The sequence below is a fragment of the Brevibacterium pityocampae genome (genome assembly GCF_039541555.1).
GTDB lineage: Bacteria > Actinomycetota > Actinomycetes > Actinomycetales > Brevibacteriaceae > Brevibacterium > Brevibacterium pityocampae.
This window is the reverse complement of the sequence record NZ_BAABGL010000002.1, coordinates 285897-400680: the sequence shown is the minus strand read 5'-3', so window position 1 is coordinate 400680 and position 114784 is coordinate 285897. Positions and strand designations below refer to the sequence as shown.

At 69.7% G+C, this 114784-nt stretch carries 100 protein-coding genes and 1 pseudogene (2 of these 101 only partly in view); 41 read left to right on the top strand and 60 right to left on the bottom strand.

The features are described 5' to 3' along the window. On the bottom strand, nt 1–365 hold the beginning of the coding sequence (locus ABD883_RS02125) for a ribonuclease J (RefSeq protein WP_254668923.1). 1222 nt of this gene lie to the left of the window's left edge; 365 of the gene's 1587 nt are visible here — the first part of the coding sequence; its start codon is at nt 363–365; its stop codon lies off the left edge, out of view. Between the two features lie 417 nt (nt 366–782). Between ABD883_RS02125 and ABD883_RS02120 the strand changes: the two genes are divergently transcribed. Next, nucleotides 783–2000 (top strand): cobalamin-independent methionine synthase II family protein, encoded by a 1218-nt coding sequence (locus ABD883_RS02120; protein WP_137318774.1) that lies wholly within the window; start codon nt 783–785, stop codon nt 1998–2000. Between the two features lie 218 nt (nt 2001–2218). On the opposite strand, the gene ABD883_RS02115 is transcribed toward ABD883_RS02120, so the two are convergent. Genes ABD883_RS02115 through ABD883_RS02095 form a run of 5 tightly spaced genes read right to left on the bottom strand, consistent with a single transcriptional unit; the run spans nt 2219 to nt 8820 of the window. Then, nucleotides 2219–3454 carry an LLM class flavin-dependent oxidoreductase gene (locus ABD883_RS02115; RefSeq protein ID WP_345029446.1) on the bottom strand — a complete coding sequence of 412 codons (1236 nt, stop codon included), beginning with the start codon at nt 3452–3454 and terminating at the stop codon, nt 2219–2221. Nucleotides 3455–3465: 11 nt separating this feature from the next. Next, the gene (locus tag ABD883_RS02110; RefSeq protein ID WP_345029444.1) at nt 3466–4395 is read right to left on the bottom strand and encodes an ABC transporter ATP-binding protein; all 930 of its coding nucleotides are present in this window, start codon (nt 4393–4395) and stop codon (nt 3466–3468) included. Then, a complete protein-coding gene (locus ABD883_RS02105; protein WP_345029437.1) occupies nt 4392–6248 on the bottom strand; it encodes a dipeptide/oligopeptide/nickel ABC transporter permease/ATP-binding protein in 1857 nt (618 codons plus the stop codon). Before ABD883_RS02105 ends, ABD883_RS02110 begins: the two co-directional genes overlap by 4 nt. Beyond that, the gene (locus ABD883_RS02100; RefSeq protein WP_247423586.1) at nt 6245–7264 is read right to left on the bottom strand and encodes an ABC transporter permease; all 1020 of its coding nucleotides are present in this window, start codon (nt 7262–7264) and stop codon (nt 6245–6247) included. Before ABD883_RS02100 ends, ABD883_RS02105 begins: the two co-directional genes overlap by 4 nt. Next, the gene (locus ABD883_RS02095; protein ID WP_345029432.1) at nt 7261–8820 is read right to left on the bottom strand and encodes an ABC transporter substrate-binding protein; all 1560 of its coding nucleotides are present in this window, start codon (nt 8818–8820) and stop codon (nt 7261–7263) included. Before ABD883_RS02095 ends, ABD883_RS02100 begins: the two co-directional genes overlap by 4 nt. A gap of 299 nt (nt 8821–9119) precedes the next feature. Here ABD883_RS02095 and ABD883_RS02090 point away from each other — a divergent pair, with 299 nt between their 5' ends. From ABD883_RS02090 to ABD883_RS02080, 3 genes are all read left to right on the top strand, one after another. Next, nucleotides 9120–10538 (top strand): O-acetylhomoserine aminocarboxypropyltransferase/cysteine synthase family protein, encoded by a 1419-nt coding sequence (locus ABD883_RS02090; protein ID WP_345029429.1) that lies wholly within the window; start codon nt 9120–9122, stop codon nt 10536–10538. 20 nt (nt 10539–10558) lie between these two features. Next, on the top strand, nt 10559–11671 hold the full coding sequence (locus ABD883_RS02085; RefSeq protein WP_295690927.1) for an LLM class flavin-dependent oxidoreductase: 1113 nt from the start codon (nt 10559–10561) through the stop codon (nt 11669–11671). 130 nt (nt 11672–11801) lie between these two features. Further along, on the top strand, nt 11802–12503 hold the full coding sequence (locus tag ABD883_RS02080; RefSeq protein WP_247423594.1) for an alpha/beta fold hydrolase: 702 nt from the start codon (nt 11802–11804) through the stop codon (nt 12501–12503). A 169-nt stretch (nt 12504–12672) separates the two neighbouring features. Here the strand turns inward: ABD883_RS02080 and ABD883_RS02075 are convergent, their stop codons facing one another. From ABD883_RS02075 to ABD883_RS02025, 11 genes are all read right to left on the bottom strand, one after another. Beyond that, complete coding sequence (locus tag ABD883_RS02075; protein ID WP_247423596.1) at nt 12673–13959, bottom strand: adenylosuccinate synthase; 1287 nt, start codon at nt 13957–13959, stop codon at nt 12673–12675. Between the two features lie 58 nt (nt 13960–14017). Beyond that, entirely contained in the window at nt 14018–14857 is an 840-nt protein-coding gene (locus tag ABD883_RS02070) for a CPBP family intramembrane glutamic endopeptidase (RefSeq protein WP_345029425.1), read from the bottom strand. 121 nt (nt 14858–14978) lie between these two features. After that, nucleotides 14979–15443: a DUF3151 domain-containing protein gene (locus ABD883_RS02065; protein ID WP_345029423.1), complete on the bottom strand. Its 465-nt coding sequence runs from the start codon at nt 15441–15443 to the stop codon at nt 14979–14981. A gap of 78 nt (nt 15444–15521) precedes the next feature. Next, nucleotides 15522–16397 carry a hypothetical protein gene (locus tag ABD883_RS02060; RefSeq protein ID WP_345029420.1) on the bottom strand — a complete coding sequence of 292 codons (876 nt, stop codon included), beginning with the start codon at nt 16395–16397 and terminating at the stop codon, nt 15522–15524. Next, nucleotides 16394–17356 carry a UDP-glucose 4-epimerase GalE gene (galE, locus tag ABD883_RS02055; RefSeq protein WP_247423605.1) on the bottom strand — a complete coding sequence of 321 codons (963 nt, stop codon included), beginning with the start codon at nt 17354–17356 and terminating at the stop codon, nt 16394–16396. The genes ABD883_RS02060 and galE overlap by 4 nt, the downstream gene beginning before the upstream one ends. Nucleotides 17357–17456: 100 nt before the next feature. Next, complete coding sequence (locus ABD883_RS02050; protein WP_276087698.1) at nt 17457–18533, bottom strand: glycosyltransferase family 2 protein; 1077 nt, start codon at nt 18531–18533, stop codon at nt 17457–17459. A gap of 79 nt (nt 18534–18612) precedes the next feature. Beyond that, on the bottom strand, nt 18613–20220 hold the full coding sequence (locus tag ABD883_RS02045) for an LPXTG cell wall anchor domain-containing protein (protein ID WP_345029417.1): 1608 nt from the start codon (nt 20218–20220) through the stop codon (nt 18613–18615). A 351-nt stretch (nt 20221–20571) separates the two neighbouring features. Beyond that, nucleotides 20572–21330, bottom strand: coding sequence for an ABC transporter ATP-binding protein (locus ABD883_RS02040; protein ID WP_345029415.1), 759 nt, complete (start codon nt 21328–21330; stop codon nt 20572–20574). Continuing rightward, nucleotides 21314–22162, bottom strand: a complete 849-nt coding sequence (locus ABD883_RS02035; protein ID WP_345029413.1) for an ABC transporter permease — start codon at nt 22160–22162, stop codon at nt 21314–21316. The genes ABD883_RS02040 and ABD883_RS02035 overlap by 17 nt, the downstream gene beginning before the upstream one ends. Nucleotides 22163–22205: 43 nt before the next feature. Next, nucleotides 22206–23603, bottom strand: a complete 1398-nt coding sequence (locus ABD883_RS02030) for an FAD-dependent oxidoreductase (protein ID WP_345029411.1) — start codon at nt 23601–23603, stop codon at nt 22206–22208. Nucleotides 23604–23700: 97 nt separating this feature from the next. Then, nucleotides 23701–24309 (bottom strand): response regulator, encoded by a 609-nt coding sequence (locus ABD883_RS02025; RefSeq protein WP_345029409.1) that lies wholly within the window; start codon nt 24307–24309, stop codon nt 23701–23703. 313 nt (nt 24310–24622) lie between these two features. Here ABD883_RS02025 and ABD883_RS02020 point away from each other — a divergent pair, with 313 nt between their 5' ends. The 5 genes from ABD883_RS02020 to ABD883_RS02000 all read left to right on the top strand — a co-directional run bounded on the left by ABD883_RS02020 (nt 24623) and on the right by ABD883_RS02000 (nt 30149). Then, complete coding sequence (locus ABD883_RS02020) at nt 24623–25270, top strand: ABC transporter permease (RefSeq protein ID WP_295690323.1); 648 nt, start codon at nt 24623–24625, stop codon at nt 25268–25270. 2 nt (nt 25271–25272) lie between these two features. Continuing rightward, nucleotides 25273–26019 carry an ABC transporter ATP-binding protein gene (locus tag ABD883_RS02015; protein WP_137318756.1) on the top strand — a complete coding sequence of 249 codons (747 nt, stop codon included), beginning with the start codon at nt 25273–25275 and terminating at the stop codon, nt 26017–26019. A 526-nt stretch (nt 26020–26545) separates the two neighbouring features. Further along, complete coding sequence (locus tag ABD883_RS02010; protein ID WP_295690319.1) at nt 26546–27244, top strand: carboxylate-amine ligase; 699 nt, start codon at nt 26546–26548, stop codon at nt 27242–27244. A gap of 462 nt (nt 27245–27706) precedes the next feature. After that, nucleotides 27707–29362, top strand: a complete 1656-nt coding sequence (locus ABD883_RS02005) for an Ig-like domain-containing protein (RefSeq protein WP_425548408.1) — start codon at nt 27707–27709, stop codon at nt 29360–29362. A 49-nt stretch (nt 29363–29411) separates the two neighbouring features. Next, on the top strand, nt 29412–30149 hold the full coding sequence (locus tag ABD883_RS02000) for a hypothetical protein (protein ID WP_345029402.1): 738 nt from the start codon (nt 29412–29414) through the stop codon (nt 30147–30149). A 56-nt stretch (nt 30150–30205) separates the two neighbouring features. On the opposite strand, the gene ABD883_RS01995 is transcribed toward ABD883_RS02000, so the two are convergent. Next, nucleotides 30206–30643, bottom strand: coding sequence for a DUF4913 domain-containing protein (locus ABD883_RS01995; protein WP_247618919.1), 438 nt, complete (start codon nt 30641–30643; stop codon nt 30206–30208). Between the two features lie 11 nt (nt 30644–30654). Between ABD883_RS01995 and ABD883_RS01990 the strand changes: the two genes are divergently transcribed. After that, a complete protein-coding gene (locus ABD883_RS01990) occupies nt 30655–30822 on the top strand; it encodes a hypothetical protein (RefSeq protein ID WP_175406869.1) in 168 nt (55 codons plus the stop codon). Between the two features lie 117 nt (nt 30823–30939). On the opposite strand, the gene ABD883_RS01985 is transcribed toward ABD883_RS01990, so the two are convergent. Together ABD883_RS01985 and ABD883_RS01980 are read right to left on the bottom strand one after the other, a co-directional pair. Then, complete coding sequence (locus ABD883_RS01985; protein WP_247618920.1) at nt 30940–31950, bottom strand: isopenicillin N synthase family dioxygenase; 1011 nt, start codon at nt 31948–31950, stop codon at nt 30940–30942. A 51-nt stretch (nt 31951–32001) separates the two neighbouring features. Further along, on the bottom strand, nt 32002–32904 hold the full coding sequence (locus tag ABD883_RS01980; protein ID WP_345029399.1) for a MetQ/NlpA family ABC transporter substrate-binding protein: 903 nt from the start codon (nt 32902–32904) through the stop codon (nt 32002–32004). Nucleotides 32905–33115: 211 nt separating this feature from the next. Between ABD883_RS01980 and ABD883_RS01975 the strand changes: the two genes are divergently transcribed. Both ABD883_RS01975 and ABD883_RS01970 read left to right on the top strand, forming a co-directional pair. Beyond that, complete coding sequence (locus tag ABD883_RS01975; protein ID WP_345029396.1) at nt 33116–34189, top strand: methionine ABC transporter ATP-binding protein; 1074 nt, start codon at nt 33116–33118, stop codon at nt 34187–34189. Beyond that, nucleotides 34179–34841 (top strand): methionine ABC transporter permease, encoded by a 663-nt coding sequence (locus ABD883_RS01970; protein WP_345029393.1) that lies wholly within the window; start codon nt 34179–34181, stop codon nt 34839–34841. The genes ABD883_RS01975 and ABD883_RS01970 overlap by 11 nt, the downstream gene beginning before the upstream one ends. A gap of 171 nt (nt 34842–35012) precedes the next feature. Here ABD883_RS01970 and ABD883_RS01965 read toward each other — a convergent pair whose 3' ends face one another. Next, nucleotides 35013–35222, bottom strand: a complete 210-nt coding sequence (locus ABD883_RS01965) for a hypothetical protein (RefSeq protein ID WP_137318746.1) — start codon at nt 35220–35222, stop codon at nt 35013–35015. Nucleotides 35223–35594: 372 nt separating this feature from the next. Continuing rightward, on the bottom strand, nt 35595–35954 hold the full coding sequence (locus ABD883_RS01960; RefSeq protein ID WP_137318745.1) for a DoxX family protein: 360 nt from the start codon (nt 35952–35954) through the stop codon (nt 35595–35597). Between the two features lie 35 nt (nt 35955–35989). Between ABD883_RS01960 and ABD883_RS13750 the strand changes: the two genes are divergently transcribed. Beyond that, nucleotides 35990–36328 carry an LPXTG cell wall anchor domain-containing protein gene (locus ABD883_RS13750; RefSeq protein ID WP_425548407.1) on the top strand — a complete coding sequence of 113 codons (339 nt, stop codon included), beginning with the start codon at nt 35990–35992 and terminating at the stop codon, nt 36326–36328. 179 nt (nt 36329–36507) lie between these two features. On the opposite strand, the pseudogene ABD883_RS01955 reads toward ABD883_RS13750, so the two are convergent. Beyond that, nucleotides 36508–36890 (bottom strand): annotated as a pseudogene (locus ABD883_RS01955) (IS3 family transposase); the annotation flags it as partial. Beyond that, nucleotides 36881–38169 (bottom strand): IS3 family transposase gene (locus ABD883_RS01950; RefSeq protein WP_345029390.1). Its coding sequence is split into 2 segments (ribosomal slippage): nt 36881–37896 and nt 37896–38169, totalling 1290 coding nucleotides; the frame shifts between segments, so codons are not numbered across the junction. The gene ABD883_RS01950 and the pseudogene ABD883_RS01955, both read right to left, overlap by 10 nt. A 223-nt stretch (nt 38170–38392) precedes the next feature. On the opposite strand from ABD883_RS01950, the gene ABD883_RS01945 reads away from it, so the two are divergent. After that, nucleotides 38393–39526, top strand: coding sequence for a YihY/virulence factor BrkB family protein (locus ABD883_RS01945; RefSeq protein WP_345029388.1), 1134 nt, complete (start codon nt 38393–38395; stop codon nt 39524–39526). A gap of 302 nt (nt 39527–39828) precedes the next feature. On the opposite strand, the gene ABD883_RS01940 is transcribed toward ABD883_RS01945, so the two are convergent. Further along, entirely contained in the window at nt 39829–41397 is a 1569-nt protein-coding gene (locus tag ABD883_RS01940; RefSeq protein WP_345029387.1) for a dipeptide ABC transporter ATP-binding protein, read from the bottom strand. Between the two features lie 22 nt (nt 41398–41419). On the opposite strand from ABD883_RS01940, the gene ABD883_RS01935 reads away from it, so the two are divergent. Then, entirely contained in the window at nt 41420–42886 is a 1467-nt protein-coding gene (locus ABD883_RS01935) for a relaxase/mobilization nuclease domain-containing protein (RefSeq protein WP_345029385.1), read from the top strand. A 255-nt stretch (nt 42887–43141) separates the two neighbouring features. On the opposite strand, the gene ABD883_RS01930 is transcribed toward ABD883_RS01935, so the two are convergent. From ABD883_RS01930 to ABD883_RS01905, 6 genes are all read right to left on the bottom strand, one after another. Next, the gene (locus tag ABD883_RS01930) at nt 43142–43867 is read right to left on the bottom strand and encodes an ATP-binding cassette domain-containing protein (RefSeq protein ID WP_345029384.1); all 726 of its coding nucleotides are present in this window, start codon (nt 43865–43867) and stop codon (nt 43142–43144) included. Beyond that, nucleotides 43864–44994, bottom strand: a complete 1131-nt coding sequence (locus tag ABD883_RS01925) for an ABC transporter permease (protein WP_345029383.1) — start codon at nt 44992–44994, stop codon at nt 43864–43866. Before ABD883_RS01925 ends, ABD883_RS01930 begins: the two co-directional genes overlap by 4 nt. Continuing rightward, entirely contained in the window at nt 44994–46082 is a 1089-nt protein-coding gene (locus tag ABD883_RS01920) for an ABC transporter permease (RefSeq protein ID WP_345029381.1), read from the bottom strand. The genes ABD883_RS01925 and ABD883_RS01920 overlap by 1 nt, the downstream gene beginning before the upstream one ends. A gap of 238 nt (nt 46083–46320) precedes the next feature. After that, nucleotides 46321–47961, bottom strand: coding sequence for an ABC transporter substrate-binding protein (locus tag ABD883_RS01915; RefSeq protein ID WP_345029380.1), 1641 nt, complete (start codon nt 47959–47961; stop codon nt 46321–46323). A gap of 448 nt (nt 47962–48409) precedes the next feature. Next, nucleotides 48410–49432: a class II fructose-bisphosphate aldolase gene (gene fbaA, locus ABD883_RS01910; RefSeq protein ID WP_345029378.1), complete on the bottom strand. Its 1023-nt coding sequence runs from the start codon at nt 49430–49432 to the stop codon at nt 48410–48412. Nucleotides 49433–49712: 280 nt separating this feature from the next. Beyond that, complete coding sequence (locus ABD883_RS01905; protein WP_137318739.1) at nt 49713–51596, bottom strand: BCCT family transporter; 1884 nt, start codon at nt 51594–51596, stop codon at nt 49713–49715. 166 nt (nt 51597–51762) lie between these two features. Here ABD883_RS01905 and ABD883_RS01900 point away from each other — a divergent pair, with 166 nt between their 5' ends. The 3 genes from ABD883_RS01900 to ABD883_RS01890 all read left to right on the top strand — a co-directional run bounded on the left by ABD883_RS01900 (nt 51763) and on the right by ABD883_RS01890 (nt 55734). Next, nucleotides 51763–53115: an MFS transporter gene (locus ABD883_RS01900; protein ID WP_345029377.1), complete on the top strand. Its 1353-nt coding sequence runs from the start codon at nt 51763–51765 to the stop codon at nt 53113–53115. Nucleotides 53116–53363: 248 nt separating this feature from the next. After that, nucleotides 53364–54557 (top strand): acyl-CoA dehydrogenase family protein, encoded by a 1194-nt coding sequence (locus ABD883_RS01895; RefSeq protein ID WP_247618931.1) that lies wholly within the window; start codon nt 53364–53366, stop codon nt 54555–54557. Nucleotides 54558–54588: 31 nt separating this feature from the next. Then, entirely contained in the window at nt 54589–55734 is a 1146-nt protein-coding gene (locus ABD883_RS01890; RefSeq protein ID WP_345029374.1) for an acyl-CoA dehydrogenase family protein, read from the top strand. A gap of 98 nt (nt 55735–55832) precedes the next feature. Here ABD883_RS01890 and ABD883_RS01885 read toward each other — a convergent pair whose 3' ends face one another. The 6 genes from ABD883_RS01885 to ABD883_RS01860 form a co-directional block, all read right to left on the bottom strand. Continuing rightward, a complete protein-coding gene (locus ABD883_RS01885) occupies nt 55833–57125 on the bottom strand; it encodes an LppM family (lipo)protein (RefSeq protein WP_345029371.1) in 1293 nt (430 codons plus the stop codon). Between the two features lie 127 nt (nt 57126–57252). Beyond that, nucleotides 57253–57948, bottom strand: a complete 696-nt coding sequence (locus ABD883_RS01880; RefSeq protein ID WP_137318734.1) for a TrmH family RNA methyltransferase — start codon at nt 57946–57948, stop codon at nt 57253–57255. Next, the gene (locus tag ABD883_RS01875) at nt 57945–59753 is read right to left on the bottom strand and encodes an ABC transporter permease (RefSeq protein WP_345029369.1); all 1809 of its coding nucleotides are present in this window, start codon (nt 59751–59753) and stop codon (nt 57945–57947) included. The genes ABD883_RS01880 and ABD883_RS01875 overlap by 4 nt, the downstream gene beginning before the upstream one ends. After that, nucleotides 59753–60637 carry an ABC transporter ATP-binding protein gene (locus ABD883_RS01870; protein ID WP_345029367.1) on the bottom strand — a complete coding sequence of 295 codons (885 nt, stop codon included), beginning with the start codon at nt 60635–60637 and terminating at the stop codon, nt 59753–59755. The genes ABD883_RS01875 and ABD883_RS01870 overlap by 1 nt, the downstream gene beginning before the upstream one ends. Before the next feature lie 239 nt (nt 60638–60876). Continuing rightward, nucleotides 60877–61449 carry an orotate phosphoribosyltransferase gene (gene pyrE, locus ABD883_RS01865; protein ID WP_137318731.1) on the bottom strand — a complete coding sequence of 191 codons (573 nt, stop codon included), beginning with the start codon at nt 61447–61449 and terminating at the stop codon, nt 60877–60879. 439 nt (nt 61450–61888) lie between these two features. Continuing rightward, nucleotides 61889–62758, bottom strand: coding sequence for an SDR family NAD(P)-dependent oxidoreductase (locus tag ABD883_RS01860; protein ID WP_137318730.1), 870 nt, complete (start codon nt 62756–62758; stop codon nt 61889–61891). A 178-nt stretch (nt 62759–62936) separates the two neighbouring features. Between ABD883_RS01860 and ABD883_RS01855 the strand changes: the two genes are divergently transcribed. The 3 genes from ABD883_RS01855 (at nt 62937) to ABD883_RS01845 (ending at nt 66197) form a co-directional block, all read left to right on the top strand. Continuing rightward, nucleotides 62937–63728 carry an exodeoxyribonuclease III gene (locus tag ABD883_RS01855; RefSeq protein ID WP_137318729.1) on the top strand — a complete coding sequence of 264 codons (792 nt, stop codon included), beginning with the start codon at nt 62937–62939 and terminating at the stop codon, nt 63726–63728. 114 nt (nt 63729–63842) lie between these two features. Further along, nucleotides 63843–64982, top strand: coding sequence for a Fic family protein (locus ABD883_RS01850; RefSeq protein ID WP_175406868.1), 1140 nt, complete (start codon nt 63843–63845; stop codon nt 64980–64982). Between the two features lie 159 nt (nt 64983–65141). Then, nucleotides 65142–66197 (top strand): septum formation family protein, encoded by a 1056-nt coding sequence (locus tag ABD883_RS01845; RefSeq protein WP_345029363.1) that lies wholly within the window; start codon nt 65142–65144, stop codon nt 66195–66197. A gap of 203 nt (nt 66198–66400) precedes the next feature. Here ABD883_RS01845 and clpB read toward each other — a convergent pair whose 3' ends face one another. Together clpB and ABD883_RS01835 are read right to left on the bottom strand one after the other, a co-directional pair. Then, on the bottom strand, nt 66401–69010 hold the full coding sequence (clpB, locus tag ABD883_RS01840) for an ATP-dependent chaperone ClpB (protein ID WP_137318726.1): 2610 nt from the start codon (nt 69008–69010) through the stop codon (nt 66401–66403). A gap of 150 nt (nt 69011–69160) precedes the next feature. Beyond that, nucleotides 69161–70060, bottom strand: a complete 900-nt coding sequence (locus ABD883_RS01835) for a LysR family transcriptional regulator (RefSeq protein ID WP_137318725.1) — start codon at nt 70058–70060, stop codon at nt 69161–69163. A gap of 71 nt (nt 70061–70131) precedes the next feature. On the opposite strand from ABD883_RS01835, the gene ABD883_RS01830 reads away from it, so the two are divergent. Further along, nucleotides 70132–71202 (top strand): YeiH family protein, encoded by a 1071-nt coding sequence (locus tag ABD883_RS01830; RefSeq protein ID WP_137318724.1) that lies wholly within the window; start codon nt 70132–70134, stop codon nt 71200–71202. Between the two features lie 54 nt (nt 71203–71256). Here ABD883_RS01830 and ABD883_RS01825 read toward each other — a convergent pair whose 3' ends face one another. Further along, the gene (locus ABD883_RS01825; protein ID WP_345029360.1) at nt 71257–72291 is read right to left on the bottom strand and encodes a hypothetical protein; all 1035 of its coding nucleotides are present in this window, start codon (nt 72289–72291) and stop codon (nt 71257–71259) included. Nucleotides 72292–72501: 210 nt separating this feature from the next. On the opposite strand from ABD883_RS01825, the gene ABD883_RS01820 reads away from it, so the two are divergent. From ABD883_RS01820 to ABD883_RS01805, 4 genes are all read left to right on the top strand, one after another. Then, on the top strand, nt 72502–73281 hold the full coding sequence (locus ABD883_RS01820; protein WP_295689965.1) for an enoyl-CoA hydratase: 780 nt from the start codon (nt 72502–72504) through the stop codon (nt 73279–73281). Nucleotides 73282–73538: 257 nt separating this feature from the next. Further along, complete coding sequence (locus ABD883_RS01815) at nt 73539–75017, top strand: pyridoxal-phosphate dependent enzyme (protein ID WP_345029358.1); 1479 nt, start codon at nt 73539–73541, stop codon at nt 75015–75017. Next, the gene (locus ABD883_RS01810) at nt 75014–76180 is read left to right on the top strand and encodes a cystathionine gamma-synthase (protein WP_345029356.1); all 1167 of its coding nucleotides are present in this window, start codon (nt 75014–75016) and stop codon (nt 76178–76180) included. The genes ABD883_RS01815 and ABD883_RS01810 overlap by 4 nt, the downstream gene beginning before the upstream one ends. 283 nt (nt 76181–76463) lie before the next feature. Beyond that, entirely contained in the window at nt 76464–77396 is a 933-nt protein-coding gene (locus ABD883_RS01805; RefSeq protein ID WP_345029354.1) for an NAD-dependent epimerase/dehydratase family protein, read from the top strand. Between the two features lie 30 nt (nt 77397–77426). Here ABD883_RS01805 and ABD883_RS01800 read toward each other — a convergent pair whose 3' ends face one another. The 9 genes from ABD883_RS01800 to ABD883_RS01760 all read right to left on the bottom strand — a co-directional run bounded on the left by ABD883_RS01800 (nt 77427) and on the right by ABD883_RS01760 (nt 85208). Continuing rightward, entirely contained in the window at nt 77427–77957 is a 531-nt protein-coding gene (locus tag ABD883_RS01800; RefSeq protein WP_247618947.1) for a GNAT family N-acetyltransferase, read from the bottom strand. Between the two features lie 163 nt (nt 77958–78120). Then, a complete protein-coding gene (locus tag ABD883_RS01795) occupies nt 78121–78387 on the bottom strand; it encodes a DUF6458 family protein (protein ID WP_345029351.1) in 267 nt (88 codons plus the stop codon). A 239-nt stretch (nt 78388–78626) separates the two neighbouring features. Beyond that, the gene (gene pheA / locus ABD883_RS01790; protein WP_345029349.1) at nt 78627–79565 is read right to left on the bottom strand and encodes a prephenate dehydratase; all 939 of its coding nucleotides are present in this window, start codon (nt 79563–79565) and stop codon (nt 78627–78629) included. Further along, nucleotides 79562–80377, bottom strand: coding sequence for a glycosyltransferase family 2 protein (locus ABD883_RS01785; protein WP_247618950.1), 816 nt, complete (start codon nt 80375–80377; stop codon nt 79562–79564). Before ABD883_RS01785 ends, pheA begins: the two co-directional genes overlap by 4 nt. Beyond that, nucleotides 80377–81258, bottom strand: coding sequence for a DUF5926 family protein (locus ABD883_RS01780; protein ID WP_247618951.1), 882 nt, complete (start codon nt 81256–81258; stop codon nt 80377–80379). Before ABD883_RS01780 ends, ABD883_RS01785 begins: the two co-directional genes overlap by 1 nt. A gap of 23 nt (nt 81259–81281) precedes the next feature. Then, entirely contained in the window at nt 81282–81842 is a 561-nt protein-coding gene (locus ABD883_RS01775) for an SRPBCC family protein (protein WP_345029346.1), read from the bottom strand. A 64-nt stretch (nt 81843–81906) separates the two neighbouring features. Next, entirely contained in the window at nt 81907–82479 is a 573-nt protein-coding gene (locus tag ABD883_RS01770) for an OsmC family protein (RefSeq protein ID WP_137318712.1), read from the bottom strand. A 112-nt stretch (nt 82480–82591) separates the two neighbouring features. Beyond that, nucleotides 82592–83887: a Fic family protein gene (locus ABD883_RS01765; RefSeq protein WP_295689949.1), complete on the bottom strand. Its 1296-nt coding sequence runs from the start codon at nt 83885–83887 to the stop codon at nt 82592–82594. Between the two features lie 115 nt (nt 83888–84002). Continuing rightward, a complete protein-coding gene (locus ABD883_RS01760) occupies nt 84003–85208 on the bottom strand; it encodes an ATP-binding protein (RefSeq protein WP_295689946.1) in 1206 nt (401 codons plus the stop codon). Nucleotides 85209–85462: 254 nt separating this feature from the next. Here ABD883_RS01760 and ABD883_RS01755 point away from each other — a divergent pair, with 254 nt between their 5' ends. From ABD883_RS01755 to ABD883_RS01735, 5 genes are all read left to right on the top strand, one after another. After that, nucleotides 85463–86092 (top strand): GNAT family N-acetyltransferase, encoded by a 630-nt coding sequence (locus ABD883_RS01755; protein ID WP_345029339.1) that lies wholly within the window; start codon nt 85463–85465, stop codon nt 86090–86092. 34 nt (nt 86093–86126) lie between these two features. Then, complete coding sequence (locus tag ABD883_RS01750; protein WP_345029338.1) at nt 86127–87152, top strand: Fpg/Nei family DNA glycosylase; 1026 nt, start codon at nt 86127–86129, stop codon at nt 87150–87152. A gap of 239 nt (nt 87153–87391) precedes the next feature. Next, the gene (locus ABD883_RS01745; protein WP_345029337.1) at nt 87392–88717 is read left to right on the top strand and encodes an MFS transporter; all 1326 of its coding nucleotides are present in this window, start codon (nt 87392–87394) and stop codon (nt 88715–88717) included. A gap of 106 nt (nt 88718–88823) precedes the next feature. After that, nucleotides 88824–89579, top strand: coding sequence for an SDR family oxidoreductase (locus ABD883_RS01740; RefSeq protein WP_137318707.1), 756 nt, complete (start codon nt 88824–88826; stop codon nt 89577–89579). Between the two features lie 116 nt (nt 89580–89695). After that, on the top strand, nt 89696–90835 hold the full coding sequence (locus tag ABD883_RS01735) for a hypothetical protein (RefSeq protein WP_345029335.1): 1140 nt from the start codon (nt 89696–89698) through the stop codon (nt 90833–90835). 24 nt (nt 90836–90859) lie between these two features. Here ABD883_RS01735 and recQ read toward each other — a convergent pair whose 3' ends face one another. The 5 genes from recQ to ABD883_RS01710 all read right to left on the bottom strand — a co-directional run bounded on the left by recQ (nt 90860) and on the right by ABD883_RS01710 (nt 97645). Further along, nucleotides 90860–92944 (bottom strand): DNA helicase RecQ, encoded by a 2085-nt coding sequence (recQ, locus tag ABD883_RS01730; RefSeq protein ID WP_345029334.1) that lies wholly within the window; start codon nt 92942–92944, stop codon nt 90860–90862. Nucleotides 92945–93025: 81 nt separating this feature from the next. Continuing rightward, on the bottom strand, nt 93026–94480 hold the full coding sequence (locus ABD883_RS01725) for an MFS transporter (RefSeq protein WP_345029332.1): 1455 nt from the start codon (nt 94478–94480) through the stop codon (nt 93026–93028). 5 nt (nt 94481–94485) lie between these two features. Then, nucleotides 94486–95724 (bottom strand): CaiB/BaiF CoA transferase family protein, encoded by a 1239-nt coding sequence (locus ABD883_RS01720; RefSeq protein WP_345029330.1) that lies wholly within the window; start codon nt 95722–95724, stop codon nt 94486–94488. A gap of 83 nt (nt 95725–95807) precedes the next feature. After that, complete coding sequence (locus ABD883_RS01715) at nt 95808–96584, bottom strand: CoA-transferase subunit beta (protein ID WP_137320372.1); 777 nt, start codon at nt 96582–96584, stop codon at nt 95808–95810. Continuing rightward, nucleotides 96581–97645, bottom strand: coding sequence for a CoA transferase subunit A (locus tag ABD883_RS01710; protein ID WP_247618963.1), 1065 nt, complete (start codon nt 97643–97645; stop codon nt 96581–96583). The genes ABD883_RS01715 and ABD883_RS01710 overlap by 4 nt, the downstream gene beginning before the upstream one ends. A 131-nt stretch (nt 97646–97776) precedes the next feature. On the opposite strand from ABD883_RS01710, the gene ABD883_RS01705 reads away from it, so the two are divergent. The 6 genes from ABD883_RS01705 (at nt 97777) to ABD883_RS01680 (ending at nt 104481) form a co-directional block, all read left to right on the top strand. Next, nucleotides 97777–98673: a LysR family transcriptional regulator gene (locus tag ABD883_RS01705; protein WP_137318703.1), complete on the top strand. Its 897-nt coding sequence runs from the start codon at nt 97777–97779 to the stop codon at nt 98671–98673. A gap of 691 nt (nt 98674–99364) precedes the next feature. Further along, the gene (locus ABD883_RS01700) at nt 99365–99889 is read left to right on the top strand and encodes an SRPBCC domain-containing protein (RefSeq protein ID WP_247618964.1); all 525 of its coding nucleotides are present in this window, start codon (nt 99365–99367) and stop codon (nt 99887–99889) included. Nucleotides 99890–100146: 257 nt separating this feature from the next. Then, on the top strand, nt 100147–101370 hold the full coding sequence (locus ABD883_RS01695; RefSeq protein ID WP_137318701.1) for an acetyl-CoA C-acetyltransferase: 1224 nt from the start codon (nt 100147–100149) through the stop codon (nt 101368–101370). Then, nucleotides 101370–102593: a CoA transferase gene (locus ABD883_RS01690; RefSeq protein WP_345029326.1), complete on the top strand. Its 1224-nt coding sequence runs from the start codon at nt 101370–101372 to the stop codon at nt 102591–102593. The genes ABD883_RS01695 and ABD883_RS01690 overlap by 1 nt, the downstream gene beginning before the upstream one ends. 85 nt (nt 102594–102678) lie before the next feature. Beyond that, nucleotides 102679–103470, top strand: coding sequence for an electron transfer flavoprotein subunit beta/FixA family protein (locus ABD883_RS01685; RefSeq protein ID WP_345029324.1), 792 nt, complete (start codon nt 102679–102681; stop codon nt 103468–103470). 60 nt (nt 103471–103530) lie between these two features. Next, the gene (locus ABD883_RS01680; RefSeq protein WP_345029322.1) at nt 103531–104481 is read left to right on the top strand and encodes an electron transfer flavoprotein subunit alpha/FixB family protein; all 951 of its coding nucleotides are present in this window, start codon (nt 103531–103533) and stop codon (nt 104479–104481) included. Nucleotides 104482–104657: 176 nt separating this feature from the next. Here ABD883_RS01680 and ABD883_RS01675 read toward each other — a convergent pair whose 3' ends face one another. After that, entirely contained in the window at nt 104658–105821 is a 1164-nt protein-coding gene (locus ABD883_RS01675; protein ID WP_345029321.1) for a glucose-1-phosphate adenylyltransferase family protein, read from the bottom strand. A gap of 113 nt (nt 105822–105934) precedes the next feature. On the opposite strand from ABD883_RS01675, the gene ABD883_RS01670 reads away from it, so the two are divergent. After that, entirely contained in the window at nt 105935–107071 is a 1137-nt protein-coding gene (locus ABD883_RS01670; protein ID WP_345029318.1) for a YihY/virulence factor BrkB family protein, read from the top strand. Nucleotides 107072–107175: 104 nt separating this feature from the next. Further along, on the top strand, nt 107176–107820 hold the full coding sequence (locus ABD883_RS01665) for a hypothetical protein (RefSeq protein ID WP_345029316.1): 645 nt from the start codon (nt 107176–107178) through the stop codon (nt 107818–107820). Between the two features lie 140 nt (nt 107821–107960). Here ABD883_RS01665 and cls read toward each other — a convergent pair whose 3' ends face one another. From cls to ABD883_RS01640, 5 genes are all read right to left on the bottom strand, one after another. Beyond that, on the bottom strand, nt 107961–109448 hold the full coding sequence (gene cls / locus ABD883_RS01660) for a cardiolipin synthase (RefSeq protein ID WP_345029313.1): 1488 nt from the start codon (nt 109446–109448) through the stop codon (nt 107961–107963). 222 nt (nt 109449–109670) lie between these two features. Further along, a complete protein-coding gene (fabG, locus tag ABD883_RS01655) occupies nt 109671–110414 on the bottom strand; it encodes a 3-oxoacyl-ACP reductase FabG (RefSeq protein ID WP_265809229.1) in 744 nt (247 codons plus the stop codon). Between the two features lie 141 nt (nt 110415–110555). Continuing rightward, entirely contained in the window at nt 110556–111320 is a 765-nt protein-coding gene (locus ABD883_RS01650; protein WP_345029310.1) for an enoyl-CoA hydratase-related protein, read from the bottom strand. A gap of 2 nt (nt 111321–111322) precedes the next feature. After that, nucleotides 111323–112480, bottom strand: coding sequence for an acyl-CoA dehydrogenase family protein (locus ABD883_RS01645; RefSeq protein WP_345029308.1), 1158 nt, complete (start codon nt 112478–112480; stop codon nt 111323–111325). Between the two features lie 133 nt (nt 112481–112613). After that, on the bottom strand, nt 112614–113075 hold the full coding sequence (locus ABD883_RS01640; RefSeq protein WP_137318691.1) for a MaoC family dehydratase: 462 nt from the start codon (nt 113073–113075) through the stop codon (nt 112614–112616). A 171-nt stretch (nt 113076–113246) separates the two neighbouring features. Here ABD883_RS01640 and ABD883_RS01635 point away from each other — a divergent pair, with 171 nt between their 5' ends. After that, nucleotides 113247–114185 carry an HpcH/HpaI aldolase/citrate lyase family protein gene (locus ABD883_RS01635; protein ID WP_345029307.1) on the top strand — a complete coding sequence of 313 codons (939 nt, stop codon included), beginning with the start codon at nt 113247–113249 and terminating at the stop codon, nt 114183–114185. Nucleotides 114186–114409: 224 nt separating this feature from the next. Beyond that, nucleotides 114410–114784: the 5' portion of an NUDIX hydrolase gene (locus tag ABD883_RS01630; RefSeq protein ID WP_265809224.1), read on the top strand. 330 nt of this gene lie beyond the right edge of the window; only the first 375 of its 705 coding nucleotides appear in the window; it begins with the start codon at nt 114410–114412; the stop codon falls past the right edge of the window.

Here is a 114784-nt window from a genome sequence, read left to right as displayed (position 1 = left end):
TCCGGAATCGAGTGGTTGACCGCGACGAATTCCAGCTCGAAGGGTCCGACCTTGTGGGTGTCCTCGGCCTCGACGTGGACGGTGGAGGGAGTGATCCGGTGCTCGGTGAGCTTGGCCGTGATGAAGGCCAGGGTCAGCTGCGAGCCGATCAGCGGGATGTCCGGCCGCTCCTTGAGCAGGTACGGCACTCCGCCGATGTGGTCCTCATGGCCGTGCGTGAGCACGATGCCCACCACATCCTGGAGCCGGTGGCGGATGGAGGTGAAGTCGGGCAGGATCACGTCGATGCCGGGCTGGTGCTCTTCGGGGAACAGCACCCCGCAGTCGACGATGAGGAGCTTGCCCTCGTGTTCGAAGACGGTCATGTTGCGCCCGATCTCACCCAGGCCACCCAGCGGGGTGATCCTCAGGCCCCCTGGTGTGAGGGCGGGCGGGGACGTCTGCTTGCGGGAGGAACGAGCCAAAGAATCACGCTTTCATCATCGGTGGGGAAACAGTGGGGTGGTGCAATGTCTTGGGACCCGCGGCCGGCCGAAGAGTGAGCGCCGAGCGGGAAGTCTGCATCGATCTTACCTGCGACCGCCGGTCGAGAGTTCAGGAGTGGTGATTCTGCAGACCTCGCTCCCGCATGCCTGTTCCGAGTCGCTCCATTGCGGGGTGTGACGTCGTGTGAAATCGGGCGTCAGCATGTGACGGCCTTCACGTCGGAGCACCGCGTTTCGTGCTGATCTGGTCCTACCCACGAAAAACCTAGCCGGGTAACCGGGTTGAAGGAGACAGACATGTCCGCAGGAATTCGCACTTCGCACGCCGGGTCGCTGCCGCGCACCCCCAAGCTCATCGATGCCAACGCCGCCAAGGCTGACGCAGCGGTGTCGGACGCAGAGTTCGGCGACCTCCTCGAAGCCAGCGTCGTCGACATCGTGCAGAAGCAGAAGGATCTCGGCATCACCGAGCCGAACGACGGCGAGTTCGGCCACGACATGGCCGCGCAGTTCGACTACGGCGCGTGGTGGCACTACTCCTTCAACCGCACCGGCGGCCTGAAGATCTCAGGCCAGGGCCTGTGGGAGCTGCCCGCCCAGCGGAGCGAGCCGGGCAACGTGCGCCTGACCAGCTTCCAGGACCGTCGCGACCGGAACCTCTTCCCCGCCGCCTACAGCGATCCGACCGCCGGCACCGACACCGGCACACAACCGGGGTTCCCGCAGGCCGTCGGTCCGATCTCCTACATCGGCCACGAACAGGTCAAGCGCGACATCGCCAACGTCAAGAAGGGCCTGGAAGCCGCCGGGTACGACCCTGCCCGCGGGTTCCTCAACTCGCTGTCGCCCGCCTCGGCGGCGCGGATCGAGAACAAGCACTATGAGAGCTATGAGGACTTCGTGTGGGCCTGGGCCGACGTTCTCCGCGAGGAGTACCTGGCGATCACCGAGGCGGGCCTCATCGTGCAGATCGACGACCCCTCACTGGCGGAGAACTTCGACCAGATCAACCCCGAGCCTTCGATCGCGGACTACCGCACGTTCACGCAGCTGAGCATCGACGCCCTCAACCACGCCCTGCGCGGCATCGACCCGCAGCAGGTCCGAATTCACACCTGCTGGGGATCCTGGCATGGACCGCACGTCACCGATCTGCCGTTCTCGGCGATCGTCGATCAGGTCCTGACCATCAACGCTGCCGGGATCACCTTCGAGGCGGCGAACGTACGTCACGAGCACGAGTGGAAGATCTGGCAGGAGACGACTCTTCCGGATGGCAAGTACATCATCCCCGGCATCGTGTCCCATTCGACGAACGTCGTCGAACACCCCGAGCTCGTCGCCGATCGGATCACCCGATTCGCAGAGCTCGTCGGGCCCGAGAATGTCGTCGCCTCCACCGACTGCGGTCTGGGCGGACGCGTCCACCCGGAGATCGCGCTGGCCAAGCTCGAGTCGCTGACGCAGGGCGCGGAGATCGCCACGCAGCGTCTGCGCCAGCGGGCTGTGGTCTGACGGGCAGCCGCTGTCGCGGGTCTGAATCCCACGGCAGCGGCGCAGCGCCTGAGGCGGCGGCCGGAGTTCTTCTCCGGCCGCCGCCTCAGGCGTTGCGGGTGGTGTCAGCTCTTCCGGGGTTCGGTCGCGACCCCGGCACGCTGGGTCGAGACTGAAGTCCCGAAATCCAAGAATCGATCTCGGGACTTCAGTCTCGACTGAGGACAGGGCCGGTAGCCTCAGGAACGCAGCCCAGCGGATGCGGTCCTGGCACTGCTGTCGACACTGGCGCGGCTGCCGGCACCAGCACTGCTGCCGACGATGGCACTGCCCGGGTTGCTGCTGTCAGCAGCGACGCCGTTGCCGGCACCGCAGCCCACGCTGAGCCGCGCCACGATTCCCGCCCGCAGATGTGGAATCAGGTGCTCGCCCCAATCCTGGACGTCCCCGAGCTGATCGAATCCGCGGATCAGGAAGTTCTGCACTCCCAGATGCCAGTACTCGAGCAGCGAGTCGGCCACCTGCTGGCCCGTTCCCACATGACCACTCGAGTTGCCCTGCGGCCCCATGAGCTTCGTGATGCCGAACCACAGTCGCTCGTCGTGGACGTCGCGCTGGTGGGCCAGACGCTGCAGTCGATCGGCCGACTCCGCTGTTCGCTCGTCGGAGGCCTTGTGCCGCAGCCGCAGCGGATTGTCCTCGGCGCCGGCGGCCTTGTTGTGCGCCGCCTGCTCAAGGTAGGCCTCGGCTTTGGCCCATGCCTCATCCTCCGTCACCCCGACGACCGGACGGGTCGACATCGAGAACGACAGCCCGTGGTTGCCGGTGCGCTCCGCGACGGCGCGGATCGCAGCAATGCGATCAGCGACCTGTGCTTTCGGCTCACCGAACAGGGCATAGACATCGGCGTGCTCGCCGCCGACTCGCACCGCATCCTCCGACAGCCCGCCGAACCACAGCGGGATGCCGCCAGGGTGGACGGGGTGCACCGCGCTGTTGGCGTCGGCGACTCGGTAGAAGTCTCCGGCGTAGTCGAAGGGCTCGGACGAGTTGAGGGCCTTCCGCAGCACCTGCATGAATTCGGCTGTTCGGGAATAGCGCTCGGGCTTGGTCGAATAGTCGCCGTCGCGGGCCTGCTCGGCATCGGAGCCGCCGGAGATGTGGTGGACCGCGACCCTGCCGCCACCACTGAGGTGGTCGAGCGTGGCGAGCTTCCGTCCGAGGACGGTGGGTGCCACGAAACCGGGCCGGTGGGCGATGAGCACGCCGAGGCGTTCGGTCGCCTGCAGCACCGCCGAGGCGATCGCGAACCCGTCGGGGGACGCTGAGGAGTATCCGATGAGGACCCGGTCGAAGCCGGCTTCCTCGTGGGCACGTGCGAAGTCCCGAATCCATCCGGGATCGACGGCCGGACCGGTGACCGGGTCGGTCTCCGAGCCTCGCTGGGACGAGATCATTCCGAGGATTTCTGCCATTGTCGTCTCCTTCAGAGTGGGGTTGCGGTTGCGCCGCTGATCGTCGGGATCGCGGCGATGAGCTTGCGCGTGTATGGATGCTGAGGCGCGCCGAGAACCTCCGCCGCGGGGCCGGACTCCACGATCGTGCCGTCATTGAGCACGAGCACCCGGTCGGCGATCGACCCCAGCGAGGACAGGTCGTGGGAGATCAGGAGCATTCCAGTGCCCGCGTCGGCGGTGGCGCGCAGCGTGTCGACGACTTCGCTCCGGCTCGAGGCGTCGAGGGCCGACACCGGCTCATCGCACACGAGGAGTCGCGGCTGGACGGCGAGCGCCCGCGCTATCGCGACTCTTTGCCGCTGGCCGCCCGACAGCGCGCCGGGCCGTCTCCCCCACAGCTGCTCGGGAAGGCCGACGGCGTGAAGCGCCCGGTGGGCGGGCGCCTCGGCGGAGTTCTTGCCGAAGGTCTCGGTCGCACCTTCGAGCACGGAGCGCAGGACCGTGAAGCGGGCATCGAGGCTGCGCAGCGGATCCTGGAACACGTACTGCGCGTGGCCCTCGCGGCGGAACCGACGCCACTGCCGGTGCGTGAGGCCCTCGACCCGCTGGCCGTCCACCTCGAGCGTGCCCCCGGAGATCGACACCGCGCCGAGCACGGCTCGGCCCAGCGTCGTCTTGCCCGAGCCGGACTCGCCGATCAGTCCGACGATCTCGCCGGGGGCGACCTCGAAGGAGATCCCGTGCAGCACCTCAAGGGGGCCGAATCGGACGCTCAGGTCCTCGACGGCCAGGACGGGGGTGCAATGCGAGGGAGTCGCGTCGAGTCTGGCTCTCGTTCCTTCTCGGTTCGGGCTGGGGCTCGCGGTCTGGATCGGGCTCGGGGTCCCCGCCGAGTTCTGGTCCGGCAGCGGAGTCTGCGTGGTGGTCGGGTTCTTCGAAATGGTCGGAGTCTGCGTCATGGTCGGATTGTCCCCTGGTCGTTGCGGTGCGGGTCGGAGTCTGGAAACTGGTCCGTCGCGACTGCCTCGATGCCGAACCGGCTGTGGTCGGCGAGCAGCGTCTGCGTGTACGGGTGGCGAGGGGTGGTGAGGAGCTGTCCGGTCGGCCCGTGCTCGACGACCTCACCGTCACGGAAGACGTAGAGGTATTCGCAGCTGTGCGCGAGCACCGCGAGGTCGTGGGAGATCATCAGCACCGTGAGGTCGTGGGATTCGCGCAGTCGCCGGATCAGGGCGAGCACCTCGGCCTGCACGGTGACGTCGAGGGCCGTGGTGGCCTCGTCAGCAACGAGCAGGTCGGGTTCGCCGCTCACGGCGATCGCCAGCAGGATCCGCTGCAGCATTCCGCCGGACAGTTCGTGCACGTACTGGCCCGCCACCCGTTCGGGGTCCTGCAGCCCGACGTGGGAGAAGAGCTCGGCACGGCGGGCAGCTGCGGCCTTCCGACTGAGCCCGAGAGCACTGCGCAGCGCCTCGTCGACCTGCGAGCCGACAGTCAAGTGCGGGCTGAACCAGGTGGCCGGGTCCTGGAACACCGCGCCGATCCGCTTGCCGTGAAGGTCCTGCCACTGGTTCTTCGCCGAGGCGCCGGCCCGGTTGACAAGGTCCGTGCCGTCGAAGGAGATCCTGCCCTCCGTCATAGCCACTCCATCGGGCAGCACGCCGAGCAGCGCCTTGCAGGTCATCGACTTGCCGGAACCTGACTCGCCGAGGATGCCCACGCTCGTGCACTTCGGCACCCGCAGGCTGATCCCGCGGACCAGCTCGGCACCGGACGGAGCCTGCACGTGGAGATTCTCGATGTTGACCAGGTCCTGGCCGGAGCGCGATGGGCCCGGCCCTGCATGAGAGAGCTCCTGGCCGGAGAGCGAGGCGCGGACGGGTGCATCGTCCGGTGCACCGCCTGCCACTCGCCGGTCGATCACCTCGGCGTCGGCCCCCCGCCCGTCCACGGGCGCATCATCGGTACTGCCCTCGCCGGCCGGCTCGTCTTCGGCACCCCGCGCAGGAAGGTCCCGGATGTGATCGGCGAGGATCCCGAGCGCGGCGACGGAGAGCATGATCGCCAGCGCGGGCGCGACCGGATTGAACGGGCGGATCGCGAGATAGGAAAGGTCGGCCGAGAGCATTCCGCCCCAGGTCGGAGTCGGCGGCTGCACTCCGACGCCGAGGAACGTCAGGCTGGCCACCACGAGCAGGCTCCCGGCCAGCACGCTCGCCGAGGTCACCAGCAGCACCGGCACGATCCGCGGCACCACGTGGGCCAGTACGAGCTTGGGAATCGGAACGCCGAACAGTCGCGCGGCATCCACGTACTGGGTATGCGCGATCTCGATGACGACAGCCCGGACCACCCGGAAGAAGGTCGGGGAGGCGAGGATGCCCACGGCGACCATCGCCGCGTGGATGCTGTTGCCCAGCAGCGCGCCGATCGCGACGGCGAAGGTGATGAAGGGCAGCGCCATGAACGAGTCGAACACCCGCTCGAGCACCCAGCGGATCCCGCGTGGGGCGAACACCGATGCCACGGCGGAAACCGTGCCGAGCAGCAGCGCGATGACGACCGCCTCGAGCGCGGCGAGCACCGACAGCCGTGTGCCGGCCAGCAGTCGGGAGAGGATGTCGCGGCCGAGGTAGTCGGTGCCCAGCCAGTGCGCCGCTGAGGGCGCCGCCAGGACCTGCGAGGTGTCCTGGGCGAGCGGATCGGAGGGAGCGAGCACGGAGCCCAACGCGGTGACCACGGCCACGAGGATCAGCACCGCGAGCGCGACGGCCGCGGTGGGGCGGCTCAGCAGAGTTCGGACGGCGATCACAGGGAGCTCCTCTCGGTGGCGGGGGTGGTCCGGGCCGGGGTTGCCTGAGCCGGGGTGGTCCGGGCCGGGGTGGTCCGGGCCGCGGGATTCAGCGCGAGGATGAGCAGGTCGACGATGAGCGTGCTGATGAGCACCACGACGACGGTCACCATGACCGCGCCGAGCACCACGGGCTGGTCCCCCTGCATCGCGCCGTCGTACGCCATCAGGCCGAGTCCCGGCAGGGAGAAGATCTGCTCGGCGATGATCGCTCCGCCGATCAGCCGCGGCACCTGGATCCCCAGTGCTGCCAGCGCAGGTCCGGAGGCGTGGGGCAGCGCGTGCCGGAACAGGATCCGAGCCGGGGACAGCCCGCGCAGGCGGGCGCCGATCACGAGGTTCTCCTCGTACGTCCGCACGAGCGCGGTGCGCAGCTGACGTGCGATGTCGGCGGCCGCCTCGAGCGACAGGGCGATCGCCGGCAGGATGATCGACGCCAGCCAGCCGCCCGGGCTCCGCTCGAAGGGCACATAGCCGCCGGTGGGAAGGAAGGGCAGCGCCACCCCGAACAACAGGATCAGGCCGATCGACACCACGAACGGCGGCAGCGTGGCCAGCGTGGATGCTGCCAGCGTCACCAGGCGGTCGACCCAGCTGTCGCGCAGCAGGGCTGCCGCGATCCCCGCCGAGGCGCCCAGCACCACGGCGATCACCAGGGCCAGTCCCGCGATGGACAGGCTCACCGGCATCCGGTCCGTGATCGTCGTCAGCACCGGGATGCCGGTGAACCAACTGGTGCCGAGGTCGCCCTGCACCGCCTGGGCGATCCAGGATCCGAACTGGACGAGGAGGGGGCGGTCGCGACCGAGCTCGTGGTTGAGCTCCGCGACGGCTTCGGGGGTGGCGGCCTCGCCGAGGAGGATATCGGCCGGCTCCTGCTTGGCGAACGCGCTCAGCAGGAAGGTGATCCCCGCAGTGGCGAACAGCACCGGCACGGCGCGGCCCAGGCCGTGCAGCACCCAGATTGCAGCGCTCATGAGCGGACCCCCACTCCTTCGAATCGCTGGGTGTGGATGCAGTGCGTGAAGCCCGTGACGCGGTCGTTCAGCGCGTGCGCGCGGTTCCAGTTGACGAGCCACGCGTGCGGTGAGGCCCCGCTGACGGCAGCGCGGGTGGCTGCCTGCAGATGCGGCAGGTAGTCGGGTGACTCTAGCGGGGTGCGGCGCACCCGCTCGAGTGCAGTTGTGAACTCCTCGGGGGCCTGCTGGGAGATGTTCATCCAGCCGCCCTCGCTGTAGAGCACCTCGAGCGCCTGCACCGGAGACTCCCGGCCGGAGAACGAGTACATGTAGAGCGTGTACGAGTGGGCGGCCTTCTGGCCGGCGCCCGGCGGGGCGATCTCCAGGCGTAGGTCGAAGCCGGCTTCGGCCACCTGGGCCTGGACCGCCTCGGCGATCTTCCGGCTGGTGTCGTTGCCGGCATCCCCGATGACGTGGAACGTGACGGAGATGCCGTCGGGGTGGCCCGCCTCGGCGAGCAGGCGGTGGGCCTCCTCCGGGTCGTGGTCCCAGCGCCGGTGGAGTTCGGGGTCGTAGCCCTGCACGCCGCGGGAGAAGGGCTGCCAGTCCGGCTCCCCGTGGCCGAACAGCGGACCTTCGATGATCCCCTCCCGGTCGATGGCGCGGTTGAAGGCCTCGACGACGCGGGGATCGTCGAAGGGAGCGTGCCGATTGTTGACCTCGATGGTGTGGACGTTGAAGCAGGTGCCGCCAATCACGGAGAACCCGGACTGCTCGAGGGGAAGGATCTGGGAGTCGTCGACGTGGGCGAGGTCGTATTGGCCGGAGCGGAGCCCGGCGTAGGCAACCGCTTCAGCGGGGCGGGGCACCACCTGCAGCTCGTCGAGGAGGATCTCCGCGGCGTTCCAGTGATTCGGGTTGCGGCGCAGTGTGGCGTGCGAGCCCGGCACGTACTCGGCGAGCACGAATGGGCCGGCACCCACCGGCGCGATGTTGAGCTCAGCCCCTGATTCGATCGCGGCCGGGGACACGAGATGGCCGATGAGTCCTGCGAGCAGCAGGGGCAGCTGATAGCTGACCTCGGCCAGGTGGAGCGTGACATCGGTGGCGGAGTCCGCGGTGATGTCCTGGATGATCGCCAGGGATTGCCCGCTCGTCGCACCGGGCAGGTCCCGGCTGCGTTCGAGGCCGGCCTTGACGGCTGCGGCGTCGACCGGGGTGCCGTCGCTGTAGGTCAGGTTCGGGCGCAGATGGAAGGTGACAGCGTCGCCGGTGCCGTTGTAGGTCCAGGACTCGGCGAGGTCCGGCTGCAGCGCACCGTCCGGACCCAACCGGGTCAGCCCGGAGTAGACCAGCGACAGGACATGCACGTCGTAGCCGATCCCCTTCGCGGAATCCCACGTGGTCGGCAGCCGCCAGCCCCAGGTGAGCCGGCCCAGCTGCCCGTCCCCCGCCTCGCCGGCCGCGCTCACCTGCTGCCGGGGCGGAGCACACCCGGCACCGAGCAGGGCGGTGCCGATCACCGCCGCGGACAGGCGGGCGAAGGCGCTGCGGGATATCAGCTGCTGGGACATGGACCCTCCTCGTGGTGATCGTGATCGCGGAAGCACGGCGGGTTCTGCTCGGCCCTGGAATCCAATGTGCTGAATCCGGGAGTGCGGACGTCGTGCTGGAGTCGTGCTGAATCCGGGCGTCGTTCGGAGCTGGATTTGATGGTCACGGTGGCACGTCCGCCCGCCGGAGACCGTGCCTCCGGTCACACTGCATCGCGCACGTTCACGGGCTGACGCGGAAGTTCACAATCCGCAACGACGATTCGACCCCGCGGCTGAGCGTGCCCGACTATGACTGCAGACACACGAGAGGACGCACCATGTCAGCCATCGCCCGAGCAGGGTCAGAAAACACGCCGGCCGGCGCCGGGCTCGCTCCGGCGACCCGGCAGATCCACGTCGGCTATACCCCGGGGACACCCCAGAACACGGTCGCCGTGCCGATCTACCAGTCAGCCGCATATGAGTTCGAGAGCTTTGCCGCCGCCCGCGACACCTTCGCGCTGCGCCGCCCCGGCAACATCTACAGCCGCAACGGCAACCCCACCAACGCCGTCCTCGAGCGGCGGGTGGCGGATCTCGAAGGGGGCGCGGGAGCAGTCGCCCTGGGCTCCGGGCAGGCGGCCGTGGCCGTCGCGCTCCTCACCCTGGTCGCCGCCGCCGGGCCGGGCTCGGCGCGCGGGCCGGGCATGCCTCACCACATCGTGGCGTCGAACAAGCTGTACGGCGGTACCAGCGACCTGCTGGGTGACACCTTCGCGGACCTCGGCATCGAGGTGACGTTCGTCGACCCGCTCGACCTCGCGGCGTGGGAGGCCGCGCTGCGCGAAACCACCCGCGCAGTCTTCCTCGAGTCGATCGGCAACCCGATCCTCACGGTGCCCGACATCGCCGCGATCGCGGATCTCGCCCACTCCCGAGGCGTGCCAGTGGTCATCGACAACACGATGGCCACCCCCGTCCTGCTCCGGCCCATCGAGCTGGGCGCCGACATCGTGGTCCATTCGGCGACCAAATATCTCGGCGGGCACGGCACCTCGATCGCAGGCGTGATCGTCGACGCGGGCACCTTCGACTTCACCGCCGAGGCGCCCCGCTGGCCCCGGCTCACCCGGCCCTACCACCGGTTCGGCGACATCGTGTTCACCGAGGAGTTCGACGGCAGCGGCGGCCGCACGCCGTTCCTCGTGCTGGCACGCGCCAAGGCCGTCCATGACCTCGGTCCGACGCTGTCACCGTTCAACGCCGCACAGATCATCCAGGGCATCGAGACCCTGGAGCTGCGGATCCGGCGTCAGACGCAGACGGCATTCGAGCTTGCGGAGTTCCTCGTCGAGCAGCCGCAGGTCGCACGAGTCCATCATCCGGGGCTGCCCGGCCACCCCGAGCACGCGCTGGCCGGCCGGCTGCTGCCCGAAGGCCTCGGCAGCGTCTTCGCCTTCGACCTAGCCGTCGACCCGGTTCAGGTGGAGACCTTCGTCGATGCGCTCGAGCTGTTCGCGCTCGTGGCCAACATCGGCGACACCCGCTCGCTAGTCGTCCACCCCGCGACCATGACGCACTCGCGCCTCGACGAGGCGGGCCGGGCTGGGGCCGGAATCGAACTCACCACTGTCCGCCTGTCGATCGGGCTCGAGGATCCGGCGGATCTGCGCCGTGACCTCGCCGCCGCATTGGCGGCCCTCACTCCGGCTGCGGCCGCCTCGGCCACCGACCACTCCCCCGCCCTGGCTCACTGAAGCCCCACTGAAGGAGAACTATGCGATTCGGCTACTGGACCCCCGTCTACGGCGGCTTTCTGCGCAACGTCGGCGACGAGGGGATGCCCGCGACCTGGGACTACATCCGCACCATCAGCACCCAGGCCGACCGGCTGGGCTTCGAGCTCACCCTCGTCCCGGAGCTCTACCTCAATGACCGCAAGGGCGTGAATGAGCCCAGCCTGGAGGCATGGTCGCTGGCGACCGCGATCGCCGCGGTCACGGAGAAGCTGGAGATCCTCACCGCGATCCGCCCCGGCTACCACAACCCGCAGGTGACGGCGAAGCGACTGTCCACCCTGGCCGACGTCTCGAACGACCGGTTCTCGCTCAACGTCGTCGCGGCGTGGTGGGAGGAAGAGGCCAAGCAGTTCGGCGGAGTCTTCCCCTCCCACGACGACCGGTACGTCCACTGCACCGAGTTCGTCGACGCCCTCCGCGGGCTGTGGACCCAGAACCCGTACAGCCAGCACGGGCGGTACTTCAGCTTCGAGGACACCGTGGTCGAGCCGAAGCCGGCGAAGACCCCGAAGATCTACGCCGGCGGAGAATCGGAGGGCGGCCGCGAGGCGATCGCCGGCTTCGCCGACTCCTACGTCACCCATGGCGGCACCGTCGAGGAGCTGCGGGAGAAGGCCGCCGACGTGAATGCGCGCCGCTTCCGCCTGCAGGGCGCGCCGTTCGAGACCATCGGGATGAGCGCCTACGTCATCGTCCGCGACACGGAGGCCGAGGCGCGGGCTGAGCTCGAGCGCATCACCACCGTCGACCCGAACTCGCCCGGCTACGCCTCGTTCGAGGAGTTCGTGGCCCACTCGAAGCTCGATGTCGAAGTCTCCAAGCGGGAGTATTCGGTGGGTACCCGCGCGCTGCGCCCGGAGCTGGTCGGCACGCCCGAACAGGTCGCGGAGAAGATCGCCGCGTACCGCGCCGCCGGAGTCAATCTGCTGCTGATCCAGGCGTCGCCGCTCCATGAGGAGCTCGAGCGGATCGCCTCGGACCTCATCCCGCTCGTGCGCGAGATCGAGGCGGGTGCGGAGTCCCAGACGTCGGTCGGGGCAGGAGCGAAGCCGGCCGGCGCGGAAGCCGATCGCGCTGCCACACGAGTCTGATCCGCACGTCCTCCGCAACCGTCCGCACATTCTGAAAGGAACCCCCATGACAGTCACCTCATCGACGAGCACCGTCACCACCACCGCCATCGAGATCAAGCCCGGAGCCAACCCTCGCGGCACGGTCACCATGATCGCCGGCCGTGGCGAGGCCGCCTCCGTCTACGACAGGTTCGCCGGCCGCATCGCCTATGACGCCTACCCGGTCCGCGTCGTGACCGGGGCGGCTGCGGACCCCCAGGCAGCGGCCGAGGCGGTCCACGCCGTTCTCAACGATCCCGAGCTGCCCACTCCGCACTTCCTTGTCGGCTCGGATGCCGGCGGGGTCCTCGCCCTCGACCTCGCAGCCGATGAAGCGCCAGTCGCCGGCGTGGTCATCGCGGGCCTTCCGGTGGCGCCGTCACCGGCCGCGACTGACGGGACTACCGCCTCGGACGCGGGTTCCACGCCGGCTGCTGATGCCAGTGGGACTGTGCTGGATCCCGAGGCGCAGATCGGCCGGCGCTCCACCTGCCCGGTGCACCAGTCAGTGCTCAGGCAGCCGGAGAACCTGGACCCTGCGGCACTGTCGACGCCGCTGCCGGCCAGCCTGTCCCTGCCGGCGCCGGAGTCGGTGAAGGTTCCGGTCCTCGGCGTCTACGGTGAGTCCGATGACGTGGTCGACGTGAACGCAGGCACCGCATGGCTGACTCGCGTGCCGGGTGCGGCTGTCGTCCGGACTGCCGACGGCGCCCATGACGCGCTCAACGACCGCTCGCATCGCAGCGTCGCTGCTCGGATCGTCCAGTTCCTCGAGGACATCAAGAACGACGGCAGTCCGATTCTGCGGTGAACGCGTCGAATCATTCACCGTCGAACGGGGCGCCGATCGCTGGCTGAGCGGCCGGCGCCCTTCTGCTGAACGGCGAGCAGGCGAGAAAGTCCCAGGGTCTGAGATCAGAACCCTGGGACTTCTGGTTCCAGCGAGCAGCACTCGTGCCGCCGCAGCCGGCAGCCGACACTCAGTCCAGCAGGTCGTGGCGGACGATCGACTGCTCGCGGTCCGGGCCGACGCCGATCACCGAGATCCGGCAGCCGGACATCGCTTCGAGCGCGAGGACGTACTTCTGCGCGTTCTCCGGCAGGTCCTCGAAGGTGCGGGCGCCGGTGATGTCCTCGGTCCAGCCATCGAAGTGCTCGAAGATCGGGGTGGCGTGGTGGAAGTCTGACTGGCTCATGGGCATCTGGTCGTGGCGGACGCCGTCGACGTCGTAGGCCACGCATACCGGGATCTGCTCGATGCCGGTGAGGACGTCGAGCTTGGTGAGCACGTAGTCGGTGAAGCCGTTGACGCGGCTGGCGTAGCGCGCGATGACGGCGTCGTACCAGCCGCAGCGCCGGGCCCGGCCGGTGTTGACGCCGAACTCCCCGCCGGTCTTCTGCAGGTGGACGCCCATGTCGTCGAACAGCTCGGTGGGGAACGGGCCGGAGCCCACGCGGGTGGTGTAGGCCTTGATGATGCCCACGACCCGCGAAACCCGGGTGGGACCGATGCCGGAGCCCACGACCGCACCGCCGGCGGTCGGGTTCGAGGAGGTGACGAAGGGGTAGGTGCCGTGGTCGACGTCGAGCATGGTCGCCTGGCCGCCCTCCATGACGACGACCTCGCCGGCGTCGAGCGCCTCGTTGAGCAGGAGCGAGGTGTCGGCGACCATCGGCCGCAGGCGGTCGACGTACTGGAGGAAGTGCTCGACGATCTCCTCGGTCTCGACAGCGCGGCGGTTGTAGACCTTGAGGAGGAGCTCATTCTTCTGCCGCAGTGCTCCCTCGACCTTCTGCCGCAGGATCGACTCGTCGAAGATGTCCTGGACCCGGATGCCCAGGCGCCCCACCTTGTCCTGGTAGGTCGGCCCGATGCCGCGGCCGGTGGTGCCGATCGCGCGCTTGCCGAGGAAGCGCTCGGTGACCTTGTCGAGCACCTGGTGGTACGGGGCGACGAGGTGGGCGTCGGCGGAGATCCGCAGCTTCGAGGTGTCCGCGCCGCGGGACTCGAGCATCTCGATCTCCTCGAACAGCGCCTCAAGGTTGACGACGACGCCGTTGCCGATCACCGGGGTCACCGAGGGTGAGAGGATGCCGGCCGGCAGGAGCTTGAGCTCGTACTTCTCCCCGCCGACGACGACAGTGTGCCCGGCGTTGTTGCCGCCGTTGGGTTTGACCACGTAGTCGACACGGGTGCCGAGGATATCGGTGGTCTTGCCCTTGCCTTCATCGCCCCATTGGGCGCCGACGACCACGAGTGCTGGCATGTGTTCTCATCACCTTGGTTTGTCCGGGCAGCCTGCTCCCAGGCCTGACCCCGCCAGTCTACCGGCGGTCCGGGGCGCCTCCGCCACCGGCGGGCTGCGCACTGTCGGCCGGCGCCGCGCCCCTGCGGTCGTGCGGGAGCAGGGCGCGCAGGCCGCGGGCACACAGGTACACCCAGAGCGGGCAGCCGAGGGCGAGGACCCAGATGAGGGGGGAGACCGAAGCGTCGCCCCGGCCGAACACGAGCACCTGCCCGAACGCCGCCCAGCTCTGCAGGGCGTGGGCGATCATGGCGGCGGTCATCGACCCGGTGAGCACGTACACGATGCCGAACGCGGCGCCGGTGATGAGGTAGGAGATCGCCTCGACCCCGGTGAGGGACCCGCCGAGGTGCGGGAAGGCGAACATCACCGCGCTGACGAGGATGCCGAGCACTGCTCCCAGCCCGGCCCGGCCTCCGCGGGCGAGGTGGTCGTGGGTCGGCCGCAGCACGGCACCGCGGCAGAGGATCTCCTCGCACATCGGGGCACCGATCAAGCTCGCAACGACTACCACGGTGGCCGGCAGGAGGGGGCCGTCGAGCTTCATCTCGGCGAAGATCTCCGTGGCGCTGTCGGTGTCCTGCACGGGGACGAACGCGAGGAGCCGGAACAGCAGGTGGGTAACCGCGAAGACGCCGAGGACGACGAACGCGTCGCGGCCGCTCAGCCCGCGCCGCAGCCCGAGGTCCTCGACCGTGGGCAGCTTGAGCGCGACGAGGGCGATGGCCCCCAGGGCGAGCGCGGCGATGGCGATGAACTGCACCGGCATGAGCAGCGCGCCCAGCGTCTCCCGGGCCCCCTGGCTCTCGGCCAGCCCGCTGAGGACCGCGACGGTCGAGCCGATGATGAGCGCAGGCATGACGACGACCGCACACCAGGCCTTCCAGGTCGTCAGGTGCGCACGAAGTCCGTTCTGCAGGGGGACAGAGTACGTTACCGAGGAGTAACTCGCCGAGTCCGCAGCCGGCGTAACGCTCCGCTCAGCGGAGGTCGGCGGCGATGCGGTCGATCGCCTCGGGGTCGGACTCGCGGAGGAACTTCTCCACCCGCGCGGCCTCCTCGGCCTCGCCGATCGATGCGGCCGCCCGGCCGAGTGCGTAGAGCGCGCGGAGGAATCCGCGGTTGACCTCGTGGGAGTAAGGGATCGGGCCGGCGCCGCGCCAGCCCGCCTGCCGGAGCGCATCGAGGCCGCGGTGGTACCCCACCCGGGCGTAGGCGTAGGAATCGACCTTGCGGCCCTCGTCGAACGCCTCGTCTGCGAGCAGCGCCCAGGCGAGAGAGCTCGCCGGCAGGTCGTGGGCGACGTCGAGGGGCTCCTCGCCGGCGTCGATCCGGCTCTTCGCCTCGACGTCGGGGTGGTCCTCGGGCAGGTGCGTGGGCTGCGGGCCGAGCTGCGAGGCGTCGAGATTGCCGATGCTCACGGGGCTGCCGATGGGTTGTGACATGGTGTCGTTCTCCTCCGATGGGTGGTTCCCGCAGGTCGCGGGTGTCAGCGGGCGTGCGGTCCGCGCACGCGGCTCGTCTCAGTCAGTCTTCACGTTCGAGGGCTGGATGGCGAACGGATTCGCGCTCAGCGCACCGAACACCCCACGTTCGGCAAGGTCGGCGAATGCGCCGGCCGACTCCGCTCCGGTCGCCCACACCTCCACCTCGGAGCCGAGCCAGGTGTCGAGCTCGTCCGAATCAGCGGGCACCGCGGCCATGGCGACGCCGGCATCGAGCAGCGCGTCCGGCGTCACCGCGGTGGCGTCTCCGGAGTACAGCGCGGTGATGTCACGGTCGACAGCGATCCGCAGCACTTCGAGGTCGGACGAGCGGATGATCACACCCTCCGGCCGGCCGCCGGCCTCGATCGCCTCGAGCACGGGGCCCATGACCTGGGCGGAGGCGACCTCGGGCATGAACACCGTCGCGTCGCCGTACTCCATGAGCGCCTGCTCCCAGGTGATCGGGGTGCCGTCGCGGGTGGTCTCCGCCTCCTCGGCCTCCCCCTCGGGGTCGGCCGACAGCGGGGCCGGAGCGATGCGCGCGGCGGTGAAGGCCGCCGCGTCCGTCTGCTCGAGCGGCTTCTCCAGCCCCAGGTCCTCCTGGCCGGTCTCCGGGTCGGCGAGCGCCACGGTGCCGTCGGACAGCAGGGCGGTGGCGACTGCCGGCAGGTACCCGAACTTGACGTTCTCCTCGATCGCCTCGGCGGAGTTCGCCGGGTAGATGTCCTCACCTGCACCGAGCGCACCCACCGCAGGGCTCTGCAGGGCGTCGACGGTGAGCGCCTCGGGCTGGCGCACGGCATTGGCGATGACGAGGGCGATGACCGCGGCCAGCACGATCGCCCCGGCGATGAGCGGGGCGTAGAACCGGCGCGGCTGCTGCGCGGCGTCGCTCTGCTCGGCATCGCTCATGGGCGCAGCTCGGCGGGCACGGCCGATTCCACGATGGCGGACAGGCCGCGGGAGGCCCGCCAGCCGAGCTCGCGTTCGATCGCGGAGACGTCGGCGACGAGCTGGGGCGGGTCGCCGGGCCGTCGCGGCGCGATCTCCGGGGTGAGCTCGCGGCCGAGCGCGGACGACATCGCATCGATGACCTCGAGGACCGAGGCGCCCCGCCCGGTGCCGACGTTGAACACGGACTCCGCGATGCCCCCGGCTGCGATGTGGTCGAGGGCGGCGATGTGGGCGTCGGCGAGGTCGGCGACGTGGACGTAGTCGCGGATGCACGTGCCGTCCGGAGTGGGGTAGTCGTCGCCGAACACCACCGGTGCGCGGCCCATGGCGACGCGGTCGAGGATGATCGGGATGAGGTTCATCACCGCGGTGTCGGCGAGCTCCGGCCACCCGGTGCCGGCGACGTTGAAGTAGCGCAGCTTGATCGCACGCAGGCCGTGGCGGGCGGCGTTGTCGATCATCCACTCCCCCACGAGCTTCGTCTGCCCGTACGGGTTGATCGGGCGGCAGTCGATCTTCTCCGGCACGATCCCGATGTCGGGTATGCCGTAGACCGCGGCCGAGGAGGAGAACACCATCGTGGTGACGTCCGCGGACTCCATCGCGGCGAGCAGGTTCGCCAGCCCCTCGACGTTGTTGCGGTAGTACCAGAGCGGGCGCTCCACCGACTCCCCCACCTGCTTCTTCGCCGCGAAGTGGATGACCGCGGTGACCGCGTGCTCCTCCATTACCGCCCGCAGCCGGGATTCGGCGTCGGCGGCCGACAGGTCGAGCTCGACCAACGTGGCGTTCGGCACGCGGGCGGGGATGCCGTTGGAGAGGTCGTCGACGACGACGACCTGCTCGCCGCGCTGCTCGAGGAGGCGGACGACGTGGGAGCCGATGTACCCGGCCCCGCCGGTGACCAATGTGCTCATGAGCGCCTGACGCCTTTCGTCGGGTGTGATTCGGGGACGTGCCGGTGCCGGGAGCATCGACGATTCCCTCTCGAGGATAGCCGGGGTGCCGGCGCGGAACTCAGCGGGAGCGGTCAGCCGCCGTGCCGGCGCCGGTGAGCAGGCCGCGGAGGAAACCGGCGCCCCAGCTCAGGTGCATGGTGGGGAGCACGAGAGCGAACCACGCTCGCTCCCGCCTGCCGCAGTCCCGCGCCTGCCCGGCTGCGGCGACGATACCGGCGACGTAGGCGAGGCTCGGCACGTGGACGAGTGCGGTGAAGTGGCGGAGGAACCGCGGCCAGGTGTGGGTGGCCCCGGAGAGCTGGAGGAGCGTTTCGATGAGGGAGGCCGCCACGCCGAGCACCAAAAGCGGCGGAGCGAAGTAGCGCCAGGAGTTCTTGGTGCCGTGGCGGCGGATGAGTTCGGCGCGCCAGATCCCGGTGGCGTGGAACTGCTGGACGATCTTCCTCCACGTGGTGCGCGGCCAGTAGGTGACCTCGAGACGGGGGTCGAACCATATCCGTCCGCCGGCCTCGCGGATGCGGAGGTTGAGCTCCCAGTCCTGACCGCGGCGCAAGGTGGAATCGAAGCCGCCGAGCACGTCGAACACCTCGCGGCGGTAGATGCCCAGGTAGGCCGACTCGGATTCCTGCGGCTCGTCCCCGGTGTGATAGGCGGGACCGCCCAGACCCACGCGGGACATGTAGGCCCGGGCGACGGCCTTCTGGAACGGGGTCCGACCGCGGGCGAGCATGAGCCCGCCGCAGTTGGCGGCCCCGGTGTCGCGCAGCACTGCGATCGCAGTGTCGGTGTAGTCGCCGGTGAGCTCGGAGTGAGCGTCGACGCGGACGATCACCGGGTGCGAGGTGGCGGCGATGGCGAGGTTGAGGCTCGTCGGGGTGTCACCGGCCGGGTTGTGGACTATGTGGATGCGCGGTTCGCCCGCGGCGAGCGTGGTGACGATCGACGTCGTCTCATCGGTCGACGGGCCGAGTGCGAGCACGATCTCCTTCTCGCCGGCGTATTCCTGGTCGAGGATCGTGGTGATCGCGGCAGAAATGTGCTCGGCCTCGTTGAGGACCGGCATGATGTAGGAGACTCCTGGCCGGGCGGGCAGCGGCGGCAGGGCATCCGCGGTGAGCCGCTGGGATCGTTTCAACACGGATCAATACTCCCACAGCGCAGATGAGCGGCATCTGAGACGAATCTCAGATGCCGCTCATGCGGTCACCGGCCGATCAGCTCTCGCGGCGCTTGGCGAACATCACTGCCCCCGCTCCGGCGAGGACGAGCAGCGCGCCGATCCCGGCGATGCCGAGTCCCTGTGCGCCGGTGCGCGGGAGGCTTCCGGCGGAGCCGTCGGAGCCCGAACCTCCACCCGGGCGGTCGCTCGGTGCAGGGCCCGCGCCGTCAGCGCCCGATCCGCCCGGCTGCGGCGCCTCGGTGGACGGGCCGGCTGTCGGGGTCGCAGTCGCCGTGTCCGTCGGGGTCGCAGTCGCCGTGTCCGTCGGGGTCGGGGTCGGGGTCGCCGTGTCCGTCGGGGTCGGGGTCGGGGTCGCCGTGTCCGTCGGGGTCGGGGTCGCAGTCTCACCGCAGTCCATGGCCTTGAGCGCCTCGGGCGTGTACTCACCCTTGTAGGTGGCGTCAATGCGGTAGCTCGTGTTCTTTACATCGGTTTCCTCGCCGGGGGTGCCGGTGAGCACGAACATCGCATGGCTGTCGGCGGGCATCGCCGGCAGCGTGATCGTCAGCGTGCCCTCGTCCCACTTGAAGTCCGGCTCGCCGTCGGGAACGTTCTGATAGCCCTCTTCCCCGGTGAAGGTGTTGAAGAAGAACGGCCCCAGCCCTTCGCGGGTGTCGTCGCGCCCGGTCAGGTCCTCGATCTGCTGGGTCTCGTCCCAGGTCCAGTTGTCGCCGCGGCTCACAGTGATCTGACTGCCTGCCTCGATCGCATGGCGGGTGGCCACCGGGATGCGCCAGTAGAGTCGGTCACCCCCGCCCATCCAATGGTGGGTCTTGAAGTAGCCGTATTCGTCGCCGACAGCGGAGACGTATCCTTGGTTCGGGTAGTCGTCGAGGCGGCGGTCGATGACTGCCGCGGCCTTCCAGTCGACGGCGCACTCGTCGAGGTTACCGTCAGCGATCCCGTCTTCGCACATCTTGTGCGTGGTGTGCTTGGCGGTGAAGGTCAAAGTCACCGTAATTTCTTTGACTTTTTTCTCATCCATCTCCGCGGGATTGCCGAGCTTGCCGGCAACGGTGAACTGCGCGGACGAGCCCTCTGCCCGCTTCGGGTCCGCGTTGGGGACCGCCGTCATCTTGCCGTTCTCGGTGATCCCCCACTCGATGAGTGACCCGGATTTCTTGACCGGCTCCTTGAGATTCTCGAGGGGGATCTTCCGGTATTGCTCCGGAGTGGCAGCGCGCGCAGGGCTGACCAACTCACCGGGCTCGGCGAACGTGACGTCGTCAGAATCGAGCGTCACCTCGGCCTCGACGTCGTACAGCGGCTCGACAGTGCCGACGATGACGCGGAAGTTTGGCGTGCCCGCCTCCTCCCAGGTGTCGACGCCCGCCTCGCCCTTGCCGGCGATGGGAGAGTGGTTCTGCCACCAGCCGTCGATGGCGACGTCTCCGTTGAGCGTGGCGACCTTCGGTTCGTGCACGGCGTTGCTACCGGGGGCGATCTTCGACTTGGCCGTCCACTTAACCTCCTCGACGACCTCGCAGACGTCGCTGGGGTTGCTGGTCTCGGCGTTCGACGGGATGGCGGTGCCGAGCGCCAGCAGGGTAGCACCTGCCGATGCCGCCACGAATGCCTTCAACCGTGTTCTGATACGTTTCACAGGGTGCTCCTTCGGTCTCACCGCGCCCCCCGGTATCCGTGGTCTTCCACTGAGGCGTCGGCCCGATGCGCTGGTATCGCGTATCCCAGTTGTTCTCTTCCGAGAACGGTGACAACTGAATGGTATCTGCCGATATAGCATTCAAGTATTTGTGATCATTGTGTTCATACAGCAATACGACCGCGCACTTGAAACGCGGTCACCGTCATCACCACGGGGCGCGGGGCTGGTCGCGGAATGGGGCACCCCGGCGCGGTTGCCAGCACGGATCGTGCCGGGGCCGGCGGGCCCGATCCGCAGCATTGACCGGCCCGGCCGGCGGACTGCTCACACCTCGGCCGGCGCGCCGCCTCACCGGTGCTGCTCGTACTCCTTGACCACCGCATCGGTGTCGCCGTCGGCGCGGAGCTCACCCTTCTCGATCCAGATGGTGCGGTTGCACGTGTCGCGGATCGAGCGCATCGAGTGGGAGACGAGGAACACGGTGCCGGCACGCTCGCGGATGTCGCGGATGCGCTTCTCGCTCTTCTTCTGGAAGTCGCGGTCGCCCACGCTCAGCGCCTCGTCGACGATGAGGATCTCGTGCTCCTTGGCTGTGGCGATCGCGAACTTGAGTCGGGCGGACATGCCGGAGGAATACGTGCGCATGGGCATGTCGATGAAGTCCTCGAGCCCGGTGAACTCGACGATGTCGTCGTACTGCGCCTCGATCTCGGACCGCTCCATGCCCATCGCGAGGCCGCCGAGGATGATGTTGTTGCCGCCGGACAGATCCGGGATGAGGGCAGCACCCACGCCCAGCAGGTTGGGCCGTGACTTCGCGTAGACCGCACCGCGGGTGGCCGGGGTGAGCCCGGTGATCGTGCGCATGAGGGTGGACTTGCCCGAGCCGTTCGTACCGATGATGCCGATCGACTCGTTGGCGCGCGCCACGAAGGTCACTCCCTTGAGCGCGTGCACCGTGCGCAGGGACCGGCCGCGCTGGAGCAGGCCGCTGCTCATGCTGGGCTTGATCGGCTTGCCGGTGGCCAGGGTGCGGAACTCGACGTGGACGTCGTCGCAGGCGACGACGGGCTGGCCCTCGGCGGGCTTCTCAGTTCTCTCGGCCATAGCGCTCCTCCGCCTTCCAGAAGAAGACCGTGCCGACGACGAGGATGACGACGGCCCAGATCGCGAGCTTCCACCAGTAGTCCCACGGGATCGAGTACTCGTCGAGCAGGATGCCGCGGGCGATCGAGAGCACCTCGTTGAGCGGGTGCCAGGCGTAGACCGCCTGCAGGGTGGGGTAGGGCTCGAGCACGGTGCGCGGGTCGAAGAACACTCCCGAGGTGTAGAAGATCAGGCGGGAGATGAACGGCACGAACTGGCTGAGGTCGCGCACGTGCACCGTGAGCCGCGCGAAGATCAGCGCCACACCCTGGTTGAACAGGTAGAACAACGCGATGAGTGGGATGAAGAGGAACCAGGAGAGGTTCGGCCGCGCCCCCCACAGCATGGTGAGGACGAACATCAGCAGCAGGGTCGGCATGAAATTGAGCAGGTTCTGCAGGACCGTGGCGATCGGCAGCACCATGCGGGGGAACGGCAGGGACTGCACGAGCGCGGTATTGCTGATGATCGACTTCGCGCCGCCGTTCATCGAGGTGTTGAAGAACTCGAGGAAGAACACGCCGATGATGAGGAAGGGCACGAAGTTCGCCGGGCGCATGCCGGCGAGGATGAGCCCGAACACGAGGCCGTAGACCATCGCGGAGAGGATCGGCCGCAGCACGACCCAGAGCATGCCCAGGCGATTCCGCTCGTTCTCGCTCTGGATGCGGTACTTCGCCAGGGAGTATGTGAAGTCCCGGCGCCGCCACACCTCGGTGACGTAATCGGTGAACGACGGCCGGGCGCCGACGCGCTCGAGCGAGTTCGCGGCGGCCAGTTCGGACAAGCTCATAGACTGCGGGACACTCTCCGGTGGGGACTCTGACCCGCTAAGTCTACGCCCTCGCAGGCCCGGAGCCGGCCAGGCGCGAGGCCGTGACGAGGTCGAAACCGGGTGCGCTCACCTGCGCTCGGGTGGGCACCGTGCCCGAGGCGAGCAGCCGACGGGCTGCGAGGTGCGGCTTGGGCGGGCCCAGGGTCTCGATGCCGATGAGCGGGGCGTCATCCGCCTCCGAGGCGAACAGCGCCACCTGCCCGCTCCCCGTCGCCAGGTCACCGAGGACCACGGGCTCGCCCTGAGATGCGGCGGCGGACATGCCGGCGGTGAAGACGCGCACGGGGCCCTGGAAGCTCCAGTGCCACGGGAGGTCGCTCCAGGCGGCGGTCGGCGCGGAGTGGCCCGGCTCCACGTGTTCGGAGGGGTCGGGCTCGGCGGGGCCCGGTGCTTCGGCGTGGTTCGATGCGGCACCCAGGCACCGACCGAGCCACTCCCCCTGCGAGGCGGCCACCGGTTCGGATTCCTGGGGGCCGTAGGCCGCCATCGGGCCGTGCGCCACCTGCCCGCAGTCACCGATCGCGTAGACCGCCTCCAGCGGGGCGCCGCCCGCAGCGAGGACCCGGAGGTGGGCGTCGGTGAGGAGCGCGCCCGCGCTCGTGCGCTGGACGCCACGGCCGGCGAAGTCCGTGGCGGCCTGCGCTCCGACGGCCGTGATCCAGAAGTCGCGGGCGACGTAGTCGACCGGTGTGGAGTGCGGGACGAAGCGGACGCCGGCGGATTCATGGAGCGCCATGACGGCGTCACTCAGCGGTGCGCTGAGCCGGGGCAGCGGGCGCGGCCCGTTGAGGTGCACGGTCGCCGTGTGGCCGGCGTCCACCGCACCGCGGGCGAGCTCGAGCGCGAGGAAGCCGGAGCCGATGATGCCGATGTCCACGGGGGTGTCCTGGGCGGAACCGGAGCGGAGCGCCGCGAGGTGCTCGCGGATCGCCTGTGCGTCGGCGGCGGAGTGCAGAGTGAAGGCCGGGCCCCCGGGCAGCTCGATGTCGAGGATCCGGGCGGCGGATCCGGTGGCGATGACGATGGCGGAGCCGTGGACCCACTCCCCGGTGTCGAGCCGGACAGAGCGGGTGTCGAGGTCGAGCTCGACCGCTGCGCCCTGAAGAAGTGCGACGCTCGAGCCTCTGGACACGGCATGTCCCGGACCGGAGTCTGCGGCGGCCGGGTCCACGCTGTGCGCGGTGAGCGTCAACGATTCCGCGAAGAGCTTCTTCGACAGCGGCGGCAGTTCGACGCCGGGCGAACCGTCGGGGGAGAGGACGACGACCGGTGCGCCCCTGCCGGCAAGTGCACCGGCCACCCGCGAACCGGCCTCGCCTGCGCCGACGACGAGCACCGCACCGCCGACGGAGTCAGGGTGAAGGCCCGGAGCGGCGGCGGAGCGGGATTCATCGCACATGGCATACCGACACTACCTGAGATGGCCTCGCCGGCCATGACCGCGGCGCCTCTGCCTGTTCGTCGCGACCCGACGCCGACCTCGTTGCGACGACTGCTCAGATCACGCGCTCGTCGCGGGCGCGTTCGATCGCCTGGGTCCGATTGTCCGCTCCGAGCTTGTCGAAGATGTGCACGAGGTGGGTCTTGACTGTCGCCTCGGAGATGAACAGCCGGCGCGCCAGCTGGCGGTTGGTGGCACCGCCGGAGAGGAGTTCGAGGATCTCGATCTCGCGCGGGGTCAGGGCTGTCGCCGGGGAGGCGATCCGCTTCATCATCTGTGCGATGACGGACGGAGAGAGCACCGATCTCCCGGCCGCCGCGTCCTCCACAGCACGCGCGATTTCGTCGGCCGGGCAGTCCTTGAGCAGGTAGCCTATGGCGCCGACCTCCAGCGCCGCCACGACGTCGGCCTGGGTGTCGAACGCCGTCATGATCAGCACCGGGATATCGCAGCGCTCCCGGATCAGTCGAGTCGCCTCGATCCCGGACATTCCCGCGCCCATCCGCAGATCCATCATGATGACATCGATCTGCGCGCCGAATTCCTCGAGGCGCAGCAGCGCCTCCTCGGCCGTGCCGGCCTCGACCGCCACCGTCATGGTCTCGAGCCCGTTCACCAGGGCGCACAGACCTGCGCGCACGACGGGATGGTCATCGACGATCATCACGTGTACCCGCGGCACTGCGCCTCCCACCGGTGGATCGTGCGACGACGACGCTCGACGACCGGTCTCCGCAGGGCCCGTCGCCCGTCTCTTCCGCGCGTCCGCACCCACCGGACCCGACGCGCCGAGCCGCCGATCCGCCGGCTCACCGCAGATGATACCGGCCGCCGCTCCGGATGGAGTCAACCGATCGGATGATCTCCACGTCGTCCGGTTGATCCCTGCAGTTCAACCGGTGGGGCGATCCGCGCCCGCGCCCCCTCCACCATGATGGATGGACACCCGACATTCCTACCGACCTCGGAGAGCAGACATGTACCTGGCCTTCCGCGATATCGTCTTCGCGAAGGGGCGCTTCGCCCTGATCGGCGGCGTGGTCGCACTCATCACCCTGCTGCTCGTGCTGCTCACCGGTCTGACCGACGGACTGGGCCGGCAGAACACCTCGGCCCTGGAGAACCTCGGCGCGTCGCATATCGTCTTCGCCGCCCCGGACGACGACGGCGACGAGCCGTCGTTCACTGAGTCGGTCATCACAGCCGATGAGCTGCGGGCCTTCTCCGCGCTGCCCGCCTACCAGTCCGAGCGCGGTTCGCTCCTCATGATGCAGGCATTCCTCTACGGCATCTCCGCCCTCGTCGTGGTGTCCTTCCTCACCGTGTGGACCATCCAGCGCACCCGGGATCTCGCCGTCCTTCGCGCATTGGGGTCCTCCCGCGGTTACCTCGTACGGGACTCCATGACCCAGGCCGCCTTCGTCGTGCTCCTCGGAGCTGCGGCCGGAGGCGCAGCCGGCGCCGCCGGAGGAGCGGCGGTCGGCTCCGCAGTGCCGTTCGCGCTGACGCCGATGACCATCCTCACGCCGGTGCTCGGCGTATTCGTCCTCGGTCTGATCGGGGCTGCACTGGCCACCCGGCGCGTGACCCGGATCGATCCCCTGCTCGCTCTCGGAGGGAACTGACCATGCACTCATCGACGCCTCAGCCCCTGCCCTCCCCCGCACCCCACCGATCCGCTCCCGCGCTCCGGCTCGAGAACGTCAGCCTCGTCTACCCCGATGGCGTGGACGAGAACGGCGCACCCCGCACCATCCGCGCCCTGGCCGCCGTCGATCTCTCCGCCGAGTCGGGAACCGTCACTGCTCTCGTGGGACCGTCGGGATCCGGCAAGTCCTCGCTCCTGGCCGTCGCGTCGACCCTCATCGGTCCGAGTTCGGGATCGGTGCGCCTGGCAGGTCGCGAGCTCACCGGACTGCCGGAGAAGGACCGCGCGATGCTGCGGAGAACGCAGCTCGGCACGATCTTCCAGCAGCCCAACCTGCTCCCGTTGCTCACCGCGCACGACCAGCTCGTGCTCACTGAGCATCTGCGCGGGGCCCGGGGCCGGCAGCTGGCCCGTGCCGGCCAGCGGGCGCACGAGCTGCTCGAGGTCGTCGGTCTGGCCGCCGCCGCCGACCGGCGACCGCATCAGCTGTCCGGTGGTCAACGGCAACGGGTGAACGTCGCGCGAGCTCTCATGGGACGACCGAAGGTCATGCTGGTCGACGAACCCACGTCCGCGCTCGATCACGACCGCTCGAGAGCCATCATCGACCTCATCGTGGCGACGACCCGGCAGTTCGACACCGCAACGGTCGTCGTCACCCACGATACCGAGTTCGTGCCCCTGGCCGACACAGCCTTGACGATCCGCGGCGGCCGCCTGGACTGACCTGCTCCCGGACCCGTGATCCGAGAGCTGCCGGTCGGGTCGAATCCCGCCCGGTGCGCAGAACCGATCACCGCGCGGAACAAATCTCACGAAGTCCCGCATCCGGTCGAGGTTCGGCGAATTGGCACGATAGTTGGGGCGGCAGTGATGAGTGGAAGCGGAATCCCGCGCAGGCAACCGCACCTCCGCCGGGAATACGCGCGACGGGGTTGGGCCGCCTCGATGACCGGCGGCAGGACGCGCGCCGACAGCGTTCGACCGGGTGCCCGTCTGATCGACGTTCACGATCACCGTCGAGCCCGAGGGCGGGTCGGCGGCGCCGACCACGGATCCGATCGTGGCCATCCCGACCGGCTGATCCGCCGAATCGCCGCAGTGCACCGGCGGCATCGTCCGGCCGGCGCTCATTGCCGAACCGGCGTCCGCGTAATAGGTTGCTTCTACCCGAGGTGCAGGGCGGCCGCTCGGCGAGGGCCGCTGCGACTCGCATCGGCGCCTCGGCCCTTCGACGACGAGGCGGTCGGCCATGACGACATTCGGAATCGAGGAGGAGTACCTCCTCATCGATCGGGACACCGGACTGCCGGCCTCCCCCTCCCCCGAGCAGACGCGCACGCTCCACGCGCTCGAGGTCGCCGGCGGGAGCGCGACCGCCGAATGGTTCACCTGCCAGCTCGAGTACAACTCCCCCGTGCACACCGAGACCGGCACGGCACTGTCCAAACTGCTCGGTTTCCGCCGCGCACTCGCCGCGACCGCGGACCGCATTGGGTTCGCGGTCGCGGCCCTGGGGACCGCACCGGACCACCCGCGCTCACCCTCCGAGGTGAGTCCCGGGGCTCATTACTCGACCCTCGCCGAGCTCGCCCCGCGCTTCACCGTCGACCATCATGTCAACGGCCTGCACGTCCACGTGGGTCTGGCCGACCTCGCCACCGGCGTCCGGGCCCTCAACGGGCTGCGCCCCTGGCTGCCGGTGCTGGTCGCGCTCGGAGCGAACTCGCCCGTGTGGCAGGGCGCGGACACCGGGTTCGCGAGCTGGCGGACCATCCAGTACCGGCGCTGGCTGGTCAACGGCATACCGCCGCGCTTCCACGACCTCGCCGACTACGAATCCCGCGTCGCCACCCTCCCGGAGGCATGCGCGATCAGCGGTGGGCGGTCCAGAGGAGTCGGATGCGGCATGCTCACTGGAAGGCAGACCTGTGCGGTGTGCGGCCAGTGAGAGAGGCTCCGCGAAGACCGTCTTCGACAACGGCGGCAACTCGGCACTCGGTCGCCTTCCTGGGGCGACGATGGTGACTGCCGCGCCGGCGGTTGCGAGAACTGCGGCACACCGGATGCCCGCCGCACCCCCTCCGATGACGGGCACCGGAGCAGTCCCTGAGCGTGGGTGACGGCCCGCACTGGGGTTAGCGGTGTGATCGTTCATGACGCTCCGACCATAGCGCAGGGATCTCCCCGCGCGGGCTTCGATTCTGGGCGCCCTGCTTGCGCTCCACGCCGCTGTCGGGAGAACCGGAACTGAGACGAATCACTCCCTTCCGAGCCACCTCGGACTTTCGGTTACACAAAGTACAGAAATGGCGGATGCGCACAGCTGCGCTACACTGTGGCTCTGGAAATACCTTGTCTAGGCAGTGAATAGCAGGAGCAGTCCGACTGCGCCCGCGCTCATCCCCAGCGGATGCGGGCCTCATTGCACGACAATGTCCGGGGCCCCCGGCAATCGCCACTTCACCGCCGTCCCCTCAGTAGGAGAACCGTCTTGACCACTTCAGTCAGAAGAGCGTGGGGTTTCGCACTCGCGCTGTTCGTCGCCCTGGCGTCGATCGCCATGACGACACCCGCTTCAGCAGCGTCCCCGGACGTCACTTACCCCGATGCAATCACCAACATCACCCTGAAGAAATCAGATGGGTCCGATGGTCCGACCAGGCAGTGGGACAAGCTGCGGATCGATGCTCAGTGGACTGTGCCCAACGACGCACAGGGCGGAGACACCTTCGGCATGACTCTGCCGCCCGAGTTCCAGCGGGAGAGCCCCAGCTTCGATCTCAAGAACCCAGAGGGCGACACCGTCGCGAAATGCACGGTCAGTGAAGAGAGGCCGTCTCAGGTCATCTGCACGCTGACCGATTTCGTCAACGACAAGGAGTCGATCGGCGGAAACCTCTGGCTCGAGGTCCAGGCCACACGGGCCACGCAGGAAACCGCGGTCGAGTTCGAGGTCGGCAACGCGATCGTGCCGGTGACGGTGCCGGGCGGACAGGGCATCCTGCCGAACAATCCGGCTCCGACGCAGCCGCGAAAGCAGTCCTCCGGCCTCAACGAGCGCGGTCAGATCCAGTGGACCATCCAGATCCCGTCGAGTGTCACGGACAACGGCACCATCACGGTCAACGACTCCCTGCAGCGCGGTACCACGGAGGTGGAGAACCACACGCTCGTCGGAACTGACGAGGGAGGTTTCATCAGGGTGCAGGTTCAGGCGATCGACGAGGCCGGCCAGTACACGGGCGGATGGAAGCCCGTTTCTGCGGACGATCTTGTCATCGACTTTCCGGCAGCGAACGGCGAGCGTGAGTTCTCGGTCGATATCAAGAACGTGCCTTCCGATCGGAAGGTCGTCTACATGATTCAGTACTTGACCGTAGCCGACGGTGAGGTGTTCGTCGGGGACAAGTTCGGCAATGACTACACCGTGCAGGGCACCCAGAGGGATTACGTCTACGAGTACAGGCAGTCCGGCGGCGGCGACGGAGACGGTTCGGCCTTCACCCGCTTCTCGATCGCGAAGTCGGTGACCGGTGTTGATCCGTCGGAGATTCCCGAGGGCACCGAATTCACCGTCGAGTACACGGTCGGCGAGGAAACGCGGACAATGGAGGTTCTCCTCGGCGAGGGGAACCGCGCTCAGTCAGTCCGGTTCCCACTCGGTTCGACGTTTGTCATCTCCGAGATCGCTCTGCCTGCGGTCGACGGTCTCGAATGGGACGGTTACACGATCACCGGTGACGGTGTCACCGACAATGGAGACGGCACCTTCTCCGTGACGCCCGAGTCGAACGCTGCGGTTGCGCTGACCCTGGAGAACTCCGCCAAGACGATCGTCCCGACTCCGGAGCCGACCACGGAGCCCACCACGGAACCGACCACGGAACCGACCACGGAGCCCNAGCTCATCGGGGTACTTCCTCGGTGCTGCCATGCTCCTCATCCTCCCGTGGGATCAGAGCCTCCACCAGACCCGGGGCGATTCAAAGGCGCTACACAAGGACGCCTACTCGGCGCAGTTCTGGAAGTCGACATCGAACGCACACCTGGCTCGCTCCATCGTTGACGCCCAGGACCTCGCAGCAAAGGGCCACGGACCGGCGAACAGCGCCTACATGGCGTTCGCTGACCGCGTCCGGGACTTGCACGGTCTCAACATCGAAAACCTGACTTCTCAAGGTGCCGATGGAACCGCACGTTTCAACGCACTGCAAGCTGCCCTCGACGACCACAATGCCGCTGGCCGTCTGCGTGCCGAGGAACGCACGGACGACACCGCCGCCGAGTCGGTCCGGGAAGAACAGCAGGCGCAGGCCGAGGACGAAGCCGCCCACGATCCTGCCCTCCGCGAGGCCGCGATGAGTGAAGCCGCCGAGGCCGGTATCGACACCGACGACTACCTCGACCGGTTGTCAGCCGAGGACACGGACGCGTTGCTGGCAGACCCGGAGAACCCGGAGGCGCGAGACGCCCGAATCGAAACAGCCACACGCGAGGACGCTGGGGCTGATGCCGACCGCACCCACTCGGAGTCCCACCCTGAGGAAAAGCACTACGACACCGCCGCCGATACAGCCGGCGACGACGCCGACCTTGCGCGGAAGCGCGAGACCGGCCACCTGGCAGCCGCAGCGTCACTGCCTGACTCCCAGCACAACCGGGACATGAGCCGGCATCTGGACGAAGTCGCCAAGCGCGACCCACAGGCAGCCGCCACCAGACGGGAAGCGCTCAAGAACATCTCGGGCGACGCTAAGGACTACCTGCGGCGTTCCGTTGATTCGAAGGCTCATGTCCGCAAGGCAGGCCAGAGTCAGCCCACACGCGAACGCGAGCACGTCCAGCAACGCTGACGCACACATCAAAGGGGCACCCAACCAAAGCGGTTGGGTGCCCCTTCGTGTGCCGGTCAGTCGAGTCGGAACAGGTCTGGAACCGTCAGCGGAGAATGCGGCAACGGCTCCGGCATATCTCGCTCACCGTCCGGGTCCGTCTTGTTCGGATCGTAGGCATGGAACGGCCCCTGCGGGTCGAGGATGACCCGCATCATCGGGTCCAGGTAGTCGCGAAAGAACGTCACGATTCCCGGCCCGCCCTCCAGCCGCATCTTCTCCCAGGACGCCCACAGCGCCTCCAGGCGCATCACGACCTCCGAGTACCGCCACCACTGCGGGTCCCACCGGAACTGCGAGACATCGCGTAATGGCCGCGAGTAGTTCGGCAACAGCCAATCAGTCACCCACTGATCCAGGGACGAGTAGAACGGCTCGAAGGCCGGCTCCGTCTCCGTGATCTCTTCCTCTGTTGCTTCCTCGATGGGTTCGGCCGGTGCGAAGTCATCCGACATGCTGGTCCTCCTTGCCGATCTGCGAGGTCGACGCGCCGCTCTGGGTCGCCGAGGACGTCTACGACCAGGTGAGCGTCGAGACCGAGGTGCAGTCCGAGGACGAGGAAGAGGAGATCAAGGAGTTCCGCGACTTCGTCGAGCACGTCGACCCGGAAGAGTTCGAGAAGTGGACTGACTGAGGGCGCACCGGCCCCGGCCTATCGCGTCAGGTGCGCCTCGGGCGTCAGGCGCCTCAGAAGCCTGACTACACCGTCCGCGTTCTCGACAGCGAGGGATCCCAGCCTGACCCAGGGCAATCAGACTTGGGACGCCTCCACGAACTCCGCGTAGTACTTCTGCGCGACGTTGGGGTGCGACCGCAGCCGCGATGCAAAGGCATTCTCCCCGTAGACGGCGTGCAGCGCGTCCCGCTCGTCCTGGGAGACTCCACGGGCGCGGGCGGCGAGCTCCGAAGGCAGCTGCACCTCGGGCAGCGAGCTGCGCAGTGCGGGATTGAAGAAGAACGGGACGGAGATCCGGTCCTTCCCCGGCTGGGTGGGGAGCACCCTGTGAACCGTGGCTCTCAGATACCCGCCGGTGGCAACCTCGAGCAGCTTGCCGATGTTCACGATGAAGACGTCTTCGATCGGGTCAGCGTCGATGTAGCCGTCATCGGTCAGCACCTGCAGACCTGTGGTGCCGGGCTGCGGGTACAACAGCGTGAGCACTCCTCCGTCGCGGTGCTCTCCAACCCCCTGCGTGACCGTCTCGTCAGCTGGGGCCGGGTAGCGAATGATCTTGATGAAGGACTCCGGACCATCCTCGAAGGCCGGAGCGAAGAGGTCTGCCGGCTGCCCGAGGCTCAGCGCCCATTCGGACAGCAGCTTGCCGCCCAGAACGGTGAGCTGCCGGTGCCACCGGTCGGTCACCTCACGAAGCTCGGGCAGAGACGCAGGGTACTGGTTCGGACCGGTCAGCCGATCGAAGGGGAACTGCGGATCTGCAACCGGTTCGCGGTTCGGACCGATGTCGATCTGCTCCCGCCAGTCGACCTTCCCCCGCGTTCGCTCCCCACCCGTCCGCGTGTAGCCGCGGAAGTGAGGGGACTTGGTGTTCTCGATCGCCAGCTTCTCCTCCTCAGGAAGAGCGAAGAAGCGCTGGGCCACGTCGATGATTTCGCCGAAGTCCTCAGCGGGAATGCCGTGGCCGGTGAGGTAGAAGAATCCGATTTTGTGGGTCACGCGACGGAGATCGTCGCGAAAGGCCTGGGCCGTACTCGGATCGTCGGCCCGGGACAGGTCGATGATCGGCAGTGTGGAATCTGACATTGTGCTCTCCTCGTCTCGTTGTCGCTTGCGGCGGGCCGTAATCGCCCGACGTCATGCTCCGCTCGCCGCGACCTCTTCCTCGCTGCGCAGCAATTCGACGAGCTGCTCGGCGGTCCAATCGTCCTTGAACTTCAGATTTCCCCCGTTGAGCTCCGTCACGGCCTCTTGCACCTCGGACGAGTGGTAGACATCGATGAGCGTCTCCCACCGCGGGTCGTCGGCGTTCTCCTCTTTGGTGACGAAGGCGTTGATGTACGCGTCGTTCGTCCCGGACTCGAGGTCGTCCTTGTAGATGATGACTTCGTCGCCGAGCCCGCCCTTCTGCGCCTGGGTGTTGTTGACGACCGCTGCAGCGGCCGAGCCGTTGAGGGCGGTGACGGTCTGATTCGAGTCGACCGGCGTGATCTCCACCTTCGCGGACTCGATCTCCGCCGGGGTCGAAAGCGAGTCGCCACCGTCCTTGAGGGTGAGCAGTCCAGCTTCCTGCAGGTTGAGCAGGGCGCGGGCCTGGTTCGTCGGATTGTTCGGAATTGCGACCTCCGCACCCTCCGGCAGTTCCTCGAGCGAGCCGTAGTCCTTCGAGTACAGCGCGAGCGGATAGACCGCCGTCGCTCCCACGGGAACCAGAGTCCCGTTGTTGTTGACGTTGTACTGCGCGAGGTAGGCGAGGTGCTGGAACAGGTTGATGTCGATATCGCCGTTCTCTGTGGCGGTGTTGATCTGCGTACCGTCCGAGAAGGTCTTGACCTCGGCCTCGATCCCTCCTTCGGCGAGCTTCTCCTGGATGATCAGCCAGTGCTTCTCCTGGCCGTCATCGGTCCCGATGGTGAGGACATCGTCTGGGCCTTCCGCAGAGGCTGCCCCTCCCCCGCACGCTGCCACGCTCAGCAGCAACCCGGCGGCGGATAGGGAAAGGGCGGTCTTCACCCACGAATGAGTTGTCGGACGGGTCATGGCATTCTCCTCGGCGTTGATTTGAGTCTGATGCTCGGAACGCTATGCCCGAGGCGCATCCGGAGTATGTGGGGAATGTCTCAGAAAGTCGCGATTCGTCACACATCCACCTCAGGTGACGCACAATGTCACCATATGACGATTGGCGGTTCCCGTTCAGCCGGCTCGTCGTTCACTGTCACCTGTGCAGACAACCGCAGGGAGTGATCCGGTGAGTGACATCGATCCCCACATCCGCTTCATAAGTATTTTCAAGGAGTACCCATCCCCGCGCGGCAAGGAGAGTAGCGTGAAGGCTCTCGACGGGGTGTCGCTCGACATTGCACGCGGCTCTGTCGTCGGCATCGTCGGCTACTCCGGTGCCGGCAAGTCGACCCTCGTGCGACTCATCAACGGGCTGGAGCTGCCCACATCCGGCAGCGTCGTCATCGACGGCACCGACATCACCGGACTGCCGGAGGCCAAGCTTCAGAAGGTGCGCAGCCGCATCGGCATGATCTTCCAGAATTTCAATCTCTTCGGCTCGCGCACTGTCGCCGGCAACGTCGGGTACCCGCTGAAGATCGCCGGCTGGTCCAGGGAGAACATCAAGGCCAGAGTCACCGAGCTGCTGCGCTTCGTCGACCTCGAGGACAAGGCTGATGTCTATCCGAGGCGGCTGTCCGGCGGGCAGAAGCAGCGGGTGGGCATCGCGCGCGCCTTGGCAACCAGCCCTGAGATCCTGCTCGCGGACGAGGCGACCTCCGCACTCGACCCGGAGACGACGACCGAGGTGCTGGGACTGCTGCGTCGCGTGAACCAGGAGTTCGGAACCACCACCGTGGTCATCACCCACGAAATGGCCGTGGTCCGCGAGCTCTGCGACAACGTCGTGATGATGGAGAAGGGTCGCATCATCGAAGCGGGCAGCACCTACTCCCTCTTCTCGAATCCAGTGACCGACACCACGAGGAAGTTCATCGCCACCGCTACTCAGGGAACTCCGTCCGCAGCCACGCTCGAACGCCTCCGTGCCCGCCATCCGGGCACGATCGTGGCCATAGAGATCAACGAGGAGTACAGCTCGTCGGAGGTCAACCGCATGCTGGCGGCCGCGCAGGTCACGGGCACCGTGGTGTTCGGCGGAGTCACCGAGATCGGCGAGCGCCCGCTCGGCACCCTGACCTACGAGCTGACCGGACCACCCGAGGCGATCACCGCTGCGATCGAGCAAATCGCAGCACACACCCGCACCGAGGTGCTCTCCTCGCAGCAGCCCCAGAAGGAGGTTCCCCATGGACACTGATTGGCCGACTTTGCTCCCCGTCCTCCTGCAGTCGGTGCAGGAGACACTCGTCATGGTCACCGCCACCATCGTGCTGAGCGGCATCGCCGGGCTGATCATCGGTGCTGCGCTCTACGCCTCCCGACCAGGCAACCTGTTCGAGCAGCCGGTGGTGTTCGGAATCCTCAACGTCATCGTCAACATCGTGCGGCCGATCCCCTTCATCATCTTCATCACCGCCATCGGACCGCTCACTCTTCTGGTCGTCGGGACCACGATCGGCACGACTGCGGCGATCCTGCCGATGACCCTCATGGCCTCGGTCGTCATCGGCCGGGTCGTCGAGCAGAACCTCGTCGCCGTGGACCCGGGAATCGTAGAGGCGTCCCGGGCGGCCGGTGCCGGGCGACTGCGCACTCTGTTCAGCATTGTCCTTCCCGAGGCGCTCGCCCCGCTCATCCTTGGCTACACCTTCATGCTCATCGCCATCGTGGACATGTCCGCGATGGCCGGCGTGGTCGGCGGCGGCGGCTTGGGCAACTTCGCGATCATGTACGGCTACCAGCAGTTCGACTGGAACGTCACCCTCGTCACCGTGACCGTCATCATCGTCATGGTGCAGGTCGCTCAGCTCGTGGGCAACTGGGTCTCACAGCTCATCCTTCGGAGGTGATCACAGTCCGCACGATGAGGCAATGCCACGACGGCACAATGCGTAGATCCCAGTTTCACCGGCGGTCTGCATCCGGATGCGGCACGGTGCGATAGGCGTGCACGGATGTAACGAGCAGCCAGGCGAACCCTGCGACAACCGCAATCCAGAGGGCAAGCACTCCGAGACCGCTCAGGCCGCGCCGAACGCGACACCTGAACTGTTCTGACCGGGGCGTGCAGTGAGCAGCGCAAGCCGGAACTGTTCAGCACTCTGATTTCGCGCCGCGCGGGCCTTCGCCAGTGCGCGCAGGACCATGTAGTCGAGCCGTGGATCGATGTGCTCGCGAAACTTCGACGGCGGCTCGGGTGCGTGATGAACGTGCTGGAAGGTGAGCTCCACTTGAGAGCTTCCCACAAACGAGGTCCGGCCAGTCAGCAGCTCGTAGAGGACGCATCCCGCGGAGTATGCCCGCCTCATGAACGATCGCCCGCCACGTACTGAGCTGAGTCGCCTGCAGCCTCCGACGCCGCCCCGCGTACAGGTTGACGACACCAATGATGCAGTCATTCACGCGCAGCGGCATCGCATAGATCGATCCGAAGCCAACCTCGACCGATTTGGCGCTGAAAGTGGGCCAGCGCCGAACTCAATCTCCATTTGTGCCCCCGTGCTCCGATAGAGCTCGAGTGAACTTCTGACAATTGCGCACTCCGGGGTCTGAAATGAGCTGCGCTTGGATCCTTCAGCCGTCTGCTTTCCTGCGGCTCAGGTCTAGACAAGGAAGCAGAAGACGGCGGTCGCAATGCAGATCACCAGCATCCCGATGGCGTTGACGAAGAGGTTGCGGCCAAAATCACGAGCGCGGATGTGCATGCTGATGGCGAGGATGAAATACACGATCAGGCACACAGTGGTGAGCGCGGCCAGGCCGGGAATCCGGATCCCGAGGATGAGGCCTGCCGCCGCTGCGAACTTGATCGGTGGAATCACCCACCACCAGCGACGCGGGAAGCCGACGTCCTCGAAGCACCGCCCGATGAACTCCAAGGGCTTGATGCACACGAGCCCGTCGATGAAAGAGATGACCGCCAGCAGGATGACCGGCCATACAGGATCCGGCAGGAGCTCCATAACGCATACCGTACCGTGCAGCGCAGCGACCGGCGGTGCGTCGCGTGGTGAAGCGCCTCTGCAACGACCCATTGAACCCGAGCCCATTTTNCACGGAACCGACCACGGAGCCCACCACGGAACCGACCACGGAGCCCACCACGGAACCGACCACGGAGCCCACCACGGAACCGACTCAGGGCCCTGGCCCCAATCCGGGCTCGGAGGATGACCAGCCGGGTGACGATTCCGATAACAGCGGCCCGGACACCGATGACAACGGTTCGCTTCCGCGCACGGGAACCTCTGCAATGATGACGCTGGCAACCGCTGGTGTCCTCATCGCCCTGGGCCTGACCGCGCTGACCTACGTCCGCCGGACCTCGCGCAAGTAACTGAGCGCGACTGAGCTCGCCTCGTCACAATAGTGGTGTGCACTCCCGTGACGGGAGTGCACACCACTGTCGTCTCTGCCTCCCTGACCACTCACCGCAGCACCACCCGAATCTCACGCGTCACGCCGGAGCGAGACTGACCACACCTCGTGCTCACTACACCGCTCCCACCCCGTCCGATCAGACACGGTGAACCCGGCGTCACGGAGCTCGTCGACGATCAGCCGGCGCCCGAACTCCGGGTCGTCGGCGTGCGCGTCGATGATCGCGTTGACCAGGTGCGCCTGGTCCCACTCGGCCTGCGTGACCGGTTCGGCCAGCCACCGGTAGAACGGCTGGCGAGCGATCTTCAGCACCCGGCACGTCACCGCGACGGGGACCCCGTCAGCGGCCAGCTCGCGAACGAGCAGGTACATCATTTTCCCGGCAGATTCGCCTGCGACAGATACGCCGCCGCGCACCGCAGCACCTCGTTCTCCTGCTCCAACAGCCGGTTCCGCTTGCGCAGCTCCCGCAGCTCGGCCGACTTGAACCGCCCCGGGTTCTCTGCCGCTACTTTGCGGGTTCGGGCTCTCGGTTGAGGGCCTCGTAGTGGAGCGTCTCGAACTCTATCGGGGTGAGCATCCCGAGGGAGCCGTGGAGGCGCCGATTGTTGTACCAGTCGACCCAGCCGGCCGTCGCGTACTCGACGTCCGAGAGCGTCCTGAAGGGCCCAGGATGGAAGACGGTGGTGCGGATGCATTCGGTCTTGAACAGGCCGTTCACGGTCTCCATGAGCGCGTTATCGTAAGCGTCGCCGACGGTACCGATCGACGGCGCGATGCCCTCGAGGTCGAGATGCTCGGTGTATCGGATAGATGTGTACTGGGACCCGGCATCGCTGTGGTGGATCAAATCGCCAGGTGAGACGGGGTTTCCGTCGCGGTCGCGCTGCCACAGAGCTATCCGTAATGGGGTCATGACCAGGTCGGTGCGCATGCTGGAGCTGGCGTGCCAGCCCACGATCCGCTGGGCGAACACGTCCAGGACGAACGCGACGTAGACGAAGCCCGCCCAGGTCCTCACGTACGCGAAATCTGTGACCCACACCAGGTTCGGCGCGGACGCGGTGAAGTCGCGGTTCAGCAGGTCACCGGCACGTTTCCCGTCGGGGTCGGGGATGGTGGTGCGCAGCTTCTTCGCCCGGCGAACACCCTCGAGGCCGAGGGTGCGCATGGCCCGGTCCGCTGCTCCGCGGGAGGTGGCGGCGAGGCCGTCTTGGCGGCGGAGCAGGGCAACCCACTTCCGCCGCCCGTACAGGCCCTCCGGCGTCATCTGCATCCGCCCGGTGGCCTCGTTGAACCTCCAGGCCAGGTCGCGGATCTTGTCCTCGACCAGCGCGTCTGTGACCGTCCTGGCAGCGATGCGGGCCGGCCTCTTCCAGGCCCGGTAGGTCCGTGCAGCGATCCCCAAGCCCTGCTGGCGCAGGACGCAGAGGATCGACTCGACTGCGTAGCCCTCGGCCCTCATCTCGTCGATGAACGCGAGGATCAGCGGTTGCGGGGGTCGAGCTCCCCGGCGAAGAAAATCGAGGCCCGGCGCAGGATCTCGTTGTCCTCACGCAGCCGCTTGACCTCCGCCTTCAGCCGCTTCACCTCGACGGACTCCTCTCTCGTGACGCCGGGCCGGGTCCCGTCGTCGACCTCGGCCTGCGCCAGCCAGCGCCGCACGGACTCACGTGAGACACCTTCCTGGCGAGCGACCGCGGCCGTCGCCGCGGTCAAGGTGGGGTACTCCTGGGCGTGGTCCCGCACGAGCCGCACGCACCTCGCGCGCAGCTGGGGATCGATCTTCTTCGGCATGCTGTCCATCCTTCCGGACTTAAACAGCAGCGGCATCAAACCCAGGGCGGTTCACCCGGGTCTGCTCGACTTCGCCGCCGCCGAGCTCACCGCTGCCGATGGGGAGTGAACCCCCGCACCGCCATCTGCCACACCCCGGGGCTTCGCACCCGGGCCGCGGAATCTTCTCTATAATCAAGGTGCCTTGACTATTGAAACCATATTCTGCACCAGGGGGCAGACGATGAGCGAGACTCGATCCGCAGATCACCCGGCGGATGCTCCGCATCCCGAGGACGACCGGAAGCCCGACGATCCGACCGACCTCACGAAACCGTCGTGGAAGTACGTGCTCCGGACGACCATCCGCGAGTTCTCCGCCGACGGCTGCACGGACGTGGCCGCAGGGCTCACCTACCGCACCGTGTTCTCCGTGTTCCCCGGCCTCATCGCCCTGGTCTCGATCCTCAGCCTGTTCGGGCAGAGCGGGCAGACCGTCACCGCCGTCCTCGACCAGGTGCAGGGCGTGGTGCCGGAGGACACCTGGAACAGCGTGCGTCCCCCGCTCGAGTCGGTGCTCACCGCGCCGGCGCCCGGCCTCGGCCTGATCATCGGTCTGCTCGTCGCACTGTGGTCGGCCTCGGGGTATGTGAAGGCCTTTGGCCGCGCGATGAATACCATCTACGACGTGCCCGAGGGTCGTGGAGGCATCAAGCTCACCCTGCAGATGTACCTGCTCACGGCGCTCATCCTGGTGCTGGGTGCTGTCGCGCTGATGATCTTCGTGCTGTCCGGCCCGGTCGCCGAAGGAGTGGGCGATCTGATCGGCCTGGGTTCCGCCGCGGTGGGTGTGTGGAACGTGGCCAAGTGGTTCGTCCTGGCGTTCATCGTCGTCTTCGTCGTGGCACTGCTGTACTACGCCACGCCGAATGTGCAGCAGCCGAAGTTCCGGTGGGTCAGCTTCGGTGCGCTGATCGCCATCCTCGTCTCCGTGCTCGCGACACTCGGGTTCTTCTTCTACGTGTCGAACTTCGGCAACTACAACGCGACCTACGGCGCCCTGGCCGGCGTCATCATCCTGCTGCTGTGGATCTACATCATCAATGCGATCCTGCTGTTCGGCGCAGAGGTCGACGCCGAGCTCGAGCGCGGACGCGAGCTGCAGGCCGGGATCCCCGCAGAGGTGGACCTGCAGCTGCCGCCGCGCGACACCGCTGCCAGCGACAAGAAGGCGAAGAAGTTCGACGAGGATGTGCGCCGCGCCCGCAGCCTGCGGGTGACCGCGGGCGGCACGCAGGAGCACCCCGTCGCCGCCGAGAGCGAGGAGACGGCTGCCGGAGAGTCCTCCGGAACCTCAGAGGACGACCCGCGGCGGTGAGCAGCGCGGGGATGCCCCGCAGCGGGTGAGGCCCGCTCGGTGCGGGCCCGGGCTCAATCGCCGGGCCACTCGCCGGCGAGCCGCTCGCATGCGCGGGCCCGGCTCTGAAGCGTCCAGCGCCTTGACCACGGCGTACAGACCGACGGCTCGCTCATGTCCTCACTCNTCTCGACCACGAGTGATCACGGTCCGGGTGATGATGCCACCGGTGATGCCGCCGGTGGCCGCGGGCCCGCCAGCCCCCGCGGGCCCGCCAGCCCCCGCGGGCCCGCCAGCCCCCGCGGGCTCGCCAGCCCCCGCCCCTACCGCAGCGCCCGGGCCACCTCGCGCCGCTGGGCCTGCTCGACCGGATCGGGCACCGGGAGCGAAGCGATGAGACGCCGCGTGTAGTCGTGCTGCGGGTTGCCGAGCACCTGCGCACCTGTCCCCTCCTCCAGCAGCCGGCCGTGGAACAGCACGCCGATCCGATCGGAGAGCATGTCGACCACGGCGAGGTCGTGGCTGATGAAGAGCGCCGCGTAATGGAACCGCTCCTGCAGCTCGCGGAACAGCTCGAGCACCTTCGCCTGCACCGAAACATCGAGTGCCGAGGTCGGCTCGTCGGCGATGAGGAGCTCCGGGTCGAGCGCAATGCCGCGGGCCAAGGACGCACGCTGGCGCTGCCCGCCGGACAGCTCGTGGGGGAACCGGGCGGCATAGGACTGCGGCAGCTGCACGGCCTCGAGCAGGTCGAGCGCGGCCCGCCGGCGCTGCTGATCGCTGAGCTCGGGGCGGTGCACCGCGAGCGGCTCGGCCACGCACTCGCCGATCGACAGGTGCGGGTTGAAGGAGGCCGCCGGGTCCTGGAACACGAACCCGATCCGCTTGCGCACGGGTCGGAACGCCTTCTCCCTGAACCCGACCATCTCGTGGTCGAACACCGTGAGCGAACCCCCGGTCGCCCGGGTCAGACCCGCGATCGCGCGCCCGATGGTCGTCTTGCCCGACCCCGATTCGCCGACGAGGCCGAACACCTCGCCCGGCCGGATCTCGAAGCTCACGCCGTCCACGGCGGTGAAATCGCTCTTGCCGAAGCCGCCCGGATAGACGATCTCGAGGTCGCGCGCGACGACCACCGGCGCGATATCCGGGCGCACGTCCGCGGCCGGATCGGCACCGGGAGCCGCGGCCGCCGCCCCCGCCGAGGCGCCTGTTGCAGCCTCGGCGACCGGCACCTCGGTGACGGAGAGCCGGGGCACGGCGGCGAGCAGCCCGCGCGTGTACTCGTGGGTCGGATTCGCGAACAGGGTGCGGACGTCCGCGGTCTCGACGAGGTCGCCGCGGTACATCACGGCCACCCGGTCGGCGAGGTCGGCGACGACGCCCATATTGTGGGTGATGAGGACGATCGAGGTGCCCATGTCGTCGCGCAGGTCGCGGAGCAGGTCGAGGATCTCGGCCTGCACGGTGACGTCGAGCGCGGTGGTGGGCTCGTCGGCGACGATGAGCTCCGCCCCGAGCGCGAGCGCCATCGCGATGACGATCCGCTGCTTCTGCCCGCCGGAGAACTGGTGCGGGTAGTAGTCGTGGCGCTCCTCGGCGTTCGGGATGCCCACGTTCTCCATCGCCTCGACGACGCGCGCCCGCATCGCCTTCCTGCTCATCTTCGGGTTGTGGGCGCGCAGGCCCTCGGCGATCTGCCAGCCCACGGTGAACACCGGGTTGAGCGCCGTCCAGGGCTCCTGGAACACCATCGACACATCCGAGCCGCGCATCTGCCGCAGCTTCTGCGGGGAGGCGGTGAGGACGTCGGTGCCGGACAGGACGATCGCCCCGCCGGTCGTCGCGGTCTCCGGGAGCAGGCCGAGGATGGCGGGACCGGGACGGTCCAACGAGCATGAGAACCCGCACATCGTGGCTGGTGACGACACGGTGCTAGCCACGGTGGAACCGGGTAAAGAGCTCGACCGTGACGATGCTCTCGCGCTGGCTAACACGCTGGATCATCCGCGCAAGATGTATGGCCGCGAAGTGAAGGTTCCGATCCGCCGCTACGACGCCGAGGCCGGCAAGAGAGTGAAGGTGGGCGAGAAGGACGGGCACGTGTGGCACTGCTCCCTGTCGCTGAAAGCAGACGCCGACGAACCGTTGACCGACGAAGCCTGGAAACTCATCGCCGAACAGTTCGTGGATCGCATGGGATTCATCGACCCGGACGGCGCGAAATCCTCACGATGGGTCGCGGTCCGGCATGGCCTGTCGAAGAACGGAAACGACCACATTCACCTCGCCGTGCAGATGGTCACCGAGGACGGTTCCCGCGCACGAGAGCACAACGATCAATCACGCGCGCAGAAGATCTGCAGACAGCTTGAACGCGAGTGGGGCCTGGCGATCACCGAAGGTGCTGCCCTCAAGCAGACTCTGCCGCACGAGAAGCGGTGGGAACGCAAACGCAGCGAGCGGGAGCACGCTCCGCACTACGAGCGGCAGGAACTACGGCGGCGCCTGCGAGCGGCAGCGGCCGGAGCCACGAGCGAAGCGGAGTTCGTCCAGCGCGTCTACTCGTCCGGCGTCATCATTCGACCCCGCTTCGCGCAGGGCAGCACTGACCAAATCACCGGCTACTCGGTGGCGCTTCCCGCACCCAAGGGCGTCGACCGTGACCCGATCTTCTACTCACCTGCGAAGCACCTAGACAAGAACCTGAGCTTGCCCAAGGTGCGCGCCTCACTCGGCGCGCCAAAGGAAGGCGACCCACAAGCCGTGGGAGTGTGGCAGGAGCACCACACCGCCACCCGGAAGGACGCGCCACCGCAGACGCTTGCGCCCCCAACGGAAGCACTGCGGAACCGTCTCGCGGCTGGCAACGTGTCGTTGGTGGACCTCTCACGGATCTACGCATCCGCCTCGATCCACTTCGAGAAGGGCGAGGCCGGCCCCCTGGCCGAAGCCAGCGAACACATCGCAGCTGTGGCCACCAACCCGATGCAGGCCGGCCACTCGGCCCGACTCATGGACCGGGCGCTCAGTCGGGATTCCATCGAGGGCTGGACCGCGCTCATGCGCCAAGCCATGAAACTCTCGCAGGTGATGAGCCGCAATCGGTTCGGCGGTGGCCGCGTCCAGCTCGCCGCAGCACATGACCAGGTACTCGAAGACGCCGCGAAGCGGCACAGTTCGGGCACCACAACAGCAGTGCGCGAGCGTTCCCCCGAGACGCGCGAACGCGGCCGAGGAGGCGGCGCAGCGATGAACTCCCGCGAACGGCTGTTCGGGATGCCCGGCAGCAGTGCGAAGCCGACCAAACCACCAAGGCCCGGACAAGGACAACCCACCCGCGACCCGGCGCGCGACCGCGACGACGGGATCGGACGATAGGAGGCGGAACCATGAGTGTGAACCCCGCAGAGGAAGAGACCGAGTCCTTCAACGAGATGGGCCGGATCGCACGCGGCCTCGGCATGGCCGGCATGCAGATCAAGGAAGCCGGCGCACGCAAACGTGAAGCACGAGAGCGCACCCGCGAACGTGCAGAGCGCCAAGAACAAGGCGCTGAGGCAGAGCAGCAGCGGCAGGCTCAGGACCGCCACCGCGACGAAGCCGAAGCGGCCAAGGTGAATCGCCCCGGGTTTGTTAGAGGCTTGCAAGTGCCGTGCCGGCGGTCGCCGGCACGGTCTGGTGGTGATGGTAGATGTCCTCGAGCTCGACGGGTGGGATCATGCCGATCTCGCCGTGGAGACGTCGGTGGTTGAACCAGTCGATGTACTCAGCGGTCGCGATCTCAAGCTCGTCGATGCCCGTCCAGGGGCCGTGGTTACGGATCAGCTCGGCCTTGAACAGCGAGTTGAAGGCCTCGCNGATGCCCACGTTCTCCATCGCCTCGACGACGCGCGCCCGCATCGCCTTCCTGCTCATCTTCGGGTTGTGGGCGCGCAGGCCCTCCGCGATCTGCCAGCCCACGGTGAACACCGGGTTGAGCGCCGTCGAGGGCTCCTGGAACACCATCGACACATCCGAGCCGCGCATCTGCCGCAGCTTCTGCGGGGAGGCGGTGAGGACGTCGGTGCCGGACAGGACGATCGCCCCGCCGGTCGTCGCGGTCTCCGGGAGCAGCCCGAGGATCGACTTCGCGGTCACCGTCTTGCCGGAGCCGGACTCGCCGACGATCGCGAGCACCTCGCCCGGGCGCACGCTCAGGTCGAGGTCGTTGACGGCGTGGACGTCGCCGGCGTCGGTGGCGAAGGTGACGTCGAGGTCGGAGATCGTCAGCCGGGCCCCACCCGCCCCGGTGCCGGCGGCCCCGGTGCTCCGGGCGCGGCTGTTCTCATCGTGCGCTGCAGCGAGGTTGTCCGAGGTCATCGCAGATCCCCCTTCGTCGTCGTGGCGGCCGAGGATCCGGTCGCCGAGGTGCCCGCGGCACCGGGGGCAGTCGCCGAGGACCCGGCAGCACCCTTCGCGCCGGCACCGGCACCGGCGCGCCTGCGGCCGCGGGCCCGGCGGCGCACGCGCAGGCGCGGGTCGTTGAGGTCATTCATCGACTCGCCGACGAGCGTGATGCCGAGCACCGTGAGCACGATCGCCAGGCCCGGGAACACCGAGGTCCACCAGATGCCCGAGGTGACGTCGGACAGCGCCTTGTTGAGGTCGTAGCCCCACTCCGCGGCCGAGGTCGGCTCGATGCCGAAGCCCAGGAAGCCCAGCGCCGCGAGCGTGAGGATCGCCTCGGAGGAGTTGAGGGTGAAGATCAGCGGGATGTTGCGCGTCGCATTGCGGTAGATGTGGCGGGTGATGATGCGGAACTTCGACTCACCGATGACCTGCGCGGATTCCACGAACGGCTCCGCCTTGAGGCGCACGGTCTCCGCCCGCACCACGCGGAAGTACTGCGGCACGAACACGACGGTGATCGAGATCGCCGCGGCCAGGACGCCGCCGACGACGTTCGACTGCCCGCCGGAGATCACGATCGTCATGACGATCGCGAGCAGCAGGGACGGGAAGGCGTAGATCGCGTCGGCGACGACGACGAGGATCCGGTCGAGCCAGCCGCCGATGTAGCCGGAGATCAGACCGAGCGCCACGCCGATGAACAGCGACATGACGACGGCGACGATGATGACGAACACCGCGGTGCGCGCACCCCAGATGACCCGGGAGAACACGTCGAAGCCGCCGACGGTGGTGCCCCAGATGTGGGCCGCGCTGGGCGGCTGCTGGGCGCCGAACGCCCCCTCCGGGGTGCGCAGCTGGGCGTAGTCGTAGGGCGCGATGAGCGGGGCGAAGATCGCGGCGATGAGCACGAGCGCGCAGATCACCAGGCCGCTGATGAGCATCCCCCGCTGCAGGCCGACGGACTGGCGCAGGTGGCTGATGACCGGCAGGCGCGACCAGCGCGAACGGGAGCTCGACGGGGTGCCGGGGGTCGCGGGCGCCTCGGGGGCGGGAGCTCCGGGAGCGCCGGGGGTGGGGGTGGTCTCGGTGCTCATCAGTACCTCACTCGCGGATCGATGAGAGCGGCGATGATGTCGACGACGAAGTTCGTCAGCGCGACGAGCACGGCCAGCAGGACGACGATGCCCTGGACGGCGACGAAGTCGCGCGCGGCCAGGTACTGGGCGAGCTGGAAGCCCAGCCCCTTCCACTCGAAGGTCGTCTCCGTGAGGACCGCGCCGGCGAGCATGAGGGCGATCTGCATGCCCATGACGGTGATGATCGGGATGAGCGCGGGCCGGTAGGCGTGCTTGGTGACGAGCCGGAACTCGGACACCCCGCGCGAGCGGCCGGACTCGATGTACTGGTTGCCGAGCGTGCCGATGAGGTTCGTGCGCACGAGCCGCAGGAAGGTGCCGCCGGTGAGCAGGCCGAGCGCGACGGCCGGGAGCACCGCGTGGCGCAGCACGTCCCCGGCGGCGTCCATGTCGCCGATCCGCAGGGCGTCGAGCAGGTAGAGGCCGGTGGGGCCGACGACGCCGGACATGAGGAGCTCGGTGTTCCCGGTCGCGCGTCCCGCGACCGGCAGCACCGGCCACATCACGCCGAACACGAGCTTGAGGAGCAGGCCGGCGAAGAACACCGGGGTGGCGTAGCCGAGGATCGCGAGCACGCGCAGCACCGCGTCGGGCCAGCGGTCGTGGAACTTCGCGGCGACCATGCCGAGCGGGATGCCGACGAGGAACGCGACGATGAGGGCGAAGAAGACGAGCTCGAGCGTGGCCGCGCCGTAGGTCAGGAGGACCTCGGTGACGGGCCGGTTGTCCGACAGGGTGGTCCCGAAGTCGCCGCGCAGCAGACCGCCCATGTACTCGAAGTACTGGACGATGAGCGGGCGGTCGTAGCCGGCGGCGGCGACGCGCTCGGCGAGCTGCGCCTGCGTCAGCCGGCCGCCGAGTGCGGCGGTGATCGGGTCGCCGGTGATCCGCATGAGGAAGAACACCAGGGTGGTGAGGATCCACACGGTCGGGATGATGAGGAGGAAGCGGACGAGGATGTACCGGCCGAGTCCCGAGCCCTGACGGGTCTTTGGGGACTTGACCGGACCCTCGGCGAGTTCCGGGGCTTGCACGCTGGCTGTCATGGATTCGCAATCGGGCTGGGGAGCAGGGGTGTGGTGCGGCGGCGCTGTCCGCGGATCACGCGGGCGGCTCGCACGGGCCGGGCCCAGGGAGACCCGGACGCCGCAGCGGGACGGGCAGGAAGATCCTACCCGCCCCGCTGCGGTGGTGGTGCCGGCGGGCGCCTCGGCCGAGGTGCCCGCCGGGTGATCGGGTGACGTCACCCGGCCGGCCGGGCGAGGACCGCCCGACCGTTCGGCATCACTTGCCGAGGAGTGCCAGACGGAACTGGAAGGACGGATCGAGGGTGTCCTCGATGCCGGTGACCTCGGAGTTCGCCACGGCGATCTGCTCGCCCTGCAGCAGCGGCAGGGTGGGCAGGTCCTCGGACAGCGTCTTCTGGATGTCCTCGATCGCAGTGGTGCGCTCGCCCTCGTCCTCCATCGACACCTGCTCGTCGAGCTTCTGGTTGAGCTCGTCGTTGGTGTAGTCGTTGCCGAGGAAGCTCGGGGAGTCCTCGGTGTTGTAGAAGAACGGGACGAGGTAGTTGTCCGCGTCGGAGTAGTCGGGGAACCAGCCGAGCTGGTACTGCGGGTAGGCGTCGATGCGCTCTTCGGCGTACTGCACCCACTCCGTCGACTGGAGGTCGACGGTGAACAGCTCGGTGCTCTCCAGCTGGTCCTTGATCTGGGCGTACTCGTCGCCCGAGGACGGACCGTAGTGGTCCGGGCTGTACTGGAGCTTGATCTCGACGGGGGTCTCCACGCCGGCGTCCTCGAGGGCCTGCTTGGCCTTCTCGACGTCCGCGCCGCCGCTGCCGTCGCCGTAGGCGCTCTTGAGCTCCTCGGCCGCACCGGGCAGGCCGTCCGGCACGTGGCCGAACAGCGGGGTGTAGGTGCCCTTGTAGACCTGCTCGGCGATCGCCTCGCGGTCGATGGTGTGGGCCATCGCCTGGCGCACGGCCTTGGCCTTGTCCTCGTCGGCCTCGTCGGTCTCGGTGCCGAAGGGCATCGAGTCGAGGTTGAAGACGATGTAGCGGATCTCGCCGCCGGGGCCCTCGTGGACGGTGAGGTTGTCGTCGCCGCCGAGGTCCTCGATGTCGGTCGCCGACAGCGAGCGCCAGGCCACGTCGATGGTGCCGCTCTGCACGTCGAGCTTCATGTTGTTCGCGTCGGTGTAGTAGCGCATCTGCACCGCGTCGGACTTCGGCTCACCGAGCGCACCCTGGTACTCCGGGTTGGCCTTGTAGGAGACGAGCTCGTTGAACTGGTAGGAGTCGATGGCGTACGGGCCGCCGAACGCCTCACCGGAGACGATGTCGTCGTCGGCGGTGATCTCCTCGGCGGAGAACACGTCCTCGTCGACGATCGGGCCGGCCGGGCCGGCGAGCACGAGCGGGAAGGTCTGGTCGTTCTCGCGGGTGAGGTTGAAGACGACCGTCTGCTCGTCCGGGGTGTCGATCGACTCGAGGCCGCCGAGCAGGGAGGACGGTCCGTTGGGGTCCTGGATCGACTTCTGACGGTCGAAGCTGAACTTGACGTCGGACGAGGTGAGGTCGTTGCCGTTGGAGAACTTCAGGCCCTCCTTGAGCTTCACCTCGTACTTGGTCGGCTCGGTGAATTCGGCGGACTCCGCGATGTCGGGCTCGGTCTCGGCGGTGCCGGGGGTGTAGGCGAGCAGGAACGGGAACACCTGCTGCATGACGAAGAACGAGCCGTTGTCGTAGGAGCCGGCCGGGTCGAGCACGGTGACCTTGTCGGTGGTGCCGATCGTCAGGGCGTCACCGCCGCCTTCACCGCCCTCTCCCGAGGTGTCGGTGGTGGAGGTGGAGCAGGCGGACAGCAGGAGCGCGGTGGCGCTCAGTGCTGCACCGGCTTTGAGCAGCGCACGAGTGCGAGTCATCGATACATCCTTATCTCGGTCGGGATCTCAGGGTGGAGATCCGCTGGGGCTCGGCCGACATCGCGCGAGGCGGTGGGCGGCTGCTGCGCTCAGATCTGAGCACGCCATCCCTGTTCCGTGGGCATCGGCTGAGAGACACGGATCATCGTAGTCCCTTCCGGAACTCCCTGCCCCTGTTCGCCCGCCGGACGCCCGAATGCAACCGAATCGTCACTTTCGCGGGGCATGCGGGCCGGGCACGCGGCCTCCCAGGCCTCCCCGGCCGCGCCGGCTGCGGCCCTCCCGCACCTCGATGCGACTGATTCTGGAGCAGACGATGGAATTCAGTCGCAAACAGCCCCGAAGGGCCGATATTCGGCTGCCGTCTGCAGGAACAGTCGCATCCCCGGACCGGACGCCTCCCCGGGGCCGGCCTGAGCGGTGCGGAGGACGACCTCCGCACCGTCGGTCACTTGAGCGCGTTGCCGGCGGACCCGAGGTTCTGGCAGGCCTCGACGATGCGTGCGGCCATGCCCGCCTCGGCGGCCTTGCCCCAGGCGCGCGGGTCGTACTGCTTCTTGTTGCCGACCTCGCCGTCGATCTTGAGCACGCCGTCGTAGTCGCGGAACATGTGGTCGGCGACGGGCCGGGTGAAGGCGTACTGGGTGTCGGTGTCGATGTTCATCTTCACCACGCCGTGGCTCACCGCGGCGGCGATCTCCTCCGCCGTCGAACCGGAGCCGCCGTGGAACACGAGGTCGAACGGCTTCTCCTTGCCGACCTCCGCGCCGACGGCGTCCTGGATCTCCTTGAGGAGCTCGGGACGGAGCTTGACGTTGCCCGGCTTGTACACGCCGTGGACGTTGCCGAAGGTCAGCGCGGTCAGGTAGCGGCCCTTCTCACCGGTGCCGAGCGCCCGCGCGGTGGCCAGACCGTCCTCGACCGTGGTGTAGAGCTTGTCGTTGATGGCGTTCTCGACGCCGTCCTCCTCGCCGCCGACCACACCGATCTCCACCTCGAGCAGGGTGTTCGCCTTCGCCGACAGCGCGAGGAGCTCCTCGGCGATCTGCAGGTTCTGGTCGAGCGGCACCGCGGAGCCGTCCCACATGTGGGAGCCGAACAGCGGCTGCTCGCCGTTGCGGGCGCGCTCGGCGGAGAGCTCGAGGAGCGGCTTGACCCACGCCTCGACGGCGTCCTTGGGCGCGTGGTCGGTGTGGAGCACGATGTTGACGTCGTAGCTCTTGGCGACCTCCTGGGCGAACGCGGCGAACGCCACGGCGCCGCGCACGCGGTCCTTGATCGTCGGGCCGGACATGTACTCCGCGCCGCCGGTCGAGATCTGGATGATGCCGTCGGACTCCGCCTCGGCGAAGCCGCGGATCGCGGCGTTGATCGTCTGGGAGGAGGTGCAGTTGACGGCCGGATAGGCGAAGCCGCGGGACTTGGCGCGGTCGAGAAGCTCGCTGTAGACCTCAGCAGTTGCAATGGGCATGTCGTCTCCTTGTTCCACCGGGCCGCGCTCGGAATCGGCGGCGTGCGGGTCCTGCCTCCGATGTTTTCACGTCCGCCCGGCCGGTGCCAGTCATCAGCGCGCCCCTCACGGGGCTCCCAGGAGCCCGCCCCCAGGTGCCCGCCGATTCCGCGCGGCGCGGCACCGCGGCAACGGGGGTGCGCAGAGCACGGGCGGGATGGCGCAGACCACGGACGGGGTGGTGCGGACGGCGCCGAGGCGCCCGCCCGGTGCCGGTCCGGGCGGGCGCCTCGGGCCCGGGTCACTCGCCCTGCGGCGCCCCGCCGTCTGCGCGAGCGGCCTCCCCGGCACCCGGCGCCTCGGCTCGGCCGCGGGTGAACGGGCCGGTGGTGCGGGAGAGCCGGTAGTCGATCCGGTCGTCGACGCGCGTGTCGACCTGCCGGCCGAACGCGTGGTCGAAGTCGTCGGCGAGCTTGCCGCTGAGCATCGCGTAGCGCTCCTCCCGCTCCCGCTTCTCCCGCAGCGCCTGGTCCACCTGCAGGCTCCGCAGGGTGGACACGGCCATGAGGAGCATGACCACGCTGAACGGCAGCGCGGTGGCGAGCGAGGCCGCCTGGAGCGCCTGGAGACCGCCGGCGAGCAGCAGGCCGATCGCCAGCGCACCCTCGAGGAGGGCGAACATCACGCGCGACCACGTGGGCGGGTTGGGGTGGCCGCCGGAGGCGAGCATGTCGACGACGAGCGAGCCGGAGTCCGAGGACGTGATGAAGAAGATCGCGACGAGGACGATCGCGGCGACCGACAGAATGGTGCCCAGCGGCAGGCCGGTGAGCACGTCGAACAGGGCGGCCTCGGCGACGACGCCCGCCTCCGGGTCGACGAGGTCTCCGGCACCGAAGATCTGCCGGTAGATGCCGGCGCCGCCCATCACGGAGAACCAGAAGAAGCCGACGATCGTGGGCACGAGGAGGACGCCGGCGATGAACTCGCGGATGGTGCGCCCACGGGAGATCCGGGCGATGAAGACGCCGACGAACGGCGCCCAGGAGATCCACCAGCCCCAGTAGAAGATCGTCCACGAGGAGTTCCACGCGGCCCCCTCCTCGCCGGTGTAGGCGCCGACGTCGAAGGACATGTCGAGGACGTTGGCGAGGTAGGTGCCGAGCGACTCGATGAAGTTCTGGAACAGGAAGAGCGTCGGGCCGAGGAGCAGCACCGAGATGAGCAGGATGCCGGCGAGGGAGAGGTTGATGTTCGACAGCCACTTGATGCCCTTGCCGAGACCCGACACGACGGACAGGGTGGCGAGGAAGGTGATGACGACGATGAGGATGACGAGGATCGTGTTGTCGACCGTGTCCACGACGCCGAGGCTCGACATGCCCGAGGCGATCTGCTGGACGCCGAGGCCGAGCGAGGTCGCGACGCCGAACACGGTGCCGAAGATCGCGAGGATGTCGATGACGTCGCCGACCCAGCCCTTGACGCGCTCGCCGAACACCGGTTCGAGGGCCCAGCGGATCGAGATCGGACGGCCGCGGCGGTGCACGGCGTAGGCGAGCGCGAGGCCGATGACGGCGTAGATGGCCCAGGGGTGGAGACCCCAGTGGACGAAGGTCTGCGCCATCGCGAGCTGCGCGAGCTCGGTCTCGTCGCCGCTCCAGCCCGGCTTCGGGCTCGACGTGGCGTAGGTCAGCGGCTCACCGACGCCGTAGAACACGAGGCCGATGCCCATGCCGGCGGAGAACAGCATCGCGAACCACGACAGGAGCCCGAACTCGGGGCGCTCGTCGTCGTCGCCGAGCCGGATGCGCCCGAACTTCGAGAGCGCGATGCCGACGACGAACACGATGAACCCGGCGATGATGAGCATGTAGTACCAGCCGAGGTTCGTCACGATCCAGCCCTGCACCGCCTGCAGCGCGGTGTCGGTGGGGCCGGGGGCGAGGATCGCGATCACCGCGACGGCGAGGATGACGAGCAGCGACGGCCAGAACACCGCTGGTGCGACGTTGCCGCGGCCCAGGCGCACTCCCTGCCGCTTGAGCTTCTCGGTGATCTGCGCGTCGGTGTCGTCCTCGGCGATCTGGTGCCGCGGTTCGAGATCGGGGTCGATCGGGTCGACGCCGTCGTCGCGGGTGTCGGCGCGCGCGCCGGCCGCGCCGGTGCTGTCTGATGCGTTCATCCGGGTGTCCGTTCCATATTCGCTGAATCGTCGTGAGATCTGGGTTCCGTATGGCCTGGGTTCCGTGAGTCCCGGGTGTCGTACCGTGACGAGGATACTCGGGAGATTCCCAGGTTTCATCCCCTGGACGCCCCGTGTGACGAGGTGCACGGCTAGAGTGCCCGGTATGAGCACCCCCGAGACGGAGCGTCCCGCATCCGAGGTGCCCCGCCCCTCGGGGACCGCACCCAAGCGCACCGTGCTGTCGTGGGCGCTGTGGGACTGGGGCGGTTCGGCGTACAGCGCCGTCGTCGTCACCTTCGTCTTCGCCCCCTACCTGACCTCCGGCGTCGCGGCGGACGAGGTCGCCGGCTCCGCGGCGCTCGGCTGGGTGACCGGGATCGCCGGGGTCGTCGTCGCCCTCCTCGCCCCGGCCGTCGGCACCCGCGCAGATTCGAGCGGTCGGCACCGGCTGTGGCTCGGCGTCAACACCTTCCTCGTCGTCGCCTGCGTGCTCGGCATGTTCTTCATCCGGGACTCCCCCGGCTACCTGTGGCCGGGCCTGCTGCTCCTCGGGCTCGCCGGGATCTTCTACGAGCTCGCCGAGGTGTTCTACAACGCGATGCTCTCCCGGATCTCCACGCCGAGCACCGCCGGGCGGATCTCCGGTTTCGGCTGGGGGCTGGGCTACTTCGGCGGGCTCGCGCTCCTCGTCATCCTCCTGTTCACCGTGATCCAGCCGGAGGTGGGCCTGTTCGGCGCCACCGACGAGGACGGGATGCGGTATCGGATCGTGGCGGCGGCCTCGGGCGTGTGGTTCGCGGTGTTCGCCGTCCCGCTGCTCGTGTTCGGCCCGCGCGATGTGCCGGGCGCGGCGGCCGGGCCCGGTGGGGGTGTGCGCGGCATGGTGCGGCAGTGGGGCCGGGACCTCCTCCACGTCGTCGAACGGATCCTCGACCTGTTCCGCAGCGACCGGGAGACGCTCAAGTTCTTCCTCGCCTCGGCGGTGTTCCGCGACGGCCTGACGACGATCTTCGCCTTCGCCGGGGTGATCGCACTCGGCTCCTACGGCTTCAGCGGTGCGGAGGTCATCTACCTCGGGGTGGCGGCGAACCTCGTCGCCGGGATCGGGGCGGTGAGCGCCGGCTGGTTCGACGACCGATTCGGACCGCGCGCGGTGATCATCGTCGGGCTGGTCTGCCTCATCGCCGGCTCCCTGCCGATCATCGTCAGCGATTCGAAGACGGTGTTCTGGGTCGCGGCGATGTGGCTGTGCCTGTTCGTCGGCCCGGTGCAGGCCGCCTCGCGCTCCTTCCTCTCCCGGATCACGCCGCCGGAGCGGGCCGGTGAGAACTTCGGACTCTATGCCACGACCGGGCGGGCCGTGAGCTTCCTCGGCCCCTTCATGTTCTCGACCTTCATCATGCTGGTCGGCTTCCAGCGCGCCGGCGCGATCGGGATCGCCCTCGTCCTCGCCGTCGGCCTGATCCTCTTCCTGCCGGTCGGCCGACCCGCCGAGGTGCGCGCACAGGAGCACTGAGCGCGCGGGCCGATCGATCACGCAACGCCATCGACCTGCCGCCTGTGCTCGAGACCCGGGCGGATTCTCGAGCATCCGTGACAGCTCGACGTGCCGATCGCGCGGTGCCGGCAGCTCGTCGCCCGAGGGCGCCTCGGCGGCGGGCATCCGACCTTACTCAGCAGTAACGGTCAATTGTGACTGTTGCCACTCCGGCTACTACACTGGGATGCAGACCCCATCCCTGAACGAACGATCGAGGAAGATCCATGGATAATCTGCTGAGCAAGGAAGAACTCGAGTTCGCACAGCACATGCGCGAGTTCTATCGCACCGAGATCCCCGAGGACATCCGTCGCCGCAACGCGATCGGCGAGGAACTGAGCAAAGAGGACATGGTCACCTCGATGCAGATCCTCAACAAACACGGCTACGCGGTGCCCAACTGGCCCGTCGAGTGGGGCGGCCAGGACTGGACTCCGGTGCAGCGCCACATCTGGCTCGAGGAGATGCAGCTCGCCTCCGTGCCCGCGCCGCTGGCGTTCAACGCCTCGATGGTCGGCCCGGTGATCGCGACCTTCGGCAGCCAGGAGATCAAGGAGCGGTTCCTCCCCAAGACCGCCAACCTCGACATCTGGTGGAGCCAGGGCTTCTCCGAGCCCGACGCCGGCTCCGACCTCGCCTCCCTCAAGACCACCGCGGTCAAGCAGGGCGACAAGTACATCGTCAACGGGCAGAAGACCTGGACGACGCTCGGCCAGTACGGCGACTGGATCTTCATGCTCGTCCGCACGGATCCGAACGTGAAGAAGCAGGCCGGCATCTCCTTCCTGCTCATCGACATGAGGACCCCGGGTGTCACCGTGCGCCCGATCCAACTCATCGACGGCGGCCACGAGGTCAACGAGGTGTTCTTCGAGAACGTCGAGGTCCCGGTCGAGAACCTGGTCGGCGAGGAGAACAAGGGCTGGACCTACGCGAAGTTCCTGCTCGGCAACGAGCGCACCGGGATCGCCCGGATCGGCGCCTCGAAGGTCGCACTCGCCCGCGTCAAGGCCTACGCCGCAACCACCCGCACCCCGCGCGGCACGCTCCTGCAGGACCCGCTGTTCTCGGCGCGCCTGACCAAGGTCGAGGCCGAGCTCACCGCGCTCGAGTTCACCCAGCTGCGCATCCTGTCGACCCAGGCGGCCGGCTCCGACAAGCCGGACCCGCGGTCCTCGGTGCTCAAGCTGCGCGGCTCCAAGCTGCAGCAGGACATCACCGAGCTGCTCGTCGACGTGCTCGGCCCGCAGGCCCTCGACTTCGTCGACTCCCGCGAGGTCGCCGACGGCTTCACCACCCTGCCGCCCGGTGCCCCCGACGCCCTCAAGGCGTACTTCAACTACCGCAAGGTGACGATCTACGGCGGTTCGTCCGAAGTCCAGCGGTCCATCATTTCCAAGGCTCTGCTCGGCCTCTGAGCCGCGACGATATTCGAAGGAGAATCGCCCCATGGATCTCGAACTCACAGATGTCCAGCAGGAGCTCGGCTCGACCGTCGCCCGCCTGCTCAAGACCAAGTACGACGCGGGCACCCGCGAAGCCCTCCTCGCCACCGAGCGCGGCTGGAGCGAGGAGATGTGGAACCAGTACGCCGAGATCGGCCTGCTGGGACTGCCGTTCGCCGAGGAGTACGGCGGCGCCGGCATGGGCTTCGCCGAGGTCGCCGTGGTGATGGAGGAGTTCGGCCGGGCACTCGTGCTCGAGCCCTACCTCCCCACCGTGGTGCTCGGCGGCGGCCTGGTCGACGCCGCCGGCACGGACGAGCAGAAGGCGCAGATCCTGCCCGGCGTCGCGGAGGGCACGACCTTCCTCGCGTTCGCCGGCCAGGAGCCGAACAGCCGCTACGACCTCACCAGCCCGGCGACCACCGCCGCGGTGTCCGGTGACGGTGCGACGCTGACCGGCGAGAAGTCCGGCGTGCTCGGCGGCGACGCCGCCACGCAGTTCGTCGTGTCCGCGGCCGTCGACGGCGGCGTGGGCCTGTTCCTCGTCGACGCGCAGGCCGAGGGCGTGACCGTCGACGTGCGGACGCAGGCCGACGGCCTCAAGACCGCCTCGGTGCTCTTCGAGAACGCGCCGGCCGCCCGCCTGGGCACCGGCGACGCGAGCGACGCGATCGCCCGCGTCATCGACACCGCCAACGCGGCACTCGCCGCGGAGGCCGTCGGTGCGATGTCGGCCTCGCTGAAGATGACCGCGGAGTACCTCCACACCCGCGAGCAGTTCGGTGCGCCGATCGGCCGCAACCAGGTGCTCCAGCACCGGGCGGCGGACATGTACGCGACCCTCGAGGGCGCGAAGAGCATGGCGCTGTACTCGAAGCTCGCGATCACGCAGGACGTGGACGGGACCTCGAAGTCGCGCCACGCCGACGTCATCGCCGCGAAGATCATCATCGACGACGCCTCCGAGCAGATCAGCCAGGAGTCGATCCAGATGCACGGCGGCATCGGCATGACGATGGAGTACCCCATCGGCCACTACGCCAAGCGCCTCACCGTCATCCCGCGCACCTTCGACGACGAGGACTCGCTCGTCGCGGAACTCGCCGAGCTCGGCGGACTCATCGAGCCGGAAGCCGCAGACGTGAGCTGAGTCCCGGTCTCCGACAGCACAGAGCCCCTCGGTCATCCGAGGGGCTCTGTCGTGTCCACCGGGCCGTGGTCACTGCTGCGGCCGGGTCGGCGTCGAACTCAGCGCCGCGGTGGCCGGAAGCGGTCCTGCGGGTTCTGTCCCGGATGACCCTGACCCGGGTGGTTCTGACCGGGGAATCCTCCCTGCTGCCCAGGAGGGTACTGCCCGGGCGCGTGCTGACCGGGCATCTGCGGCCCGCCCTGGGGATGTCCTCCGGGGTGGCCGCTGCCCGGCTGCACCGGCGGGGAGCCCGCGGGTCCGCCGCAGCCCGCAGGTGCCGGTCCGGAGCCGTACCCCGGTGCGGGCCCCGAGCCGTACGGGCCGGGCTGCTGCTGACCGGGCTGGGGTCCGGGGCCGTGGTGGCCGGGCGCGGGTCCCGAGCCGTACTGACCCGGCTGCGGACCCGAGCCGTATTGCCCCTGCTGAGGTCCCGAGCCGTACTGACCCGGCTGCGGACCCGAGCCGTAGGGACCGGCTGCCGCTGCAGGTCCGCCCGGGTACCCCTGACCGCCGGGGGCACCGTACTGCGCACCCGGGGCACCGAACCCGGCACCCGCGGCACCGTAGCCCGCCCCGGCGCCCTGCTGCCGCTTCTTCTTCCTCGACATGAGGACGAGCACGATGATGAGTGCCACGATCCCGAGGATCACGATGATGCCGATGACGATGAGGACCCACCACGGGAACCCTGAGGCCTGCGCCTCAGCGGTGAGCTCTTCGCCCTCGAAGGTCTGCAGGTCCCAGGACGCGGTCGAGCCGTTGACCTCCGCACCGGGCGCATCGATGACCTTGCCCGGGAAGGTGAACGCGATGACCGACTCGTCGAGCATCGAGCGGATGCTGTCGACGCCGAGACCGGTGTCGATGCCGGGTGCGGCGCCGGGGTAGCCGCCCGTCGGCGGGGCGGGCATGTCCATCGACGGCATCGCCACCGGGTTGGGCATCGACAGGGAGATCGTGCCGTCCTGCTCGCTCAGCGAGAGCTGCGAGATGAATCCGAGCTCGTCCTCGGTGAACTCGGTGGGATCGACGTCATCGAGGGTGAACCGGATACCGACGTAGAGCTCGTCGTGCACCTCCCCCGTGGTCACGCCGCGGTCGGACATGTCCGGCACGTCCCCGGTCATCTCTTCCAGGGCCTCGTCCGTGGTCTGCCCGAGATCTTCGACCGCGGACTTCTTCATCATCACCGACATCGTCCCGGACAGTGTGAGGTCCGTGCTCACGTCGAGGTCGGAGTTGAGCTTCACACAGCCGGTGAGGACGAACAGGGTGAGCAGGAGGAGTGCGACCCCGGCGAGACGTGAACGCCGAGCGCGAGGCGGCAGGGACGCGGTGGGTGCCGGGGACATGGCCGAGCCTTTCGACGATGAGTGCTGGCTCAAACCTATGCGGCAGGCGGCCTCCCGCGCCACTGCCGGGCCGGCCCGTGGGCAGCGGACTCCCCGGTCCTGCCGTCCCCGTGCCCGAGGTGCGGGCTCACCGGCGCTCGGGCGCCGGGTCCCGGCCCGGGGCCCCGGCGGCGAGCTGGCCAAAGGCGTGCCGGCGGATCCAGGCGTGCATCGCGATCGCGGCGGCCGCGGCGGCATTCATCGACCGCGTGGACCCGTACTGCTCGATCGAGAGCACGGCATCGCACGCGGCGTGCGCGGCGTCGGTGAGGCCGGGGCCCTCCTGGCCGAAGAGGAGCATGCACGCCTCGGGCAGCTCAAAGGTCTCCAGCGGCACCGAGTCGGGGAAGTTGTCCACGCCGATGAGGCTCAGTCCGCGCTCGGCGCACCAGGCGGCGAGCGCAGCGGCGTCGGGGTGGTGGTGGATGTGCTGATAGCGGTCGGTGACCATGGCCCCGCGGCGGTTCCACCGCTTCCGGCCGACGATGTGGACGGCGGCGGCGTTGAAGGCATTGGCGGTGCGCACCACGGACCCGATGTTGAGGTCGTGCTGCCAGTTCTCCACGGCGACGTGGAACGAGTGGCGGGACCGGTCGAGGTCGGCGACGATCGCCTCGAGCGTCCAGTAGCGGTATCGGTCGACGACGTTGCGGCGGTCACCGGCGGCGAGCAGCTCCGGGTCCCAGTGGTCGCCTGCCGGCAGCGGGCCCTCCCACGGTCCGACGCCGACGGGCAGGCGCTCTGCTGAGCCCGCCTGCCCGTCGTCCTGGTGCTGCTCGGTCACCGAGCGCCCGGCTTCTTCCGCTTCGAGGCGGCCGAGGAGCCGGCTTTCCCGGACTTCCCGGCGGTACCCGGCTTCGCCGCGGACTTCCCGGTCGCGGTCTTCGCGGCCTTCGTCGCCGGAGCGGGCTTCCCGGTCGACTTCCCGGTCGACTTCGCGGTCGTGGCCGTGGACTCCTCCGCGGCATCCTCGTCCGGGTCGGAATCCTCGACGTCCGCGTCATCGAGGTCCGCGCCATCGACGTCCTCGGACCTGCCAGCGGTCGTCGACTTCCCGGACTTCCCGGACTTCGCGGACTTCGCGCCCGTGGCAGCTTTCGCGCCCTTCGACGACTTCGCGTCCTTCGTGCTCGTCTCCGCGGCGTCGTCGTCGCCGTCCTCGGTCTCGGCGCCCTTGCTCCGATCCCCCTTGACCTTCGCGGTCTTACCGGTGCGACCGGAGCCGCGCAGGAGGTTGCGGCGGTAGGCGGCGGAGGCGAGGGCGAACGCGATGAGTGCGGCGACGAGCACCGAGCCGAGCGCGATCAGACCCTCCCACCACTCGGCCTGGGAGGCGAAGTAGCGCAGCGGGGTCGCCACCGGAGCGGTGAACGGGATCCACGACATCCACTTGAGCGCCTCGAAGTTGTTGAGGAAGAACAGCGGCGCAAGCGCCCCGCCGAGCACGAGGATCACGGTGAGTCCTGCGCCCACCTGGCGGCCGCGGCGCTTGGCGGCGGTCGCGGCCCACAGGTACAGCGACAGGAACAGGAGGTGGGCGAGCAGGAACAGGCCGGCGAACCAGCCGAGTCCCGGCATCATCGACACCGCGAGCGAGGTGCGCGAGGCGATCGAGAGTCCGAGAAGGAGCACGCCGACGGCGATCGCGAGGTACCCCAGCGACAGCAGCGTGAGGCCGTACACCCGGCCCCAGGCCGCGGACTTCGCCGGGATGGTGGCGGCGATGATCTCCGCGATGCGGTTGCGCTTCTCCACCCGCATGTTCGAGTAGAGCAGCGCGCCGAGGGTCATCACCGAGGCGATGAGGAGGAACGCCAGGCCCCAGCCGAGCGCCTTCGCGGCCTCGGTGTTGACCGCCGGGGGCTCGAGGTAGGTCACCGGCATCTGCGGGGCGAACTTGTCGAGCACGGCGGTCGGCTCGCTGTTGAGCGCGACGATCGTGTCGTTGCCCTGGCCCGTCACGTCAGGGATGAGTGCGGCGTCGACCTCGCCGTTGCGCACCATCTCCTGGGCGACCTCGACGCTCTCCGCGTCGAGGACCGTCATGCCGAGCTGCTGTTCGAACAGCGGGGCCTGCTCACCGATCCCGACGACCGCGACCGCGGTGTCGGAGCCGTCGCTCGTCGAGTCCGCGTTGCCGAGCCCGATGACGAGGCCGGCGAGCACGGCGAGCCCGATGACGAGGGCGGTGACGTAGAACAGGGGGCTGCGCGAGGCCGTGGTCGTCTCCCGGTTGGAGACGAGCCAGGCCGCCTGGCGGCCGGTGAGATCGCGGAACTCGGAGACGAGGCCGGTGCGCGGCTCGGTCGCCGGGTCCTGCCGGTCCTCCCGCAGCTCGTAGGGCACCTCGTCGTCATCATCGATCGTCGCGACCTCGATCTCCTCGTCGGCCGCATCCGCGTCGAGATCGTCGTCGGCGAGTTCATCGTCATCGGGATCGTCGGTGGCGGGATCCTGCGGGTCGACGGCGTCGTCCTCGGTCGTCGTGGTCTCGTCCTCGACGAGGAATTCGTCGTCCTCGAGGTTCCCGAGGTCGGAGGACAGGTCGCGCTTCGGCCCGTTGGCGCCGGTGTCCTTGGGATTCGTCATCACACCTTCTCCTTGAACAGTTCGGCGAGGCTGGGCTCGACGGTGGTGAAGCCGCGCAGACCGCTCAGTCCGGTGACGGCGGCCCCGGCGGCGTCGACGTCGCTCGCCTCGAAGGCGACGGAATCACCCGTGCGGGCGGCGGCGGCGACGCCCGGGCTCGCGGCGAGGTGCGCCTCGGCGGCGGTGGCCGAGGCTTCGTCGGCGAAATCGGCGCGGTAGCTGCGGTGGTCGGCGCGGAGCTCGGCCAGGGTGCCCTCACCGGCGATCGTGCCGTGCGAGAGCACGATGATGTCGTCCGCGGCGGCCTGGGTCAGCTCCCAGCTGTCGGAGGTGAATACGATCGGCACACCGGAGTCGGCGTGGTCGCGCAGGAGCTCGAACACCTTCTCCGAGCTCGCGGCGTCGAGTCCGTCGAACGGCTCGTCGAGGACGACGACGTCCGGGTCGGCGGCGAGGATCGCGGCGATGTCGACGCGCGCGACCTCGGTGCCGGAGAGATGCGACAGCGGCGCATAGGCGCGGTCGGACAGATCGAGGCGGGAGAGCAGGGTGACGGCGTTGCGCTCGGCCGCGCCCATGGTCATCCCGTGGAGGCGGGCGAAGAAGACGATCTGCTCGAGCACCTTCATGTTCGGGTAGCCGCCGCGCTCGCTGGGCAGGTAGCCGAAGTTCTGGCGGTCGCCGAACCCGAGCTCGTGGCCCTCGAGGGTGATGGTCCCGGAGTCCGGTTCGATGAGGCCCATGATGATGCGGGTGAGCTCGGTCTTGCCGGAGCCGCGGGGGCCGACGACGCCGGTGATCCGGCGGGCCTTCGCGGTGAATGACACGTCCTTGAGCCAGGTCTTGCGACCCGACTTGAGCGTGATTCCTGTGAGTGTGAGCACTGATCGTCCTTCTGTTCCGCCAGGGGTGCGCACGCGTCAGACCGATGGGTGCGCAGAGACAAGTGTGTCCCGAGGGTGGGCCATGCCACAAACCGAGGGGCGGCCCGGCGTTCGTTATCCGGACAATTCCCAGTCGCCGCGCGGGGTGTGCCGGGGTGCCGAGGAGGCCCTGGGGCGCCCCGCAGCTTCGCCGGGGCCTGGGGGCTGGAATCGGGGGCCGGCCGGGGCGTGGAGCGGATCTAGTCGAGGCCGAGGTCCGCGGTGGTGAGGGCGGTGAGGTAGGGCAGGCCGGCCGCCTCGACCCGCTGCTTCGCTCCGGTGTTGCGATCCATCACGACGGCGACCGCGACGACCTCGGCCCCGGCTTCGCGCAGCGCCTCGACGGCGGTGAGCACGGAGCCGCCCGTGGTCGAGGTGTCCTCGACGGCGATGACTCGGCGCCCGGCGACATCGGGGCCCTCGACGCGCCGGCCCATGCCGTGGGCCTTGGCCTCCTTGCGGACGACGAAGGTGTCGAGCGGGGTGCCGCGCACCACGGAGCGGTGCATGACCGCGGTGCCGACCGGGTCCGCTCCCATGGTCAGGCCGCCGACCGCGTCGACGCGGTCGAGGTAGCCCTCGCGCTCGAGCAGGTCGAGCACGACGTCGCCGATGAGCGGGGCGGACCGGTGGTCGAGTGTGACCCTGCGCAGATCGAGGTAGTAGTCGGCCTCCTTGCCGGAGGACAGCGTGACGCGGCCGCGGACCACGGCGAGTTCGTCGATGAGGGCGAGGAGCTGGGTGCGCGCATCCGCGGCAGAGGTCTCAGACATGGCCCCAGTCTACGGCGACGGGGCGCCGGTGCCGGAGTGGTGAATACAGAAGTCCCGGGGCGCGGAGACCGCGACATCCCGGGACTTCTGCAGCACTCCCCTCGAGTACCCGGACGCATCCCCATACGTCCGTTTCATTCGTCCGATCCCCACCGGACGAATGGTTCCATTTGACCACAGGATTCCGACGGCTGTAAACCGGGCGTTCACTTTGCTCGATTACTCTCAGTCTTCTCACAAAAAGCATAGACAAGCGCGAATTCGTGCGGGTCACAGGCATCACCCGGGCGCTCCGGGCGTCGGCGCAGGTCAGACCTACTGTGGAGTAGAGCCGCCGCTACTCGCGAGTACTGTCAGATGTCCACACCTCGTCACTGCGCCCGGGCACGCCGCGCCGCCCGATCGGACTCGGACGGCCCCCGCAGCGGGTGCGGCCCGTTCAGGAGTGCGGTCCGGGCCGGGCCGGGCGGCGCAGACGGCGGAATCGGAATCCATTGCTCAGGCCTCGCAGCAGCGGCCGAGGCACGGCCTGCGCGAGGAGGTAGGCGAGCTTGTACTGCAGGCCCGGCACGGACACCGCCTTCCCGGCGCGCGCATCCGCCAGCCCCTCCCGGGCGACCTGGTGCGCTGCGACCCAGGCGATGGCCGGCATCGTCGACATGTCCACGCGCATCCGGTCGTGGAACTCCGTGCGCACGAACCCGGGCAGCACCGCGGTCGCCGTGACCGGGGTGTCGGCGAGCTCCGCGGCGAGGTTCTCGGTGAATACGAGGGCGGCGGACTTCGCTGCGGCGTAGGCACCCATGGTGGTGAGAGCGGCCATCGACACGACGTTGACGATCCCGCCGCGACCCCGTTCGATCATCCGGTGAGCGGCGTGCCAGGAGATCTGCTGGACGGCGGAGTTGAGCACCCGGTCGAGCGCGACGAGGTCTGCGGGGCCCGTGCGGAGCACCGAGTGCTTGAGCCCGTAGCCGGCATTGTTGACCACGACGTCGACCCGTTCGCGGTCGAGGAAGCCGGTGACGGTACGGATCCCCGATTCGGCGGCGAGGTCTGCGGTGAGCACTCGCACCGGGACGCCGTACTCGTCCTCGAGCACCTCGGCGGTCTCCTCCAGCCGGGCGAGAGTGCGGGCGACGAGCACCAGGTGATAGCCGTCGGCCGCGAGCGCCCGCGCGAACTCCAGCCCGATCCCGCTCGTGGCCCCGGTGACGAGGGCGACGGGCACGGGGCCCTCCGGGGCATGCGCGGCGCGGCCGGGGTGGGAGACGGCGTCGGAGGTGCGGGAGTGGGGCGAACGGTCCATGGGATCACCCTACGGCGGGCCGCTGACGCGGCGCCCGCGAAACTCCGGCCTCGCTCCGGGCCGGAACGCCCGGGGCTCGACCCTGATCCCCAGGCAGTGCGCTCCGGGTCCGGCCCGTTCCGGTGTCCATGCGCTCAGGCCCCGGCCCCGTGTCCGAGGCGTCGAATACAGTGGGGGCATGCGAATCGCGACGTGGAATGTGAACTCGATCCGGGCCCGGGCGGAGCGGATCGGAGCATGGCTCGACCGCTCGGACGCGGACGTGCTGGCGATCCAGGAGCTCAAGTGCCGCGACGACCAGTTCCCCGCCCAGGTCTTCTCCGAGCGCGGCTACGAGGTCGCCTTCCACGGGCTCAACCAGTGGAACGGCGTCGCCATCGCCAGCCGGGTGGGGCTCGCGGATGTCGAGATCGGCTTCCCCGACGTCCCGGGCTTCGGCGACCAGGACGATGTCGAGGCCCGCGCGATCAGCGCCGACTGCGGCGGGGTGCGGGTCCACTCGCTCTACGTGCCGAACGGCCGCGAACTCGACCACCCGCACTACACCTACAAGCTCGCCTGGCTCGAGGCGCTCCGCGCGGAGGTCTCCCGGACGCTCGCCGCGGACGCCGGCACCCGGCTGGTGCTGTGCGGGGACTTCAATGTCGCACCGGAGGACGACGACGTCTGGGACATGGCCGAGTTCGACGGCGCCACCCACGTCTCGGAGCCGGAGCGCACGGCGTTCGCCGCGCTCCTCGACGCCGGCCTCACGGACGTCGCCCGACCCTTCACCCCGGGACCGGGCGTCTACACGTTCTGGGACTACCAGAAGCTGCGGTTCCCCAAGAAGCAGGGGATGCGCATCGACTTCCAGCTCGCCTCGCCGGCTCTGGCCGAGCGGGCCGAGGATGCGTTCGTCGACCGCGAGGAGCGCAAGGGCAAGGGTGCCTCCGACCACGCACCGGTGGTCGTCGACTACAGCGGCTGAGGCGCAGGCGTCCTCCGAATCGCCCTGATCTGACCCCTCATCCGACAAACTTAAAAATTCTGGCCGCGTTTCTTATAAGATCATCCAGTGGACCCTGCCAGATTTGTAAGTTCCGTGTTCGGCACCGTCATCACCGACCCCCTGCTCGCGTGGGACCACCCGTTCTTCAGACCGGCGCCGATTCCGCGTTCGATATCTCTGCGACAGGAGACCAATGATGCACTCTCCCGCGCGAGCCTGGCACTGGGGAAGCTCGGGGGAGCGAGTCTGATCGTTCCGGACCCTTCGCTCTTCCTGGCCCCGTCGATGGCACAGGAAGCCGTGTCGAGCTCTCGAATCGAGGGAACCCAGGCTTCGCTCAGTGATGTTCTCTCTGCTGAAGCGATATCCGATTCGTCTGCAGTGGATCCGGACCTCCAGGAAGTCCAGAACTATCTGGCTGCGATGAGGCTCGGTGTCGAGCTCCTGCCCGATCTGCCACTGACGCAACGCTTCATCAATCGACTGCATGAAGTGCTGATGACAGGCGTTCGCGGGGAAGAGAAGAGTCCCGGGGAGGCTCGCCGATCGCCGGTCTGGATCGGGGCAGCAGACGCCACTCCCCGAACAGCCGCTTTCATTCCGCCCCACAATGAGTATCTGCCCGAAGCCCTGACCGACTGGGAACGATTCGCCAATGGCGACCACGCCATGGCGCCCGTCCTCAAGAGCGCGCTTCTCCACTACCAGTTCGAGACCATTCACCCGTATCTCGATGGAAATGGCCGCATCGGCCGATTGCTCATACTCTTCGGCTTCATCAGCGACGGGATCCTGCCTCATCCCACTCTCAACGTGTCCGGATACTTCGAAGCCCACCGACGCGAGTACTACGACCGGCTCCAGGCGGTGAGAGAACGCGGTGAGATCGACGAATGGGTGCAGTTCTTCGCCCGGGCAATCGAAGTGCGCTCCGACGCGTCATCCCGCAGACTGCAGCACTTGATCTCCACACGGGAGCGGTATCGAGAAGCTGTCACGCGCAGGAACGAAAGGACTGCATTGACGCATCTCGTCGAAATCATCTTCCGCAACCCCCTGGTCACCGTGGAGAGCGTGAGGCGGGAGCTCAACGTCAGCCAACCGACCGCGTCGACGGCCATCAGAGCAGCCGAGGCCGAAGGGTGGCTGAGATCCGAAGGCAGATGGGGCCGTGGCGGAAAGGAACGATGGGTAGCCCCTGAGATCTGGGACGCCATCAGTGGAGACGAATGATCGCAGGAACGGAATCGGCGCACTGGTGAGTCGCGCTCTCCGTCAACCGTCGACTACAGCGACTGAGGCGCAGGGGGGGGGGCAACCCGTGTTGCAGTTCCGCCATACTCCCGCTCGGGCGCTGGTAGGCGGCGGGAACCGTGACCTAGTGTGGACGCCATGAGCTATCCCAACGATCCCTATCGGCGCCCGAATCCCCCGCAGGTCACCCCCCGGCCGCAGACGGGCCAGGGACATGGGGCTCCTCCCGGCACGGGCAGCGGTCAACCGGGCGGCCCGTTCGCCGGACAGCCGGGCGGTCAGCAGCAGCCCGGTCCGGGCGCCGACGGATACCCCGGCGGCCCGCAGCGCCCGAGCGGTCCCGGTGGACCCGGCCCCTCCGGAGCACCGGGACATCCGGGTGCAAGTGGTCCCGGCCGTCCCGGCGCACCCGGGCCCCAGCACCCCGGCACTGCACACCCCGGCAACGCGCAGCCCGGCTATCCGGGCGCCCCGCAGAGCGGCGGACCCGGGAGCACCGGAGGTCCAGGAGGCCCCGGCGGCTACCCGGGGGCATCTCCGGCATCCGGCTACCCGGGAGCGTCCCCGGCCTCGGGCTACCCCGGTTCGCCGAGCGGACCGGGCCACCCGGGCGCACCGGGATATCCGGGCGGGCCCGGCGGCCCCCCGCCCAAGAAGAAGCGCACCGGGCTCTTCATCGGCCTGGGCGTCGGCGTGTTCCTCGTGCTCGCGCTCATCGTCGGCGGCGGCCTGTGGGCCGGGAGCACAATCCTCAACAAAGGCGAGCCCGAGCCCTCCGAGTCGGCCGTCGCCGAGCCCACGCAGGATCCCACCGGGGAACCCACGCAGGAGCCGACCCAGGATGCCGCGGGCGAACCCGACCTGGCCGTGGGCGACTGCATCGCCAATCCGGACGTCACCACCGCCCTGCAGACCGTCGAATGCGATCAGCCGCACTTCGCGCAGGTGTACGCCCAGCAGGAGATCGATGGCGACACGTACCCGGGCACGAGCACGCTGACGGCGGACGCGCAGGCTTTCTGCGAATCCGGCACTGCCGGAGCACTCGATCCGGCGAAGCTCAGCTCCGATTTCGCCGCGAGCTACGTCATCCCGACCGCGGAGACCTGGGGCCAGAACGACCGCCACATCCACTGCCTTGTCCACCGGGCGGACAAGGGCGACTTCACCGAGAACCTGCTTCCCAGCTCCTGAGGCACGTCGCGTGCACCTGCCCGAGGCGCACGCACCTGCACGCGCTGCGCCCCGGAGCAGGAGTTCTCGCACGCATGAAGCGTCCCCGCTGTGATGTCACAGCGGGGACGCTTGATCTCACGGTCGTCCGATCCGTGCACTCCGGCGGCGCGACGCGGGCGTCCCGACGGGGACGCCGCCGCGCGGGGCACCGGGGCGACCGGTCACACCGGGGCGATGACCAGCCCACCGGAGGCATCGGCCGCGGTGTCCTCCGGACGGTCCACCCGCACGGTGTCGCCGTCGTGGATGACGCCGCCGAGGATCTCCTTGGCCAGCCGGTCCCCGATCTCGCGCTGCACGAGGCGGCGCAGCGGCCGGGCGCCGTAGGCGGGATCGTAGCCCTCGATCGCCAGCCATTCGGAGGCGGCCGGGGTGATCTCGAGCGTGAGCCGGCGCTCCGCCAGGCGCTCCTGCATCGCCGCGATCTGCAGATCGACGATCCGGCTGAGATCCTCCATGGACAGCGGCTCGAACATCACGATGTCGTCGAGCCGGTTGAGGAACTCGGGCTTGAACGCCTGGTGCACCACGTTCATCACCGCGGCCTCGCGGGCCTGCTGGTCGAGCGACTGATCGATGAGGAACTGCGAGCCGAGGTTCGAGGTGAGGATGAGGATGGTGTTCCGGAAGTCCACCGTCCGCCCCTGCCCATCGGTCAGCCGGCCGTCATCGAGCACCTGGAGCAGGATGTCGAACACGTCCGGGTGCGCCTTCTCCACCTCGTCGAGCAGCACCACCGAATAGGGCCGGCGCCGGATCGCCTCGGTGAGCTGGCCGCCGGTCTCGTAGCCGACGTATCCGGGAGGCGCGCCGACGAGGCGCGACACCGAGTGCTTCTCCCCGTACTCGCTCATGTCGATGCGCACGAGCGCGCGCTCGTCGTCGAACAGGAAGTCCGCGAGCGACTTCGCGAGCTCGGTCTTGCCCACGCCGGTGGGCCCGAGGAACAGGAAGCTGCCGGTCGGCCGGTCCGGGTCGGACACGCCGGCCCGCGAGCGCCGGATCGCATCCGACACCGAGGCGACGGCCGCCTGCTGGCCGATGAGTCGCTGTCCGATGATCTCCTCGGCGCGGAGCAGCTTGTCGCGCTCGCCCTCGAGGAGCCGGCCGGCGGGGATGCCGGTCCAGGCGGCGACCACCTCGGCGATGTCGTCGGCGGTGACCTGGTCGCCGACCATCGGGCGGGCGGTGCCGGTCCCGGACTCCTTCTCCTCCGCCTCGGCGGCGGCGATCTCCTTCTCGACAGCCGGGATCTCGCCGTAGAGCAGGCGCGAGGCGGTCTCCAGGTCGGTGTCGCGGCGGGCGATCTCCGCCTGCGAGCGGAGGTCGTCGAGCTTCTGCTTGAGCTCGCCCACCCGGTTGAGCCCGGCACGCTGGGTCTCCCAGGTGGCATTGAGCCCGGCGAGCTCCTCCTGCTTGTTCGCGAGGTCCTCGCGGAGCACCGCGAGCCGTTCGACGGAGGCCGCGTCGCTCTCGTGCGAGAGCGCCATCTCCTCCATCTTGAGCCGGTCGACGGCGCGGGTGAGCTCATCGATCTCGATCGGCGCGGAGTCGATCTCCATCCGCAGGCGGGAGGCCGCCTCGTCGACGAGGTCGATCGCCTTGTCCGGCAGCTGCCGGCCGGCGATGTACCGGTTGGACAGCGCAGCGGCGGCGACGAGCGCGGAATCCGCGATCGTCACCTTGTGGTGCGCCTCGTAGCGCTCCTTGAGGCCGCGGAGGATCGCGATCGAGTCCTCGACGCTCGGCTCGCCGACGAACACCTGCTGGAACCGCCGCTCGAGCGCGGGGTCCTTCTCGATGTTCTCGCGGTACTCGTCGAGCGTGGTCGCGCCGACGAGCCGCAGCTCACCGCGGGCGAGCATCGGCTTGAGCATGTTGCCCGCATCCATCGCGGAATCGCCGGTCGCACCGGCGCCGACGACGGTGTGGATCTCGTCGATGAACGTCACGACCTGGCCGTCGGAGCCCTTGATCTCCTCGAGCACGGCCTTGAGGCGCTCCTCGAACTCGCCGCGGTACTTCGCACCGGCGACCATGCCCGCCATGTCGAGGCTGATGAGCGTCTTGTTGCGGAGCGATTCGGGAACGTCGCCGGCGACGATGCGCTGGGCGAGGCCCTCGACGACGGCGGTCTTGCCGACGCCGGGCTCGCCGATGAGCACCGGGTTGTTCTTGGTCCGGCGCGACAGCACCTGGACCACCCGGCGGATCTCCGAGTCGCGGCCGATCACCGGGTCGAGCTTGCCCTCACGGGCAGCCGCGGTGAGGTCGACGCCGTACTTCTCGAGCGCCTGGAAGGTGTCCTCCGGGTTCTCGCTCGTGACCTTGCGCCCGCCGCGCACCTCGGGCAGGGCGGCGAGCAGTCCGTCGCGGGAGACGCCGTTGCGGACGAGCAGCCTGCCGGCCTCCCCGGTGTCCGCGGCAGCGGCGATGAGGAGGTGCTCGGTGGAGACGTACTGGTCGCCGAGCGCGGACATCTCCTTCTCCGCGTTGTTGACGAGCTGGAGGCCGGCACGGGACAGGCTCGGCTGCGCCTGGTTGGTGCCGGAGATGCTCGGGAGCGTGGCGAGCAGCGTCTTCGCCTCGCTCTGCACGGCCAGGGCATCGGCGCCGAGGTGCTCGAGGAGGGCGGAGGCGATGCTGTCCGGCTGGGACAGCAGGGCGAACAGGATGTGGGCGGGCTCGACCTGGGAGTTGCCCCGTTCGACGGCGTCCTTGACCGCCGCCGACAGGGCCTCCTGTGACTTCGTGGTGAACTGGGATTCCATGGGTGTTCCTTTCGAATTCTGGCTTCTCAAAGGTCAACAGCACCAGAGTTGAGTCTATTCCACTCAAGGTGGCTTCCCTCAAGTCCGATCTCGCTGTGCGGGTCCGCCTCTCCTCCGGATTTCACCGGCGCGCACGCGCAGGTCAAAGGCTCAGCGCGGCGCGGCCGCGGCGGCCACCGCGATGAGCGCGGCGGCGGCCGGGGGCGGCTGCGGGCCGCGCCACACCGCGCGGATCTCCCGGGTGAGGTCGAGACCGGTCACGGGGATCGCGATGAGGTCGCCGCGCTGCAGGGGCCCGGCGATGACGAGCTCGCTGAGCACCGCCGGATCCGCTCCGGCGGACACACTGGCGAGCACTGCCGCGTTGCTCCCGGATTCGAGCGCCGGCGGCACCGGCCGGTAGGGGGCGAGCGCCTCGTCGAGGGTGACCCGGGTGCCGGAGCCGGGCTCGCGCACGACGAGCGGCGTCGCGGCGAGCTCCTCCGGCGCCAGCCCGTGTCGCCGGGCCGCCCAAGGGTGCCCGGGCGCCACGACGACGACCAGCCGGTCGCGCGCCACGGTGCGCGTGCGCAGCGTCGGGTGCAGGTGCGGGGTCTCGACGAACCCGAGGTCGCAGTCGCCGGCGGCGACGAGGTCGAACACGTGCGAGGAGTTGTGCACCCGCAGGCGCACCTCGGCATCGGGGATCTCGCGCCGGAGCTCGGCGAGCCATCCGGGCACGAGGTGCTCCGCGACGGTCATGCTCGCAGCCACGTCGAGGTGAGCGGTGTGCTGTGCGGCGAGCGCCTCGGCGACGGAGCTGAACTCACGGGCGGCGTCGAGCACGCGCCGGGCCCAGTCGACGACGACCGCACCCTCCTCGCTCACCCGTGAACCGGACGGGTGGCGGACGAGCAGGTCGACGCCGAGCTGCTTCTCGAGCGCCCGCATCGCGCGGCTCGCGTTCGGCTGGGCCATCCCGACGGCGCGCGCCCCGGCGCCCAGTCCCCCGCGTTCGCTCACGGCGGTGAGGAGCTCGAGGACGGCGAGGTCGGGCCAGCGGGCAGTCATATCACTATGATATGTCCGGATGCGGGATCGGGGTCTACCGGCGCTCCGGCGCGGGGCGCAGGCTGGAACGCATGCCCTCCGACCCGACGACGCTCCCGCGCAGCAGCGCTCGCATCGCGCGACTGCGGGAACTCGCACCGGGTGCGGGGCTCGCCGCCCTCGGCGCCGCGGCGGCCGTCGGCATCGGTGCGCTCCTTCCCACCGTGAGCGCCCTGCTCGTCGCGATCGTCCTCGGCATGCTCGTCCGCAACCTCGCGACCCTGCCGCCGCGCGTCGAGCCCGGCCTGAACTTCGCCGCCAAGCACGTGCTCCGCGCGGGCATCGTGCTGCTCGGCCTGCAGCTCGTCCTCGGCGACATCCTGGGCCTGGGCACCGGGGTCGTCCTCACCGTCGTCGCGGTGGTGGCCGTCGGGTTCGCAGCGACACTGCTCGCCGGGCGGCTGCTCCGGCTGTCGTCGACGCAGACGCTGCTCATCGCCTCCGGGTTCTCGATCTGCGGGGCCGCCGCCGTCGCCGCGGTCGACGGGGTGATCCGCACCGAGGACGAGGAGGAGGTCGTCACCGCAGTCGCGCTCGTCGTGGTGTTCGGCACCCTGATGATCCCCGCACTCCCGCTCGCCGCCGCCGCGCTCGGGCTCACCGAGGCGCAGACGGGGCTGTGGGCCGGCGCCTCCGTCCACGAGGTCGCGCAGGTCGTGGCGATCGGCGGGAGCCTGGGGGCTGCGGCGCTCAGCGCCGCTGTGCTCGTCAAGCTCGCCCGGGTACTCCTGCTCGCACCGGTGATGATGATCATCGCCGTCCGGCAGCGCCGGGTGATCCTCGCCGCGCGCACCTCGGAGGCGACGCGCACCTCGGACGCCGGCACGGATGACGCGCCGTCGCTGCCGCCCCTCGTGCCCCTGTTCGTCCTCGGCTTCCTCGCGATGGTCGCGCTGCGCTCCACCGGGATCGTCCCGCTGCTCGTCGTCGATGCGGCGGCGATCGCGCAGACGGCGCTGCTCGCAGCGGCGATGTTCGCACTCGGCACCGGGGTCCGGCTGTCCATCGTGAAGCGGGTGGGGGCGCGCCCGTTCGCACTCGCCGCGCTCTCCACCCTCGCCGTCGCGGCCACCGGGCTCACCGGGGTGCTGCTCGCCGCGTGATGCCACCGGGCCGAACGGCACGGCCACCGCAGCCGGCCCGTCCGGGCGCACTGTTCAGGTGCCGATGAACTCCCAGTTCTCCTGGCAGGTGATGCCGATGATGCTCGGACCCGAGCGCATCTCGTCGAGCTGCGAGGGCACCTCGGTGTCCTGCGTGCGGCCGAGCTCCGTGCCTTCGCCGAGGTCGCCGGTGATCTCCTCGACGATGCAGGCGTCGAAGTAGGGCTCGTCGGAGTTCACCGCGAGCTCGAACACGCCTCCGGGGCCGGCGTGGAGGAAGTGGCCGGAGCCGAAGCCGGACTCGGGCACGAGCATCATGTCGCCGATCGGCTCGAACCGGATCTCCCAGTCGGCGTCGCCGGTGACGGTGATCGTCGACCAATCGACCGACACCCCGCCGATGTAGGTGTCCGAGGTGCCCGTCCCGTCGGCGCCGAGCAGCCAGCCCTGGCGACCGGACTCGTCGGCCTCGACCATCTGGAAGGTGCCCTCGCTCATGATCTCGTAGGTCACGACGGCCGGGCCGGTGACGTCGGCGGGGACATCGAAGTGGTCGGGGCCGGAGCCGGAGACGGTCTGCGGCTCGAAGGTGCCGTAGTTGGCGTCCGCCCAGTCGCGCGCATCCTGCTCGTCGGCGGCGGCGACGTCGATGAGCGAGGGACCGTAGTCCGGGCGCTCGGGCGCCTCCTCCTCGCCTGGATCCGGCGGCGGCACGGGCGCCTCCGTGGGCGGGGCGGAGGCCGCGGCCGGGTCCGAGGCGGAGGACGACTCCGCGGTCGGGCCAGCCACGGGCTCGTCCCCGATGGTGGCGCCGAAGCCGAACCAGATCACCCCGGCGACGAGCGCGAGGACGAGGACGCCGGCTCCCAGGGCCAGGCCGATGATGAGGCCGACCGGCTTCCCGCGCCGCGGCATCGTGCTCGGCCCGACCGGCGGGCCGGGGAGGATCGGGGCGCGGGGGTGGTGCGGGGCGCCAGGGTGCGGACCGCCCGCGGACCGCGCGCCGTCGTCGTACGGAGCGGCGCCGTCGTACGACGGGGTGCCGTTCCAGTGGGGCGGCCGGCCGGGCGGTGGGGGCGGTGTGCTCATCGTGGGACTCCGGGATGGGGGCGGCCCGCCGCCGTGCGCGGCAGGCGTGACCTGGACGAATACTCGTCATCGTAGTCGCCGTCCGGCGCCCGGACCGGCCCGGGATGTGCCAGGTCCGGGACATCCGTTCCCGGCTCCGCCACACCGGCCGCCGCGTTCGGATCGCGGTCGCGCGGGACCCGTGTCCACGCCATCGGGCACACTGGGGACATGAGCGAAGACACCGTACTCCTCACCGTCGAGGACACCGTAGCCACCGTCACCCTCAACCATCCGGCGACCCGCAATGCGCTCTCCCTCGAGCTCATGCGCGCCCTCATCTCCACCTTCCGCGAGCTCGGCGGGCGCCCCGACGTCCACGCGATCGTGCTCGCCGCCGCCGGCCACGTGTTCTCCTCCGGCCACGACCTCAAGGAGGTGAGTGCGGCGGACCACGCCGGGCAGCAGGAGATCTTCGACACCTGCTCCGAGCTCATGCTCCTCATCCAGGAGATCCCGCAGCCGGTGATCGCCCGGGTACAGGGCGTCGCGACCGCCGCCGGGTGCCAGCTCGTCGCCACCTGCGATCTCGCCGTCGCCTCGCGTGAGGCGCGGTTCGGCACCCCGGGCGTGCGGATCGGGCTGTTCTGCTCGACCCCGATGGTCGCGCTCAGCCGCGCCGTCGACCGCAAGACGGCCATGCGCATGCTCCTCACCGGCGACATGCTCAGCGCCGAGCAGGCGCTCGCCCGCGGCCTCGTCTCCGACGTCGCGGACGCCGCGGAGCTCGAATCGGCCGCCGCCGCGCTCGCCGCCCAGGTCGCCCAGGCGTCCTCGGCCACCGTGGCGATCGGCAAGCGGGCGTTCTACGAGCAGATCCACCTCCCCACCGCGGAGGCCTATGCGCGGATGAGCACGGTCATGGCCGACAACGCGGTCATGCCCGATGCCCGGGAGGGGATCGACGCCTTCCTCACCAAGCGCGAACCGCAGTGGCAGCACCGGCAGTGAGCCGCCCGACCCGTCGGGTCCGAGCGGCTGCCCGGGCCCCGCACGCGCACCGCACCGGCGCCGCGTGTGCACCGCACCGGCGCCGGTGAGGGGTGAGTTCGCACGTGTGACTTCGCTCGACGGCCTGGCTTAGGATCGAAACGGTCGCAGGCCCTGCCCGCGCCCGCCGCCCGGGCCGGTCGGGAACCGCGTCCGGAACCGCCGGCGGACCGCCGCCGCGACCGCACCCGCACCCCATCAGCAGCGTCAGGATCCCAGTGAAGTACGCAGACACCGTGCTCGACCTCGTCGGCAGCACCCCCCTCGTCAAGCTCAACTCCGTGGCCTCCGGGGTCCGGGCGACCGTCCTGGCGAAGCTCGAGTACATGAACCCCAGTGGCTCGATCAAGGACCGGATCGCCGTCAGCCTCGTCGCCGACGCCGAGCGCTCCGGCAAGCTCGCCCCCGGTGGCACCATCGTGGAGCCGACCTCGGGCAACACCGGGGTGGGCCTGGCGATGGTTGCGGCGATCCGCGGCTACGACGCCGTGTTCGTCACCCCCGACAAGGTGGGCAAGGGCAAGCGGGACGTGCTCTCGGCCTACGGCGCAGAGGTCGTCGTCACCAAGACCAACGTCGCCCCCGACTCCCCCGAGTCCTACTACGGGGTGTCCGATCGCATCGCCTCCGAACGGGCCGGCGCGTTCAAGCCCGACCAGTTCTCCAACCAGGCCGGGCCCGAGGCGCACTACCGGACCACCGGGCCGGAGATCTGGAACGACACCGACGGCCGCGTCACCCACGTCGTCATGGGGCCGGGCACCGGCGGCACGATCACCGGCACCGGCCGCTACCTCCACGAGGCCTCCGAGGGGCGGGTGAAGGTCGTCGCCGCCGACCCCGCCGGATCGATCTACGCCGACCACTCCGCCGACCTCCACAGCTACTACGTCGAGGGCGTCGGCGAGGACATGATCCCCGACACCTACGACCCCTCCGTCCCCGACGGCTTCGTCACCGTCGACGACGCCGCTGCCTTCGAGATGACGCGCCGACTCGCCGTCGAGGAGGGTCTGCTCGTCGGCGGCTCGTCCGGCATGGCGGTCGTCGCCGCTCTCGAGACCGCCCGCGAACTCGACGAGGACGCGGTCGTCGTCGTCGTGCTGCCCGACTCCGGGCGCGGCTACATCGACAAGATCTTCAACGACGAGTGGATGGCCGAGCACGGCTTCACCACTGCCGCCCGCCGGGGCGGGGACGTGCTCGCTGCCCCCGGTGCCGAGGTCGAGGACTCGGAGCCCGCAGGATCCGGGCAGCCGGGTGCCGGACACGGGCAGCAGGGCGCCTCGGTCGCGGATGTCGTGACCGGGCTCGGGATCACCCCGGGCGACTATCCCTGCGTCGGTCCCGACACCCGGCTCGCGGAGGCCGTGACCGCGCTCAGCGGGGACGTGCTCCTCGTCGCGGACCCCGGGGCCGCCACCGAATTCAACGTGTTCGGGGCCTTCGAGCGCAGCGCGCTGACATCCCTGCTCCTCGACACCGATGACGTCGCCGACGTCGACACCGCGGTCGGCACACTGACCCACGCGATGATCGACCTCCCGAAGGTCGGCGTCGGCCAGCCCGCCGAGGTCCTGCGCGCCCGTCTGCTCACCGCCCCGGCCGCCCTCGTGTACGACGCCGGCCGGCCCGTCGCCCTCATCGACCGCACCGCCCTCGCCCGCTGGGCCGCCTCCCGAAAGGACCACTCGTGACCGAGAACACCACCCCCTCCTTCTCCACCAAGGCCATCCACGCCGGGCAGGAGCCGGATGCCCGGACCGGTGCGGTGATCCCTCCGCTCCACATGAGCTCGACCTACAAGCAGGACGGGGTGGGCGGATTCCGCAGCGGGTACGAGTACTCGCGCAGCGCGAATCCCACCCGCGACGCCCTGCAGGCGCAGCTCGCCGCGATCGAGGGCGGGGCGCACGCGTTCTCCTTCGCCAGCGGGCTGGCCGCGGAGGACGCCCTGCTGCGCGCGCTCACCGCTCCCGGTGACACGATCCTGCTCGGCAACGACGCCTACGGCGGCACCTTCCGCCTCATCAACGCGGTGTTCGGGCAGTGGGGCGTCAAGCACTTCGCCGTCGACCTCACGGACACGAGCACCGCGGCCGATGCGATCGCCGCCCACCGGCCCAAGGTCGTGTGGGTGGAGACGCCCACCAATCCGCTGCTCAACGTCGTCGACATCCGCGAGACCGCCCGTCTGGCCCGCGAGGCCGGGGCGATCCTCGTCGTCGACAACACCTTCGCCACCCCGTACCTGCAGAACCCGATCAGCCAGGGCGCGGACATCGTCGTGCACTCGGTGACGAAGTACCTCGGCGGTCACTCCGACGTGGTCGGCGGTGCGCTGATCCTCGCCGACGACACCCATGCGGAGGCGATCGGCTACATGCAGAACGCCGCCGGCGCAGTCTCCAGCCCGTTCGACGCCTGGCTGACGATGCGCGGCATCAAGACCCTCGCGGTGCGCGTCAAGCAGCACAGCGAGAACGCCGCCGCACTCGCCGCGGCGCTCACCGACCACCCGAAGGTCGAGACGGTCCTCTACCCCGGGCTCGAATCCCACCCCGGCCACGCGGTCGCGGCTCGCCAGATGCGTGAGGGGATGTTCGGCGGCATGATGTCGATCCAGGTGGCCGGCGGGCGCGAGGCCGCCCGGACCCTCGTCGACAGCACCAAGGTGTTCACGCTCGCGGAGTCCCTGGGCGGGATCGAGTCGCTCATCGAGTACCCCTACGACATGACCCACGCCTCGGTCCAGGGCACCGACCTCGAGGTGCCGGCGAACCTCGTGCGGCTGTCGGTGGGCATCGAGGACGTCGAGGACCTCCTCGCCGACCTCACCCAGGCGCTCGACCGCATCTGACCCTCCCCTCCCAACCGGCAATTTTCGAAGGTTTCTGGGAGCCGTTCCGCGCATCTGTGCAATGTCACGGCGCAGTTCCACAGCGACCCAGCACGATGACGCGGTGCCCCGGCCCAGTGCCACAGTGCCACGGCACGGTGATGCGGACACACGGAAATACATGGGGCGCGAGACACGGTCCCGCGCGACCTCCGACCCGGGGTGACCGCACCGCAGGACACACCGGCCAATGCCCTCTCCTGCCCTTCGGGCGCACTAGCCTGGAGGGGAGGAAAGGACGTGCATGTCGATCGTCGTCACCGGAGCTTCGGGTTTCATCGGGCGCGCCGTCGTCCAGCGTCTGCTGGAGGACGGTCGGCGCGTCGTCAGCCTGGGCCGCACCGACCCGCAGATCCCCGGTCTCGCCCACCACGCCTGGGACATCCGGGAACCCGCCGACGCCTCGGCGCTGCGCGCCCTGCCGTACCTCGAGACGGTCGTGCACTGCGCCGGGCTCGTCGACGACTGGTCGGACGCGGACGACCTCCACGCGGTCAACGTCACCGGCACCCGGCACGTGCTCGACGCGTTCCCGGACCAGCGCATCATCCACCTGTCCTCGACCGACGTCTACGACCCGCAGCGGGAGCACCATCGCCTCTACGAGGAGGCCGGCCCCGTCGCGGAGGACCGCTACCCGGAGCCCGGTCCGGCGCTGTCGAAGGCCCTCGCCGAGGCGGTGGTCCAGCGGGTGCGCCCGCAGGCCCTCGTGCTCCGCCCCGCAGTGGTCTACGGACCCGGTGACACCACGCTGTTCCCGCGACTGCGCGCCACGATCGAGAACGGCACGCTGCGGATCCCCGGCGGCGGCCGCAAGCAGATGACCCTCACCCACATCGACACCCTCACCGGGGCCGTGCTCGCCGGCATCGACCGGCCCGGCGTCTCCGGCCCGATCAACGTCGGCGACCCGAAACCCTACGTGCTCAAGGACGCGCTGCTCACCTACCTCGCCCGGACCGGCGAGGAGCAGGTCGAGCTCGACGAGGTGGCAGCCGACCTCGCGCTGGCGAAGACCTGGTACGCGGAACGGCGCGCGCGGAAGAAGGGCGGCCGCCCGCCCATCACCCGGTACACGATCCGGCAGGTCGTCCACGAGCGGACCTATGATCTCACCCGCCTCGAGCAGCAGCTCGGGTTCACCGGCGTGCAGCACCTCGCCCCGCGGCGGGCGTGACCCGGGCGGGCGTGAGCCGGGCGGGGTCGTTCAGCCGTCCGACCGGCCGGGAGCCGCTTCCGGCCCGGCTCCGCCGAACTCCTGCAGGGCATCCCCGGTGAGCCGGAAGGTGTCCCACTCGTCCTGCGGGAACGCCCCGACACTGCGGTAGAACGCGATCGAAGGTGCGTTCCACTTGAGCACCGACCATTCCACACGCGCGTATCCGCGCTCCACTGCGGTGCGGGCGAGCTGCTGGAGCAGCGCCTTGCCGGCGCCTCGGCCGCGGGCGTCCGGGCGGACGAACAGGTCCTCGAGGTAGATCCCGTGGACGCCCTCCCAGGTGGAGTAGTTGAGGAACCACAGGGCGAAGCCGTCGATCCGGTGAGCGGAGCCGGCCGGCGCCTCGGCGACGTGGGCGAAGATCGCCGGCCGCTCCCCGAACAGCTGCTCGTGCAGCGTCTCGGCGGTGAGTTTGACCGCCTCGGCGGGCTCCTTCTCGTAGATCGCGAGCTCGACGACGAGCTGCTGGATCTCCTCGACGTCGGCGGGCGCGGCGGGGCGGATGCGGGCCTGTGCCATGGGCGGCGGTCCTTCTGTGCGGGGGCGGGGAGAACAGTGGAACAGGGACGAGGGGCGCAGCGGGCGCGCGTCCTCACGAGCTCTACCGGACCCCCGGATGCCGCCGGCCCGGCCACCGGGATGCGGTCGGCCGGGCCGGCGGGTGCGGCTGGGTCCGTGGGGCTCAGAGGCCGTCGCGGTAGTGCTCGGTGCGCTCGACGTTGCCGCCGGGACCGGCCTGGGGCCCGGGCGCAGGGGTCTCGCGGTAGGTCACTTCGCTGCGACGGCGGCGCGAGGCGAGCGTGACGAACCCGAGGATGAGCGCGAGGATGCCCACGCCGATGCAGATGTAGCCGACCATGGTGAGATCCATGACGCTCCAGGCGTCCTGCACGGCGAACGCGAGGATCGCTCCGACGAGGATGAGGAAGACTCCGACTCCGAATCCCATGACTGTCTCCTGACACTGGTGATGCGGCGACCCGGACCCGGGACCGCGGACTTTCGTGCCTGCGGATCGGGCCGCCCCCGGCGGGGACAATGCGCCTTGACTGAGTGGTACGCCTTTCAAGTATTGACGACACCGGGCCCGCTGACAACAGACGCGCCGGTCGGCGGCAGGGATGAGACCGTCGATGAGATCGCAGAGAACGGCGGTTTCGCGCTCAGGAACCTTCGAAAATTGAGTGTTCAGGGGCGGGAGGTGGAGAGAACCGTGTCGAGCCAGGCGCGCGCCTCGGCGAAGGAGGCGTCCGTGGTGCGCGGGTCGACGATCACCGTGTCCCCGGCCGCCGCGGGGTAGGAGCCCAGGAACTGCATCCGCCGGGCCACCCGGTGCACGCCCATGAGCGCCTCGGCCATCCGCGCCTCCGCGATGTGCCCCTGGAGGTCGATCGAGAACTGGTAGAGGCCGAGCCCGTCCCCGGTGGGACGCGACTCGATGCGCGACATGTTGACCCCGCGTGCGGCGAACTGCTCGAGCAGCTCGAGGAGCGCACCGGCCCGATCGCTCGACAGCACCGCGACGATCGTCGTCTTGTCCGCCCCCGTGGGAGCGGGGAGGTCGGCCGGGGTGCGCACGAGCACGAACCGCGTGATCGCGTCCGCGCGGTCACCGATCCCGGCGGCGAGGACCTCCAGCCCGTAGCGCTCGGCGGCGAGGGCCGGGCAGATCGCGGCCTGGTACTCAACGTCCCCGGCGGCGAGGTCGCGCGCAGCGGCCGCGGTGGAGGAGGCGGGCAGGAAGTGCGCGTTCCCGAGGTGTTCGGAGATCCACGTGCGCGTCTGCGCCTCCCCGTGCGGGTGGGTCGCGAAGCTGCGGATGTCGGACAGCTGCGTGCCCGGGCGCACCGCGAGGACGAAGGTCACCTGCACGAGGGTCTCCGCAACGATCTGCAGCTTCCCGTTGCGGGTGAGCGCGTCGAGCGTAGCCGGCACCCCACCCTCGAGCGAGTTCTCGATCGGCACGACAGCCCCGTCGAGCTCGCCGCGGACCAGCCCGGCCAGCGCCGCCTCGGCGTTGTGCATGGGCACCCGCTCGGCGTCGGTGATGCCGCGCTCGTCGAGCAGCCGGATGAGGGCGGCCTCGGTGAAGGTCGCCTCCGGGCCGAGGTACCCGAACGCCGTCATGACGGGTTTCCGTTCCCGGCCCGCCGCCTCCGCAGCCGCCGGGTCAGCAGCGCCCGGGCGACGTCGCGGTACTGGGCGGCGCGGTGGAGCTGCGCCTTGAGGTCCTTGCCGGTGACCCGGTGGTGGAGGTCGCATTCGACCTCCTCGACGCGCAGCCCGGCGTTGATGACGTCGATCGTCATCCCGGTCTCCACGCCCCAGCCGGCCGCGAACGGCAGGGCAGCGTCGAAGGCCTCGCGGGTGAGGCAGCGCATCCCGGACAGCGGCTGGGTGGCGGTGAACCCGGCGAGCTCGCTGATGCCCCTGCGGGCGAGCCCGACGACGAGCCCGAACCCGCCGCCGGTGCGCTTCTGCGGGGGCAGGATCGCGATCGTCATGTCGGCCCGTCCCGCGAGCACCGGTGCGGTGAGCGGGGCGGTGTTGACCGCGGAGTCCTCGAGGTCGCCGTCGATGAAGAGGAGCGCGCGGTGTCGCGGCCTCTCGCCGGGTCCGAGCCCGGAGATCTCCCGGTTGCGGACGGCGAACGCGCCGGTCATCATCGCCGCCGCCTTGCCCCGGTTCTTCCGGTGGGTGACGACCCGGGCGCCGGCCGCCGTGGCGAGCGCCCCGGTGTCGTCGCGCGATCCGTCGTCGACGACGATGACGAGGTCGACCCCGGGGATCTCCTGCGCCGAGGCGACGGTCGCGGCGATGCGCTCCGCCTCGTCCTTGGCGGGGATGATCGCGGCCACCGCGACGGGCGCCTCGGGCAGCGCTCCGACGGGAGCCGCCTCGGGCGCGGGTCCGGCGGTTTCCGGGTGCGCAGGCGTCATCAGCGGATCGTGAGCTGGCGGGAGACGACGCCGGCCTTGGCGCGCCGCTCCTCGTAGTCGAGGTTCCCGGACTCGTTCATCGCCTCGGTGAGCTGGGCGTCGAAGGTGCCGAGCGGTCCCTCGACCTCGTCGGGCTGGGTGCCGTCGGGCAGCTCCCACACGGGGATCACGATGCCGTGAGCGCGGAAGCAGCCGAGGTACTTGCCGATCCCGCCGAACGTGTTGTCGCCGCGCGCGTGGAGGCGGGCGAGGCCGTTCATCACGGTCTCCTCGCCGTCGGTGCGGGCCCAGCGGACGTAGATCCGCCCGCCCATCTCGGTCCAGTAGGCGGCCTCGGCGGAGACGAGCTTCTCCGTGGGGCTGATGTTCTCGTTCGCCTGCTCGAGGGCGGCGGCGATGTCCTCGTCCTGCTGCGCGGTGTCCTCCGGCAGCCAGTAGTCGAAGGTCTCGAGCACGCTCACGGAGAACGGGACGGAGGTGTCGAGGATGTCCTGCAGGCGCGGACCCTCGCCGGGGTCGGAGTCCGCCTGCTGGTAGGTGCCGGGTTCGGCGTCCTTGACGGAGAGGATCGCCGCGGCGATGTCGCGCGAGGGGTCCGGTGAGGAGAACGGGACCTGGAGGCCTGCCATGACGACGCCGTCGGCACGGTGGAGCGCCTGCCAGGCGGCGGGGAGGAGGGAGGCGAAGATGATCTCGTCACCGCCGTACTCCTCGGTGAGCTTCGCGGTCGCGGTCGCGGCGGGCACGAGCTCGCGCAGGCACACGAGGTCGGCCTCGAACGGCAGGCCCTCGAAGGGCCGCTGCACGAACGCCCCGGCCTGCGCCTTGGCCAGCCGCTTGGCGATGAGTTCTTCCTTGGACTTCTTGGACTTCTTACCCATGAGGTGCAGTCTACTGGGGCGAGTCAGTCCGACCGAGGCGACCCGGCGGAGTACTGCGCGGAGAGGCCCTCCCAGCCGACCTCCATCGCGTCCGCCCCGACGACCCGCTCGACGTCGACGCCGCGCAGCCGGAGGCTCAGCACGGCGAAGCACACGTGCCAGCCGGCGGCGGTCATCGCCGCCTCGGCGTCGGTGGCGAAGTCCTGCCCGAGGCCGAGGGTGCACCCGTCCGGGCGCTCGACGATCGTCCAGGTGACGAGGCCGCCACCCCAGCGGTGGCTGAGATGGTGGGGTGCGTCTGCGGTGATGACCGTCGCGTCGACGGGGTCGTCACCGGGGTTCTCGCGGGATTCTGCCGCACCGACGGAGTCGAGCGGCCGGTCCGGCACGATCGGCGACCACTGCGCGAGGAGCCCGGGGTCGGTGAGGTGGGCCCACACCTCGGCCGGGGTGGCGGTGAGCTCGAGGGTCTGGGCGAGCGCGAACGCCGGACCGGTGCGGTCCCCGGCCGTGATCAGCTCGGTGCGCAGCTGGAGCCCGTCGATCGCCTCGGCGACGCGGGTCCGGGTGGTGTCGGTGATCATGATGGGCCTTCCCTTCGACGACACCGCCAGCGTACCGGGCCGGGCCGTCCGGGACCCGCGCCCTTCAGCCGCGGGTGACGGTCGTGCGCACCGGCACCGGGTTCTCGATGATGTCGAGGACGGGGCAGTTGGCGTCGACGGCGGCGCGCAGCACCTCGTAGCGCTCCTGGGTCTCCTCACCGCTGAGGGTGATTTGGATGCGGACCTCGGAGAAGCCCGGGCGCACCGAGTCGTCGGCACCGAGCAGGCGGGCGGCATCGAGATCGGCCTCGGCGGTGACGGCGATCTCGTCGAACGGGATGCCGAGAGTCTGGGCGTAGAGCCGGTAGACCACGACCTGGCAGCCGGCGAGCGCGCCGAGCACGTAGTCGACCGGGCTCGGCCCGGCGTCGTCCCCGGCGAGGGCCGCGGGTTCGTCGACGATGAACGCGTGCCGTCCGGCGCGCACGGTGGTCGCGACGGTGCCGACGCCGGCTGCGGTCGCGCGGCTGGTGAGGTGGGCGCTCGTGCGGTCGGCGGCGATGCGCTCGCTCCACTCCTGCCCGGCGCGGGTCAGGCGCTCGGCGCGCTCGGCGGCGGAGGTCGTGGGGACGGTGGTCGGGTGGGCCGTCTGGGCGGCCGGTGCTGTTGTCGTCATGGTGTGGATTCTCGCCGCCGAGGCGCGAGCGGGGTCGGAGTCCCGTCGTCTCCCGTCATCCGGCGTCACCGGATGTCATGTCCGGGCACGGCCGCTGCCGGCGGGGCGTGCTTCAGGGTGTGGGCGGTCTGACCGGGACCGGACGCACCGGTGGGCCCAGCCGGGTGTCGAATCGAGTGCTCGCCAACCGCCGCTCGGTGGCCGCCACGAGATCGAGGACTTCTGAGGCGATGTATGCGCGTCGGCGCTTGCCGATCGCTCGGGTCTCGAGGATTCCAGCGGCCTCGAGTTCGTCGAGCGCCTTGACCGCGGCTGCCGCGGTCACGTCATGGATCCGCTGCACGGTCGCCGGTGTGAGCACCGGCGACCCCGGAAGGTCCCGGAGCACGAGCGTCACGGCCGAATCGCTGCGCAGTCGGCGAGTCCTGCCTTCACGCCGACGGTGCCCGTCCAGGCGCTCGTTCCACTGTCCGCGCAGGTCGTCGAGGTCCTCGGCGAAGCTCAGAGCCTGGGTGCTCGCTTCGATCACCGCGTCGGCGAAGGTGGTGATCCACCGCTCCACGGCTTCGATGGCGTCGGAGGAACCGGGTGCACCGGCATGGCGGTAGGCGGTCAGCCCAGCGACGTACGCTCCGCTGAGCGTCGACAGCACGAGGCTGACCGGCAGCACTGCCCCGGAGGTCAGTCCGCGCCGGGCGAGCACCGTGTGGATGAGAGCACGTCCCACTCGACCGTTGCCGTCGGCGAAGGGATGGATCGTCTCGAACTGCGCATGGACGAGCGCCGCCTGGATGACTGGGGAGTGAGCCGCCCCGTTGAGGTAGGTGACCCAATCGTCGAGCAGTCCGTGCACGCGCTGCGGCGCGGGGGGCACGAAGTCGGCGTCGAGCGGGTGATGGTCCGATCCGCCGATCCAGTTCTGGCGCGTCCGCACCCCGTGCATCCGGTGTGCATCCGGGAGCAGCGCGCGCTGCAGGCTGACCACGTCGTCGATCTGCACCATCGGTGCGGCGACGAGAGCCGTGGTCGCGGACTTCACGATCGTCATATTGTTCGCGACGAGCTGCGCCTGCTCGCTGATCCCCGAGACATCCTCGGACAGACCGAGCTCCGCGAGCGCGACGTTCCGCGGATTCGGCGCGATCCCCTCGATGCGCGAGGAAGCGATCGCCTCCGAGCGCAGCAGGTACCGCGAGACTCCGGCCAGGTCCGCTCCGGCGCGCCGGTCGAGCCGGCGCACGGCCTGTTCGGCCTCGGCCACACGTGCGTCGACCTCGCGACCGAGGACGAGCGGCATGCCCACGAGCGTGTCGGGCAGGTAGGTGCGGAAGCTCCCGGTCTTCCGGTCGCGCCGCGAGATGCCCGAAGTCTCAGCGGCGACCCATTCGGCCGACTCCCAGATTCCCATGTAGCTCCTAAAGTGAACGCTCGACCCCTACTTGTTGAGTTTAAGCCTTAAAGTAAGCAACCAAAAGGTCGCAGACCGGCAGACCGCCCCCGCGCCCACCATCTGTTCCGCCCCGTCACAGCTCCGGCTGGGACCTCAGGTACCGCCCGAAGTGGGGCACGGTGAAGGCGATGCGGCCGCGCTCGGCGGAGAACACGAGACCCTTCTTGATGAGGCCGTCGCGCGCCGGGGACAGGGACTGCGGCTTGCGGCCGAGGTGCTCGGCGAGGTCCTTCGTCGCGACCCCGGCCGGGTCCGGTACGACGCCCTCGCGGACCTCGAGATCGGCGAGCCCCTTCATGTACTCCCGCTCGGCCGGGGTTGCCCGCTCGTAGCGGGAACCGAAGAAGCCGACGGCGAGCTCGTTCTGCGCCGCGGGTGCGGCGACGGTGATGTCCTCGGCGGTGATCGGGGACTTCGGGGCGACGTCCCAGGCCGCCTTGCCGTAGGCCTGCACGAAGTAGGGGTACCCGTCGGTCGCCTCGTAGAGGGCGGCGAGCGCCTCGGCGGTGAAGTCCGCGCCCTCGTCGAGCGCCGGGGTGCGCAGTGCACGATCCGCCTGCTCCCGGTCGAGCCGGTCGATGCGCCGGTAGTGGAACAGCCGCTCGGAGTACGACTTCGACGCCGAGAGCACCGCCGGCAGGTGCGGCAGCCCGGCGCCGACGACGACGAACGGCAGTCCGAGCTGGGAGATCTCGTGGCAGGCGGCGCACAGCGCGGACACGTCGGCCGGCTGCACGTCCTGCATCTCGTCGATGAAGATCGCCACCCCCTTGCCGCCGTCCTGCGCGAGCCCGGCGATGTCGGTGAACAGCTCGACGAGGTCGATCTCGATGTCACCGGAGTCCGCGCGTCCGGTCACCGCCGGGGCGTCGATGCCCGGCTGCCACTTGTCGCGGAGCTTGGCGTCGGCACCGGCGCTGCGCTGGGCGAAGGCCTTGAGGATGCCGAGGACGTGGTTGCGGGAGTCCTCGTCGCGGATCCCGAGCTCGCGCACCGCCTGGTGGAGTGCGGCGGACAGCGGCCGGCGCAGCTCGGAGTCCGGGCGCGCCTCGATCTTGCCGGTCCCCCACCGGGACCGCACCGCCGAGGAGCGCAGGCTGTTGAGGAGCACCGTCTTGCCGACGCCGCGCAATCCGGTGAGCACGAGGGAGCGCTCGGGCCGGCCGCGGGCGATCCGCTCGAGCACGACCTGGAACATGTCGAGCTCGGTGTCGCGGCCGGCGAGCTCCGGCGGGCGCTGGCCGGCGCCGGGGGCGTAGGGGTTGCGAATCGGGTCCATGGCCTCACGGTACCGGCCTCTAGCCCGCTCTAGCCCCAGCGACATACGAGGCCGGGCCGCCGGATGCGGCTGCTCCGCGGACGGGCCTTCCTCCCCGGACGGGCCTCCCTCCCTGGATGCAGCTGTTCCTCCGAACAGCAACCCGAGATCGCTGTCTCAGCCGGGATCGCCGGAGATTCGATCGCTCGGGAGAGAAACGCTCGCATCGACGGGCTCGACGAGCGGTGCCGGGGCGAGGCGATACTGTGGCGGGCATGGCGATCCTCTACCCCGGACTGCACAACGATGCGGTCAAGAAGCGGCACGTGCGCTGGGCGCAGACCCTCGTCGATGCCGGGTTCTCCTTCGACCTCCTCGTCGACAAGGGGCGCGAGGAGACCGCCGCGCTCATCCGCGAGGCGCTCGACACTCCCGGCGGGCAGCCCGACTCCACCGGCGCACGGTCCGACACCCCCGGTGCGCAGCCCGACTCCGCCGCGCCCACCGGCTTCGCGCTCGAGCCGCAGGACACGGGGCTCGTCGTCCGCGACGCCTCCGGCACCCTCGCCGGCGCCCTCGTCCTCACCGCGGTGAGCTACGACAACGGCACCGCCCTCTTCGTCCGGGCGCTCGCCACGGCACCGGGGTTCCGCTCCCGCGGGATCGCCACTGTGCTGCTCGGGCTCGCCCCGCAGGTGCTCGGGCAGGCCGGACTGCCCACCCGCGCGCTCCTCACCGGTGCCGCTCCCGAGGCGCTCGCCGGGTTCGTGCACCGCGCCGGGTTCGTCGTCCTCGAGAACGGCGACGAGCCGCCCTTCACCTTCGGCGGGATCGAGGACGAGCTGCTCGCCTCCTCGGCGACGATCCCGGGCGACCGCTGCTGGTTCTTCAAGGAGGTCGCATGACCCGGCCGGCCGCCGGACCGGCGGGGGCGCGCTGATGCCCGAGGGCCATACGATCCACCGCCTCGCCTCGGCGTTCGAGGACGGCTTCCTCGGCGCGCGGCTCGCACTGTCGAGCCCACAGGGCCGGTTCGCCGCCGGGGCCGCCCGGCTCACCGGGCAGATCCTCGTGAGCGCGGAGGCCGTGGGCAAGCATCTGTTCCTCGGCTTCGCCCCGGAGGAACGCGCGCTCGACGACGGCACGGCGGAGTCCTACGTCCACGTCCATCTGGGCCTCTACGGCTCGTGGACCTTCGCGGGGGATCAGGAGTTCTCCCGGGTCCACGCGATCGGCGCCCCGCGCAGGCGCCTCGGCGAGCAGGAGAGCACCCCGGGCACCGGCGCCGGGCCCGCGGGCGAGCATTCGTGGCGGCACCTCGCGCCCGGGGAGAACGTCCGGCTGCGGGTCGTCGGCCCGCACGGGCTCGCCGACCTCACCGGGCCGACCGCCTGCGCCGTGCTCGAACCCGCCGAGCGGCAGGCGATCATCGACCGCCTGGGACCCGACCCGCTGCGCGCCGATGCGGACCCGCGCGTGTTCGTCGAACGGGTGCGGCGGTCGCGGACGGCGATCGGCACCCAGCTGATGAATCAGGCCGTGGTCGCCGGGATCGGCAACATCTACCGCGCCGAGCTCCTGTTCCGCGCCCGCCTGGACCCGTTCGTGCCCGGCACCGAGCTCACCGCGGGGATCGTGCGCGGCCTGTGGGACGACCTCGTGCCGCTCATCGGCTACGGCGCGCGCACCGGGCGGATCGTCACCACCGAGCCCGAGCACCGCGACATCCACCCGATCATCCGGGAGCGCTCGCGCGGCACCCGGCAGAACGGGGACGACGACCCCGATGTCGTCCCGCGCGAGAAGTCCTTCTACGTCTACCACCGGCAGGGGCTGCCCTGCCGCCTGTGCGACACCCCGGTGCGCGACGCGACCGTCTCAGGCCGCGCCGTCTACTGGTGCCCCCGCTGCCAGACCGCGCGGAAGCGCCGCGCCTCCTGGGACCGCGGGACCTGTTTGGACTGAGCGCACCGGCTCGACCGAGCGCAACGACACGACCGAACGCACCGGAGTGGGAATAGACCCGGCCGGTCGGCCGTTGGTCCACTCGGCCCCACCCGCCGGTCATCCGCACGGCCCGGCCCCGGATCCGAGCCAGAACCCGAGCCCGAAGCGTCCTGCTGCCGCGCATCACCGGCGCACTTCACCCGTCACCCCACCCGCGCGCGTCGATCGATGTGCGCGTCGCCCCCGGAGGAGGATCCATGGCCGCCCGCCTCGCCGTGTTCGCGCTCGCGATCGGCGCCTTCGGCATCGGCACCGCAGAGTTCGCCACCATGGGTCTGCTCCCGCAGATCGCCGCCGGCTTCGACGCGAGCCTGCCCGAAGCCGGCCACGCGGTCTCGCTCTACGCGCTCGGCGTGGTCGTCGGCGCGCCGCTCATCACGGTGCTCGGGGCGAAGGTGGACCGGCGGCGGCTGCTGCTCGGCCTCATGGTCGTCTTCGTCCTCGGGAGCATCGGTTCCACGCTCGCGCCGAGCCTCGGCGCGCTGCTCGGATCGCGGTTCCTCACCGGCCTGCCGCACGGCGCGTTCCTCGGTGTCGCCGGGATCGTCGCCGCGTCGCTGGCGCGCCCGGAGCGCCGGGGCACCGCGATGGCCCGGGTGATGCTCGGGCTCACCGTGTCGAACATCGTCGGCGTCCCCGCCGCGGCTGCCCTCGGAGCGGCGTTCGGCTGGCGCGTCGCCTACGCCCTCGTGGCCGCGATCGGCCTCGTCACCCTGCTCGCGATCCTCGCCCTCGTCCCCACCACCGCACCCGCGGCCGCCCCGTCGATGCGCGGAGAGCTCCGCACCCTCAAGCGCCGGCAGGTGATCCTCACACTCATCGCGGGCTCCGTGGGCTTCGGCGGGATGTTCGCCGTCTACACCTACATCGCGCCGACGATGACGGATCTCACCGGCATCCCCGCGGCGGGCGTCCCCTGGGTGCTCGTGTGCTTCGGCGTCGGGATGACCGCCGGCTCGCTCATCGTCGGGCCGCTCGTCGACCGCTCGATCGAACGCACCGCGCTGCTCGGGATCGGCGGCCTCGGCATCGTCCTCCTCGCCTTCGGCGCGCTCGCGCACCTCGTCTGGGCGGCGATCGCGTGCGTGGCGCTGCTCGGCATCTGCGGATCGATCTTCACCACCGCGCTCCAGGTCCGGCTGCTCCGCGACTCCCGCGACGCCCCCTCCCTCGCCGCGGCCATGAATCACGCCGCCTTCAACCTCGCGAACGCCATCGGGGCGTTCCTCGGCGGCGTCGTCATCGAAGCCGGCCTGGGACTGCGCGCGCCGGCGCTCACCGGTGCCGGACTCACCGCCATCGGCCTGGTGGTGACCGCGGCGGCGGTGGTCACCCACGCACGGTCCCGCAGCCGCTCGGTCATCGACCTCTCCGGGCCGGGCTCCCCGTCGGCGGGCACACCGGCCGCCGGCACCTCGACTGCGGACGCCCCGGCCGGCCGCACCCCGGCAGCGGGCGCCTCGACCGGTCGCGCCCCGGCTCCGGGCGCCGGAGATCCCCGCGGGTCCGCGCCCGCCGATTGACGCGGGGGCCACCCATGGGTGAAGGTAGTAAACAATCGTTCGAACCGTGTTCAAAGGCTGAGCCCGGTCCACGACACCCCCATCGCACCGGGAACAGAGGAGAGTCATGACCCGTCGATTCGAGAACACCGTCGCCATCGTCACCGGAGCCTCGCGCGGCATCGGCCTGGGCATCGCCCAGCGCCTCGTCGACGAGGGCGCCAAGGTCGCCATCACCGCCCGCGGCCAGGAGGCACTCGACACCGCCGTCGAGGCGCTCGGCGGCCCCGAGCACGCGCTCGCCGTCGCCGGCAAGGCCGACCGGCCCGAGCACCAGGACGAGGTCATCGCGAAGGTCACCGAGACCTTCGGCCCCATCGACATCCTCGTCAACAACACCGGCATCAACCCGGTCTACGGACCCATGATCGATCTCGACCTCGGCGCGGCCCGCAAGGTGTTCGAGGTCAACGACATGTCCGCTCTGTCGTGGACCCAGAAGGTCTACCGGGCGTCCTTCGCCGAGCGCGGCGGTCGCGTGCTCAACGTCGCCTCCGTCGCCGGCCTCGGCCAGCCGGAGAACATCGGCTTCTACGGCTCCTCGAAGGCCATGCTCATCCACATCACCAGGCAGCTCGCGATGGAGCTCGGCCCGGACGTGCGCGTCAACGCCGTGGCACCGGCCGTCGTCAAGACGAAATTCGCCGAGGCGCTCTACGCGAAGGACGAGGAGGGCGTGGCCGCCGGCTACCCGATGAAGCGCCTGGGCACCCCGGAGGACATCGCGGCCGCCGCGGCGTTCCTCCTGTCCGAGGAGGCGAGCTGGATCACCGGCCAGGTCCTCGTGCTCGACGGCGGCAAGGGCCTCATCGGCGGGGTGTGACACCGCCCGGACCCCGCAACGGCCACCGCGAAGGCCGCCTCACCGATGGGTGGGGCGGCCCTTCTCGTGCTCCGATTCCGCTCCCCGGTCACGGGAACCGCTAGCGTGGAGCCATCATGTCTCTCCTCCGCACGATCGCCCTGGCCACCGCAGCGATGTCCACCGCCGTGCTGGGCGGGTGCGCGCTCGGCGGCGACCGGGCCCCGGAGGACCTCGACCTGTCGCTGTACACGGCGGCGCTGATCGGCTCCGCGGTGGAGAGCGCCGAAGGCGGATCCGAGTACTCCCTGCTCACGGTCCGGCCGGACGGCTCGCTCGACCGCTTCGATCTGGGCAGGGACGACGCCGAGCTCGAGGTGCAGGGCGAGAGCCTAGTGCTCCGCAGCGGCCGGATCGTCACCCGGTACGGGACGGACCCGGTGACCGAGCGGCTGGGGAGCTTCGGCGACGGCGGGGGCGGCCACCTGCTCGGTCGGGAGGATTCGACGACGGTCGTCCGTGCGGGAGGGAAGGGCACCGAGGTCGTCGAGATCGGCGACACCGGGGTCACCACCCGCGCCGAGATCGATGGCAGGCCGGTGGCGTCGGCCGTCTGCGGTGGCACCACAGCGGTGCTCACCGGGTCGGACTCCAGTGATGACGACGGGCATCTCTGGACAGTCCGCGAGGGCAGGGCCGAGCAGCTCGACGCGCCCATCGAACCGGGGATCCTCGAGGGCCGCACCGGGGACCACCCCTGCATCGACGGGACGATGGTCCTCACCGAGCGCGTCCACCCCGACGAGGGACTGGGGCACGGAATCCGACTCCGCGCGATCGACACCGCCGACGGCACAGTCACGGAGCGCGTGGTCGACTCCGCCGGCGACGGGTTCCTCGGCTGGGGCGAACCGCGCGGAGCAGTCGAAGGCGGGACCGGCGGCGCGGTCGTCTGGCTCGATCAGACCGGAGCGTTCGAGCAGGTGCCGATCGACGCGATCGACGGCAGCCCGGAGCCGGTGGCGGCCCGCATGCTCGACGGCGACTTCACCCCGGACACCGTTCACGGCGCCTGGATCGACGGCACCGAGGCGGTGATCGTCCATCAGGCGGAATCCGTCGCACAGCGCGACGCCGGCTCCCCGGTCCCGCAGCTCGAGTTCGTCGACCTCACCGACCCCGGGTCGAGCACCCGCCTGACGGTGTTCGAGGAGCTCTCCGACTTCACCTTCCGCGGCGAGAACGCTCTCGTCCTCGACGCCGTCCGGCTGCCCTGACCCGCACCGCCCCGGAGGTCGGCATCACTCCCCCGCGGCGGCCTCCGCGACGACGGTGAGGATCGCCTCGCCGTACTCGGCACGCTTCTTCAGGCCCACCCCGCTCACGGTGCCGAGCGCACCGATCAAGGTCGGCCGGGCTTCGACGATGCCGACGAGCGTGGCGTCGGAGAACACCATGTAGGGCGGGATCTTCTTCTCCCGCGCGGTCTCCGTGCGCCAGTCGCGCAGCGCCTCGAACAGCTCCCTGTCCGCACCCTCCAGCCCGTCCGCCGCCGAGGCGCGGGCCCCTCCCGCACCGCTCGCACTGCGGGAGCGGCGGGACGCCCGGGCCGGCTCCGGGTCGTCGCGCAGATGCACGATCTCCTCCCCGCGCAGCACCCCGGTGGCGCGGGGTCCGGGCACCAGCACGTTGTACTCACCGGCCGCGGCGACGATGTCGGCGGCCATGAGCTGCCGGATGACGGTCCGCCACTGCTTCTCGGACAGCTCCGCGCCCACGCCCCAGACGCTGAGCTCCTCGTGCCGGGACTGCGCGGAGCGCGGGTTGTCGCGGCCGAGCAGCACGTCGATGACCTGGCCGGAGCCGAACTGCTGGCCGCGTTCGCGGTCGAGCCGGATGAGCGCGGACAGGAGCTTCTGCGCGGCGATCGTCGCCTCCCAGGTGCGCGGCGGGTTCAGGCAGGTGTCGCAGTTGCCGCACGGCTCGGACTCCTGTCCGAAGTAGCGCAGCAGCTGGACGCGGCGGCAGTCGACGGTCTCGCACAGGGCGAGCATCGCGTCGAGGTGGGCGCGCTGGCTGCGCTGGAACTCTGCCGAGCCCTCCCCGGAGTCGATGAGCCGCCGCTGGTTGACGACGTCGCCGAGCCCGTAGGCCATCCAGGCGGTCGCGGCGAGGCCGTCACGCCCGGCTCGCCCGGTCTCCTGGTAGTAGCCCTCGATCGATTTCGGCAGGTCGAGGTGGGCGACGAACCGGACGTCGGGTTTGTCGATGCCCATCCCGAACGCGATCGTCGCGACCATGACGATGCCGTCCTCGTGGAGGAACCGCGCCTGGTTCGCCGCGCGGTCGGCGGCGTCCATGCCCGCGTGGTAGGGCAGGGCCGGGATCCCGCGGGCGTCGAGCGCCTGCGCGACGGCGTCGACGCTCTTGCGCGACAGGCAGTAGACGATCCCGGCCTCGCCGGAGTGCTCACCGGCGATGAAGTCCATGAGCTGCTTGCGCGCCTGGTCCTTGGGCACGATCCGGTACTGGATGTTCGGCCGGTCGAAGCTCGACACGAAGTGCCGGGCCCGGCCCATCCGGAGGCGCTCGGTGAGCTCCTCGTGGGTGGCGCGGGTGGCGGTCGCGGTGAGCGCGATCCTCGGGATCTGCGGGAACTCCTCGGCGAGGAGGGACAGCCCCAGGTAGTCGCGCCGGAAGTCGTGCCCCCATTGGGAGACGCAGTGGGCCTCGTCGATGGCGAACAGCGACACGTGCCCGCGCCGGAGCAGGGCGCGGGTGCGTTCGAGGACGAGCCGCTCCGGGGCCATGTAGAGGAGGTCGAGCTCGCCGGCCTCGAACGCCGCCTCGACGGCGCGCGCCTCGTCGACGTCGAGCGAGGAGTTGAGGAACGCCGCCCGGATGCCGAGCGATTCGAGCGCGGCGACCTGGTCGGCCATGAGGGCGATGAGCGGGGAGACGACGATCCCGGTGCCCGGGCGCAGCAGCGAGGGGATCTGGTAGCACAGCGACTTGCCGCCGCCGGTGGGCATGAGGACGACTGCGTCCCCACCGCCAGCGACGTGGTCGATGATTGCACCCTGGTCGCCGCGGAAGGAGTCGTAGCCGAAGACCTCGGAGAGGATCCGCAGCGCCTCCGGGGAGCCGGCGGGAGCCGAGTCCGACTCGCCGGGCCCTCCCCCGGGCGGGTCGTCCACCGTCACCCAGGCGCCCGCCGACTCCCCCGCACCCGCTCCCGGGTCACCAGGCGCGGGGTCATCGGTGGACATCGTGTCCGCGTCGGACATGACAGACTCGCCGGGCACCTCGGGTTCACCGACGGCCGTCGGCGGTGCCTGTTCGAAGGGTGGTGCTGGGGTGGGGTGGGGGTGCGCGGCCTCGTCCATGCTTCCAGCCTACGGGTCGCCGCGGACACCCCGCGGGGAGGGCGCAGCCGACCCGCGTCCCGGCACCCCGAGCCGCCCGGCTCAGACGGGTTCGCGCGCCGGTTCGACCTGCCCTGCGGGGCCGCCGATCACCGTGGTGAGCAGCGCGACGAGCGCGACGACCGAGGCGCCGGCGTACAGGAGCACCGGCGCACCGAGCGGGTAGATCAGCGCGGCCCAGGCGTATCCCGTGGCCATCCCCATGAAGCGGGAGGTGTTGTGGATCCCGAAGGCCATGGAGTTCTTCGCCGCGAGCGAGCGCGAGATCGCGTACGCCGCGATGCTCTGCCCGGCATTGAGCCCGGCGCCGATGAGCAGGAGGAGCACGATGACGACCGCGACCTGGACCGCGGCGGAGTCGGACTCGCGCGAGGTCCACCAGCCGAGCACGAGCGGCGCGAGGATGAGGACCCCGAGCCCCATCTCGATCACGGTGCGCATCGAGAGCTTCGCCGACAGCCACGAGGTGAGTCGGCCCGACACCGCCATCGCGAAGGCCATCGCGAACACCACGAGGCCCACCGGGCCCGGTGTCAGGCCCAGCCGCTCGCCCAGGTAGAGCGGCAGGCTGACCAGGCACACCCCCATGATGAACATCGTCGAGCCCGCCGACACGGTGCCGCGGATGTAGCGCTTCTCGAGGAGCGAGCGCGGCTCGAACAGGGTCTCCGGGTAGCGCGTGGCGAGCACGACGTAGACAACGAGGCCGAGCGAGGCGATGATCGCCACGACGGCCTCGGCGAGCGGGTCCGCGCGCTGCCCGACGAGGGTGACGAGGAGGACCGAGGCCCCCATCGCGATCATCAGCACCGCCATCCCGATGCCGTGGATGGGCGCCTGCCGCCCGCGCACCTTGGGCACGGCGACGACGATGACGACGGCGAGGAGAAGGCACAGGGAGGCCTGCAGGATGAACACGGCGCGCCAGCCGAAGATCTCCGAGACCACGCCGCCGACCGGCGGTCCGACGGCCTGGCCGACACCGATCGCTGAGGCCCACGCCGCCATCGCGGCCTGGCCCTTCGACGGCCACAGCGCGACGAGGGCGCGCTGCACACCGGGCGGGAAGGTCGAGCACGCGATCCCCTGCACCACCCGGAGCACGATGAGCATCTCGAGGTTGACCGAGAATGCGGCGAGGGCCTGCGCGACGATCATGATCGCGAGTCCTCCGAGCACGATCCGCACGGTGCCGAAGCGATCGCACAGCCACCCGGTGAAGGGCACGAAGATCACCATCGATACGGTGAAGGCCGACACCGCGAGCACCGTCTGACTGTCGGTCGCCCCGAAATCCTGCTGGATCCGGTGGAGGGGGGCGTTGATGACGTTGCCCGACAGCGCACCGACCGTGGTGGTGCCGAGCATCGCGAGGTAGGCGAGCCGGCCGGGCTCGACCTGCTTCGCCTGCTTCTCCGGCACGCGCTCCGGTCCCGGCCCGCGCCCCTGTGCGGGATCGCGTTCCGGGACCGGGTGCGGTCCTGCGGCGTCGGTCACGCCCTTCAGGCCTCGGCGGGTCGCTGCGGTGCGGCCTCGTCGGGGCGGGTGTAGTCCTCGTTCAGCCAGGCGCGCACGAGCTCGGTGTCCTGCCCGAGCGCGGGCGGGGCGAGGTCGTAGACGACCGGGGACTTCGACAGCGAGATCGGGTTGCGCACGGTGGGGATCGTACGGTCCCCGGTGGTCACCTCGACGACGGGTTCGAGACCGATCCGTTCGGCGAGCTGCACGCCCTGCTCGATCGAGTTGATCGGGGCGCACGGCAGGCCGGCGGCGGTGAGCAGCTCGTACCACTCCTGCGCGGTGCGGTGGGACAGCGCCTCGATGAGCAGCGGTTCGAGCGCCTTGCGGTTGCTGTTGCGCGGGAAGGCGGTGGCGAAGCGCTCGTCGGTGAGCCATTCGGGGCGCTCGACGGCGTTCGCGAGCACCGCGAACTGGCGGTCGTTGCCGCAGGCGACGATGAGGTCGCCCTCCTGCGTGGGCATCGGCTGGTACGGGTAGAGGCTCGGGTGCTCGTTGCCCATGCGGTGCGGCACGACGCCGCCGGCCACGTAGGCGGAGGTCTGGTTGACGAGGCCGGACAGCGCCGAGGACAGGAGGTTGGTGTCGACCTTCTGCCCCTCCCCGGTGCGGTTGCGGTGCTGGAGGGCGGCGAGGATGCCGATCGTCGTGTGGAGGCCGGTGATGACGTCGAACACCGCCACGCCGCCGCGGTAGGGAGGACCGTCGGCGTCGCCGGTCAGGCTCATGAATCCGGACAGGCCCTGGACGAGCAGGTCGTAGCCGGGCTGCGGGTTGTTCGGCCCGAAGCCGGTGACGGAGGAGTAGATGACGTCCGGGTTGCTCCGTGCGACGGTCGCGTGGTCGAGCCCGAACTTCTCCAGCCCGCCGGGCTTGAAGTTCTCGACGATGACATCGGCGCGCCGGGCGAGCTCACGGGCGAGCGCGAGGTCCTCCTCCTTGCGGAAGTCGAGCACGACGTCGGTCTTGTTCCGGTTGACCGACAAGTAGTAGGTCGCGTCGTCCTCGCGCACCGGCGGCTTCCACAGCCGGGTGTCGTCGCCGCCGGGGCTCTCGACCTTGATCACCGTCGCGCCGAGGTCGGCGAGCAGCATCGTCGCGTAGGGGCCGGCGAGCACACGGCCGAAATCGGCGACGATGGTCCCGGAGAGGGGGCCGTTGCCGGTGCGCGAGAAGCGCTCGCGCAGGTCCTGCGCCTTGCTGTCCTGAGCCGTGGTGTCCACGTGTCTCCTCCTGTTGCCGCCCGCCGGTGGTGACGGCGGGCGATCGGTCTGGCGGCCGGTGGCGGCCGGGTCGGTCGTGCGCGTCAGCGCAGGTAGAGCCTGACGGTGTCGATCTCGTCGCGCAGCAGGCGCACCTCCTCGACGGTGGGCTCCGCGGTCGTCTCCACGGTGGGGCCGACGGCGAGGTCCCAGCCCGTATTCTCCCGCACCTGCTCGACGGTGACGCCGGGGTGCACATGGGTGAGCTCGAGCTCGCCGTACTTGTCGGTGCGCTGGAGCACGCCGAGCGGCGTGATGACGACGCTCACGCCGTGGCCGGCCGGCTGGATGCCCACGGCGGCCTCGCGGGCGCGGACCGGCGAGGGGGAGGTGACGAAGTCGACCGCCTCCGGGAAGGCGGAGAGGTCGTGGCGGCGGACGATGACGAAGATCTCCCCGGCGTTGGCCATGATGTCCGTCGCCCCACCGGATCCGGGCAGCCGCACCTTCGGCCGGTCCCAGTCGCCGATCACCGTGGTGTTGAGCGAGCCGTGCCGGTCGATCTGCGCCGCGCCGAGGAAGCCGACGTCGACGTTCCCGCCCTGGAGCACGTAGCCGAACAGCGCCTGCATGTTCACGACCGCCTCGGCCCCGGACACGACGACGGAGTCCGCGATCCCCTCGGCCATGGCCTCCGGGTGGGCGCCGGACACACCGGACTCGTAGATGAGCTCGATGTCGGGGTTGATGGTGCGGTGCGCGAGGTCGACGGCGAGCGTGGGCAGTCCGATCCCGGCGAACACGGTGCGCTTGCCGGCGAGCATCTGCGCGGCGGCGCACACGATGAGCTCGGTCTGGGTGTAGTCCGGTGCGGTGCTCATGCCTGCCCTCCGTCGGTGGTCGTGGTGGCCGGGGTGCCGGCGGCGCCGCCGGTGCCCTCGGTGCGGTCCGCTGGGCCGGCGGCGTCCGAGGTGCGGGCCGCTGCGTGCTCTCCGGCCTCGGCGGCGGCGAGCTCGGTGCCGAGCAGGCGGCGGCCGTAGTCGACCGAGCCCGAGGGCCGGGATCCGACGGCGAGGCCGGCCATCCGGTCGCGTCCGAGCACATCGAGGTACTCGGCGTGGTCGGCGGTGTTCCGCACGTGGTCGTCGAGCCATTCCTGCAGACGCTGCGGATCCTTGCTGATCGGCGTCCACTCGCGGTAGAAAGCGCAGTCGCGGTCGTAGGATCCCTGCACGTAGGACGGGTGCGCTCCCTGCGGGACGACGCATACGGCGTCGACCGCGTGGGCCGGGATCAGGGTGCGGTTGGGGTCGGCGCGGATGACCTCGGGCGCGACGATCTCCTCGACGACGACGATCGCCCGCTCCGCGGCGTAGACGGCCTCCTGCTGGACCCCGGTGATGCCCCAGATCTGGGCGTTGCCCCTCGTGTCGGCACGCTGCGCGTGGATGATCGTGACGTCGGGGTTGAGCGGGGGCACGACGTAGGTGGTGCCCCCGGTGTAGGGGTCGGCGACGAGCTTGATGTTCGGGTTGATCGACGGGATGTCGGAGCCGGCGAAGGAGCGGATCGGCATGAAGGGCAGGCGGGCCGCGCCGGCATGGTAGCGCAGCACCATCGCGTGGTGGCTGTACTCCTCGACCTCGAGCGGCTCCGGGTCGTGGTGCTCGAGGCGGCGGCGCACCTCGTAGAGGCTGCCGGCGGATCCGGAGGCGAAGAAGGAGCACACGAGCTTCGACACGCAGCCCGCGGCGAGCATCATGTCGCAGATGAGGTCCGGGGTCATGCGGCAGAACGTCAGGTCGGTGATGCCCTGGCGGATGATCTCGTGGCCGGCGGCGAACGGGATGAGGTGGGAGAAACCCTCGAGCGCGACGGTGTCACCGGAGTGGACGTGCGCGGCAATCGCCTCGGCGAGGTCGACGACTTTGTCTGTGTTCATGTTCGCTTTCACTGGTGGATCCGCGATACTGGCAGTGGACGAGCGCGGTGCGAGGAGCGGCTCGTTCCACATTAAGTCATCTGGCGCACGAATACCACCCCATTCTTTACGCGACGTGCAATAATGTGGGCATGGAAATCCACCAGATCCGCGCGTTCCTCGCCGTCGCCGAGGAGCTCCACTTCGGTCGCGCCGCAGACAAGCTCGGCATGGCGCAGCCGCCGCTGAGCCGCACCATCCGGCAGCTCGAGCGCGAGCTCGGCACCGACCTGTTCCGCCGCACCACCCGCTCGGTGAGCCTGTCCCCGGCCGGCGCCGCGCTCGTCGAGCCCGCCCGCGCCGTGCTCGACAGCACCCGCACCGCGCGCGAATCGATCAAGCTCGCCACCCTCGGGGACATCGGCCATGTGCGCTTCGGGTTCGCCGGCGCCTCCTCGAACAAGCTCGTCGCCAAGCTCGCCTACGCCTCCCGGCAGCGCAAGCCCGGGATCACCCTCGACCTCGAATCGACGACCTTCGCCAACGAGGCGCTCACCCGCGTCATCGACGGCTCGCTCGACCTCGCGCTCGTCCGCTGGCAGGCCAAGCCGCCGCGGATCTCTGGACGCCCCGTGATGATGGAGCGCCCCGTGGTCGCCGTGCACACCGAGCACCGCTTCGTCGGCCGCTCCTCGATGGACATCGCGGAGCTCGCCGACGAGGACCTCATCCTGCTGCCGGCGGAATCCGGGGCGAACATGCGCGACCTCATCGACCACTGGTGCTTCCGCGCCGGCTTCACCCCGAACGTCATCCAGGAGGCCCCGGACTCGTGGATCGTCATCGCGCTCGTGTCCGCGGGGATGGGCATCACCATCACCTACGACTCCGTGGTCGCGAGCTTCAACGACCCGAATATGGTGACGATCCCGCTCACCGTCGACCACGACCCGATCAAGGTCTACCTCGCCCACCGCGAGGACGACGACAACCCCGCCCTGCGCGAGGTGCTTGCCGCCGCCGAACTCGCCCTCCCCACCGTGGGCTGAGGGGGCGGGTCCATGGGCTGAGGTTCCAAGGGTTGAGTGGCGGGCCCGTGGGTTGAGCAGCAGGGCCATGGGCTGAGCAGCGGGTCCATGGGCTGAGGGTCCATGGGCCGAGCGGCGGGTCCGTGGGCTGAGAGGCGGGCCGAGGGTCCGCAGCACCTGCTCTCGCATCGACCTGCCACTTCTGTTCGATCCTCCCGTCGAGCTGTCGCTCCCGCTCGAAGCACCCATGGATCCTCGAGCACAGATGGCAGGTCGATGCCGGGGTCGCGCAGAAGTGGCAGCTCGACGGCACCCGCGGCGGGTGGGCGAGACCGAGGTCATCCCCAGGAGCCCTCCGCAGTCATTTCAGTGCGGTGCCGGCCTCGCCCAGCCAATCCAGTGCGGTCCAGCATCACCCCAGCCACTCCAGTGCGGTCCTGTATCTCCGCAGCCACTCCAGTGCGCTTACCCGCCGGTATCCGCACTGGAACGACCCGGGAACCCAGCCGGCGACCGTGGTCCCGCTCGGCGACCCTGGTCCCGGCCGGACCGCCGCCGTACGATGGGATCCCGGGGCCGTGCAGCGCAGCACCGCATCACGGCGCACCGCAGCACCCCAGCACCGCAGCACCCCAGCCCAGCAGCACTGCAGTACCACCCCACCGCAGCGCACCACCGCACCGCCCCCGCGACCCGCCCGCCGAGGAGAGCCATGACCGCGACACCCACCGGACGGACACCGACCGGACGCCTGTCCGCGCACCACCCGCTCACGCTCGAGATCAGCCGCGAGTTCGCCGTCGAACCCGCCGATCTCTGGGCCGCGCTCACCGAGTCGAGCCGCACCGCGGCCTGGATCGGCCCGTGGTCCGGGGACCCGGCCTCCGGCACGATCGCCATCCGACTCAACGCGGAGGACGGTGCCCCGGAGCAGACCGCGCGCATCACCGCCTGCGAGCCCCCGCACCGGCTCGGTGTGACCGTCGACGCCGGGGCCGGGCAGCCGTGGCGCCTCTCCGCCGAGGTCTCGGCAGCACCCGACGGAAGTCGCGTCACCCTCCTGCACCACCTCGACGATCCCGCGACCGCGGAATTCAGCGGCCCGGGCTGGGAGTTCTACCTCGACCGGCTCGCCGCGGTGATCACCGACGCCGAGGACCCCGCGGAGATCGACTTCGAACCCGACTACGTCCCCGGCATGTGCCCGCACTACCGGGCACTCGTCGAGGACGCATGAACGGCTCCGCGGAGGCACGTGGAGAGGAAGGCACCTGAACCCCTCCCCGCGAACGCCCTGCCCGCACACCGGACACCTCGCCCGCACACCGGAGCCCACCCGAAGGCCCTGCCGGGGGCCCACCCCGGGGCCCGATTACCTGTCGAAAAAGTATTAATCCAACGTGAATACCCCCTGGACAGGTATAGATGACCCGTGACACAGTGGACCCATACGGTCACGACTCCCGTCACCCATCGCCTCCAGGAGGGCATCCCATGTCTGAAGACATCGTCATCTGCGAACCCCTGCGCTCCCCCGTCGGCGCCTACGGCGGCCAGTTCAAGGACATCGCCCCCGAGGAGCTCGGCACCCAGGTCGTCAAGGCCCTCATCGAGCGCACCGGCATCGCCCCGGACGTCATCGACGACGTGATCTTCGGGCAGTGCTACCCGCAGATGGAGGCCCCGGCGCTCGGCCGCGTCGTCGCGCTCAACGCCGGCCTGCCCACCACCGTTCCCGGCCGCCAGGTCGACCGCCGCTGCGGCTCCGCCCTGCAGGCCGTCATCGACGGCGTGTCCGCGATCGCCACCGGCGGCGCCGAGGTCGTCATCTCCGGCGGCGCGGAGACCATGAGCCGCGCCGCGTTCTTCAACGAGAACATCCGCTGGGGCGTGCGCGGCGGCAACATCGAGCTCAAGGACAGCCTGGTGCGCGGGCGCCTCACCGCCGGCGGCACCCACTACCCGGTGCCCGGCGGCATGATCGAGACCGCGGAGAACCTGCGCCGCGAGTACGGGATCTCCCGCCAGGAGCAGGACGAGCTCGCCGTCGAGTCGCACCGCCGCGCCGCGGCCGCGACCGACAACGGGACCTTCGCCGAGGAGATCGTGCCGATCACCATCCCGGCCACCCGCAAGAAGCCCGAGCAGCAGATCACCCTCGACGAGCACATCCGCCCGGGGGCGAACCTCGAGTCGCTGTCCAAGCTCAAGCCGATCATGGGCAAGCAGGACTCCGAGGCGACCGTCACCGCCGGCAACGCCTCGGGTCAGAACGACGGCGCCGCCGCGACCATCGTCACCACCCGCTCCAAGGCCGAGGCGCTCGGCCTCAAGCCGCTCGCCCGGTTCGTCAGCTGGGGCGTTGCCGGGGTCGAGCCGAACCGGATGGGGATCGGCCCCGTGCCGGCCGTGGAGAAGGCGCTCGGCCGCGCCGGCCTGACGATGAAGGACATCGACCTCATCGAGCTCAACGAGGCCTTCGCCGCACAGGCGCTCGCCTGCACCCGCGAGTGGGACTTCGGCAAGGCCGACTTCGAGCGCACCAACGTCAACGGCTCGGGGATCTCGCTGGGTCACCCGGTGGGCTGCACCGGCGTGCGCATCCTCACCACCCTCGTGCGCGAGATGGACCGCCGCGGCGCCCGCTACGGCCTCGAGACCATGTGCATCGGCGGCGGACAGGGGCTCGCGGCCGTGTTCGAGCGGGTCGAGGCCTGATGGCGCTCAAGCCGCTCGCCGGGATCACCGTCTTCGAGAACGACTCCTTCGTCGCCGGACCGTCCTCCTGCCTGGGCCTCGCCCAGCTCGGGGCCGAGGTCATCAAGATCGACCCGATCAAGGGCGGCCCGGACATCGACCGCTGGCCGATCACGCCGGAGGGCCGGTCGATCTACTGGGGCACCCTCAACCGGAGCAAGCGCTCGGTCGCGATAGATCTGCGCAGCGAGGCCGGCCAGGAGCTCGCGCAGGCGCTCATCACCTCCCCGGGCGAGGACGCCGGAATCTTCGTCGAGAACAACGTCGGCCGCCCGTTCCTGTCCGATGAGGTGCTCCGCGGCAAGCGGGCGGACCTCATCCACGTCAAGGTGCAGGGCTCGGCCGACGGCGGGCCGGGGGTCGACTACACCGTCAACGCCGAGGCCGGCATCCCGCTCATCACCGGCTCCGCCGAGGTCGACGGCCCAGCCAACCACGCGCTCCCGGCCTGGGACCTGCTGTGCGGTCAGGCCGCCGCGACCGCCGTGCTCACCGGGCTTCTCCACCGCCGGTCCACCGGCGAGGGCCTCTACGAGGAGATCGCGCTCAAGGACATCGCGCTGGCCGCGGTCGCCAATCTCGGGTGGTACACCGAGACCTTGCAGCCGGCCGGTGAGCGCGCCAAGCACGGCAACCACATCTTCGGATCATTCGGCTCGGACTTCGCCACCTCCGACGGGCGCTACGTCATGATCACCGCGATCACCAAGCGCCAGTGGGGCAACCTCGTGAAGGTCACCGGGCTGACCGAGGTGGTCGCCGCCCTGGAGACCGCCCTCGGCACCGACTTCGCCCTCGAGACCAACCGGTACACGTACCGGGAGACCCTCGAGGCACTGCTCAAGCCGTGGTTCGCCGCGCGCACGGCCGCACAGATCACCGCCGACCTCGAGGGGTCGGGAGTGCTCTGGGCGCCGTATGCCTCGCTCGGTGAAGTGGCGCAGGAAACCCTCGCCGCCGCGCAGGACGACCCGGCGGGAGCCGGCGTGCTGCGCACCCTGGAATCCGAGGCGCTCGGCACCATGCTCGTGGGCGCCTCCCCCGTCCGGGTCAACGGGGAGTACCTCGCCGAGGACTCCCCGACGGTCTTCGGATCCGCGACCGAGGCGGTCCTCACCGAGCGCCTCGGCTTGGGATCTGCTGAGATCGGCAGACTCCATGATGAAGGCATCATCGCCAGTTGATAACGTTAGAGAGCTATCCCTTTCGAAGGTGCACGTCTTCGCGTTCGAACGGGTACCAGGTTCTTCAGGAAGGATGAATCTCCCCATGCGGATTGTCACTTTTGTCAAGTACGTCCCGGACGCCGCCGGTGACCGCTCGTTCGAGTCGGACAACACCGTCGACCGCTCCGTCGACGGCCTCCTCTCGGAGCTCGACGAGTACGCGGTCGAGGCCGCCCTCAAGATCGCCGAGGACGAGGACGACGCCGAGGTCATCGCCGTCACCGTCGGCCCCGACGATGCCGTCGACGCCGTGCGCAAGGCCCTGCAGATGGGCGCCGACTCCGGCGTCCACGTCCTCGACGAAGCGCTCGAGGCCTCCTGCGCCCTCGGCACCGCGAAGGTGCTCGCCGCTGCCGTGAAGAAGGTCGAGGAGGAGGAGGGTCCGGTCGATCTCGTCATCACCGGCCTCGCCTCCACCGACGGCCAGATGTCGGTCGTGCCGGTGCAGGTCGCCGAGCTGCTCGGCCGTCCCGCCGCGACCCAGGCCTCGGCCCTCGAGGTCTCCGGCGGCACCGCCAAGATCCGCCGCGACGGCGACACCGCCTCGCAGCACATCGAGGTCACCCTGCCGGCGCTCGTGTCGGTCACCGACCAGATCAACGAGCCGCGCTACCCCTCCTTCAAGGGCATCATGGCCGCGAAGAAGAAGCCGCTCGAGGAGTACGAGCTGTCCGAGCTCGGCGTCGACGCCGGAGAGGTCGGCACCGCCGGTGCGACCACCGAGGTCGTCGAGCTCACCGCTCGCCCGCCGCGCACCGCCGGTGAGATCGTCACCGACGAGGGCGAGGGCGGCAACCAGCTCGCCGCGTGGCTCGCGTCGAAGAAGCTCGTCTGATCCGCCGGTCCGCACCCGAATCGCACAGACTCCTCCTGACTGAAGGATTGATCACACACCATGTCTGAAGTTCTTGTTCTCGTAGACCACGTGGACGGCGACGTCCGCAAGTCCACCCTGGAGATGCTCACCTTCGCCAAGCGCCTCGGCGAGCCCACCGCCGTGTTCGTCGGCGAGGCCGCGCAGGGCGAGGCGGCCGCCGCGACCCTCGGCGAGTACGGCGCCGAGAAGGTGCTCGTCGCCTCGGATCCGGCCTACTCGGAGTTCCTCGTGGCTCCGCAGGCCGAGCTCCTGGCGAACCTCATCGAGACCCGGCAGCCCGCCGGCGTGCTCGTGCCCGCCACCGCCGACGGCCGGGAGATCGCCGCCCGCGCCGCCGTCCGCACCGGTTCCGGCATCATCACCGATGCCAGCGACATCGCCGAGGGCTTCGTCGCCACGCAGTCGGTGTTCGCCGGTTCCTACACCGTCGCCGGACGTGTCACCAAGGGCACTCCGATCGTCGCCGTCAAGCCGAACTCGGTCTCCCCGGAGGCCGCCGCCGGTGCCGGTGCGGTCGAGACCGTCGACTTCGCCCCGAGCGATGCCTCGAAGACCGCCCGCGTCGTCTCCGTCGAGGAGAAGCCGCAGTCCGGTCGTCCGCAGCTCAACGAGGCCGCGATCGTGGTCTCGGGCGGCCGCGGCACCGCCGGCGACTTCTCGCAGGTCGAGGCGCTCGCCGATGCGCTCGGCGCCGCTGTGGGTGCGTCCCGCGCCGCGGTGGATGCCGGCTGGTACCCGCACGCCAACCAGGTCGGGCAGACCGGAAAGACCGTGTCGCCGCAGCTCTACGTGGCGGCCGGCATCTCCGGTGCGATCCAGCACCGCGCCGGCATGCAGACCTCGAAGAACATCGTCGCCATCAACAAGGACGACGAGGCGCCGATCTTCGAGCTCGCCGACTACGGCGTCGTGGGCGACCTGTTCCAGGTTCTCCCGCAGGCGACCGAGGCGGTCAACGCCCGCAAGTGATCCACCCCGGCTGAGCCCCGACCCCTGAGGCTCAACCAGAACGCGATATCCCGCGGTTCCTGAGAACGGAACCGCGGGATTTCGCTGTCTCGGCACCCGGCCGGATCGCCATGGCGTCGGACCCGCATCGGCCCGGCGCCCAGCCCGGCGCCGGGCCACGTCTGTCCGTCAGCCCGTCAGCTCAGCGTCGGCAGCGGGGCGGCGTCGTCGAAGGGGACGCGCTTGTCGATCGTGCCGTCGTGGCCGATGAGAGTGACCACACCCTCGCCGCCGCGGTCCGGGCCGGCGGTGACGCGTGCGCCGGGGGCGACGATGCAGTTGCGCAGCCGCACCCCCGCCTCCACCACGACGCCGTCGAGGAGCAGCGAATCGCGCACCTCGGCGCCCTCCTCGATCCGGCAGTCGATGCCGACGACGGAGTGGACCACGGTGCCGTGCACCTCGGCCCCGGCGCTGATGAAGGCCCGGTGCACCTGCGCGGACCCGCCGAGGAACGCCGGGAGGCGCTGCGGCTGGGCGGACCACAGCGGCCAGTCCGGGCGGTGGAGGTCGATCGCCTCGCCGTCGATGAGCTGGAGGTTCGTCGTCCAGTACGACTGGAGCGTGCCGAGGTCCATCCAGTAGCCGCCGAGGTCGTGGGACACCACGGTGCGCTCGGCGAGGAAGTGCGGGATGAGCTCGTCGCCGTAGTCGGAGAGCTGCCCGTTCTTCTCGAGCAGCTCCTCGAGCGCCTCGAACAGGGCCTCTGCCCGGTAGAGGAAGATCTCCGTGGTGACGTAGGCGTCCGCCGCGCCCTCCGGCTTGTACTCGAAGCTCGTGATCCGGCGCTCCGGCCCGATCTCCACCACCCCGTAGCGCGAGGCGTCGCCGTCCTGATGGGTGGTGACCATGGTGAGGTCCGCCCCGTGTTGCAGGTGGGTGTCGTAGACGTCGAGGAAGTTGAGGTTGTAGAGGTGGTCGGCGCTGAGGACGAGCACGTCCTCGGGTGCGAACTCCCTCATCGCGTCGAGCTGGCGGACCAGGGAGTCCGCATTGCCCTGCGCGAATCCCTCCCCCTCCCCGCCCTCGAACGGCGGGGTGACGACGAGCCCGCCGTGCGTGCGGTCGAGGTCCCACGGCCGCCCGTTGTCGATGTAGAGGTTGAGCTTGTGCGGCTGGAACTGCTCGACCATCCAGACGTCGCGGATGTGGGAGTGCGCGAGATTGCTCAGCGCGATGTCGATGAGTGTGTACGTGCCGCCGATCGGCAGGGTGGGCTTGGGCTGGTCCTGCGTCAGGCTCTCGAGCCGGCTGCCCTTGCCGCCGGCGAGGACGAGTGCGAGGATGCGGGGGATGCGCACGGGAGGGACCACCCTTCATGAGGAACATGCCTTGTCGGAACCCGTCCCATCCTAGAGCGCGGAACCGGCGTGCACCGGCTCTCCGGCCCCGTGAAGTCGCCTAGACTTTCCCTGTGAGCACCCAGTCGAAGCAGGACCCGCGCCAGGACACCCGCCAGGACGCCGCCGGCGGCCCGAACCCGGGCCGGAGCGCGTCCGGGCATCAGCATGCCGAGTCCGACCGCCGGCACACCGGCAGCACCGCCGAGGCCTCGCCGCACCGGCTGACGAAGACCTCGTGGAAGTACGCGTGGGCCCGCACCATCCATCAGTACAAGCACAACCGGCGGCACAACACCGCCGCCACGCTGTCCTTCTACTTCATGCTCGCGCTGCTCCCGGCGATCGTCGCGGTGCTGTCGATCCTCAACGTGTTCGGCCAGGGCCCGCAGACGGTGACAGCAGTGATGGACTGGCTGTCCCAGGTGTCCGGCGAGGGCAGCGTCCAGCAGCTCGAGCAGCCGCTGCTCAGCCTCGCCGAATCCCCCGGCGGCGGTGCGGCGTTCGGCATCGGCATCCTCGCCTCGCTGTGGTCGGCGAGCAAGTTCGTGCGCGCTTTCGGTGCCGCGATCAACGACGTCTACGGGATGGCCGAGGGACGCTCGAGCTGGCTCCGCTTCCTCCAGACCTACCTCGTGACGATCGTCGCGATCGGGCTCGTCGTCGCGATCCTCCTGTGCCTGCTGGGCTCCACTGCGCTCCTCGAGCCGTTCGGGTTCGACGACACCCTCACCACCGTCTGGGCCTGGGTCCGCTTCCCGCTCGCACTCGTCCTCACCCTCCTCCTCATCACCCTGCTCTACGCCGGCACGAGCAACGTCCGCCGCGCCAAGTTCGTGCTCTCGACGATCGGCGCGCTCGTCGCGCTGCTCGCCTGGGCGATCCTCACCGCCGGCCTCTACCTCTACGCCGTCGTGTTCAGCGGCTTCGATTCGACCTACGGGGCGTTCGCCGGAGTGCTGATCTTCCTGTTCTGGCTGTGGCTGACGAACATGGCGCTGCTGTTCGGCGCGGAGTTCGACTCGGAGATCGAGCGCGCCCGCCAGCTCCAGGCCGGGATCCTCGCCGAGGACACCATCCAGCTCCCACCGCGGTCGACGAAGAAGATCATCGACGACGCGCAGGTGCAGGCCCGCTTCCAGCGCAAGGGTCGAGAACTCCGGGAATCCCGCGGAGCCACCGACGGGGACGAGAACTCCCTGCCGGTATAGACTGGCACCGAACCGGCAGGCGCTCTCGCGCACGATCGCGCGGAGCAAGGATGCTTGCCGTGATATCCATGCGCCGTTCAGGGCGCTGACCCCAGGGAGGGACCATGAAGAAGCGACTCATTCTTCTCGCCGGCGTCGGAGTCGGGTTCGTGCTCGGTTCGCGTGCCGGCCGCCAGAGCTACGAGAAGCTCAAGGCCCAGGTCGAGGAGTGGTGGCAGGACCCCCGCGTCCAGGACTCGGTGACCAAGGCGACCGACACCGTCAAGGAGCAGGCGCCGATCGTCGCCGACCGCGTCAAGGAGAAGGCTCCCGAGGTGGCCGGCAAGGTGCAGTCCGCCGCCGGATCCGCCGTCGGTGCGGTGCAGGGCAAGGTCGACGACGTCAAGACCAACCGCGAGCAGAAGAAGGCGGAGAAGAGCGCCGCTGCCGGCGCAGACGATCTCGACGCGAAGAAGGACGCCGAGGCGAAGGCCGCCGCTGCCGCCACGCCGGCTTCCGGCAGCGTCGCGGATCCGACCTCGCAGGCGCAGCAGGACACCGGCGTGGAGGCCGGATCGAAGACCAGCGCGGGCGGCTCGGTCACCGAGCCCTCGTCGAAGGCCACCGGCACCTCCGGCGGCGCCGGCAGGGCGAGTGCCTCCGGCAAGGCCGCGGGCACCTCGTCCGACGCCGTCATCCTCGACGACTCGATCTCGGATCCCTCGACCCCGCTCGAGGCCGAGGGCCCGACCACCGGCGCCTCGAGCTGAGAGACCCGCGCATCGGGCGCTGCGCAACGTTCTGAGCCCGCTGGGCGCCCAGCGCACCGCGCACTGCTCGGCGAGCAGCACGAGGTCCCGCGCACCGGAAGGTGTGCGGGGCCTCGTGCGTTCTCGGCAGACCGGCGGCGCTAGAGCAGAGAGCTCGTGAGCCGGCACAGGCTCTCGAGATACTTCCGGCCGAGCGAGCGCTGCCGCCAGGCCTCCACGTCGAGCTCCACGGAGTTCGCACGATAGTCGTCGACCTCGAGGCGGTACATCCGGTCGGTGAAGTCCTCATCGACGATGAACAGGGTGACCTCCATGTTCATCGCGAAGGACCGCTCGTCCATGTTCGAGGAGCCGATGAGAGTGACCTCGTCGTCGATGAGGAGGAACTTCGAGTGGAGCACCGTGGGCGCGTGGTACTGGAAGATCCGCACCCCGGCGTCGACGAGCTCGTCGTAGTAGGACTCCTGAGCCTTCTGCGCAATCGCGTGGTCGCTCGTCGCCCCGACGTAGAGCCGCACGTCCACCCCTGAGAGCGCCTCGGTGACGAGCGCATGCATGAGCGACTCGTCCGGGACGAAGTAGGGCGAGCACACGACGACGGTGTGGTTGGCGTTGTAGATCAGGTGATTGAAGAGCCGGAGGTTGTTCTCGAGCTCGAACCCGGGGCCGCTCGGCACCACCTGGGCCATGGTCCCGCCGTCGTCCGGCGACTCGACCACGGAGTCGAACTCGTCGGAGAGCATGACGCCGGTCTCGGAGTACCAGTCGGAGGCGAACACCGCGTTGAGCTCCGCGACGACCGGGCCGGTGCACCGCACCGACAGATCCTTCCACTCGAAGCCCTTCCTGAGGTTCGCGCGCTTGTTGTACGTGCGGTGGATGACGTTCTGCGAGCCGGTGTAGGCCACGGTGCCGTCGACGACGAGGATCTTGCGGTGGTTGCGCAGATCGGGCCGCTGGTACTCGAGCTTCCAGGGACGGATCGGCAGGCACCGGCGCCAGCTCACCCCGGAGGCGTCGAGCATCTTCACGAGCTCCGCATACCCGGGGTAGCCGAGCGAGCCGATGTGGTCTATGAGGATCCGGACCCTGACGCCGCGGGCATGGGCGGCGAGCAGCGCGTCGAGCAGCGGGCGGGTCGCCTCGTCGATGGCGACGATGTAGAACTCGAAGTGGACGTAGTCGGTGGCCCTGTCCACCTCGGCGGCCATGTCGAGCATGCACTGGTGGTTGTCGGGCTCGAGGGTGAAGTCGTTGCCGTGGGTCATCGGCAGCGCCCCGAGCCGGTAGTTGAGCTTCGCGGAGGTGACGAGCGGCTCGCTCAGGTGGTCCTCGCGGCCGAGGATCGCCTCGTCGTCGGTGCGGCTGCGGATGAGCTCGTTGACCTCACGCTGCTGGGCGCGGCGGCTGGGCGGCAGCTTCGCGGAGCCGAACAGGAGGAACGCGATGATGCCCACGTAGGGGATGAGGAAGATCGCGAGCAGCCAGCCGAGCGCCACCGAGGGCTTGCGGCGATAGGGCACCCAGCCGAGCGCGACGATCCGGATCACGGCATCGATCGCGATGAGCGTCACGAGGACCCAGGTGGGCCACCGCGCGTCGAAGGGGAAGATGATGAAGGATTCCACAGGCCGTTCGTCTCTCGCAGGTACGGCACCGCGGCTCGGCCGAGCCGGTGCCGGTGTGCCCTCATCCTACATCCCCGCCGGGGGCCGCGGCCCGGCCGTCCACGTCCGCCGGAACACCGTCGACCTGCCGGTCGTGCTCGAGGTCCGGGGCGGGATCGAGCAGCGACGGCAGGTCGACGGTGCGTGCGGCGCAGGCTGCGGCCGGAACCGCGGCCGAACCGATCAGATGTGGCGGCCGCCGGCGATCTCGAGCACGGTGCCCGACATGTAGGAGGACATGTCCGAGGCGAGGAACAGCACGACCGAGGCGACCTCGCTCGGCTCGCCGGCGCGGCCCATCGGGATCTCGGCGAGCTTCGCGTCGATGACGTCCTGGCGCATCGCGGCGGTCATCGCGGTGTTGATGAATCCGGGCTGGATGGCGTTGACGCGCACGTTCTTGAAACCGACCTCCTTGGCGGCGGCCTTCGTCATGCCGACGATGCCGGCCTTGGCCGCGGAGTAGTTCGTCTGGCCGAGCATGCCGACCTTGCCGGAGATCGAGGACACGTTGATGATCGAGCCGCCCTTCTCCTGGTCGCGCATGATGCCCGAGGCGGTCTTGAGCCCGTTCCAGGTGCCGCGCAGGTGCACGGCGATGACCTGGTCGAACTGCTCCTCGGTCATCTTGCGCATGGTCGCGTCGCGGGTGATGCCGGCGTTGTTGACCATGACGTCGACGGCGCCGAACTTCTCCTGCGCGAGCGCGCACAGCGCCTCCACCTGGCCGAGGTCGACGACGTTGCAGGCCAGGCCGACGGCGCGGTCGCCCACGCCGAGCTTCTCAGCGGCCGCGACGACGGCCTCCTCGTTGAGGTCTCCGAGGACGGCGTTGGCGCCCTCGGCGACGAGCGTCTCCGCGATGGCGTAGCCCAGCCCCTGAGCGGCGCCGGTGATGACGGCGGTGCGGCCTTCGAGCAGACCCATGATGTACTCCTTCGATCGGTGGTGCGGACGTGATGATGATGCGGTGGACGGGGTGACGGGAACCGGTGCGGCCAGCGGTGCACGGACCCGTGCGGGCGGCGCGCCGACCGCTGCGGTCGCGACCCGCCGGGCCCGGCGGGCTCACTCCCCGGTGAACTCCGGGGAGCGTTTGTCGAAGAACGCCGCCTTGCCCTCGCGGAAGTCGGCGGTGAAGAACAGCGCACGCTGCCCCGCCGCCTCGGCCGCGAAGGCCTCGTCGAGGCTCGGCGCGCCGACGGACAGCGCCTGCTTGATCGCCCGCACGGAGCCCGGCGCCCGGGCAGCCAGGCGGGCGGCCACCTCGGCGGCGGTGCTCAGCGCGGCGCCGTCCTCGACGAGGTGGTCGACGAGCCCGTAGGCGGCGCCGTCCTCGGCCCGGACCGGGTCCCCGGCGATCATCAGGCGCCGCGCCCGGGCCAGGCCGACGCGCGCCGGCAGCAGGGCGAGGAGCCCGCCGTCGGGCACGATCCCCAGGCGCGTGAACGGCAGGAGGAACTGTGCGCTGCGCCCGGCGACGATGACGTCGCAGGCGCAGGCGAGGCCGACCGAGGCGCCGGCCGCGGCCTTCTCCACCGCGGCGACGGTCACGACCGGCAGGCCGGCGACGAGGCGGATGAAGTCGGCCACGGCCGCCATCCGCTCGTCACTGGCCTCGGGGCTCTCCGGCGGCATCGAGGCGAGGTCGCCGCCGGCGGAGAACACGGAGTCGGCACCGGTGAAGACGACCGCCCGCACCTCCGCCGGCAGCGGGGACAGCACGGCGGAGATCTCCGCGCGCATGTCCGCGCTCAGCGGGTTGCGGCGGGCCGGCTCGTCGAGCGTGATCGTGAGGATCCCGGCGGCGAGCTCCGTGCGGATGAGGCTCATGCTCAGCGGCCCTCGAGGTGGGCGCCCTTGAGCATCTGGCGGGCGATGACGAGCTTCTGGATCTCGGAGGTGCCCTCGTAGATCCGGAACAGGCGGGCGTGGCGGTAGAAGCGCTCGACCGAGGTCTCGCGCATGTAGCCCATCCCGCCGAACACCTGGACGCCGCGGTCGGCGACGCGGCCGAGCATCTCGGAGGCGAAGAGCTTGCAGGAACTCGGGCCGAGCTTCTTGTCGGTGCCCTCGTCCCAGCGGCGGGCGGCGGCGAGCACCATCTCACGCGCGGCGGAGAGCTCCGCGTAGGACTCCGCGAGGAGCGCCTGCACGAGCTGGAACTCACCGATCGCGGTGCCGCCCTGCTTGGCGACCTTCGCGTGCTCGACCGAGTCGTCGAGGATGCGGGTGGCCTGGCCGACGCACATCGCGGCGATGTGGAGACGACCCTTGTTGAGCGAGGCCATGGCCGCCTTGAAGCCGACCTCCTCCTCGCCGCCGATGAGGTACTTCGAGGGCACGCGGACGTCGTCGAAGAAGATCTCCGAGGTCCAGGCGCCGGCCTGGCCCATCTTCTTGTCGTGCGGGCCGACGGTGACGCCGGGGGAATCGGTGGGCACGAGGAACACGGAGATGCCCTTGCTGCCCTTGGCCTCCGGGTTGGTGCGGGCGAAGACCATGAGGACGTCGGACAGCGCGGCGTTGGTGATGAAGCGCTTGGCACCGTTGATGATGTAGTCGTCGCCGTCCTTGACCGCCTTGGTGGTCAGGCCGGACGGGTCGGAGCCGGCGTCGGGCTCGGTGAGCGCGAAGGAGGCGACGACCTCGCCCGAGGCGATCCGCGGCAGCCACTCCTGCTTCTGCTGGTCGGTGCCGTAGTTGACGAGCACCTGGCCGGCGATGCCGTTGTTCGTGCCGAACAGCGAGCGGAAGGACGGGGTGGTGTAGCCGAGCTCGAAGGAGAGCTTCGCGTCCTGGTAGGCGTTGAGGCCGAGGCCGCCGAACTCCTCCGGGATCGCCCAGCCGAACAGGCCCATCTCCGCGGCCGCGTCGCGGATCTCCTTGGGGATCTCGTCGGTGTCCTCGATCTCGAGTTCACGGGGGATCACCTGCTCGCGGACGAACTCGCGGACGGTGGACAGGATGTGCTTGAGATCGGAATCGTCCATGATCTGCTTTCTCTCGGTGACGGCGGCAGGTGATGCCGGGCGGGGTTCCGGCGGTCTGCCGGGATGTCGACGGCGCAGGGCCGTCGGCGCCGAAGGCTGGGCCGAACGGCGCCGACGGGACGGCGGGAGGAGGTCAGTCGTCCTCGACCATGAGGGTGACGGCCTCGGCGATGCAGGCCGGGCGGTCCGAGCCCTCGATCTCGATGACGTGGTCCATGACGACCTGGATGCCCGAGCTCTTGCGGACGATCTCCTTGAGGGTGACGACGTCGCGCACCTTGGCACCGGCCGGCACGGGCTTGGGGAAGCGGACCTTGTTGAGGCCGTAGTTGATCTTCATCTTCATGCCGGTCACGTTCATCACCTCGGCGCCGAGCAGCGGCAGGAGGGAGAGGGTGAGGAAGCCGTGGGCGATCGTGCCGCCGAACGGCCCGGCCTTGGCGCGCTCCTCGTCGATGTGGATCCACTGGTGGTCGCCGGTGGCATCGGCGAAGGTGTTGATCCGCTCCTGGTCGACGGTGACCCAGTCGCTCGTGCCGAGCTCCTGCCCGAGGTGCTTCTCGAGCTCTGCGATTCCCTGGAATTCTCGCACCATTGCGCGTCTCCTTCTGTACGGTGTGGAGGGGTGTCCGGGCGCGTGCGGCCCTCGGTGATTCTTACCTCAAACTGCATCAATCGCGCCGGACTTTTTGTGTTTTCTGCAACAGTCTAACCCGCTAGAGTGAACTTCGGTAGTACTGCCCCGGACTTCTTCGAAGGACATCCCATGACGGACACCGCCCGGTCGGACGCTGCAGCACCGCGCCGCCTCGATGTCGCCCAGACCCTGCTCTTCGTGCCCGCCACGCGACCGGACCGCTTCGCCAAGGCGCTCGCCTCCGGCGCACACGCGATCATCGTCGACCTCGAGGACGCGGTCGCCCCCGAGGATAAGGCGACCGCGCGGGATTCCGTCGCCGCCTGGCTGTCGGAGGGCGAGTGGACCGGCGCCGGTTCGGACACCGCGGTCGTGGTGCGGATCAACGCCGCCGACACCGACTGGTTCGCCCCCGACGTCAGCGCCCTGGCGGCGGTCGCGTCCCGCTTGAGCACCGTCGCCGCCGAGCGCTCGGGACACTACGCGCAGTGCCCGTTCGGGGTGATGATCCCCAAGTGCGAGTCCGAGGACCCCGTCCACGAGATCCGCCAGCGCTTCACCCAGCACGGCGTGGCCGCGCCGTACTTCATCGGCCTGCTCGAGACCCCGCGCGGCATCGTCGCCGCCGATTCCCTGGCCCGGGCCCATTCGGTGCACCGGTTCGCGTTCGGCAACTACGACCTCGGTCTCGAGCTCGACGCGAGCGTCGGACCCGAGGAGACCGAGCTGCTCCATGCGCGCTCCCGGGTCGTCATGGCCGCCCGCGCGTTCGGCATGCCCGGACCGATCGACGGCCCGTGCGCGGACTTCTCCACGGACGGCGCGACCGAAGCCTCTGCACAGCGCGGTCGGGCGCTCGGCTTCGCCGGGAAGCTCGCGATCCACCCCCGTCAGCTCGCCGCGATCGACGCCGAGTTCGGCGATTCCGCCGAGGACGTCGCCTGGGCCCGCCGCGTGGTCGACGCCGCCGAGGCCGCCGGCGGGGCCGCGGTCAACGTCGACGGCGCGATGGTCGATGCGCCGGTGCTCAAGCGCGCCCAGCGCATCGTTGCCCGCGCCGGACGCTGAGCCGGGCGCCGAACCGGGCACTGGGCCGGGGCACTGGTCTGGAGCACCGCGCCGGAGCACCGAACAGTCCGCCGCAGCCCTTCCGGTCAGTGCTGACTGCCCGGATGCCGGACCCGCGCGTGACCTGGATCACGGCGCCGGTACAGTACGGAGAAGACACGTCCGGCCCGCACCTGCAGCGGAGCAGCCCGAGCGGCGGAGCCGGCTGAGCCGAAGGTGGATGAATGGTGCGCGACCTGCACGACGAAGGACATGATCGCTCCGACCGCGTGGGCACATCTCTCAAGAGCAATCTCGCCCCGCCCGGGGTCGAGACGCCGGTCAAGCCCGCGGTGAGCGTCATCGTGGCCCGCGATACCGCGGACGGCCTCGAGGTCTTCGTCCAGCATCGGGTGACGACCATGGACTTCGCCGCCGGCGTGCTCGTCTATCCCGGCGGTCGGGTGGATCCGCAGGATCACGAGATGGCCGCTGCGCTCGAGGTGCCCGGGGAGGTGCTCGACGCTCACGTCCGCGCCTGGGCGAAGACCGAGCTCGGCGCCGAGCCGGAGTTCGCGAAGGCGCTCATCGCGACCGCGCAGCGCGAGGTGGGCGAGGAG

Excerpts from the sequence above, each read along its gene's own strand:
- clpB (WP_137318726.1), bottom strand. The coding sequence starts at position 69,010 with ATGGAATCCCAGTTCACCACGAAGTCACAGGAGGCCCTGTCGGCGGCG.
- ABD883_RS01745 (WP_345029337.1), top strand. The coding sequence starts at position 87,392 with ATGGCCGCCCGCCTCGCCGTGTTCGCGCTCGCGATCGGCGCCTTCGGC.
- ABD883_RS01750 (WP_345029338.1), top strand. The coding sequence starts at position 86,127 with ATGCCCGAGGGCCATACGATCCACCGCCTCGCCTCGGCGTTCGAGGAC.
- ABD883_RS02060 (WP_345029420.1), bottom strand. The coding sequence starts at position 16,397 with ATGAGCGATGCCGAGCAGAGCGACGCCGCGCAGCAGCCGCGCCGGTTC.
- fbaA (WP_345029378.1), bottom strand. The coding sequence starts at position 49,432 with ATGCCCATTGCAACTGCTGAGGTCTACAGCGAGCTTCTCGACCGCGCC.
- ABD883_RS01685 (WP_345029324.1), top strand. The coding sequence starts at position 102,679 with ATGCGGATTGTCACTTTTGTCAAGTACGTCCCGGACGCCGCCGGTGAC.
- ABD883_RS01705 (WP_137318703.1), top strand. The coding sequence starts at position 97,777 with ATGGAAATCCACCAGATCCGCGCGTTCCTCGCCGTCGCCGAGGAGCTC.
- ABD883_RS02080 (WP_247423594.1), top strand. The coding sequence starts at position 11,802 with ATGATCGCCGGCCGTGGCGAGGCCGCCTCCGTCTACGACAGGTTCGCC.
- ABD883_RS02065 (WP_345029423.1), bottom strand. The coding sequence starts at position 15,443 with ATGTCACAACCCATCGGCAGCCCCGTGAGCATCGGCAATCTCGACGCC.
- ABD883_RS01760 (WP_295689946.1), bottom strand. The coding sequence starts at position 85,208 with ATGGACCCGATTCGCAACCCCTACGCCCCCGGCGCCGGCCAGCGCCCG.
- ABD883_RS01920 (WP_345029381.1), bottom strand. The coding sequence starts at position 46,082 with ATGACAGCCAGCGTGCAAGCCCCGGAACTCGCCGAGGGTCCGGTCAAG.
- ABD883_RS02115 (WP_345029446.1), bottom strand. The coding sequence starts at position 3,454 with ATGGCAGAAATCCTCGGAATGATCTCGTCCCAGCGAGGCTCGGAGACC.
- ABD883_RS02070 (WP_345029425.1), bottom strand. The coding sequence starts at position 14,857 with ATGCCTGCGCTCATCATCGGCTCGACCGTCGCGGTCCTCAGCGGGCTG.
- ABD883_RS01780 (WP_247618951.1), bottom strand. The coding sequence starts at position 81,258 with ATGGGTAAGAAGTCCAAGAAGTCCAAGGAAGAACTCATCGCCAAGCGG.
- ABD883_RS01980 (WP_345029399.1), bottom strand. The coding sequence starts at position 32,904 with ATGACCCGTCCGACAACTCATTCGTGGGTGAAGACCGCCCTTTCCCTA.
- ABD883_RS02035 (WP_345029413.1), bottom strand. The coding sequence starts at position 22,162 with ATGAGCTTGTCCGAACTGGCCGCCGCGAACTCGCTCGAGCGCGTCGGC.
- ABD883_RS01825 (WP_345029360.1), bottom strand. The coding sequence starts at position 72,291 with ATGAGCACACCGCCCCCACCGCCCGGCCGGCCGCCCCACTGGAACGGC.
- ABD883_RS01805 (WP_345029354.1), top strand. The coding sequence starts at position 76,464 with ATGTCGATCGTCGTCACCGGAGCTTCGGGTTTCATCGGGCGCGCCGTC.
- ABD883_RS01900 (WP_345029377.1), top strand. The coding sequence starts at position 51,763 with ATGAGCACCCCCGAGACGGAGCGTCCCGCATCCGAGGTGCCCCGCCCC.
- ABD883_RS01875 (WP_345029369.1), bottom strand. The coding sequence starts at position 59,753 with ATGACGAATCCCAAGGACACCGGCGCCAACGGGCCGAAGCGCGACCTG.
- ABD883_RS01770 (WP_137318712.1), bottom strand. The coding sequence starts at position 82,479 with ATGACGACAACAGCACCGGCCGCCCAGACGGCCCACCCGACCACCGTC.
- ABD883_RS02075 (WP_247423596.1), bottom strand. The coding sequence starts at position 13,959 with ATGCCAGCACTCGTGGTCGTCGGCGCCCAATGGGGCGATGAAGGCAAG.
- ABD883_RS01690 (WP_345029326.1), top strand. The coding sequence starts at position 101,370 with ATGGCGCTCAAGCCGCTCGCCGGGATCACCGTCTTCGAGAACGACTCC.
- ABD883_RS02100 (WP_247423586.1), bottom strand. The coding sequence starts at position 7,264 with ATGAGCGCTGCAATCTGGGTGCTGCACGGCCTGGGCCGCGCCGTGCCG.
- ABD883_RS02090 (WP_345029429.1), top strand. The coding sequence starts at position 9,120 with ATGTCAGCCATCGCCCGAGCAGGGTCAGAAAACACGCCGGCCGGCGCC.
- ABD883_RS01795 (WP_345029351.1), bottom strand. The coding sequence starts at position 78,387 with ATGGGATTCGGAGTCGGAGTCTTCCTCATCCTCGTCGGAGCGATCCTC.
- ABD883_RS01835 (WP_137318725.1), bottom strand. The coding sequence starts at position 70,060 with ATGACTGCCCGCTGGCCCGACCTCGCCGTCCTCGAGCTCCTCACCGCC.
- fabG (WP_265809229.1), bottom strand. The coding sequence starts at position 110,414 with ATGGGTCTGCTCGAAGGCCGCACCGCCGTCATCACCGGCGCCGCTCAG.
- ABD883_RS01845 (WP_345029363.1), top strand. The coding sequence starts at position 65,142 with ATGAGCTATCCCAACGATCCCTATCGGCGCCCGAATCCCCCGCAGGTC.
- ABD883_RS01885 (WP_345029371.1), bottom strand. The coding sequence starts at position 57,125 with ATGTCCCCGGCACCCACCGCGTCCCTGCCGCCTCGCGCTCGGCGTTCA.
- ABD883_RS01800 (WP_247618947.1), bottom strand. The coding sequence starts at position 77,957 with ATGGCACAGGCCCGCATCCGCCCCGCCGCGCCCGCCGACGTCGAGGAG.
- ABD883_RS01905 (WP_137318739.1), bottom strand. The coding sequence starts at position 51,596 with ATGAACGCATCAGACAGCACCGGCGCGGCCGGCGCGCGCGCCGACACC.
- ABD883_RS02015 (WP_137318756.1), top strand. The coding sequence starts at position 25,273 with ATGCACTCATCGACGCCTCAGCCCCTGCCCTCCCCCGCACCCCACCGA.
- ABD883_RS01830 (WP_137318724.1), top strand. The coding sequence starts at position 70,132 with ATGCCCTCCGACCCGACGACGCTCCCGCGCAGCAGCGCTCGCATCGCG.
- ABD883_RS01715 (WP_137320372.1), bottom strand. The coding sequence starts at position 96,584 with ATGAGCACCGCACCGGACTACACCCAGACCGAGCTCATCGTGTGCGCC.
- ABD883_RS01895 (WP_247618931.1), top strand. The coding sequence starts at position 53,364 with ATGGATAATCTGCTGAGCAAGGAAGAACTCGAGTTCGCACAGCACATG.
- ABD883_RS01785 (WP_247618950.1), bottom strand. The coding sequence starts at position 80,377 with ATGACGCCTGCGCACCCGGAAACCGCCGGACCCGCGCCCGAGGCGGCT.
- ABD883_RS01775 (WP_345029346.1), bottom strand. The coding sequence starts at position 81,842 with ATGATCACCGACACCACCCGGACCCGCGTCGCCGAGGCGATCGACGGG.
- ABD883_RS02000 (WP_345029402.1), top strand. The coding sequence starts at position 29,412 with ATGGCGTTCGCTGACCGCGTCCGGGACTTGCACGGTCTCAACATCGAA.
- ABD883_RS02040 (WP_345029415.1), bottom strand. The coding sequence starts at position 21,330 with ATGGCCGAGAGAACTGAGAAGCCCGCCGAGGGCCAGCCCGTCGTCGCC.
- ABD883_RS02095 (WP_345029432.1), bottom strand. The coding sequence starts at position 8,820 with ATGTCCCAGCAGCTGATATCCCGCAGCGCCTTCGCCCGCCTGTCCGCG.
- ABD883_RS01645 (WP_345029308.1), bottom strand. The coding sequence starts at position 112,480 with ATGGACGATTCCGATCTCAAGCACATCCTGTCCACCGTCCGCGAGTTC.
- ABD883_RS02010 (WP_295690319.1), top strand. The coding sequence starts at position 26,546 with ATGACGACATTCGGAATCGAGGAGGAGTACCTCCTCATCGATCGGGAC.
- ABD883_RS01945 (WP_345029388.1), top strand. The coding sequence starts at position 38,393 with ATGAGCGAGACTCGATCCGCAGATCACCCGGCGGATGCTCCGCATCCC.
- pheA (WP_345029349.1), bottom strand. The coding sequence starts at position 79,565 with ATGACGGCGTTCGGGTACCTCGGCCCGGAGGCGACCTTCACCGAGGCC.
- ABD883_RS01650 (WP_345029310.1), bottom strand. The coding sequence starts at position 111,320 with ATGAGCCTCATCCGCACGGAGCTCGCCGCCGGGATCCTCACGATCACG.
- ABD883_RS01855 (WP_137318729.1), top strand. The coding sequence starts at position 62,937 with ATGCGAATCGCGACGTGGAATGTGAACTCGATCCGGGCCCGGGCGGAG.
- ABD883_RS01755 (WP_345029339.1), top strand. The coding sequence starts at position 85,463 with ATGGCGATCCTCTACCCCGGACTGCACAACGATGCGGTCAAGAAGCGG.
- ABD883_RS01765 (WP_295689949.1), bottom strand. The coding sequence starts at position 83,887 with ATGGGAATCTGGGAGTCGGCCGAATGGGTCGCCGCTGAGACTTCGGGC.
- galE (WP_247423605.1), bottom strand. The coding sequence starts at position 17,356 with ATGAGCACATTGGTCACCGGCGGGGCCGGGTACATCGGCTCCCACGTC.
- ABD883_RS02025 (WP_345029409.1), bottom strand. The coding sequence starts at position 24,309 with ATGATCGTCGATGACCATCCCGTCGTGCGCGCAGGTCTGTGCGCCCTG.
- ABD883_RS01860 (WP_137318730.1), bottom strand. The coding sequence starts at position 62,758 with ATGGACCGTTCGCCCCACTCCCGCACCTCCGACGCCGTCTCCCACCCC.
- ABD883_RS02020 (WP_295690323.1), top strand. The coding sequence starts at position 24,623 with ATGTACCTGGCCTTCCGCGATATCGTCTTCGCGAAGGGGCGCTTCGCC.
- ABD883_RS01915 (WP_345029380.1), bottom strand. The coding sequence starts at position 47,961 with ATGACTCGCACTCGTGCGCTGCTCAAAGCCGGTGCAGCACTGAGCGCC.
- ABD883_RS01995 (WP_247618919.1), bottom strand. The coding sequence starts at position 30,643 with ATGTCGGATGACTTCGCACCGGCCGAACCCATCGAGGAAGCAACAGAG.
- ABD883_RS01700 (WP_247618964.1), top strand. The coding sequence starts at position 99,365 with ATGACCGCGACACCCACCGGACGGACACCGACCGGACGCCTGTCCGCG.
- ABD883_RS02110 (WP_345029444.1), bottom strand. The coding sequence starts at position 4,395 with ATGACGCAGACTCCGACCATTTCGAAGAACCCGACCACCACGCAGACT.
- ABD883_RS01970 (WP_345029393.1), top strand. The coding sequence starts at position 34,179 with ATGGACACTGATTGGCCGACTTTGCTCCCCGTCCTCCTGCAGTCGGTG.
- ABD883_RS01640 (WP_137318691.1), bottom strand. The coding sequence starts at position 113,075 with ATGGTGCGAGAATTCCAGGGAATCGCAGAGCTCGAGAAGCACCTCGGG.
- ABD883_RS01820 (WP_295689965.1), top strand. The coding sequence starts at position 72,502 with ATGAGCGAAGACACCGTACTCCTCACCGTCGAGGACACCGTAGCCACC.
- ABD883_RS01710 (WP_247618963.1), bottom strand. The coding sequence starts at position 97,645 with ATGAACACAGACAAAGTCGTCGACCTCGCCGAGGCGATTGCCGCGCAC.
- ABD883_RS01635 (WP_345029307.1), top strand. The coding sequence starts at position 113,247 with ATGACGGACACCGCCCGGTCGGACGCTGCAGCACCGCGCCGCCTCGAT.
- ABD883_RS01890 (WP_345029374.1), top strand. The coding sequence starts at position 54,589 with ATGGATCTCGAACTCACAGATGTCCAGCAGGAGCTCGGCTCGACCGTC.
- ABD883_RS02085 (WP_295690927.1), top strand. The coding sequence starts at position 10,559 with ATGCGATTCGGCTACTGGACCCCCGTCTACGGCGGCTTTCTGCGCAAC.
- ABD883_RS01740 (WP_137318707.1), top strand. The coding sequence starts at position 88,824 with ATGACCCGTCGATTCGAGAACACCGTCGCCATCGTCACCGGAGCCTCG.
- ABD883_RS01695 (WP_137318701.1), top strand. The coding sequence starts at position 100,147 with ATGTCTGAAGACATCGTCATCTGCGAACCCCTGCGCTCCCCCGTCGGC.
- ABD883_RS01665 (WP_345029316.1), top strand. The coding sequence starts at position 107,176 with ATGAAGAAGCGACTCATTCTTCTCGCCGGCGTCGGAGTCGGGTTCGTG.
- ABD883_RS01735 (WP_345029335.1), top strand. The coding sequence starts at position 89,696 with ATGTCTCTCCTCCGCACGATCGCCCTGGCCACCGCAGCGATGTCCACC.
- ABD883_RS01960 (WP_137318745.1), bottom strand. The coding sequence starts at position 35,954 with ATGGAGCTCCTGCCGGATCCTGTATGGCCGGTCATCCTGCTGGCGGTC.
- ABD883_RS01985 (WP_247618920.1), bottom strand. The coding sequence starts at position 31,950 with ATGTCAGATTCCACACTGCCGATCATCGACCTGTCCCGGGCCGACGAT.
- ABD883_RS02120 (WP_137318774.1), top strand. The coding sequence starts at position 783 with ATGTCCGCAGGAATTCGCACTTCGCACGCCGGGTCGCTGCCGCGCACC.
- ABD883_RS01925 (WP_345029383.1), bottom strand. The coding sequence starts at position 44,994 with ATGAGCACCGAGACCACCCCCACCCCCGGCGCTCCCGGAGCTCCCGCC.
- recQ (WP_345029334.1), bottom strand. The coding sequence starts at position 92,944 with ATGGACGAGGCCGCGCACCCCCACCCCACCCCAGCACCACCCTTCGAA.
- pyrE (WP_137318731.1), bottom strand. The coding sequence starts at position 61,449 with ATGTCTGAGACCTCTGCCGCGGATGCGCGCACCCAGCTCCTCGCCCTC.
- ABD883_RS01680 (WP_345029322.1), top strand. The coding sequence starts at position 103,531 with ATGTCTGAAGTTCTTGTTCTCGTAGACCACGTGGACGGCGACGTCCGC.
- ABD883_RS02030 (WP_345029411.1), bottom strand. The coding sequence starts at position 23,603 with ATGTGCGATGAATCCCGCTCCGCCGCCGCTCCGGGCCTTCACCCTGAC.